111 protein-coding genes and 5 pseudogenes (2 of these 116 running past the window's edge) are annotated in these 110176 nt (G+C 67.3%); 50 read left to right on the top strand and 66 right to left on the bottom strand.

The window, feature by feature from the left end:
- The 3 genes in view from ACYCO6_RS00610 to ACYCO6_RS00600 are tightly spaced (at most 59 nt apart) and all read right to left on the bottom strand, a layout consistent with a single transcriptional unit that may run on beyond the window.
- Nucleotides 1–1221: the 5' portion of a terminase large subunit gene (locus ACYCO6_RS00610; protein ID WP_459768424.1), read on the bottom strand. Its footprint begins 498 nt before the window's first position; 1221 of the gene's 1719 nt are visible here — the first part of the coding sequence; the start codon lies at nt 1219–1221; its stop codon lies off the left edge, out of view.
- A gap of 34 nt (nt 1222–1255) precedes the next feature.
- Entirely contained in the window at nt 1256–1636 is a 381-nt protein-coding gene (locus ACYCO6_RS00605; protein WP_459768423.1) for a hypothetical protein, read from the bottom strand.
- A gap of 59 nt (nt 1637–1695) precedes the next feature.
- Complete coding sequence (locus ACYCO6_RS00600; protein ID WP_459768422.1) at nt 1696–2067, bottom strand: HNH endonuclease signature motif containing protein; 372 nt, start codon at nt 2065–2067, stop codon at nt 1696–1698.
- A 614-nt stretch (nt 2068–2681) separates the two neighbouring features.
- Between ACYCO6_RS00600 and tnpC (ACYCO6_RS00595) the strand changes: the two genes are divergently transcribed.
- A complete protein-coding gene (tnpC, locus tag ACYCO6_RS00595) occupies nt 2682–3962 on the top strand; it encodes an IS66 family transposase (RefSeq protein WP_459768421.1) in 1281 nt (426 codons plus the stop codon).
- Nucleotides 3963–4481: 519 nt separating this feature from the next.
- Here tnpC (ACYCO6_RS00595) and ACYCO6_RS00590 read toward each other — a convergent pair.
- Nucleotides 4482–4742, bottom strand: a complete 261-nt coding sequence (locus tag ACYCO6_RS00590) for a hypothetical protein (RefSeq protein ID WP_459768420.1) — start codon at nt 4740–4742, stop codon at nt 4482–4484.
- Nucleotides 4743–5054: 312 nt separating this feature from the next.
- Between ACYCO6_RS00590 and ACYCO6_RS00585 the strand changes: the two genes are divergently transcribed.
- A complete protein-coding gene (locus ACYCO6_RS00585; RefSeq protein WP_459768419.1) occupies nt 5055–5183 on the top strand; it encodes a hypothetical protein in 129 nt (42 codons plus the stop codon).
- A gap of 38 nt (nt 5184–5221) precedes the next feature.
- Here the strand turns inward: ACYCO6_RS00585 and ACYCO6_RS00580 are convergent, their stop codons facing one another.
- The 3 genes from ACYCO6_RS00580 to ACYCO6_RS00570 form a co-directional block, all read right to left on the bottom strand.
- A complete protein-coding gene (locus ACYCO6_RS00580; RefSeq protein ID WP_459768418.1) occupies nt 5222–6670 on the bottom strand; it encodes a DUF1254 domain-containing protein in 1449 nt (482 codons plus the stop codon).
- Nucleotides 6671–6713: 43 nt separating this feature from the next.
- Nucleotides 6714–6944 carry a hypothetical protein gene (locus ACYCO6_RS00575; RefSeq protein WP_459768417.1) on the bottom strand — a complete coding sequence of 77 codons (231 nt, stop codon included), beginning with the start codon at nt 6942–6944 and terminating at the stop codon, nt 6714–6716.
- Between the two features lie 284 nt (nt 6945–7228).
- The gene (locus tag ACYCO6_RS00570) at nt 7229–7465 is read right to left on the bottom strand and encodes a hypothetical protein (protein WP_459768416.1); all 237 of its coding nucleotides are present in this window, start codon (nt 7463–7465) and stop codon (nt 7229–7231) included.
- Nucleotides 7466–7526: 61 nt separating this feature from the next.
- On the opposite strand from ACYCO6_RS00570, the gene ACYCO6_RS00565 reads away from it, so the two are divergent.
- The 3 genes from ACYCO6_RS00565 (at nt 7527) to ACYCO6_RS00555 (ending at nt 8926) form a co-directional block, all read left to right on the top strand.
- Nucleotides 7527–7874 carry a hypothetical protein gene (locus ACYCO6_RS00565; RefSeq protein WP_459768415.1) on the top strand — a complete coding sequence of 116 codons (348 nt, stop codon included), beginning with the start codon at nt 7527–7529 and terminating at the stop codon, nt 7872–7874.
- A gap of 435 nt (nt 7875–8309) precedes the next feature.
- Complete coding sequence (locus ACYCO6_RS00560) at nt 8310–8492, top strand: hypothetical protein (protein WP_459768414.1); 183 nt, start codon at nt 8310–8312, stop codon at nt 8490–8492.
- 191 nt (nt 8493–8683) lie between these two features.
- On the top strand, nt 8684–8926 hold the full coding sequence (locus ACYCO6_RS00555) for a DUF6522 family protein (protein WP_459768413.1): 243 nt from the start codon (nt 8684–8686) through the stop codon (nt 8924–8926).
- Between the two features lie 95 nt (nt 8927–9021).
- On the opposite strand, the gene ACYCO6_RS00550 is transcribed toward ACYCO6_RS00555, so the two are convergent.
- Nucleotides 9022–9210, bottom strand: a complete 189-nt coding sequence (locus tag ACYCO6_RS00550; protein ID WP_459768412.1) for a hypothetical protein — start codon at nt 9208–9210, stop codon at nt 9022–9024.
- Between the two features lie 411 nt (nt 9211–9621).
- Here ACYCO6_RS00550 and ACYCO6_RS00545 point away from each other — a divergent pair, with 411 nt between their 5' ends.
- Complete coding sequence (locus tag ACYCO6_RS00545; RefSeq protein WP_459768411.1) at nt 9622–9822, top strand: hypothetical protein; 201 nt, start codon at nt 9622–9624, stop codon at nt 9820–9822.
- A gap of 387 nt (nt 9823–10209) precedes the next feature.
- On the opposite strand, the gene ACYCO6_RS00540 is transcribed toward ACYCO6_RS00545, so the two are convergent.
- From ACYCO6_RS00540 to ACYCO6_RS00490, 11 genes are all read right to left on the bottom strand, one after another.
- Nucleotides 10210–10815, bottom strand: a complete 606-nt coding sequence (locus ACYCO6_RS00540; RefSeq protein WP_459768410.1) for a hypothetical protein — start codon at nt 10813–10815, stop codon at nt 10210–10212.
- 174 nt (nt 10816–10989) lie between these two features.
- Nucleotides 10990–11532 (bottom strand): transcription termination/antitermination protein NusG, encoded by a 543-nt coding sequence (nusG, locus tag ACYCO6_RS00535; RefSeq protein ID WP_459768409.1) that lies wholly within the window; start codon nt 11530–11532, stop codon nt 10990–10992.
- 252 nt (nt 11533–11784) lie between these two features.
- Nucleotides 11785–13047, bottom strand: a complete 1263-nt coding sequence (locus ACYCO6_RS00530) for an HNH endonuclease (protein WP_459768408.1) — start codon at nt 13045–13047, stop codon at nt 11785–11787.
- Nucleotides 13047–14501, bottom strand: coding sequence for a replicative DNA helicase (locus ACYCO6_RS00525; protein WP_459768407.1), 1455 nt, complete (start codon nt 14499–14501; stop codon nt 13047–13049). Before ACYCO6_RS00525 ends, ACYCO6_RS00530 begins: the two co-directional genes overlap by 1 nt.
- A 5-nt stretch (nt 14502–14506) precedes the next feature.
- Nucleotides 14507–15091 carry an MT-A70 family methyltransferase gene (locus tag ACYCO6_RS00520; protein WP_459768406.1) on the bottom strand — a complete coding sequence of 195 codons (585 nt, stop codon included), beginning with the start codon at nt 15089–15091 and terminating at the stop codon, nt 14507–14509.
- Nucleotides 15088–15603 carry a hypothetical protein gene (locus ACYCO6_RS00515; protein ID WP_459768405.1) on the bottom strand — a complete coding sequence of 172 codons (516 nt, stop codon included), beginning with the start codon at nt 15601–15603 and terminating at the stop codon, nt 15088–15090. Before ACYCO6_RS00515 ends, ACYCO6_RS00520 begins: the two co-directional genes overlap by 4 nt.
- 3 nt (nt 15604–15606) lie before the next feature.
- Entirely contained in the window at nt 15607–16008 is a 402-nt protein-coding gene (locus ACYCO6_RS00510) for a hypothetical protein (RefSeq protein ID WP_459768404.1), read from the bottom strand.
- 75 nt (nt 16009–16083) lie between these two features.
- Nucleotides 16084–16296 carry a hypothetical protein gene (locus ACYCO6_RS00505; protein WP_459768403.1) on the bottom strand — a complete coding sequence of 71 codons (213 nt, stop codon included), beginning with the start codon at nt 16294–16296 and terminating at the stop codon, nt 16084–16086.
- Nucleotides 16293–16724 carry a hypothetical protein gene (locus tag ACYCO6_RS00500; RefSeq protein ID WP_459768402.1) on the bottom strand — a complete coding sequence of 144 codons (432 nt, stop codon included), beginning with the start codon at nt 16722–16724 and terminating at the stop codon, nt 16293–16295. The genes ACYCO6_RS00505 and ACYCO6_RS00500 overlap by 4 nt, the downstream gene beginning before the upstream one ends.
- Nucleotides 16725–17175: 451 nt before the next feature.
- Nucleotides 17176–17319 (bottom strand): hypothetical protein, encoded by a 144-nt coding sequence (locus ACYCO6_RS00495; RefSeq protein WP_459768401.1) that lies wholly within the window; start codon nt 17317–17319, stop codon nt 17176–17178.
- Nucleotides 17319–17579 carry a hypothetical protein gene (locus ACYCO6_RS00490; protein WP_459768400.1) on the bottom strand — a complete coding sequence of 87 codons (261 nt, stop codon included), beginning with the start codon at nt 17577–17579 and terminating at the stop codon, nt 17319–17321. Before ACYCO6_RS00490 ends, ACYCO6_RS00495 begins: the two co-directional genes overlap by 1 nt.
- Nucleotides 17580–17643: 64 nt before the next feature.
- On the opposite strand from ACYCO6_RS00490, the gene ACYCO6_RS00485 reads away from it, so the two are divergent.
- The 8 genes from ACYCO6_RS00485 (at nt 17644) to ACYCO6_RS00450 (ending at nt 21575) form a co-directional block, all read left to right on the top strand.
- Entirely contained in the window at nt 17644–18252 is a 609-nt protein-coding gene (locus ACYCO6_RS00485; RefSeq protein ID WP_459768399.1) for a S24 family peptidase, read from the top strand.
- A gap of 497 nt (nt 18253–18749) precedes the next feature.
- On the top strand, nt 18750–18911 hold the full coding sequence (locus ACYCO6_RS00480) for a hypothetical protein (RefSeq protein WP_459768398.1): 162 nt from the start codon (nt 18750–18752) through the stop codon (nt 18909–18911).
- On the top strand, nt 18911–19258 hold the full coding sequence (locus ACYCO6_RS00475; RefSeq protein WP_459768397.1) for a YdaS family helix-turn-helix protein: 348 nt from the start codon (nt 18911–18913) through the stop codon (nt 19256–19258). The genes ACYCO6_RS00480 and ACYCO6_RS00475 overlap by 1 nt, the downstream gene beginning before the upstream one ends.
- Nucleotides 19258–19458, top strand: coding sequence for a hypothetical protein (locus ACYCO6_RS00470; RefSeq protein WP_459768396.1), 201 nt, complete (start codon nt 19258–19260; stop codon nt 19456–19458). The genes ACYCO6_RS00475 and ACYCO6_RS00470 overlap by 1 nt, the downstream gene beginning before the upstream one ends.
- Nucleotides 19458–19829 (top strand): hypothetical protein, encoded by a 372-nt coding sequence (locus ACYCO6_RS00465; RefSeq protein WP_459768395.1) that lies wholly within the window; start codon nt 19458–19460, stop codon nt 19827–19829. Before ACYCO6_RS00470 ends, ACYCO6_RS00465 begins: the two co-directional genes overlap by 1 nt.
- A gap of 71 nt (nt 19830–19900) precedes the next feature.
- Nucleotides 19901–20203 carry a hypothetical protein gene (locus tag ACYCO6_RS00460; RefSeq protein ID WP_459768394.1) on the top strand — a complete coding sequence of 101 codons (303 nt, stop codon included), beginning with the start codon at nt 19901–19903 and terminating at the stop codon, nt 20201–20203.
- 5 nt (nt 20204–20208) lie between these two features.
- The gene (locus ACYCO6_RS00455) at nt 20209–20931 is read left to right on the top strand and encodes a lambda exonuclease family protein (protein WP_459768393.1); all 723 of its coding nucleotides are present in this window, start codon (nt 20209–20211) and stop codon (nt 20929–20931) included.
- A complete protein-coding gene (locus ACYCO6_RS00450; protein WP_459768392.1) occupies nt 20928–21575 on the top strand; it encodes a hypothetical protein in 648 nt (215 codons plus the stop codon). Before ACYCO6_RS00455 ends, ACYCO6_RS00450 begins: the two co-directional genes overlap by 4 nt.
- Before the next feature lie 254 nt (nt 21576–21829).
- Here the strand turns inward: ACYCO6_RS00450 and ACYCO6_RS00445 are convergent, their stop codons facing one another.
- From ACYCO6_RS00445 to ACYCO6_RS00435, 3 genes are all read right to left on the bottom strand, one after another.
- A complete protein-coding gene (locus ACYCO6_RS00445; protein ID WP_459768391.1) occupies nt 21830–22102 on the bottom strand; it encodes a hypothetical protein in 273 nt (90 codons plus the stop codon).
- A gap of 96 nt (nt 22103–22198) precedes the next feature.
- Nucleotides 22199–22606 (bottom strand): DUF1488 family protein, encoded by a 408-nt coding sequence (locus ACYCO6_RS00440; protein WP_459773387.1) that lies wholly within the window; start codon nt 22604–22606, stop codon nt 22199–22201.
- 52 nt (nt 22607–22658) lie between these two features.
- Nucleotides 22659–22976: a hypothetical protein gene (locus ACYCO6_RS00435; protein WP_459768390.1), complete on the bottom strand. Its 318-nt coding sequence runs from the start codon at nt 22974–22976 to the stop codon at nt 22659–22661.
- Nucleotides 22977–23109: 133 nt separating this feature from the next.
- On the opposite strand from ACYCO6_RS00435, the gene ACYCO6_RS00430 reads away from it, so the two are divergent.
- The 3 genes from ACYCO6_RS00430 to ACYCO6_RS00420 are packed head-to-tail and all read left to right on the top strand — an operon-like array spanning nt 23110 to nt 23938.
- Nucleotides 23110–23319 (top strand): hypothetical protein, encoded by a 210-nt coding sequence (locus tag ACYCO6_RS00430; RefSeq protein WP_459768389.1) that lies wholly within the window; start codon nt 23110–23112, stop codon nt 23317–23319.
- Nucleotides 23316–23723 carry a hypothetical protein gene (locus ACYCO6_RS00425; RefSeq protein WP_459768388.1) on the top strand — a complete coding sequence of 136 codons (408 nt, stop codon included), beginning with the start codon at nt 23316–23318 and terminating at the stop codon, nt 23721–23723. The genes ACYCO6_RS00430 and ACYCO6_RS00425 overlap by 4 nt, the downstream gene beginning before the upstream one ends.
- Nucleotides 23720–23938, top strand: a complete 219-nt coding sequence (locus tag ACYCO6_RS00420; RefSeq protein ID WP_459768387.1) for a hypothetical protein — start codon at nt 23720–23722, stop codon at nt 23936–23938. Before ACYCO6_RS00425 ends, ACYCO6_RS00420 begins: the two co-directional genes overlap by 4 nt.
- A 77-nt stretch (nt 23939–24015) precedes the next feature.
- On the opposite strand, the gene ACYCO6_RS00415 is transcribed toward ACYCO6_RS00420, so the two are convergent.
- On the bottom strand, nt 24016–24303 hold the full coding sequence (locus ACYCO6_RS00415; protein WP_459768386.1) for a hypothetical protein: 288 nt from the start codon (nt 24301–24303) through the stop codon (nt 24016–24018).
- Between the two features lie 159 nt (nt 24304–24462).
- Nucleotides 24463–24714, bottom strand: coding sequence for a PilZ domain-containing protein (locus ACYCO6_RS00410; protein ID WP_459768385.1), 252 nt, complete (start codon nt 24712–24714; stop codon nt 24463–24465).
- 190 nt (nt 24715–24904) lie between these two features.
- Between ACYCO6_RS00410 and ACYCO6_RS00405 the strand changes: the two are divergent.
- From ACYCO6_RS00405 to ACYCO6_RS00385, 5 genes and pseudogenes are all read left to right on the top strand, one after another.
- A pseudogene (locus ACYCO6_RS00405) lies at nt 24905–25072 on the top strand (helix-turn-helix domain-containing protein); the annotation flags it as partial.
- Nucleotides 25073–25092: 20 nt separating this feature from the next.
- Nucleotides 25093–26211 (top strand): tyrosine-type recombinase/integrase, encoded by a 1119-nt coding sequence (locus ACYCO6_RS00400; RefSeq protein WP_459768384.1) that lies wholly within the window; start codon nt 25093–25095, stop codon nt 26209–26211.
- Between the two features lie 462 nt (nt 26212–26673).
- On the top strand, nt 26674–27381 hold the full coding sequence (locus tag ACYCO6_RS00395) for a glutathione S-transferase N-terminal domain-containing protein (RefSeq protein WP_459773385.1): 708 nt from the start codon (nt 26674–26676) through the stop codon (nt 27379–27381).
- A 7-nt stretch (nt 27382–27388) separates the two neighbouring features.
- A complete protein-coding gene (locus ACYCO6_RS00390) occupies nt 27389–27970 on the top strand; it encodes an NUDIX domain-containing protein (protein WP_459768383.1) in 582 nt (193 codons plus the stop codon).
- Nucleotides 27961–28881: an inositol monophosphatase family protein gene (locus ACYCO6_RS00385; protein WP_459768382.1), complete on the top strand. Its 921-nt coding sequence runs from the start codon at nt 27961–27963 to the stop codon at nt 28879–28881. Before ACYCO6_RS00390 ends, ACYCO6_RS00385 begins: the two co-directional genes overlap by 10 nt.
- 267 nt (nt 28882–29148) lie before the next feature.
- On the opposite strand, the gene clpB is transcribed toward ACYCO6_RS00385, so the two are convergent.
- The gene (clpB, locus tag ACYCO6_RS00380) at nt 29149–31773 is read right to left on the bottom strand and encodes an ATP-dependent chaperone ClpB (RefSeq protein ID WP_459768381.1); all 2625 of its coding nucleotides are present in this window, start codon (nt 31771–31773) and stop codon (nt 29149–29151) included.
- Nucleotides 31774–31972: 199 nt separating this feature from the next.
- Here clpB and ACYCO6_RS00375 point away from each other — a divergent pair, with 199 nt between their 5' ends.
- Entirely contained in the window at nt 31973–32743 is a 771-nt protein-coding gene (locus tag ACYCO6_RS00375) for an MOSC domain-containing protein (RefSeq protein ID WP_459768380.1), read from the top strand.
- Between the two features lie 166 nt (nt 32744–32909).
- On the opposite strand, the gene ACYCO6_RS00370 is transcribed toward ACYCO6_RS00375, so the two are convergent.
- Together ACYCO6_RS00370 and ACYCO6_RS00365 are read right to left on the bottom strand one after the other, a co-directional pair.
- Nucleotides 32910–33503 (bottom strand): c-type cytochrome, encoded by a 594-nt coding sequence (locus tag ACYCO6_RS00370; RefSeq protein ID WP_459768379.1) that lies wholly within the window; start codon nt 33501–33503, stop codon nt 32910–32912.
- Entirely contained in the window at nt 33503–34777 is a 1275-nt protein-coding gene (locus ACYCO6_RS00365; protein ID WP_459768378.1) for a PQQ-dependent sugar dehydrogenase, read from the bottom strand. Before ACYCO6_RS00365 ends, ACYCO6_RS00370 begins: the two co-directional genes overlap by 1 nt.
- 499 nt (nt 34778–35276) lie before the next feature.
- On the opposite strand from ACYCO6_RS00365, the gene ACYCO6_RS00360 reads away from it, so the two are divergent.
- The 5 genes and pseudogenes from ACYCO6_RS00360 to ACYCO6_RS00340 all read left to right on the top strand — a co-directional run bounded on the left by ACYCO6_RS00360 (nt 35277) and on the right by ACYCO6_RS00340 (nt 40864).
- Nucleotides 35277–35930 (top strand): protein-L-isoaspartate O-methyltransferase family protein, encoded by a 654-nt coding sequence (locus tag ACYCO6_RS00360; RefSeq protein ID WP_459768377.1) that lies wholly within the window; start codon nt 35277–35279, stop codon nt 35928–35930.
- Nucleotides 35931–36130: 200 nt separating this feature from the next.
- Nucleotides 36131–36223, top strand: a pseudogene (locus ACYCO6_RS00355) (hypothetical protein); the annotation flags it as partial.
- 49 nt (nt 36224–36272) lie between these two features.
- Nucleotides 36273–36464 (top strand): annotated as a pseudogene (locus ACYCO6_RS00350) (L,D-transpeptidase family protein); the annotation flags it as partial.
- A gap of 200 nt (nt 36465–36664) precedes the next feature.
- Entirely contained in the window at nt 36665–38326 is a 1662-nt protein-coding gene (locus ACYCO6_RS00345) for a calcineurin-like phosphoesterase C-terminal domain-containing protein (RefSeq protein ID WP_459768376.1), read from the top strand.
- A 1413-nt stretch (nt 38327–39739) separates the two neighbouring features.
- Nucleotides 39740–40864, top strand: a complete 1125-nt coding sequence (locus ACYCO6_RS00340; protein ID WP_459768375.1) for a hypothetical protein — start codon at nt 39740–39742, stop codon at nt 40862–40864.
- A 343-nt stretch (nt 40865–41207) separates the two neighbouring features.
- On the opposite strand, the gene tnpC (ACYCO6_RS00335) is transcribed toward ACYCO6_RS00340, so the two are convergent.
- From tnpC (ACYCO6_RS00335) to ACYCO6_RS00320, 4 genes are all read right to left on the bottom strand, one after another.
- The gene (gene tnpC, locus ACYCO6_RS00335; RefSeq protein WP_459762615.1) at nt 41208–42488 is read right to left on the bottom strand and encodes an IS66 family transposase; all 1281 of its coding nucleotides are present in this window, start codon (nt 42486–42488) and stop codon (nt 41208–41210) included.
- Between the two features lie 606 nt (nt 42489–43094).
- Nucleotides 43095–45812 (bottom strand): valine--tRNA ligase, encoded by a 2718-nt coding sequence (locus tag ACYCO6_RS00330; RefSeq protein ID WP_459768374.1) that lies wholly within the window; start codon nt 45810–45812, stop codon nt 43095–43097.
- 112 nt (nt 45813–45924) lie between these two features.
- Nucleotides 45925–46455, bottom strand: a complete 531-nt coding sequence (locus ACYCO6_RS00325; RefSeq protein ID WP_459768373.1) for a PopZ family protein — start codon at nt 46453–46455, stop codon at nt 45925–45927.
- A gap of 196 nt (nt 46456–46651) precedes the next feature.
- A complete protein-coding gene (locus tag ACYCO6_RS00320) occupies nt 46652–48247 on the bottom strand; it encodes a TolC family outer membrane protein (RefSeq protein ID WP_459768372.1) in 1596 nt (531 codons plus the stop codon).
- 951 nt (nt 48248–49198) lie between these two features.
- On the opposite strand from ACYCO6_RS00320, the gene ACYCO6_RS00315 reads away from it, so the two are divergent.
- Nucleotides 49199–49606, top strand: a complete 408-nt coding sequence (locus ACYCO6_RS00315; protein ID WP_459768371.1) for a hypothetical protein — start codon at nt 49199–49201, stop codon at nt 49604–49606.
- Between the two features lie 337 nt (nt 49607–49943).
- Here the strand turns inward: ACYCO6_RS00315 and ACYCO6_RS00310 are convergent.
- The 9 genes and pseudogenes from ACYCO6_RS00310 to ACYCO6_RS00270 all read right to left on the bottom strand — a co-directional run bounded on the left by ACYCO6_RS00310 (nt 49944) and on the right by ACYCO6_RS00270 (nt 57670).
- Nucleotides 49944–51046 (bottom strand): IS3-like element ISMra1 family transposase gene (locus tag ACYCO6_RS00310; protein ID WP_459768370.1). Its coding sequence is split into 2 segments (ribosomal slippage): nt 49944–50785 and nt 50785–51046, totalling 1104 coding nucleotides; the frame shifts between segments, so codons are not numbered across the junction.
- Between the two features lie 176 nt (nt 51047–51222).
- Nucleotides 51223–51996, bottom strand: a complete 774-nt coding sequence (locus ACYCO6_RS00305; RefSeq protein WP_459768369.1) for a hypothetical protein — start codon at nt 51994–51996, stop codon at nt 51223–51225.
- Nucleotides 51997–52070: 74 nt separating this feature from the next.
- Nucleotides 52071–52433 (bottom strand): phasin family protein, encoded by a 363-nt coding sequence (locus ACYCO6_RS00300; protein ID WP_459768368.1) that lies wholly within the window; start codon nt 52431–52433, stop codon nt 52071–52073.
- Between the two features lie 101 nt (nt 52434–52534).
- Nucleotides 52535–52747, bottom strand: coding sequence for a hypothetical protein (locus ACYCO6_RS00295; protein ID WP_459773383.1), 213 nt, complete (start codon nt 52745–52747; stop codon nt 52535–52537).
- Between the two features lie 57 nt (nt 52748–52804).
- Nucleotides 52805–53587, bottom strand: coding sequence for a histidine kinase (locus ACYCO6_RS00290; RefSeq protein ID WP_459768367.1), 783 nt, complete (start codon nt 53585–53587; stop codon nt 52805–52807).
- Between the two features lie 943 nt (nt 53588–54530).
- On the bottom strand, nt 54531–54767 hold the full coding sequence (locus tag ACYCO6_RS00285; RefSeq protein ID WP_459768366.1) for a DUF6894 family protein: 237 nt from the start codon (nt 54765–54767) through the stop codon (nt 54531–54533).
- A 286-nt stretch (nt 54768–55053) separates the two neighbouring features.
- Nucleotides 55054–55929, bottom strand: a pseudogene (locus tag ACYCO6_RS00280) (transposase); the annotation flags it as partial.
- A 148-nt stretch (nt 55930–56077) separates the two neighbouring features.
- Nucleotides 56078–57421 carry an IS1380 family transposase gene (locus ACYCO6_RS00275; protein WP_459768365.1) on the bottom strand — a complete coding sequence of 448 codons (1344 nt, stop codon included), beginning with the start codon at nt 57419–57421 and terminating at the stop codon, nt 56078–56080.
- A 72-nt stretch (nt 57422–57493) separates the two neighbouring features.
- Nucleotides 57494–57670, bottom strand: coding sequence for a hypothetical protein (locus ACYCO6_RS00270; RefSeq protein ID WP_459773895.1), 177 nt, complete (start codon nt 57668–57670; stop codon nt 57494–57496).
- 189 nt (nt 57671–57859) lie between these two features.
- Here ACYCO6_RS00270 and ACYCO6_RS00265 point away from each other — a divergent pair, with 189 nt between their 5' ends.
- Entirely contained in the window at nt 57860–58882 is a 1023-nt protein-coding gene (locus ACYCO6_RS00265) for an IS110 family RNA-guided transposase (protein WP_459768364.1), read from the top strand.
- 669 nt (nt 58883–59551) lie between these two features.
- Here ACYCO6_RS00265 and ACYCO6_RS00260 read toward each other — a convergent pair.
- Together ACYCO6_RS00260 and ACYCO6_RS00255 are read right to left on the bottom strand one after the other, a co-directional pair.
- Nucleotides 59552–59755 (bottom strand): hypothetical protein, encoded by a 204-nt coding sequence (locus tag ACYCO6_RS00260; RefSeq protein WP_459768363.1) that lies wholly within the window; start codon nt 59753–59755, stop codon nt 59552–59554.
- A gap of 693 nt (nt 59756–60448) precedes the next feature.
- Nucleotides 60449–61867 carry a GH1 family beta-glucosidase gene (locus tag ACYCO6_RS00255; RefSeq protein ID WP_459768362.1) on the bottom strand — a complete coding sequence of 473 codons (1419 nt, stop codon included), beginning with the start codon at nt 61865–61867 and terminating at the stop codon, nt 60449–60451.
- 400 nt (nt 61868–62267) lie between these two features.
- Here ACYCO6_RS00255 and ACYCO6_RS00250 point away from each other — a divergent pair, with 400 nt between their 5' ends.
- The gene (locus ACYCO6_RS00250; protein WP_459768361.1) at nt 62268–64406 is read left to right on the top strand and encodes a carboxypeptidase-like regulatory domain-containing protein; all 2139 of its coding nucleotides are present in this window, start codon (nt 62268–62270) and stop codon (nt 64404–64406) included.
- A gap of 336 nt (nt 64407–64742) precedes the next feature.
- Here ACYCO6_RS00250 and ACYCO6_RS00245 read toward each other — a convergent pair whose 3' ends face one another.
- Nucleotides 64743–64994 (bottom strand): hypothetical protein, encoded by a 252-nt coding sequence (locus ACYCO6_RS00245; protein WP_459768360.1) that lies wholly within the window; start codon nt 64992–64994, stop codon nt 64743–64745.
- 1039 nt (nt 64995–66033) lie between these two features.
- Complete coding sequence (locus ACYCO6_RS00240) at nt 66034–66687, bottom strand: DUF938 domain-containing protein (RefSeq protein ID WP_459768359.1); 654 nt, start codon at nt 66685–66687, stop codon at nt 66034–66036.
- A gap of 558 nt (nt 66688–67245) precedes the next feature.
- Between ACYCO6_RS00240 and ACYCO6_RS00235 the strand changes: the two genes are divergently transcribed.
- Both ACYCO6_RS00235 and ACYCO6_RS00230 read left to right on the top strand, forming a co-directional pair.
- Nucleotides 67246–67578 (top strand): class I SAM-dependent methyltransferase, encoded by a 333-nt coding sequence (locus ACYCO6_RS00235; protein ID WP_459773381.1) that lies wholly within the window; start codon nt 67246–67248, stop codon nt 67576–67578.
- 552 nt (nt 67579–68130) lie between these two features.
- Nucleotides 68131–68955 carry an IS5 family transposase gene (locus tag ACYCO6_RS00230; protein ID WP_459768358.1) on the top strand — a complete coding sequence of 275 codons (825 nt, stop codon included), beginning with the start codon at nt 68131–68133 and terminating at the stop codon, nt 68953–68955.
- Between the two features lie 127 nt (nt 68956–69082).
- Here the strand turns inward: ACYCO6_RS00230 and tnpC (ACYCO6_RS00225) are convergent, their stop codons facing one another.
- Nucleotides 69083–70363, bottom strand: a complete 1281-nt coding sequence (tnpC, locus tag ACYCO6_RS00225; protein WP_459768357.1) for an IS66 family transposase — start codon at nt 70361–70363, stop codon at nt 69083–69085.
- 172 nt (nt 70364–70535) lie between these two features.
- Nucleotides 70536–72011 (bottom strand): group II intron reverse transcriptase/maturase, encoded by a 1476-nt coding sequence (ltrA, locus tag ACYCO6_RS00220; RefSeq protein WP_459762819.1) that lies wholly within the window; start codon nt 72009–72011, stop codon nt 70536–70538.
- A 479-nt stretch (nt 72012–72490) separates the two neighbouring features.
- Here ltrA and ACYCO6_RS00215 point away from each other — a divergent pair, with 479 nt between their 5' ends.
- Nucleotides 72491–73819, top strand: a complete 1329-nt coding sequence (locus ACYCO6_RS00215) for an MFS transporter (protein ID WP_459768356.1) — start codon at nt 72491–72493, stop codon at nt 73817–73819.
- A gap of 438 nt (nt 73820–74257) precedes the next feature.
- Here ACYCO6_RS00215 and ACYCO6_RS00210 read toward each other — a convergent pair.
- Nucleotides 74258–75576 (bottom strand): annotated as a pseudogene (locus ACYCO6_RS00210) (IS1182 family transposase).
- A gap of 550 nt (nt 75577–76126) precedes the next feature.
- On the opposite strand from ACYCO6_RS00210, the gene ACYCO6_RS00205 reads away from it, so the two are divergent.
- From ACYCO6_RS00205 to ACYCO6_RS00185, 5 genes are all read left to right on the top strand, one after another.
- Complete coding sequence (locus tag ACYCO6_RS00205; protein WP_459768355.1) at nt 76127–77017, top strand: hypothetical protein; 891 nt, start codon at nt 76127–76129, stop codon at nt 77015–77017.
- 111 nt (nt 77018–77128) lie between these two features.
- Nucleotides 77129–77593, top strand: coding sequence for a hypothetical protein (locus ACYCO6_RS00200; RefSeq protein ID WP_459768354.1), 465 nt, complete (start codon nt 77129–77131; stop codon nt 77591–77593).
- Between the two features lie 12 nt (nt 77594–77605).
- Nucleotides 77606–79324, top strand: coding sequence for an AAA family ATPase (locus ACYCO6_RS00195; RefSeq protein WP_459768353.1), 1719 nt, complete (start codon nt 77606–77608; stop codon nt 79322–79324).
- Between the two features lie 88 nt (nt 79325–79412).
- Entirely contained in the window at nt 79413–79766 is a 354-nt protein-coding gene (locus ACYCO6_RS00190; protein WP_459768352.1) for a DUF6634 family protein, read from the top strand.
- Between the two features lie 348 nt (nt 79767–80114).
- On the top strand, nt 80115–81653 hold the full coding sequence (locus ACYCO6_RS00185; protein WP_459768351.1) for a Do family serine endopeptidase: 1539 nt from the start codon (nt 80115–80117) through the stop codon (nt 81651–81653).
- 305 nt (nt 81654–81958) lie between these two features.
- Here ACYCO6_RS00185 and ACYCO6_RS00180 read toward each other — a convergent pair whose 3' ends face one another.
- The 7 genes from ACYCO6_RS00180 to dxs all read right to left on the bottom strand — a co-directional run bounded on the left by ACYCO6_RS00180 (nt 81959) and on the right by dxs (nt 91075).
- A complete protein-coding gene (locus tag ACYCO6_RS00180; RefSeq protein ID WP_459773379.1) occupies nt 81959–82657 on the bottom strand; it encodes a phosphorylase in 699 nt (232 codons plus the stop codon).
- 219 nt (nt 82658–82876) lie between these two features.
- Nucleotides 82877–84874, bottom strand: coding sequence for a squalene--hopene cyclase (shc, locus tag ACYCO6_RS00175; RefSeq protein WP_459768350.1), 1998 nt, complete (start codon nt 84872–84874; stop codon nt 82877–82879).
- Between the two features lie 42 nt (nt 84875–84916).
- The gene (gene hpnE, locus ACYCO6_RS00170) at nt 84917–86218 is read right to left on the bottom strand and encodes a hydroxysqualene dehydroxylase HpnE (RefSeq protein ID WP_459768349.1); all 1302 of its coding nucleotides are present in this window, start codon (nt 86216–86218) and stop codon (nt 84917–84919) included.
- Nucleotides 86218–87069: a presqualene diphosphate synthase HpnD gene (gene hpnD / locus ACYCO6_RS00165; protein ID WP_459768348.1), complete on the bottom strand. Its 852-nt coding sequence runs from the start codon at nt 87067–87069 to the stop codon at nt 86218–86220. Before hpnD ends, hpnE begins: the two co-directional genes overlap by 1 nt.
- Nucleotides 87066–87962, bottom strand: a complete 897-nt coding sequence (gene hpnC / locus ACYCO6_RS00160) for a squalene synthase HpnC (RefSeq protein ID WP_459768347.1) — start codon at nt 87960–87962, stop codon at nt 87066–87068. Before hpnC ends, hpnD begins: the two co-directional genes overlap by 4 nt.
- Nucleotides 87959–88987: a hopanoid-associated sugar epimerase gene (gene hpnA / locus ACYCO6_RS00155; protein ID WP_459768346.1), complete on the bottom strand. Its 1029-nt coding sequence runs from the start codon at nt 88985–88987 to the stop codon at nt 87959–87961. Before hpnA ends, hpnC begins: the two co-directional genes overlap by 4 nt.
- A gap of 108 nt (nt 88988–89095) precedes the next feature.
- Nucleotides 89096–91075, bottom strand: coding sequence for a 1-deoxy-D-xylulose-5-phosphate synthase (gene dxs, locus ACYCO6_RS00150; protein WP_459768345.1), 1980 nt, complete (start codon nt 91073–91075; stop codon nt 89096–89098).
- A gap of 201 nt (nt 91076–91276) precedes the next feature.
- Between dxs and ACYCO6_RS00145 the strand changes: the two genes are divergently transcribed.
- The 4 genes from ACYCO6_RS00145 to ettA all read left to right on the top strand — a co-directional run bounded on the left by ACYCO6_RS00145 (nt 91277) and on the right by ettA (nt 94577).
- Nucleotides 91277–91531: a hypothetical protein gene (locus ACYCO6_RS00145; protein WP_459768344.1), complete on the top strand. Its 255-nt coding sequence runs from the start codon at nt 91277–91279 to the stop codon at nt 91529–91531.
- Nucleotides 91522–92427: a DNA/RNA non-specific endonuclease gene (locus ACYCO6_RS00140; RefSeq protein ID WP_459768343.1), complete on the top strand. Its 906-nt coding sequence runs from the start codon at nt 91522–91524 to the stop codon at nt 92425–92427. Before ACYCO6_RS00145 ends, ACYCO6_RS00140 begins: the two co-directional genes overlap by 10 nt.
- Nucleotides 92428–92435: 8 nt before the next feature.
- Nucleotides 92436–92741, top strand: a complete 306-nt coding sequence (locus ACYCO6_RS00135) for a hypothetical protein (RefSeq protein ID WP_459768342.1) — start codon at nt 92436–92438, stop codon at nt 92739–92741.
- A gap of 183 nt (nt 92742–92924) precedes the next feature.
- A complete protein-coding gene (gene ettA / locus ACYCO6_RS00130; RefSeq protein ID WP_459768341.1) occupies nt 92925–94577 on the top strand; it encodes an energy-dependent translational throttle protein EttA in 1653 nt (550 codons plus the stop codon).
- Between the two features lie 42 nt (nt 94578–94619).
- Here ettA and ACYCO6_RS00125 read toward each other — a convergent pair whose 3' ends face one another.
- Entirely contained in the window at nt 94620–95567 is a 948-nt protein-coding gene (locus ACYCO6_RS00125) for an NAD-dependent epimerase/dehydratase family protein (RefSeq protein ID WP_459768340.1), read from the bottom strand.
- A gap of 237 nt (nt 95568–95804) precedes the next feature.
- Here ACYCO6_RS00125 and ACYCO6_RS00120 point away from each other — a divergent pair, with 237 nt between their 5' ends.
- A complete protein-coding gene (locus tag ACYCO6_RS00120) occupies nt 95805–96992 on the top strand; it encodes an OpgC family protein (protein WP_459768339.1) in 1188 nt (395 codons plus the stop codon).
- A 25-nt stretch (nt 96993–97017) separates the two neighbouring features.
- The gene (locus ACYCO6_RS00115) at nt 97018–97191 is read left to right on the top strand and encodes a DUF2256 domain-containing protein (protein ID WP_459768338.1); all 174 of its coding nucleotides are present in this window, start codon (nt 97018–97020) and stop codon (nt 97189–97191) included.
- A 9-nt stretch (nt 97192–97200) separates the two neighbouring features.
- Here the strand turns inward: ACYCO6_RS00115 and ACYCO6_RS00110 are convergent, their stop codons facing one another.
- The 4 genes from ACYCO6_RS00110 to ACYCO6_RS00095 are packed head-to-tail and all read right to left on the bottom strand — an operon-like array spanning nt 97201 to nt 99851.
- On the bottom strand, nt 97201–97800 hold the full coding sequence (locus ACYCO6_RS00110) for a nucleotidyltransferase family protein (RefSeq protein WP_459768337.1): 600 nt from the start codon (nt 97798–97800) through the stop codon (nt 97201–97203).
- Entirely contained in the window at nt 97793–98830 is a 1038-nt protein-coding gene (locus ACYCO6_RS00105) for a molybdopterin-binding protein (protein WP_459768336.1), read from the bottom strand. Before ACYCO6_RS00105 ends, ACYCO6_RS00110 begins: the two co-directional genes overlap by 8 nt.
- Nucleotides 98827–99528 carry an XdhC family protein gene (locus tag ACYCO6_RS00100; RefSeq protein ID WP_459768335.1) on the bottom strand — a complete coding sequence of 234 codons (702 nt, stop codon included), beginning with the start codon at nt 99526–99528 and terminating at the stop codon, nt 98827–98829. Before ACYCO6_RS00100 ends, ACYCO6_RS00105 begins: the two co-directional genes overlap by 4 nt.
- Nucleotides 99528–99851, bottom strand: a complete 324-nt coding sequence (locus ACYCO6_RS00095) for an XdhC family protein (protein ID WP_447721073.1) — start codon at nt 99849–99851, stop codon at nt 99528–99530. The genes ACYCO6_RS00100 and ACYCO6_RS00095 overlap by 1 nt, the downstream gene beginning before the upstream one ends.
- 294 nt (nt 99852–100145) lie before the next feature.
- Between ACYCO6_RS00095 and ACYCO6_RS00090 the strand changes: the two genes are divergently transcribed.
- Nucleotides 100146–101540, top strand: coding sequence for an ATP-binding protein (locus tag ACYCO6_RS00090; protein WP_459768334.1), 1395 nt, complete (start codon nt 100146–100148; stop codon nt 101538–101540).
- A 7-nt stretch (nt 101541–101547) separates the two neighbouring features.
- Here the strand turns inward: ACYCO6_RS00090 and ACYCO6_RS00085 are convergent, their stop codons facing one another.
- Nucleotides 101548–101838: a hypothetical protein gene (locus tag ACYCO6_RS00085; RefSeq protein ID WP_459768333.1), complete on the bottom strand. Its 291-nt coding sequence runs from the start codon at nt 101836–101838 to the stop codon at nt 101548–101550.
- Between the two features lie 176 nt (nt 101839–102014).
- Here ACYCO6_RS00085 and ACYCO6_RS00080 point away from each other — a divergent pair, with 176 nt between their 5' ends.
- The gene (locus ACYCO6_RS00080) at nt 102015–102206 is read left to right on the top strand and encodes a hypothetical protein (RefSeq protein WP_459768332.1); all 192 of its coding nucleotides are present in this window, start codon (nt 102015–102017) and stop codon (nt 102204–102206) included.
- Nucleotides 102207–102229: 23 nt separating this feature from the next.
- The gene (locus tag ACYCO6_RS00075) at nt 102230–103411 is read left to right on the top strand and encodes a pyridoxal phosphate-dependent aminotransferase (protein WP_459768331.1); all 1182 of its coding nucleotides are present in this window, start codon (nt 102230–102232) and stop codon (nt 103409–103411) included.
- 180 nt (nt 103412–103591) lie between these two features.
- Here ACYCO6_RS00075 and ACYCO6_RS00070 read toward each other — a convergent pair whose 3' ends face one another.
- The 4 genes from ACYCO6_RS00070 to ACYCO6_RS00055 all read right to left on the bottom strand — a co-directional run bounded on the left by ACYCO6_RS00070 (nt 103592) and on the right by ACYCO6_RS00055 (nt 106854).
- Nucleotides 103592–104656, bottom strand: coding sequence for an esterase (locus ACYCO6_RS00070; RefSeq protein ID WP_459768330.1), 1065 nt, complete (start codon nt 104654–104656; stop codon nt 103592–103594).
- A 111-nt stretch (nt 104657–104767) separates the two neighbouring features.
- Entirely contained in the window at nt 104768–105280 is a 513-nt protein-coding gene (locus ACYCO6_RS00065; RefSeq protein ID WP_459768329.1) for a DUF533 domain-containing protein, read from the bottom strand.
- Between the two features lie 70 nt (nt 105281–105350).
- Complete coding sequence (locus tag ACYCO6_RS00060; protein ID WP_459768328.1) at nt 105351–105686, bottom strand: hypothetical protein; 336 nt, start codon at nt 105684–105686, stop codon at nt 105351–105353.
- 139 nt (nt 105687–105825) lie between these two features.
- A complete protein-coding gene (locus ACYCO6_RS00055) occupies nt 105826–106854 on the bottom strand; it encodes an alpha/beta hydrolase (protein WP_459768327.1) in 1029 nt (342 codons plus the stop codon).
- A 190-nt stretch (nt 106855–107044) separates the two neighbouring features.
- Between ACYCO6_RS00055 and meaB the strand changes: the two genes are divergently transcribed.
- Both meaB and ACYCO6_RS00045 read left to right on the top strand, forming a co-directional pair.
- A complete protein-coding gene (gene meaB, locus ACYCO6_RS00050; protein ID WP_459768326.1) occupies nt 107045–108031 on the top strand; it encodes a methylmalonyl Co-A mutase-associated GTPase MeaB in 987 nt (328 codons plus the stop codon).
- A 154-nt stretch (nt 108032–108185) separates the two neighbouring features.
- Nucleotides 108186–108572: a CsbD family protein gene (locus ACYCO6_RS00045; RefSeq protein WP_459768325.1), complete on the top strand. Its 387-nt coding sequence runs from the start codon at nt 108186–108188 to the stop codon at nt 108570–108572.
- A gap of 79 nt (nt 108573–108651) precedes the next feature.
- On the opposite strand, the gene ACYCO6_RS00040 is transcribed toward ACYCO6_RS00045, so the two are convergent.
- Together ACYCO6_RS00040 and ACYCO6_RS00035 are read right to left on the bottom strand one after the other, a co-directional pair.
- Nucleotides 108652–109437: a 3-hydroxybutyrate dehydrogenase gene (locus tag ACYCO6_RS00040; protein ID WP_459768324.1), complete on the bottom strand. Its 786-nt coding sequence runs from the start codon at nt 109435–109437 to the stop codon at nt 108652–108654.
- Between the two features lie 74 nt (nt 109438–109511).
- Nucleotides 109512–110176, bottom strand: the 3' end of a protein-coding gene (locus tag ACYCO6_RS00035; protein WP_459768323.1) for a HAMP domain-containing sensor histidine kinase. The gene runs 844 nt beyond the window's last position; only the last 665 of its 1509 coding nucleotides appear in the window; the start codon falls outside the window, past its right edge; its stop codon occupies nt 109512–109514.

Here is a 110176-nt window from a genome sequence, read left to right as displayed (position 1 = left end):
GAACTGATCAGCGTACCGGTCGTCCTTGAACCGCGGGGAGCGCTCCGGCAGCCAGTACCGAAACACCGCATAGAGCGTGTCGCCAACCTCGATGATGAAGGCGGCCGCGTTCAGATCCGAGGCGCTGGCGAGATCGACCCCGACGAACATCGGGTAGCCCTTCAGCGCATTGAGCGTCAGCCGCGGGTCTCCGCAGGCGTCCCAACGCTCGGTCGAGAACAGGTTGCCGGCGGCCCGCGACCAGAGGTTCAGCCGGGTCCGCTTGTACTCCTGAAGCTTCGCCTCGCTCTTGCGAGCCTCGCGCTCCTCGGTCTCGATGGAGGTCGGGTTCAGCGAGATCCCGTAGAGCGGGTTGAGCTTCTCGACGACGGCCGGATCGAAGCGACGCTCCTCGTCCTCCTTGTCGCCCGCGTACATGGCAACGAACACGCGATCCGCCCGCAGCTTGCCTTCGAGCACCTGCTGGTCCGACTTCCAGCCGTCGAAGGCCGGGCCCGTGGCATCGCGGCCGGCCGTCGAGATGCCGAGCCACAGCGGCTGCTGGCGGGCGCCCTGTGCGCTCTTCAGCACGCCAATCACGTCTTGGTTTTGCGCGTGCACCTCTTCCGCCAACACCACGTGCGGGTTCAGTCCGTCGAGATTGGGCGCTCGACCCGCAAGCAGCTTCAGCTCGGCGCCGGTGCGCCGGAACTTGATCGTCTCCGTCGTGTCCTTGGCCATCAGCCACGACTTGAGCTCCGGCTCCTTCTCCAACGTCTGCCGGATCGCGAGGTACGGGATATCGGCCTGCTTCTCAGACCCGGCAGCCACACACCCCTCAGCGCCCGGCTCGTCCTCGTAATTGAGGCAGTAGAGCACGATCCCGACCGAGAGCGCCGTCTTGGCGTTCTTCCGCGGGACCCAGAAGGCCACCTCGCGGACCCAGCGCCGGCCCGTGTCCCGCTCGCGGAATCCGAAGGTCGCAACCAACCACCAGCATTGCACCGGCTCCAGCGTGATCGTGCCGGCGAACCCTTTGATGTGCGGCAGCGTCTCGATGAATGCGCAGGGGTCGTTGGCCCGATCCGCGTCGAAGATGAACGCGCTGCTCGGCTTCTTCGCCTCCTGCAGCATGTGGAGGAAGCGGTGGCAGCCGAGCCGTTCCCAGCGGCAGGCCACCACCGCTCCCTGTACGACGGCCTGGGCGTACCATTCCGCCATGCCGACGTAGTCGGGGATCAATTCTCCCTTGAGATCGACCCGTGCGAACCGCTCGTCAGCGACGGCCCGAGAAACCGAAGCGCGCGAACCGGTTGACGGGCGCCTCTTTCGGCGCGCTGATCGGCTTGTCGATGTCATCGAGCTTCAGCCGGGCGAGCGCCTTCTGGAGGTTCGTGTACCAGGACGCCCGCGGGGTCAGGCCCTCGGCGGAGATCCGCTGGATCTGATCGAAGCAGCTCGCGTAGGCGGAGAGCGCGATGTGCATGTCCTTCGACAGCCGCCCCGCGTTCCAGATCAGTCGTCCGGTGCTGTCGTATTCCGCCCGGGCCGCATCGGTCTGGAGCGGCAGTGCGCACGGCGGGAAAGCATGGAAGCCCGGATGCGCCAGAACCGCGGGATCGCCCTGGCCTACCTGCGCGAGTGATGGCTTCGGCATGGCATCAGGATCGACATACGATCCTCCCATCACGGCGTGGAAGGCAGAGAGCCTTCAGGCTACCGGAAACGCGCCGGGCGAGCCGTCGGATCATCACACCAGAGCGGGAGTTTGTCGATCGCGCCAATCTGCCGGGCGAACCGCTCCATCTCGCCCTTCACACCGTGGTGCATCACACACAGTCCCCACCGATTGTCCGGCTCGAACATCGCGCCGCCGTCCACGATGGGGTGCTTATGATCAACGAGCTTCGCGAAGGTCAGCTGGCCGTTCTGTTCGCACCAGGCACAGAACGGATAGCGGCGCCTATGCTCCGCCGAGATCCTGCGCCAGCGGTGATCGTAGCCCCGCTCCGTCGCCGACGTGCGCTCATAACGCTTCGACAGGATCTTAGTCGGGCGAGAGCCGCGACCGCGCAGAGGCTGGGGCACCTAGTAGTCCAATTCCGGCGCTTGATACCCGTGGTGAAGGGCTTCTTGCGACACTAAGCAGAGCCTCACGATGTCTGCAGCATGGCATTCCGGCTTTCCGGTCTGCTATGATTGGTTCGGTCGAGAAAGTTCGTTTTGGATGGTCTTAGCGAACACCCAAAACAGACCGATGGCTATGGTTCGCCCGTACCATAGCCAAACCGAGCCATACTGATCGGCTGCTATCGGTGGTTTTGCGACGGTCTGCATGCCAGTGGGGGTAAGACGAGCAGACGCTGCTGTCGGGTCCGCTGGCGACTTAGGCAACCAATCTGGCCAGTTCGAATGTGAACTTCTGAAGCGAGACGTGAAGGCGGCCTGATAGCTGCCTTGAGAGAAATTCTCAAGCCGCTTCTATGTATTATTTCGGTAATTTATCGTTTATTGGAGCGCATTGCTTGTCGTTTTTCCTCAACACAACGTATAAAAGCCATGTTGCCACCCGCATTGTTATTCGAGCGTATCAGTCTTCCCTGAGAGTCAATCGGAATACCTAATTCACTTGCGCATTTTTGGCAGGCTGGGTAATTACCCAGGCCCTTGCGCGGGTGGGATTTCGCTGATTCCCTTGTGAGATGGGCCGCAGCGAACTGGAGCGGCTGAGCCGCGAGGAGCTGATCGAGCTGGTGCTGCGGCTGCAGCGGCCAGAGAAGACCTCGCGCACCTCGTCCAAGCCGCCCGCGACCGATCGCAAGGAGCAGCGCGCGCAGTCCAAGCCCGGCGGCGCCAAGCCCGGTCACGAGGGTCACAGCCGGGTGCTGAGCACCGATCCCGATACGATCGTCGAGCATCGTCCCTTGGCGTGCGCGTGCTGCGGTGGCCGCCTGCACGACGCACTTCCGGCAGAGATCGTCAGCGTCTGCGAGCAGATCGAGCTGCCTGAGGTGGCGCCGATCGTGACGCAGCACCGCCGGCTCGCGGTCCGTTGCCCGAGCTGTGGGGAGCGGGTCGTCGCACCGGTGCCGGAAGCGGCGCGCGGCACGCCGTTCGGTCCGCGGCTGCATGCGGTGGCGACGTACCTGAAGACCTTTCAGGCGCTCTCCTACGAACGGCTGCAGGCGGCACTCTCCGACCTGTTTGGCCTGACGCTCAGCCAGGGCGGGCTGATGAACCTGCTCCGCCGCGCGCAAGGCTGCTTCCGTCCGGGTCGTGACGCGGCCATCGCAGCTCTGCGCAAGGCCGAGGTTGTCGCCTGCGACGAGACCGGCGTGCGCATCGAGGGCTCCACCGCCTACCACTGGCTGTTCCACTCGGCGCAAGCCGTGGTGCACACCGCCTCCCCGACGCGCGGCGCCGTCGTGGTGCACGAGATGATGGACGGGCATCGGCCCGCGGTGTGGATCTCCGACCGCTACACCGCCCAACAGGGCCATGCGGATGAGCACCAGACCTGCCTGGCGCATCTGGCCCGCGACGTCGCCTACGTCGTCGAGGTCAGCGACGATCCCGTCCCCTGGCGCCTGCAACTCTGGTTGCAGAGCGTGTTCGCCCTGGCCGAGCGCGTCACCGACTTGGCCGCCGCGACGCTCTCGGCCAAGCGCAGGACCTTGGATCGGCAGCTCGGTGCCATCCTCGCCACGTCGAGCCGCTGTGACCTGACCCGCGATCTCCAGGCCAAGATCAGCCGCGCCCGCGATCAGCTCCTGGTCTTCCTCGCCTACCCTGGAAAGGTCGAGCCAACCAACAACGGCTCCGAGCGGCTCCTGCGTCCGGCCGTCGTGCAGCGGAAGGTCACCAACGGCTATCGCGCCATGTGGGCGGCTGAGGGCGAGGCCGCCATTCGCACCGTCGTCGACACCGCGCGCCTGAGCGGTGCCAATCCATTCGGCACCATCCTCAAAACTGTCGGCGCCTGAACCCTGCCATCAAACGCCTGGGTAATTACCAGGCTGGCCCACATTGCTGTGCGTTAGCAGGAAATGAAAATCCGATCAGGGCCAAGACAAGAAGAAGATTTGCAAGTTTCATCAAAAACTCCCAATCATCAGCAAAACAGCGAGTGTAAAGATCCACAAAATCCGTCCTACGTCTAGTGCCAACGATCAGAGATCATCGGCGACGGGGACATTCGGCCACAAGCTTACAGCGAAATTTGGCTACGACCGAAAGAGCCGAGTGCAGCCGGTGCGGTTTGCTGAGCATCTAACAAGCCAGCTCTGACAGCGGCTCCCAACGCTGAGCCGATCTTAGGTGCCCGACATGGATCGAGAGCGGCCGCAAACAGCGGTCCGCTAAAGGCGCACCCATAGCGAACCGCCGGTGCCGGTCTTCATCCGCATACCCAAAGCGTACCGCATAGACCGGCTGCTTTGGGTTGCCAGTGCCGTCCCCCTCGTTCGGCTTCATGCTGAAAATCGCTTTAGCTGCTACCTCAGTCAGTCTGCGCTGGGGGCATTGGCCATCTTCTCCCAATCGCCTAAATCTGCCTTATCTTTCTTATAGCTGACAGTAAGCGCAGAAATAAGTATAGGGTCTACAACACGCGAGCCATCTACGTTTGTAAAACTATTATCTTTATGGCGAAGATAAGTAATTCCATCGTGCTTGAATGTGTAGGGCTTGTTGCGCCCCCAAAGATAGAAACCAACTACGATCAAGACGATCGCACCCACGATGATACCAGTAACCCAGTCCATACGTCGCCCCTCTTGTCCTCAACAGGGCGACTCTGACATGGCGTATTGCGAGATGAAAGTATCGGATGGGTTCTCATAGCTGAACTGGTGCATTGATATCACACCCATAGCGAGCCGCCCGCGCCGGTCTTTGTCCGCATACCCAAACCGAACCATGCGCATCGGCTGGTAGGGGGCTGCAACGGGTGAGGAGCCGACCTTCGGCGAGGCGGTCACAACGGACTGCATCACCGTCGAAGGCGGACGTTCGCGACCTGGGCGTTATGGAGCCGGTGGGCGCTTTTCTCTATCCCGGTCTCGGCGAGCGTGCGGGTGCTGCGCGAGTTCGACACGAAGAACCGCTTCGAGGGCACCGCCACTTGGCTGACCGTCGCCGCGCCCCTCTGCGTCGCGCCGCCGAAGCCCGCGCCCGAGCCCAAGGTGATCGTGGCGAAGAACTGAGACCCAGCAACCGACCCGGACGGTTCCAGCCAGGCGGCTTAGAGCGTGGCGCTCGTGCTGCGCGTGACCGGCGGCAGCGTCCAGGAGCCGTTCAGCAGGGCGGCTTTCGGCCAGTAGGTGCGCAGCATCAAAACGAACGGTCCTTTCGGGGCCGGTAGCCAGTTGGACTCGTGTTGCGCACCGGGGCTCTCGGCCTGGATGAAGAGGTCGATCGAGCCGTCCGGGTTGGCCTTGAGGTTGTCGCGCGGGCTGACGGAGTAGCGGTTGATCGAGTTCTCGACGAAGAAATAATCCGCGTCGTACATCGTCAACGACCAGAAACCGTTGACGGGCGGCAGCTCACCGTCCGGGAAGCGCATCACGTATTTCGAGGTGCCGTTCAACCGCTGGCCCGCGGCGTCGACTGTGGTCAGTGGGTAGACCGCGTCCTGCGGCAGGTTGCAGCCGAGCCCCACGGCGGTGACGAGGGCGCGCTGCAGGTAGTCCTTGCCGTAATCGCCGCCATTGGTCGTGAAGGTCCAGCCGTTCACATGCTCGCCGGCCGACTTCAGGTGCCCCATGATGCGGGGAATGGCCTCCTTCGGCGCCTGCTCGATGGCCGCCCGGATGGCGGACGGCTGGCTTGCCGGATCGAAGGGCTGGCCGGGGACGATGCCGAGCGAGGCCATCTTGGCGACCGCCACCCCGTCCGCGAGCGCGGGCGGGTTGTCCCTCATCAGAGCGGCCAGCAGGTTGAAGTAGGCCGCCGCATCCATGCGGTTGACCTGCTCGCGCACGGCCGTCTTCGTGTCGATGTTCGGATCGACCCGCCCGGCCGGCGGCGTGTACGGCTTGCCGGCCGCACTCGCCGGGATGAGTCGGTACTGGTCCTGAAGCGCGTGCACGGCCTTGTAGTCCTCGGGCGTGCCCGTGCAGTAGGTCCGGCCGAGGATCCAGATCAGGTTGGTCGGCGCCTGGATGAGCTTGGCCCCGGAGGGCACGCTGCCGCTCCAGCCGGGTCCGGCGAGGAAATAGGTCTGCGGCCCGGTTCCGGTCGTGCGCTTGCCCGGCACGGCGAAAACGTTCGTCCAGGCGCTGAGCATCGGCATGAGGTAGTAGCGCCCATTCTCCTCCGGGATGCTGAGGATGTGAGGCTCCCGGCCGACATCGACGAAGGCGCTGGAGTACAGCGTGTCCGCGTTGGGGGCCGTGACGGCCCGGAACTTCGCGTCGGGATACTCCCGCAGGTTGGCGAACTGACCCATCGGGGCGTTCTTGCCCTCGGGCGCGGCGACGTTGGTGAGCACGCGACGGGTCATCTCCATGGTGACGAGCGGGTAGCCGTAGATGTAGGCGTCGGTCGCCAGCTCCAGCGGATCGGCCACCGCGCCGTTGCCGATGATCGGCGCGTCCTGGGCGGTGCTCTGCGCCCGGGCGAGGGATAGGCCAGGGCCGACGAACGGGATCGTAGCGGCGCCTGCGGCGAAGACGCGTCTGGTGACATTCATGACCGCCTCCGTGGGTGTCCAGCCGATACGGGTTGCTATGACATCACCAGCGGCGGTAGCGCCGAACGCCGACTGCCCGCGGCCCGTAGTACCCGCGCCGGACGACTCCTACCGCCCGCGGGCCATAGATCCCGCGCCGAACACCAACTGCGCCACGGGGACCGACGCAGCCGGCCCGGTAGACACCGCGAGCGCAGACGACGGCATTCGCCTCGGTTGGGATGTATGCGAGCAGGCCGGCGAAGAAGCCGAGAGCGACCAGAACGTGCTTCATGACGAGCCCTCCGCGGGTTGTTGGCCCAGCGACATCGAGGGCACTAAACCGAATCACGACCGTCGCTACGGTACCCTGCTGCTGCAAAGCAGCTTGATCATTTGGGACAACGTAAGTGGACCGCCTCGGGCCTAAATGCGCCGTGGGGCTGACGTTCCAATAGGGCTTGCCCTTGCGGAACGCTCCAGTTCGAAGCAGCCACAAACAGCGGTCTGCTAAAGGCGCACTCGTAGCGAACCGGCGGTACTGGTCTTCATCCGCATACCCAAACTGGACCATTAAGATCACACCAACTGCGGCTCTCCTGGCTTGAGCTGCATCCGCTTCGCCATCTCGCGCGACAGGCCGCCGACGATGCCCACTTCAGCCTCTGGCTCTACCACGAGGGCCACAGCCTCTAAGGCTTCATCAGGTGTGCCGGTCAGGACGACATAGACCCGGTCAGGCCTGGCCTTCGAGGCGACAGACACGAGGCGGGCGTGGCGTTTCGGCTGCTGCATTCCCATTCCCTCGGCGGCCAATCGTTGATCCGCTGCCGGCCAACACGCTGAACTCTCTGACGTTTCCGTGGTTCAGTACGGTATGAGCGGTACCGACGACCCCTTCACCAACGAGCAGCTTACCGAGTTGGCTCTGATGCAGGCGGAGAGCGCAGCGCAAACCGGACAGGCCCTGACGGCGACGGCACATCAGGCCATTGCGGGATTGGTGATGAACGCGCTTTTGCTGCACGAGCTGGAACGTCTCGGCCTCGTGGATCACGATGCCCTGAGGGAAGACGCTGTTCAGCGGGCTCGATCGATCCAACCGCCGGAGGTGGGGGCCAGCGTCGCCCGGGTCATCAAGACCATCTTCGACGGCGAGGCGCCTGCCGCATCGGAGGCAGACCTCTCCAGCGTCAACGGCGGCCGGACGGACGCAAAGCACTGACGCCGCTAAGGCGCTGGGGCCTAATCTGGCGCTCCAATGGAGCTTACCCGTATCGAACTGACTGTGCGGGTATCCATTCGGATACCCAAACCAGACCAACCGCTGCTGGCTTTAACGTCTGGTTCCGGCCACAGCGCAGAAGCCCGCTCACCACCCGTTGCGGACCCCGCAAGTAAGTACCAAGCGTCAATCCGACCACTCGAAATCCGCTTAGCCAATTTTTTTTCGCGGCGTTTCTCGGAATTTGGTTTCCCATGCGGTTGCTGCTCCCCTGATCGCGATTTTTAATCGGACCTCCCTATCCCTTCACGGGAGAGGGGGTTGGGGGCGCTCCTGTCTGCTTGTGAGCCCGCGCCTTTGCCTTTCGAGCGTGCCGACAAATGGTTCGCTCAGACCGAATAGGCTACGGTGCGCCCCTCAACCGGAGGCGGAATCGTGGCCGAAGAGAAGCCTCTGATCAAAGCGCACATCGCGGAGGATCATAATTCGGTGCGCCTTATATTCCCGGGGATTCCGGCGGGCAGCCGGTCGATGAACCTGAGCGTCGACGAGCTCACTAAGCTGATCGAAGAGTTAGAGCGTGTCAGAACGACCATGGTTTCCAACAAGCCGAGTTGAACTCGATTACCGGCGTAGGCCCTCTCCGACCTGAACCACCCCTCGGCATCAGCGGCCGTCCTGAGGCTTCCTGGGCGGCGAGCATGGCGCGCATGCGAGTGCCTGGGCCCTCCCGCTCGGATCTTCACCCGCTCCGTGCTACCGTCGATCTCAGCCCCGCACCTGCTGCCGAGCTGATGGAGGCCTGCTCCATGAGGCTCATCTTTGGACATCTGGGCGATTGGATCGTCGACCCCCGCGAGTTGGCCTCGCGGCTCGGTGTGAGCGCCGACGACCTCAAGCGCATGGAACGGGACGGGTGCCTTCACGCTCGAATCAAATCCGGCAGCGATGAGGGCACGGATTTCACCCGCGTGACCGTCCACCTGCTCAACCGAGGCTGGCGCGGCACCTTCGACCAGAGCGGTGCGCTCATCAGCGAGGAAATGTGGTGAGGCTGCTGCCCCGGATTCCCCAGATCCGGAGAGCGTGAGATCGGGCCGCGGCGCCAACCTCAACGGGCTGAAAAACCAGCCGGTCGCCCGACCGCTCAGTGCCCGAACAGGGCGAAGACGACCGCGACCAGCATGCCGCCAGCGAGCGGCGTGAACAGCGCCAGGATCGAGATCAGGACGATGAGCGTGATGGCGGCGTTCTCCCGCCGCTTGGCATCCGGGTTGGGCCGCCGCGGCGGCTCCGAGCGAGGGGGGATGGATCGATCCTCGGGCGGGACGAACATCAGCGCCTCTTAAAAGCGCGTGCCTTGGTCCAGGGCTAACACCATACGCGAGCGATTGGGTCATCACCGCGACGATCTCCCGCGTCTCGGCGCAAGAGGTCGAGCCGAAACTGCCATGCGCGGCCGCGGCCATCCTGAAGCTTCCCGCACGGCTAGCGTGAAGCGCGTCACAGACGCGATCCCACTCCCGCGGCAAGGTTTCGTTAACCAAGCCGGTCTCCTCTGGAGAGGCGATTCGAATCGACAGCTTCGCAGCGACGGAGACGAGCGATGGATCAGCAATACGGCGACGACCACGAAGACCGTCAGCAGATGGAGTGAGGTGCCCTGCTGCTCGTCGAGCGCGTCTGAGGCGGCGCGCGATTGAGCCATGTAGTTGCGGCCGGAGCGCCGCGCCGGCATAGCTCGGCCATGACGACTGACGTGCCGCACCCCTATTCGATCACTATCGAGCCCCTGAAGAAGCCAGACGGCCAGTTTGGCTGGGCACTGCGGAAGCACGGCAAGTTGGCCGAACGCTCGGACCGGTCATTCCTGACGGAGGAGAAGGCCTTCGAGAACGCCATGCGGGCGATCGAGGCCGACATGAAGCCGAAGCCGAACTTTCGCTGACGGCGCAGTTCGTTGGCCGGATCACAGGACACTCACAGCTTGGGCGGCCAACAGCCAGATTTTGAAATCTGGGCCGTATCATTTATCCCTCGGCGTGGCCGCTGATTCGGCCACTACCTGAGGAGTTTGGATGACGTTAGACATGCAGCCGGATCGCTTTGTTGCGTCAATCGCCGCTGTCTCAGACCAGACACAATCAGAACAACTAGAACCGTCTCCCGGTAAGACATACGAGTGCGAAGCAAAGACTTCTGAGAAGCCAACACCACTTGCGAAGCCAACCAATGCCTTCGAGGGCTTTGGGTCGTTCTCTGGCTGACGCTCAAGCAGGCCTGCTGCGGCTGCGTTGAACGCTGCAGTGGGCCGACACACCAGGATCATCCGCGCCTACCACCGCCTCGACGCCATCGCGGCCTTGATCCGGTTCGGGAAGGCCCGCGCCACCTCGCGCCGCATGACCATGTCGAAGTCGGGATGGAACGGCACCACGCCCTTGATCGGGGCGCTGGGCTTCAGCGTGTAGAGCAGCTTCAGCTTCCGGTGCTTCTTCCCACCCGTGACTTGGTAGATCACGTCGCCCTTGCGGAAGGTGTTGGGTGCGGTGCCGGGCCTCAGGATCTTCGGGACGCCCCGGCCGGAACGACGGGCCAGCACCTTGCGATCTGGGATCGCGATCTTGGACTTGCTCGGCCGCTTCACGCCGCCCTTCTCGTGAAGGACGAGGTGTCCCCGGTTGCCGGCCCGTGTGCCCTCGCTGGTGACCGCACCGGTGAGCCTGCCCTTGTTGGCTCGCTCTACCCTGAGCGCATTGCGGAGGAAGTTCGTGTCACGCACCGAGACGTGGGCAGGCCACGTGTGGGTGATCAGATGGTCTCGGGCGGCCAACAACCCGTCGTTCAGCGACTGGCTCAGGGCGAACGGGATCTGATCCTGTAGAGCGCCGATGCTCGAGGCCGCCCGCTCAAAGCCGCCCATGTCGAACTGAACGGGCATGGACAGAAGCTCAGCTGACGTTGGGGCAGATTCCAGGCTGGCCATGTCTCGCGTGGGCAATTGGTCCCGACGCTGACACGTGACCCGGTAGCTCCGGCAGGCGCACCCTCAAACGAGCGCAGCTCACAATCCGGCCGTCCACGGGCAGGATAGATTCAGAGCCGATTCGCCGAGTCAAGCGGCCTGCGGTTTGTCGAGCTGATCAGGTGTGAATTCCACGGGCGTCTTGCGGCCGAAAATGCTGACGTCGGCACGCACGATTCCGTTGCTGAGCACTTCCTGCACCTCGGCAAAGAACGACATGAAGGGGCCATTCAAGACCCGGCGCATCTCACCGGCCTCAAACAGCGCAGCTTCCTTCCGGCGCCTTGCCCGCTCAGTCTCGTCGATGCCGGCGATCCGATCCGCCAGCGCCTGCAGGACATGCCCAGGAATCTCCAGCGGCTCACGTGAACCGAGCACGTCGATCACGTGCCGGCTGTCAAACAGTGGCTCGGTCCAGCGCACGGCATGCCGCTGCTTGTCGAGGCCGACGAACAGGTACGAGGCGAAGAAGATCGCTTGGGTATCGACCTTGCGGCCGCGGCGGACCACCGTGACCCGGTACCGGGGCAACCACCAGTCCATGGCCAGATCCTTGAACTCCTCGGCGGCCATGGCCTCGTGGAGCGGCAGGGTATGCACGACGAACCACGTCAGGCTTTGATCGATCACCACGTGCTCGCTCCGAATTCGAGATCCGTTCGTCCCGCGCTTCTTGCCCACGCTACGTCCCTCTCGATCCGCACCCGGCCCGCGCCGGCTCGCCCCCCCCCTCTCCCGCCGCAGGAGAGGGGCCGTTTGTCGCGGCGCAGGAGCGCAGCACCTCCGCAGCCCTGGCAGCCAGAGCCTTGGTCGCCTCGCGATGCCGTTGGTCCCAGAGCAGTGCGGCGCCGGACTTCGGCGCAGGACGGGTTGCGGAGCGGCCCATCAGGCGGCCTCGCCGATGATCAGCCGGGACGGGATCTTGCAGCCCGGGCGCCCCGGGGCCGGCCCGAACAGGTGCTCGACCCAAGCCCCGGTCTCGCGCTGCTTGGCGAGCGCCATCCGCAGCACCGTCTCGGTGTAGGCGCCGAAGGGCGAGCCGAGGTCGATCTTCTCCTCGTCCGGCACCGGTGCGGCGGGCACGGCTGACAGGCCCTCCGCCGTCCTGGCGCTGCGCTGCGCGGCGACCCGCTCGGCGACGGTGTTGGCCAGCAGCGACCACGTCCGGATGGGCGTCCGGCGTGTCCCGAGATCGAGCAGGGCTGGGATGATCTCGCGTTCGAGGTCGACGCCATCGGCCTCCAGCCGGGCCATCGGGCTGACGACGAGGTCCTGGACCCAGTTCTTGGGCAGCACCTCGCGGCATCGGCGCTCGACCCGGTCGAAGTTCTCCCGGCTGTTCCAGGCCGGCGGCGGCGCGGCGGCGACGATTTCCGCAATCGGAGCGGCCCCGGCCTGATGGCGGGTCGGCGCCTCGTGCGCGGGTACGCGCGGGTGTGAGCTGCCGCCGCCGGGTTTATCTCCATTCCCTTCCTTTCCATTCCCTTCCTTTCCAGACGGAGTGTTCCGGAGCTTTCCGGAGTTCCCGGGAAAGAAGTCGTGCGGATCTCCATCGCCGCGCGAGCGATTGCAGGATCTGCATGAAAGGACGAGGTTTTTTCCCTCCGTGGATCCTCCGGAGGCCTCCGGAGTAAAATGATCTAACTCAAGGCCGGAGAACGCCACCCAATAGCTGGGCTTCCCGTCCGACCGCTTCGGCCAGTAGATCGAGCCTGGCGCACCGCAGAAGTAGCACTCCGCCGGATGGTTCTCGTCGCCTGGGATGCACCCGTATTTCTGCGCCACCTGACGCCTCGCAGCGACAGGGATGCTCGACTTCCGGTATCGATCCAGAGGAAGCTTAGACTTCGCCTTGTGCGAGATGACTTGGTGCCGACCGAACCCCGGGATCACCAGCACCACCGACCCATCGTCGCCGTACCAGCGTTCGACGAGCTCCGCCGCTACCAGCACGTCTAGGGCAAGCTCCATGTCGACCGGGTCGCCTGGCATGATCTGCATGCGCAAGCGATCAGGCTCATCCTTCACGCGGCCGTCGTCGTCCGCGAAGTTCCAAAGGCCAATGAAGACGAGCCTCGCCGTGAAGGGCAGTTGGACGATCTTCTCGTCCGTCCAGAACTCCGGCTTGATCGTGCGAATCCGAGCCATCAGACGGGCCCCCGTGCGGACTGAGCGATGCAGGAGGAGGCCGCGTCGCACCACAGATTGAGCGTGGTGGCGGGCCCCGAGCGGTTCTTGCCGAGGATCATCTCAAGGCTGTTCTGACAGGTGATCAGGCGCGCCCCGATCTCGGCATCACCAGTCGCCTTGAACTTGCGTTCGAGGTAGTAGGCCTCGCGGTAGAGGAAGATCACCGTGTCGGCGTCCTGCTCCAGCTCGCCGGAGTCGCGCAGGTCCGCGAGCGCCGGACGGCGATCGCTGCGGCCCTCAGCCTCGACCTGGCGGTTGAGCTGGGTCAGCAGGACGACGCAGACGTCCTCGGCCTTCGCGAGTTGCTTGAGCGAGCCGGAGATTTCGCCGATCTCCAGCACGCGATTGCCCTGGTAGCGGTCCGATGCCTTGATGTATTTCAGGTAGTCGATGAACACGACGCCGAGGCGCACGCCGAGCTTCTCCAGGCGGCGTTTCTCCTGCTTCACCGCAAAGGCGATCTGCGCGACGCTCACCGAGGGCTCGCACTCGACCTTGAGGTGCAGCCGGTCGAGGCGCTTCGCAGCGTCCTCCAGCCGCCAGACCTCCTCGTCGTCGAGATCGACGCCGGCCATGATCTTGCCGAACGGCAGCGGCCGGTTGTGCACGTAGGAGAGGTCGGCGAGGTACCGGGCCCACTGCTGATCCCGGGTCACCTCGCACTGGAAGACGATCACCCCGGCATCCCGGGCGGCGAGGCGCGACAGCGACGTGAGCGCGATCGTCTTTCCCATGCCTGGCCGAGCTGCCAGGAGGTAGAGCTGCCCGCGCTGGAAGCCGCCGTTCGTGGCCCGGTCGAGATCCGGGATGCCAGACGGGACGGCCGTGGATTCGAGGAGCCCTGACCGAAGCCCGGCGATGCGCTCCAGCATCCAGGCGGTGCCCTGCGCGGCCGTCTGCCCGGCGAGATGGGCCTGCGGGACGATGGCGCGGACGTCGAGCAGCGCCTGCTCGGTGTCGTCGATGATAGACTGGGCCAGCGTGCCCGGGATCGAGGTCCGGGCCTTCTCCGCAAGCGTGTCGGCAATGGCGAGGAGCGCGCGGCGGCTGGCCAGATCGCGCACGACCTGCGCGTAACCAACCGCATCCCAGTTCAGCAGCTCGGCGGTGCAGGCGGTGAGATAGGCGATCGCAGGCCGGTCGCCGATGTTGGGATGCTTCAGGTAGCTCTTGATCGCGATCGGCGTCGGCGAGCTGCCGGCGGCGATGAGCGCCTCGATGATCGCGAACACCTCCCGATGATCAGCGAAGTAGAAGTGCTCCGGTTGGAGGATCTGCGAGACGGCCGGCACATGCTCCGGCTTCATCATCAGGATGCCGAGCAGGGCCTGCTCAGCCTCGGTGTTGTGAGGCGAGACGCCGGAGGCCTCGGGTTGGCGCAGCGGATAGATGTTGTCGGAATCGGCGCGCATGCGGGCTACTCGGCGGGCAGGAGGACGGGAGCGGTGTCGAACTTGCCGGTCTCCAGACCCCAAGCTTCCCAGCCCAGGCGGGACTCGCGCGAGAACAGGTCAGCGCGGCGGAGCGCGCCCGGCATCAGCGCTTCGGCGGCGGCGTAGGCCTCGTCAGGCTTGCGGCTGTGCTCGCGGGCTGGGGCCATGATCACGCTGCGCACCGCCCGGCCAGAACGCGGCCGACCGAACTTGCCGATCAGGAATGGCTCGGAGGCGCTGCGCAGCACGTAGCCAGTGCCGAAGGCGAGCTTCCCGCCCGAGGTGGTCTTCACCCACGTCCCGGCAGTGGTGAACGTGAAGCCCCACGCGGCCATGACGTCGAGCGCCTGAGGCAGCATCGGGTTCGTGGCCCAGAGCCACAGAAATGCGTCACCGCGGGCGAGCTGCGCGACTGGGAGCGCCTTGATCTCATCGAGCGGCATGCAGGCGTACTGCGCCTGCGCGCTCTTCACCTCGCCCTTCACAGACCGAAGCGCGAAGGCCCACGGCGGGTCCGCCATGATCATGTCGAAGCCGAAGGGCTGCAGGCGACTGAAGGGCCAGGTCACGCAGCCCTCCCGCCCAGCGCGCCGAGGGCGAACCGCTTACCGTGCTGCGGCGCTTTCTCGTGGACGGCGCAGGCCCAGAGGCCGAGCGCATCAGCCGCGTTGTCATCCTTCGGCGTCCAGCCGTGACGGCGGGCCGCCTCGATCATCGCGGCTTTGTCTGCGCGGCCGCTGCCGCCGAAGAACTTCTTGACGCTCTGGAGGTGGTGCTCGGCGCAGCGGACCTCGCGAAGCCGGCAGACGAACTCGGTGTGCCACGCGAGCCCCATGAGCTTGCGGGCAGTGGCCGGCGTCGTGGCCCCGGCCAGGATCGGCGCCTCGAACACGACCAGCGCCGGGTTCTCCAGCGTGATCATGTCGAGGAGCCACTCGTTGTAGGCGTCGGCGAAGCGGCCGATGTCCTCGCCCGTCGAGGGCAGCACCTTGGTGCCGTAACGCGGCTCCCCATCAGGCGAGCCGACGGCCCAGCCCAGACGGGTGGCGAGATCGAGAGCGAGGATCGTCGGCAGCGGCATGGCTCAGTGCGCCAGCTGCTTGACGCCGCCCTTCAGGCGCCGGCTGTTCTCGGCAGCCTGGTCGTCGGCTTGAGCGGCTGCACCCTGCGCAGTGCGGCGGGCAGCCTCGTCGCCCTCGTCGAACAGGTCCGCCTGCGGCCCGAGGTCGAGCTTCTCCACGTAGTCGTTGAGCGACCGCAGGAAGTCGGCCCGCTTGTCGTCCTCCATGTGCTTCAGCGACAGGACCAGCTTAAACGCCTTGCGGTTGATGCCATGGACATCCTCGGCATCCTTGACCGCGGCGCCGAGCTCGCCCCGAGCCTCGTCCATGTCGGCCTTCATGCCGTCGCACTTCGCGATGAGCGACTTCAGCACCTCAGGATGGATGCCGGGCTTCTGCTTGGCGTTCTTGAGCTTCTCGGCCATCGCGGGCCTCCGAGTCGCGCGGGGACGCCCCGCGTGGGCGGGCTTTTCAGCCGGGGAAGAGAATGATGAGGAGCATCACGGCCGGCGCTCCCGGGTGTCGCTGCGCGGATCGTGGTCGCGGTCCCAGAGGCGCGGATCCCACTCGCGGGCACGGTCCTGACAGGTGCGCGAGGCGCGCAGCACCGCACGGGCGCCAGCCGTGAAGATGTCGGCGATCCAGAGCAGGCCCTGAGCGATGTCGTGCAGCGCCGATGCGAGGCCGCGAGCGAGCGTGGCGGCAATTATCATCGGCCGGCCCGCAATTCGGCGATCTCGCGCTGCTTCTCTTCGACCTGGCGCTCCAGGCGCGCCTGCCGACACACCAGCGCGGCCTCGCGCAGGCTGTCCGGCGAGGCATCCGGGTTCACGAACACGAAGAGCTCAGGCCCGTAGACCTCGATCAGGCGGTGGTAGGCATTGCCGGCCGGTGACGAGGCGCCCTCCAGCCACTTTGCCACCGTGCGCGCCGAGATCGTGGTTTCGGCCTCGACGCAGGCGGCCGTCTTCTGCGGATGGATCGACCGCAGGAACCCGGCGATACGGGCCCCGAAAATCTTGGGTTCGAGTACCCCAATGTTTCGCAGAACAGACCCAGACGTTCGCATGCTCTTCCCCGATGCTGTGTGCATCGGGGAAGGCGCCGAGGAAGCGATCGACATGGAGGTGGCAGCCGACATCAGCAGGCTCCATGGTGGAACAAGCGGCATCCAGCCGAAGGGATCAGCAGATGCAGAGGGATGCGGTACGCAAAACAATCATCCGCATTTACAGGCGCGCGCACGTCATCGACTTGGCGGAAGAGCGACGTGTGCGCGCAAAGGGCGACCCCGCGATGGGTCCGAGTCAGGGATGCGTCGCGGGGCGCTCGAACCTCGACGGACCGCCCGGGGCCGAGGTGAGCTGAAAGGGTGCCGGGGCTACCTCGGCCCATGCCCGGCTGACGGTTTCCGCTCGGGCGGTTGGCAGGCTCATTCCCGCGCCGGTCCCGGTCGAGGTCGGATGCGCCGCAGCGCGAAAGGGAGACACCCGCCCCCATCGGGGGGCTGCTGGTCAGCCGGGTGCCCACCTGCGACGGACTGAAGTGGCGCTTCGGCGCCCGCCGCGGATCGGGGAAGAGGTTGGCGGCGCTCATACGAGCACCAGGACGAGCGCGACGCCGAACGTCGTGGCGATGAGCGGGACCAGCCCGCGGCACCAGAGCACCGCGGCCAGCCCCACGGCCGCAGAGCAGCCGAGCATCAGATGAAGGAGCGTTGCGAGTGCGGCCGGCATCAGGCGGCTTCCGGCTCAACTGGCGTCAGGCGCTCCTGCGGAATGTGCGCCTGCACCAGAACATCGTTGTCAATCGCGATGCCGTGCGCACGCGCGTGCTCCACGATCCGCGGCCAATAGACGAGAGGGATCGATCCGCGCTGGCGCATGTCGCTACCGCGGGCCCCAGGGTTCTTCGTGAATCCGCAGATACGACCGAAGGCAGTCGAGCCACCCAGCGCATCAATGATTGCAATCACGGATTCCATGGCGGTCGGCACGCTACGCCCTATGCGTAGCAGATGTCAACGCACGATGCGTAATGCAATATGCGAAGCGCCGAACATGGATTCGATCGCTGAGCGCCTGCAGTATCTGCGCAAGAAGGCTGGGTTCACCACGGCAACCGAGGCTGCGAGAGCTTTCGGCTGGGCTGTCCCGACCTATCTGGGCCATGAGAACGGCGATCGGAACCCAAGTCGCGAGACAGCGAAGCGGTATGCTACCGCCTTCAAGACGCGCTGGGAGTGGATCCTGGAAGGCGGCCCCCGTTTGGACGCCCCAAAGGATGACACGGTGCCAATCGTGGGCGATGTCGGCGCTGGTGCGCAGATCATCTTCAGCGGCGAGCCGCAGGGTGGATATGATCGAGCGCCGCGGCCGCCCGGCTCCTCTCCCAACACGGTCGCAGCCCGCGTGAGAGGGGACTCGATGCCAGGCCTCGCCGAGGACGACTGGCTGATCTACTACGACGAGCGTGTCAGAGGGCTGCCCGATGAGTGGATCGGCCAGCTCTGCGTCGTCTGGGTATCCGAAGACCGAGTCTACGTGAAAAAGGTCTACCGGGGCCGCGACGGCAGATCGTATCTCCTTGTCTCGACAGGAGGATTGCCGCCGATGGAGGTCGATGAGATCGAGTGGTCCGCCAAGGTGGCGTGGATCAAGCCGCGCTAATAATCGTCCGTATCCGGCACCTCGCCGATCCGCGCCAGGAATGTAGGTTCCGCGTATTCATCGGCACTGCTAGGCCCTGGTCGGGAATATGCGAGCGCGCCAACCGCTTTATTTTCGCAGACGAGACGTTCAGCCAAGCGCTTTGCCGCTTCTGCGCTTGGACACTGCCTGATTGGACCCGCGGATAACGTGCCGCGTCCTCCGCGCATGAACGGCTGTACAGCGTGATACTGCATGTGAGCCATCGCTTACCTTGTTAGCGCTCCGATGACCAAAGCGTCGTCCGAAAAATAGAACATAACAAGAACGAATCTACGCCTCACCGCCGGTTTCGAAAATCACACGACTCCACCGTGGGTTGGGCTGTGTGGGGGTGTGGACAACGCATTTCGCGAAGCCGTAGACCACCAATTGCCGTGGCTACGCAATATGCGTTGACAATAGCTACGCACGATGCGTAGTATGCGCCCATCGCTACCGCCGCGATGGAGCGCCCCGTGCTCAACGCCGTCGACCTCTACCTCTCGACCGCCGGCTGCGCTGAGCTGGTCGCCTACGCCTCGCTCGGCATCCTGACCGTCGGCCTCGGACCCTGGTTCGCTGCAGATCTGCTCGAGCACGCGTGGGCTGTTCGCGCCGCCTCGCGGGGTGCGCGCTGATGGCCGCTCGTCCTCGCCCTCGCTTTGCCTCGACCGCCCAGGCCATGCGCGCCTCGGCAGCCCTGCATCGCGCCATCGCTTCCGCCGGCGGCGCTGCTCGGCTCGCCCCACGCCTTGGCATCCGGATCACCGCGATTCCGGCCTGGACGTTCTGCCCAGCGCAGCACGTCGATGGCGTCGCGGCGGCATCCGGGGTCGCCAAGCACGACCTCCGACCTGACCTATTTCCGCGTCCCGGCGCTTCGGCGCGCGAGCTGACAGCTGACGAGGCAGCAGCGGCGCACCTCGCCGCCGGCGCGCACTTCGCCCGGACTGGCCGCTGCCTCTCTGCCGAGGAGGCACGCTGATGGCCTGCTCCGCCGCCGACTACTGGATCGTCCCGCTCGACGGCTACCTGGCCGTCCGTAGCGCTCGCGGGATGGAGGCCGAGGGCTTCGACTGCCGCGCCGCTGCTCGCCACTGGATCGAGGAGCGCCAGGCCGAGGACGCCGACGAGGTGGCTTCGCTCGCCGACTTCGAGGCCCAGCGCTTCCTGGAGGCTGCGTGATGTCGGCCGCTCAGTCCCTTCCGCGCGAGGAGCTGCTGCTTGGCGGCGCGCGCGTCGGTTGCTTGCCACTCTCTCTGACCAAGTGGCGCGGCCACTCGAAGCGCATCTACGTCGCCGGCATCTACCTGCCGCGGGACATCGAGGCTGACGACTTGGTCGATGCGGTGGTGATTGCCGTCCGCCGCGACGGCAGCGGTAACTCGAACGGCCTCGCGCAGCCCGTGCGCGTCGCGCTGTGCCCGGACGCGGCAACCGCCCGCGCCTTCCTGGCCGTCCTGCCGAAGGCGGTCACCGAGCTTCACCTGCATCGAACCGAGCCGGACGCGAAGGAGCGCGCCTCCATCCTCGCCGACCTCCAGCCGGAGTTCTGATCGGTGACCTTCCCGCCCTTCTCCGAGGCCGAGGTCGTCATGGCCCGCGCCTTCTTACGACGGGTCTGACCATGCAGATCGCCAACAACTTCGCGCGCCGCATGGCGCTCCTTGGCAAGCCCGGGCCGTACCGGGCGAGCTACTCCAATCCGGGCGCCATCGTCGACCGCGCCGACCACATCGTCGAGATCATCTGTCCCGACATCCCGGGCGCCGCCACCCGTTGCGACGCGGCCGAGATCACCGCGCTGGCGCTGAACCGGCTCTGCGGATTCCCGGCCCTCGAGGACCAGCTCGACCCCGCGCACATCGCGGCGGTGCGGACCGAGAGCGCGCGGTTCGCCGCGCAGGCCGGGCAGCAGGCGGCGGAGTAAGCGCGATGGCCCTGCTCGCCCCCGACACCATCGAGCGCCCGTCCACGGTGCGCCTCCACGCCGATCTCTACCAGGGCACGGACGAGTGGATCGCGGCCCGCTGCGGGATGCTGACCGCCAGTGAGATGTCACTGATCCTCACGCCGACCTTCAAGGCGGCCAAGAACGAGAAGGAGCGCTCGCACCTCTACGAGCTGCTCGCCCAGCGGATCACCGGCTTTGTCGAGCCCCGCTTCGTCAGCGACGACATGCTCCGCGGCCAGGATGACGAGGTCGAGGCCCTCGCGCTCTACGCCAAGCACTACACGCCCACCGAGCACGTCGGATTCATCACCAACGACCGCTGGGGCTTCACGCTCGGCTACTCGCCGGACGCGCTCGTCGGTCGCGACGGGCTCGTCGAGTGCAAGTCGCGCCGGCAGAAGTACCAGGTCGAGACCTTCCTGGTGCACGTCATCGAGGGCACGATCCCGAGCGATTACCTGCTCCAGATCCAGACCGGCCTCCTCGTCTCCGAGCGACGGTGGTGTGACCTCGTCTCTTATTCCGGCGGGCTGCCGCTGGCCGTGATCCGCGCCTACCCGGACGAGACTGTCCAGAGGGCAATCGTCGAGGCGGCCGGCGACTTCGAGCGGCGCATCCGGGAGGCGATGGACCGCTACCGCGCCGCTGTCGCGACCTCCCGCGCCATCCCGACCAAGCGTATTCCCCGGGAGATCCAGCTGTGACGGACCTTTCGCAGACCATCGCGCCCAAAAGCGATCAGCTCAACGCGGACGACCTGATCGGCGGCCCGCGCACCATCAAGGTCACGCGGGTGTCCGCGATGAAGGAGCCTGACCAGCCGATCGCGGTCTACTTCGAGGGCGACGGTGGCAAGCCCTACAAGCCGTGCAAGTCTATGCGCCGCGTGCTCGTGCGCGTGTGGGGCATCGACGGCGCCGCCTACGCCGGCCGGCGGATGACGCTCTACCGCGACGATGCCGTCCAGTTCGGCGGCGCGGCGGTCGGCGGGATCCGGATTAGCCACGTCTCCCACATCACCCAAGCCGTCACGATGCCGCTCACGGTCACCCGGGCGAGCCGCAAGCCTTTCACGGTCAAGCCGCTGCCTGAGGGGCGCGATCAGGGGGCGGATAAGTCTGCGCCCCCCAAGCCGACGCTGCTTGGCGTGGCGCGCGAGAAGGCGAAGGCCGGCCGGGACACTTTTGAGGCGTGGCACGATCGCCTCAAACCGCAACAGGTTCAGGCGCTCCGGGAGATCGAGGGTGAGCTCGACCGGCTGATGGACGAAGCCGACACGCGCGACGACGGCCCACCCCTGGACGACGACTTCCCCGGCTTCGCGCCGGCCACCGAGGAGGCCGCCTGACCATGTGCATGGCCTGCCTCAACCATTGCTGCGCATCCGGCGAGACCGACCGCTGCGGCTACGACGGCTGCTTCGAGCCGGACTGTTGGAGCGAGGACGCCGAGGCGGTCGACTTCAGCGGCGTGATGCGCGGCGACGTGCGGAGTATGAGCGCGCTTCTTACCGATACCGCCTCGCCGCCGAGCCCGCACCAATTGCGGCGGAGTAGGGCGATGCGCTCAGATCAGTCGCGCCCTCTATGCCATGGGGCCCGCCTACATGCGCGGTGGAGGCGCGACCTCATCCGCGCCGCCGGGCACCTCGTCGTCCACCCCGCCGGACGCACCGACCGCCGGTCCTGGACGGTAGGCATCAAGCGCCACGTAGGCCTCCGTATCGGTCAGGCCGACCCTCTCCATATCGGTCAGGAGCGCCAGGATGTCCCCGTCGACCGGCTCGCCGGCTTCTTTGCGTGCGATGAGGCTGTTGACCATCGCCATGTCGCCGCACGGTTCGCTGCCGGATTCGTTCGTGTCGGTGAAGGCCATGTCCGCTCTCTCGTGGGATGTCCCCCGGACTTAGGGCGCTGCGATTGGCCCGGCCACGTCTGGTCTGGAGGCGCTGCTCAGAGCCCGGCCGCGTTCTCAGCCGAAATCCGTGTCGTCCAGCTCAACGACGTCTCCGGGCGCCCCATCGAGATCGTACTTCAAGCTCGCAGCCTCTTCGATCTCGGTCCGATTTTTCAGGAAGAGGTCGAGTGGGTCGAATGCGCCAGCGCCCGGGTGGAAGATGTCGCGCAGCCCGTCGATCGAGACGCGGCACGGGATGACCTTGCCGTCGGTCACCATCCCAAAGCGGTCAGTCACCATCCCAAAGCGCACGTGCGCGAGGGTCTCCTGGTCGATGACCGGCTGGCCCGCCTGGTAGCTCTCCAGCGGCATGAAGCTCGTCCAATCTATGAGCATCTGCATCGCGCCGCTCCGTCCGCCGGTCAAGCGGTCACAATCACCCTTTTCGCCGCGGAGTAGGGGCATGGCCAAGTCCAGCACCATCACGCGCGAGGGCGCCGACGCCGCAGCGGAGTGCGACCACGCACGATCGGCGTTATTGAACGTTGCGCGGTGCTATCGAGCGCGCTGCTTCAAACAAAGCCCGCAGCTTTTCAGCCGCACACAGCACGATGTCGGGGGGCGCGTCCGCGAAGGAGTGCTCGGCAATAAAGCTCTCCAGCGCTTCCTCGATCCGGTTTTCGATCTCATCCATCACAGCGAGGCCGGCCGGACCCTCGCGACCCAAATGGGCGTCCGCAAGCATCAGATAGGCTGCGCTGACGAGGAGGAAGGCGATCCCATTCGCCTCTTGCGCAGGATCGGAATACGGGTCGCTGTCGGGTTCATCGCCGTCCGCGACCTCGTCCGACATCGACCAGTCTCCGCATGCCACACTCCTCTCGCTCTAGGGCGGTCGCGGCGGGGTATTGCCTACGGCAAAGAGCGAATTGCTTGCGTCCATTTGAGCTACGCAAAACAACTGCCTTCGCGACGGGAGGCTGCCCGTGGCTGACCAGACCTTCACCGCCGCCGACCTCGCCGACTGCGCCGAGCGCGAGGTCCGCCAACGGCAGCGCGCGTACCCAGGATGGATTGAGGCTGGCCGCATGACCCAGCAACTGGCCGACGGCCAGACCGCGCTCGTGCAGGCGATCGCGCGCAAGCTCCGTGCGGAGGCCGATGCCGAGCGCGCGAAGGGGGATCTGTTTGGATGAAAGGCACGGTCGTGATCCTCAAGACTGCCGGCACGACGCGCCTCGTCCTCATCATAGGCGGCTATGCGCTGAAGATCGCACGCCATCATCGCGGGCTGCGCTGCAACCGTTTCGAAGCTCGGATCTGGGCCGAGGCGACGTGGGAGCGGAAGGCGATGCTCTGCCCGGTACTGGCCTGCTGGGCCAACGGACTGTTCCTCCTGATGCTGGCCGCTAAGCCGCTCAGCGAAGAGGAAGCGGAGAAGCATCGGCAGGACGACACCTTCCCGGACTGGGATTACCTGCCGGGCGGGGAGGAATGCCCGTTCGAATACAAAGCTTCCGACTGGGGGAAGTTGGGCAGCCGCTTGGTCGCTGTCGACTACTCCGCGCCGGCTCTCCTCGAGGAAGTGGGGAAGCCATGATCGGACGCACCTACCTCGAAGCGGGCTCGCCCGTGCGCATCCTGATCCGCTGGGGCAAGACCGGCGCCGGGTCCACCGCGCCCATCAGCAAACTCGACGGATTTGCCTGGGGCCAGCGCCGCGCACCGCACAACGTCCTCATCGAACGCCAGGACGGCACCAGGGTCGTCCGGCCGCTCCGAGACCTACGCAAGCTCCCGGAGCCCCGCCTATGAGCACCGCTGACCAGAGCACCGCGGCGCCGGCTCCGGATGCACCGAACAGAGGTGAAACGGCAGGGCGGGGCCTGCTCTCAAGCTGCGTCCGCCATTCGCGGATCAAATTTGCCTTCCTCGCGGATCAGCTCCCTCACCCGCAAAGCTATGGCGGCGATGAGATCGGGGCGGGTTCGACCGGCCTCGGTTTCCAGCCAGACCTGGAACAACGCCCATGCAAAGCGTTGCTCCAGGGTGGCGAGGAACTTCTTCGCTTCGGTCGCGCCGCCGCGCTGTACTGCGGCAGCGAACTCGATGAGGGTTTCCCCCATCAGGTAGGCCGTGAGTCGCTCCACCACCACGGCATTGCTGCTTTCGGCATCCACGGCGAAACTCCACACGCTACACCGTCATCGAAAACTCCTTTCTTGGCGCCTCCGTTCGCTACTCCCTTCGACGACGGCCTTTACCACCAGCTCCCTCCCGCCCCGGCCGACGCGCTCGACATCGCTGCGATGGAGGTGCGCCATGGGTGACCGCAGCGCTCAGATGACGAACTTCACCCCAATCTTCCGGTCCTCGCGCCAGACCACCTCGCAGAGCTGGTTGAGCGATAGTCCCGTCGAGATCAAACGAAATTCTTCCGGAGGGTTAGTGCCGGGCTCCACCTCGATCATCGCTCCGGATCTAGCGATATCCCAAACGAGGCAGTCGCAGCATTCTTGCGGATCGCCAAAAGCTAACCGCCCTTCCTTTAGGGCGTGCCCGCGCGGCTCACTTCTGCGGTCTTCGGCCACTGTTCGCCTCCGGAGCGCCCGAAATCAGACTAACGGCCAAGGTAATAGGCCCGGATTTGTTTTCGGGACTGTTTCCGACGCGGGCGACGCGCTCGAGATCGCGGGGTCGGCATGAGCTCGGGGTATGATTGGAAGCACGGCGGACTTGTCCCAGCGCGCGACGCTGGGCTGAAGGCGCAGGGAGGGGGCAGTGAGTGAGCACCTGCTGACGCCGGCCCAGGCGGCCGAGCGCCTGGGCATCTGCACCCGGACCCTGCGCGCTCTCGTATCCGACGGCGCCCTGCCCTTCATCGTGACCGGCCGCGGCTTGCAGCGCCAACACCGGATGTTTCACCCTGACGACCTCGCGGCGTTCGTCGAGGCTCGGAGGAAGCATGAATGTCCACCCACAAGCCAACAGGTCGACCGTTCTACCTCTACGATTTCTGGCTGCAGGGTCATCGATTTCACGGCACCACGAAGTGCGCCTCGAAGCGTGATGCCGACCTCTTCGAGAAAGCCAAAAGGAAAGAGGCCGCCGACGAGCTTAAGGCCGCCGCGGCGCTCGGCCGGCAGCCCATGACGTTCGGTGTCGCGGCGACGCGTTATTGGGACGAGGTCGGTCAGTTCGCGGCGACACAAGACGACATCTGGCGAACCCTCGCTTGGCTGCAGCAGGAAATCAGCAGCACGCGCAAGCTGGCGACCATCAACGACAGCATCGTGATTCGGCTGAAGACCGCGCGCCGGCAGGAGACGACGAGGCAGGGCAAGACGGTCAGCCCCGCAACCGTGAACCGCACCCTTGAGGTTCTGCGCAGCATCATTGCCCGGGCCGGCAAGCTCTGGCAGGAACCAGTCGCGCCAATCGACTGGCGGCGGCACATGATGAAGGAGCCGGAGGAGCGCGTCCGCGAGCTGCGGGCCGACGAAGAGGCGGCCATGTTCGAGGCGCTGCGTCCGGACTATCACGCGATCGTTAGGTTCGCGCTTCTCACCGGCTGCCGGCTGAACGAGTGCGTGACCCTCCGATGGAAGGACGTCGACTGGGGCGGCCGTCAGATCTGGATCCTCGGCAAGGGCAACAAGCTGGCCCCGATTCCGCTGCCGCCAACTGTACGAGAATTGCTCTGGCCGCTTCAGAGCGAGCACGAGGAATTCGTGTTCACCTACGTGGCTGAGCGCACGCGCGGCGGTCGGCGCCACGGGCAGCGCTACCCGATCACATACGAGGGTCTGAAGACCGCGTTCCGGCGCGACGTGAAGCCCGTGGTCCCTGGCTATCGGTTCCACGACAACCGGCACACGGCCGCGACGCGGGTGCTACGGGCCTGCGGCAACCTGAAGGTCGCGCAGAAGATGCTTCGGCACGCCGACATCTCGACGACTGCCAAGTACGCGCACGTGATGCACGAGGACGTGCTTGACGCGATGGAAAAGGCAGCAAAAACAGGGTCGGTGACAAAAAGTCCCGACGAAAATCCCAACGAGGCTATTTCGAAAGAGGCAAAAGCCTAACAGCGGCAGAAGCTTAGAGGGTGTCGGACCGGCGGGTCCCAAACCAGGTGCGCTACCAGACTGCGCCACACCCCGACTGCCCTGACGGCAACAATGCCGTAGCGTTTCCGCCGTTCCGCCGCAAGGCGGCACGGCCGCGCGCGCCGCATCGGTACCGGCCGTACAGCACGGGCCCGCCGCGCACCCGCCAGCCGGATCCACATCGGAACGCCGCCGCTTCGCCAACATTTGTCAGACAAATATGCCGACGCTAACGATGGGCCCGGGACGGGGGCCGGGTCTCCAGCACGTGCACCAACGCTTTCCGCCATCGGGGGGTGGAGCGTGAAGCGAATCGGGACGCTGCGCTGGGGAATCCTGGCCCTCGTCGCCCGCCGGAGCATCGCGGCGGGATTCGCGCTTGACCGGAGCGTCGCGCCGACCCACTTCCCGTCCGCCGGGGGCATAGCGGGACACCAGCCGATGATCGATCTTTACTACTGGCCGACACCGAATGGCCACAAGATCACGATGTTCCTTGAGGAAGCCGGCCTTCCCTACCGGATACATCCGGTTAATATTGGCAAGGGTGAACAATTCAACCCGGATTTTCTCAAGATCGCTCCGAACAACCGCATGCCGGCGATCGTGGACGACGAGCCGACGGGCGGCGGCGCACCAGTCTCGCTGTTCGAATCGGGCGCGATCCTGCTCTATCTCGCCGAGAAGACCGGGCGCTTCATCCCGGCGGACCTGCGCGGCCGGGCCGAAGTGCTGCAATGGCTGTTCTGGCAGATGGGCGGTCTCGGGCCGATGCTCGGCCAGAACCACCACTTCTCGCAATATGCGCCGGAGAAGATCGACTACGCGATCAAGCGCTACGTCAACGAGACCAACCGGCTCTACGGCGTCCTCGACCGGCGGCTGGCCGACCGCGCCTTCGTCGCCGGCTCGGACTACTCCATCGCCGACATGGCCTGCTATCCCTGGATCGTGCCGTGGGAGAAGCAGGGCCAGAACCTCGACGATCACCCGAACCTGAAGCGCTGGTTCACGGCGATCGCCGAGCGGCCCGCCACCAAGGCTGCCTATGCCCGCGCCCCCGAGGTCAACCCCGACTACGGCAAGACCATGAGCGAGGACGCCAAGAAGGTGATGTTCGGCCAGACCGCCGCCAACACCAAGCGCTGATCTGCCGATGTCCGAGACACCGGCTGCCCTGCCCCTGCGGGTGATCCACCGGGGCTGGAACACGTTCGGCATCGCTACGCTGACGCTGCCGGACGGCGGCACGGTGGAGCGGGCGCTGGAGGATCACGGCGGCGCAGTCTGCGTGCTGCCCTACGACCCCGAGCGGCGCGTGGCGCTGCTCGTGCGGCAGGCACGGGTCGGCCCGGCCTTCTGGGGCGAGCCGGCCGCGTTCGACGAGGCTCCGGCCGGTGGCCTCGACGGCGGCGAGCCCGAGGCGACCGCGATCCGCGAGGCCCTGGAGGAGACGGGCGTGCGCCTGGAGCGGCTGGAGTCCGTGGCGCACGCCTACAGTATGCCCAGCGTCTCCTCCGAGCGCCTCTGGCTCTATCTCGCCCCCTACCGGCAGGTCGATCGGATCGGTCCCGGCGGTGGGCTTCACGAGGAGGGCGAGCAGGTGTTGGTCCTGGAAGTCCCGCTCGCCGAGCTGGCCGACGCGGCCCGGTCCGGCCGGCTGCCCGATCTCAAGACCCTGGCGCTGGTGCAGGCGCTGATGCTGCGTCGTCCGGATCTGTTCTCCGCATGTCCGTAACGCCCGAAGCGTCCGCGCAGGATGTCCTCACACGCATGCTCGCCTTCGCCGAGGAGGCGGCGCCGCTCGCGCTCCGGATGCGCGCGTTCGGCCTGGACATGACCAACAAGGGGCCCGACCTCGGCCAAGCGCTCACGGAAGCCGACCTGGCCATCAGCCGACTTCTGCACGACCGGTTCGGCCCGGACCTGATCGAGGAGGAAACGGCGGAAGACCTGGGTCACGCGGCGGCCGGGGCGATGCTCGCCCGGGACGCCTGGACCTTCGTGGCCGACCCGATCGACGGGACCCGACCCTTCGCGGGCGGCCTGTCCGGCTGGGGCGTGATGGTGGCGGCCTGTCGGTCGGGCTGGCCCCGGGCCTGCGTCATGAGCCTGCCCGCCTGGAACGAGGATCGTTCCGGGCCGGCCCGCATCGAAACCGCGGAGGCGGCCGCGGGGATCCTGTTGGCGGCGTGCAAGGGCCGGGCCTTCTGGGCGCCGACACGGGGTGGCCGTCGCACGCAGGCGCTGCGGCGGCTCGAACGGCCTGCACGGCGCACCGGCCATGTCGGCTGGCTCTCCGTCACGGCGCAGCGCTACACCCTGGATTACGGGCGGGGCTGGTTCCCCTGGAGCGAGGGCGGAGCGATCTCGGACGCGGCCCTCCTAGCCACCGGCCGCATCGACGCGACCCTGAGCAACAACAGGCTCTGGGACCTGGGTCCGATCCTTCCTCTATTCGAGGCGCTCGGCTTCCGCCTGTTCCATTGGCCGGACCTCGGCGATCCGCCGGCCGCCTTCGTCGACCTGTTCGATGCGGAACTGTCGGCCCACGACGATCTCTGGCTGGTGTGCCGGGACCGCGATCAGGCGGCCGACCTCGCGGCCGCGATCCACCCCTGTGGCTCGGCGGCGCATTCCGGGGCGTGATCACGGCCAGCTCGTCCCACCCGCGTCCTTATCCTGAGGTGCGTTCGCGCAGCGGACGCCGCGAAGGACAGTTCCGGCTATCACTGCGCTGTCTGGAGGGATTCTTCGAGGCCCGCTGTCGCGGCGCCTCAGGATGAGGCGGTGGGTTCGAGCGACCGAAAAGCCCCATTGCCGTCGGCCTGACCTGTGATGTCGTGATGACCCGAAACGGAAGGGGCGGCGCACCGCCTCGCGGTGCGCCGCCCCTTTGCGTGTCCGTCGGATCGATCAGTTCAGGGTCGCGTTGACCGGACGGCGCTCGGCCCCGACCGTGACGTCGCCGATCATCAGGCCCATCGGACCCAAACGGACCGGCACCGTCTCGCCGTCGTGGATCTTGCCGGACAGGACCAGCTCGGCCAGCGGATCCTGGACGTTCTTCTGGATCACCCGCTTCAGTGGCCGCGCCCCGTAGGCCGGGTCGTAGCCCTTGTCGGCGAGCCAGTTCTTGGCGTCCTCGTCCACGTCGAGGGTGATCTTGCGATCATCCAGCAGCTTCTGCAGGCGTCCGAGCTGGATCTCCACGATTGCCCCCATCTCCGACCGCGCGAGGCGGTGGAACAGGATGATCTCGTCGACCCGGTTCAGGAATTCCGGCCGGAAGTGGCTCCGCACCACGCCCATCACCTCGTCGCGGACCGCGTCGGTGTCCTGACCCGCGGGCTGGTTCACCAGATACTCGGCCCCGAGATTCGAGGTCATGATCAGCAGCGTGTTGCGGAAGTCCACCGTCCGCCCCTGCCCGTCCGTGAGCCGCCCGTCGTCGAGCACCTGCAGAAGGACGTTGAACACGTCCGGATGCGCCTTCTCGACCTCGTCGAACAGCACGACCTGGTAGGGCCGCCGCCGCACGGCTTCGGTGAGGGCGCCGCCCTCCTCGTAGCCGACATAGCCCGGAGGCGCGCCGATGAGGCGGGCGACCGCGTGCTTCTCCATGTACTCGGACATGTCGATGCGCACGAGCGCCGTGTCGTCGTCGAACAGGAAGCCGGCGAGCGCCTTGGTCAGCTCGGTCTTGCCGACGCCCGTGGGCCCGAGGAACATGAACGAGCCGATCGGCCGGTTCGGGTCCTGCAGTCCGGCGCGGGCGCGCCGAACCGCGGTCGAGACCGCCTCCACCGCCTCGCGCTGGCCGACGACGCGCTTCGACAGCGCCTCCTCCATGGCCAGCAGCTTCTCGCGCTCACCCTCCAGCATCTTGTCGACTGGCACGCCGGTCCAGCGGGAGACCACCGCGGCGACGTGGGCGGGCGTGACCGCCTCCTCCATCATCGCGTCGCGACCGTTCTCCGCCTTCGCCTCGATCTCGGCGAGCTGCTTCTCCAGGCCCGGGATGACGCCGTAGGCGAGCTCGCCGGCGCGCTGGTACTGGCCCTGGCGCTGCGCCGCGGCCAGCTCGTTGCGGGCCTCGTCGAGCTTCTTCTTGAGGCCGGCAGCCGTGCCGAGCTTGTCCTTCTCGGCCTTCCACCGCGCGGTGATCGCCGCCGAGCGCTCCTCCAAGTCGCCGAGCTCCTTCTCCAGCCGGACCAGCCGGTCGCGGGATGCGGAGTCGGTTTCCTTCTTGAGCGCCTCGGCCTCGATCTTCAGCCGGACGATCTCCCGGTCGATGTTGTCGAGCTCCTCGGGCTTCGAATCAACCTGCATGCGCAGGCGCGAGCCGGCTTCATCCACCAAATCGATCGCCTTGTCGGGCAGGAAGCGGTCGGTGATGTAGCGGTTCGAGAGCGTCGCGGCCGCCACCAGGGCGGAGTCCTGGATGCGCACGCCGTGGTGCTGCTCGTACTTCTCCTTCAGGCCGCGCAGGATCGAGACCGTGTCCTCCACGGTCGGCTCCGACACGAAGACCGGCTGGAAGCGCCGGGCCAGAGCCGCGTCCTTCTCGACGTGCTTGCGGTACTCGTCCAGCGTCGTCGCGCCGACGCAGTGCAGCTCACCCCGGGCAAGCGCGGGCTTCAGGAGGTTCGAGGCGTCCATGGCCCCGTCGGCCTTCCCGGCGCCGACCAGCGTGTGCATCTCGTCGATGAACAGGATGATGCCACCCTCAGCCGCGGTGACCTCGGAGAGGACGCCCTTCAGCCGCTCCTCGAATTCGCCCCGATACTTCGCGCCGGCGATCAGCGCGCCCATGTCGAGGGCGAGCAGGCTCTTATCCCGAAGGCTCTCCGGCACGTCGCCATTGACGATGCGCAGCGCCAGACCCTCGACGATCGCGGTCTTGCCGACGCCAGGCTCGCCGATGAGCACCGGATTGTTCTTGGTGCGCCGGGACAGGACCTGGATGGTCCGCCGGATCTCCTCGTCGCGGCCGATCACCGGGTCGAGCTTGCCGTCCCGGGCGGCCTCGGTGAGGTCGCGGGCATACTTCTTCAGCGCGTCGTAGGCGTTCTCGGCCGAGGCGTTGTCGGCGGTGCGCCCCTTGCGGAGCGCGTTGATGGCGGCGTTCAGCGAGGCGGGGGTTACACCCGCGGCCTGAAGTGCGCGGCCGGCTTCGGAATCCTTCTCGACCGCGAGGGCTAGGAGCAGGCGCTCGACCGTCACGTAGGAATCGCCCGCCTTCTCGGCGGCCTTCTCGGCGGTGTCGAACAGGCGCATCAGCTCGCGCGTCGCCTGCGGGGCGGCCGCGTTGCCGGAGACCTTGGGCTGCTTGGCGAGCCACTGCTCCGTCTGGGCCAGCGCCACGCGCGACTGACCGCCCGCGCGGTCGATCAGGCCGGCGCAGAGGCCCTCCGGATCGTCGAGCAGCACCTTGAGCAGGTGCCCCGGCTGGAGCTGGGGATGTCCCTCGCGCATCGCGAGGTTCTGAGCCGCCTGCACGAAGCCGCGGGCGCGCTCGGTGTATTTTTCGAAATTCATGCACAACCCTCCCGTACCGGCATCCGCCGCCCGATGAGAGGCGCGGCGCCACCGAAACGTCGCCCTCCGGCACTCCGCCGCGCGAGGGCCCCGGCGCCGTTGACGGCCGCCGGTAGACCCGATGTGGTGTTGCAATTGAGCACCACAAGGGGCGGCGAAGCTCTTGCGCGACGGATCAATTCAGGGCCACGCTCCGCGCATGACCGCATTGATTCATGTCAGCGCCCTCTATCGCTATCCGGTGAAGGGCTTGAGCCCCGAACCCGTCGAGCGGGCGGAGCTCGAGACCAGCGGCTTTTTTCCGGGCGACCGGCTCTACGCCATCGAGAACGGCCCGTCGGGCTTCAACGCCGTGGCGCCCCGGCATCAGCCCAAGACCAAGTACCTGATGCTCATGCGCGACGAGGCGCTGGCCCGCCTGCGCACCCGCTACGACGACGCCACGGCGACGCTCACGGTGGAGGGCCATGGCGAGCCGGCGGGCTTCCGCCTCGACACTGAGGCCGGGCGCGCCGGGCTGGCGGACCTGATGCGGCGGTTCATTCCCGAGAGCCTCCGGGGGGAGCCGAAGGTGCTCGCGGCGCCGCCGCAATACCGGTTCACGGATTCACCCACCGGCTACGTCTCGCTGATCAACCGGGCGAGCGTGGCGGCCGTGGAGGATTACCTCGGTGCGCCCGTCGATCCGCTGCGCTTCCGCGGCAACCTGCTGGTCGACGGGCTCACGCCCTTCGCCGAGCTGGAGATGGTGGGACGGGTCATCGAGGCGCCGAGCGGCCTGCGGCTCAAGATCACCAAGCGCACGGTGCGCTGCGCCGCCACCAATGTCGACCCGGCGAGCGGAATTCGCGACTGCGACATCCCCTGGACTCTCGACGCGCGGCTCGGCCACCGCGACCTCGGCGTCTATGCCGAGGTGATCGCCGGTGGGGCGCTCGCGAAGGGCGACGCGCTGCGGGTGGTGGGCTGACGGGCGGGTCACTCCAACCCAATCCCGTCATCCTGAGGTGCGAGGGCAGCGAGCCTCGAGGAGGGCTCCGGGGAGCGCGCGACCAGCTGGAGCCATTCTTCGCGACGGCCGCTTCGCGACCGCACCTCAGGATGTGGGCGAAGATGGGAGAAGCCGCCAACGATCCTCAGAGCCGCGATACGTAGGCCGCCAAGTCCTTGATGTCGGCCTCGCTCAGCTCCTGCGCCACCTCGTTCATGGCGGGATCGTAGCCGGGCCGGCTGTTCGATTTGTAGCCGGCGAGCGCCTTGGCGAGGTACTCCTCGCGCTGCGCCCGGATCCGCGGGATCGCGTCCCGACCGGCGAGGTCCGGACCGTGGCAGGAGGTGCACTGGTGCTTGGCGACGAGTGCCTGCGCCCGCGACGCGACGGCGGGGTCGGCGGGCGGCCCTGACGAAGCGGGCGCCGGCAGCGCCGCAACCGCGTCGGCATAGGCGCGCAGATCGTCGTCGGAGAACCCCGCGGCGACCTCGTTCATGGGCGGCGCTTCGCGCTGCTTCTCCCGGAACTGGAACAGCTGCGTGACGATGTAATCCGGGAGCTGGCCGCCGAGCGAGGGGACGCCCTCGCTCTGCGAGGTTCCCTTCCCGTGACAGCCGATGCAGGGTGCGATCCGCTCCTGCATCGCAGCATCGGGCGCGGCGAGAGCCGCACCCGCCAGAAGCGCGCCGAGGGTCAGCGCGAGCCCCCGGATCACGCGTGTCCGCGACGGACGGCGCATCACTTGCCGTAGCTGACGCGATAGATCGCGCCGTTGTAGTCGTCCGAGACGAGGAGCGATCCATCCTGTGCGACCAGCACGTCGACCGGGCGCCCGACATACTTGTTGTCCTGCAGAAACCCGGTCAGGAACGGCTCCACCGAGGTGATCTTCCCGTCCGGACCGGCCTTGGCCACCGCTACGTCACCACCGAGTTTGTGCGTGCGGTTCCAGGAGCCATGCTGGGCGATGAAGATCGCATTCCTGTAGGCCTCCGGGAACTGCGTGCCGGTGTAGAACCGCATGCCGAGCGAGGCCGTATGCGGTCCGAGCAAGGCGGCCGGTGCGGTGAATTCCGCGCAGGAATGGCCCCAGCCGTATTCCGGATCGGTGAACGTGCCCTGATGGCAGAACGGGTAGCCGAAATGCTGCTTGCCCGGCTCCGAGAGCACGTTGAGCTCGTCGTTCGGGATGTCCTCCGAGACCCAGTCGCGGCCGTTGTCGGTGAACCAGAGCTGCTTGGTCTTCGGGTTCCAGTCGAAGCCGACCGTGTTGCGCACGCCCCGGGCGATGACCTCGGCGTTCTTTCCGTCGAGGTCGATCCGGCGGATCTGCGCGTGGGTGTCCGGCGGCATCAGGATGTTGCCGGGCGAGCCGACCGGCACGTAGAGCTTTTTGTCCGGACCGATGGCGATGAATTTCCAGCCATGGGCCTCGTCCTTGGGCAGGTCGTCGTAGACGAGGGTCGGCTTCTCCGGGCTGTCGAGATGCTTCGCGATATCGTCGTAGCGCCAGATCTTGGACAGTTCGGCGACGTAGAGCGCGCCGTCGTGGAACGCGACGCCGTTCGGCCGATGGAGGCCCGATGCGATGGTCTTGACCTCGCGTTTGCCATTCGCGTCGGCCTTCGGGAGCACCGCGTAGACCTTGCCCACGGTCCGGGTGCCGACGAACAGCGTGCCGTCCGGCGCCTGGGTCATCGAGCGGGCATTGGCCAAGCCGCTGGCATAGACCTCTATCTTGAAGCCCTCAGGAACCTTCAGCTGGTCGAGCGGCAGCTTGGCAGCGGAGGTGGCGAGGGGCGGTCCTGCGACAGGCGCGAGTTTGGCCGCCGCGCCGCCTTCGGGGCGGCCGTACAGCGCCGATCCGCGATCGACTTGCACGGTGGGCGGCGGCGCCGCAGAGGCCGGCGTCTCCTGGGCGAGGGACACTCGTGGGCCGATGGCCCCGAGGCCCAGGCAGGCGAGCGCGGCAGCGAGCCCGCGCGACAGGGACGGCTTGATGGCTGGCGTCATGGTCTCTCCCGATGCGGACGGCGCGTCGGGCCACCCGCTTGTTCTGAACTCATTATTCAACGATCCGGCGCCGCGCGCGACCTATTTGTTCGGGACGGTGGCAACAGCGCGGGGCCAGCGTAACGCGGCGCCGGATTACGGAAGCGGCGACGCCGTGCCGTCGCGCTCCATGAGCCGGCCCGATCTCTCCTGCGAGCGGCGCGGCCATCCGCGCCTGTTCGGCCCGATACGACCACCCTCAGCAAGGACGTGCCCCGCTTCGCCTCCAGTGACACAGCCCGCCGGCGGAACCGGCCGGCGCCGGGGATCGAACCGTGGTCCGCCGGCTCGCAGGGGCGAGAATTGCGGACGGAGGTTGTCGGTCGTCGTCACCTTGCGTTTTGGCGACCGATCTCCGAAAACGCCCCCGTCCGGAAAGCTTAGGCTTGGCCGGGGCTTCCGGCCAAGCGCCGGGTCCCGGCCGGCGCGGCGTTCCGATCCGGTTCGGGGACACGTATCGATGATCGATTACGCGCAGGCGCGGCGGATGATGGTCGACTGCCAGTTGCGGACATTCGACGTGAATGACACGGCGGTGCTCGAAGCGTTCGACACCGTGCCGCGGGAGACCTTCGTACCCAAGGGCCGCGAGCCCTTCGCGTATATCGATCAGACTCTCAGGCTCGGAGAGGCGGGTGACGAAACCCGCTGCCTGCCGGCACCTATGGTCCTGGCCCGGATGATCCAGGCCCTGAAGATCCGCCCGGGCATCACGGCCCTCGATGTCGCCAGCGGCTCCGGCTACGGGGCGGCGATCATGGCCCATCTCGGCGCCGAGGTGACGGCGCTCGAATCGGTTCCGGAACTCGTCGAGACCGCGCGCGCCCGGCTCGGGACCGCCGCCCGGGTCGTAGAGGGTCCGATCGCGGCGGGCGCCCCCAAGCAGGCGCCCTTCGACGCGATCCTGATCAACGGTCGCGTGGAAGTGAGACCGCAGGCCCTGCTGGACCAGCTGAAAGACGACGGCCGACTCGTCTGCGTGATGGGTCCCCACCGCAATGCCCAGGTGACGCTGTTCGTGCGCGCAGGGAACGCCTTCGGGTCGCGCCCGCTCTTCGATGCCTCCCTCCCGGTCCTGGACGCCTTCGCGGCTGAAGCGGGGTTCGCGTTCTGAGGGCCTGATCCGGCAAGGGGCACAGGTGCTCTCACGCGCCGCGCCCTGCGCCGACGGCAGGCGCAAAGGGATTCGGCGCGGCAACCGCCCAGAGCCCCATCTTGAATCGCCCCACGGCGATAGCCACCCGCCGCCAAGAGCGGCGACGCGAAGTTGCCGAACTGCCTCAAGCGATCCTGGCCAGGCATCCGACAGAGACCGTGTCCATTGCCTGGGACAAGGCCAGCACGCACGAGGACGACGAGGTCGAAGCCGTGTTGCGCGGCGCCGCTGGCCGCCTCGTTCTGCTGTACCTTCCGACCGACAGCCCATGGCTGAACCCGATCGAGATGCTCTGGCGCCAGTTCCGCCGCCCAGCCGGTGCCGGTCTATTGGACCTACATCACCGCTTGGTCGGCCCCGGACGGCAACGGGTAGTTCCGCGACGACATCTACAAGCGCGACGGCGTGAACGTGACCTCGACGATCGGCGCGCCGACCCCGGTGGCCAGCGCCGAGCCGATGTCGCGGACCTTCGAGGCCGGCGACGAGGAGCAGGCGACCCGCCGGCCGATCCGTCTGGACCGGCGCATCCGAAGCCCGCATCTCACCCGAGGTGCGGGCTTCGTGCAGTCGGGGCCGCTCCTGTCATCCGGCGGTCAAGCGCGTCTGCTTGGCCGCTGGAGTGATGGCAGGGGAGCCGATCCCCGAAGCCTCGGTCGACGATGGCCCAGGAAGCCGTGCAGGAGCCGCCCATGTCGAATGCCCCCATCTCCGGAGACGGACGCCTCACCCGCCGGGAAACCCTAGCCGGTGCTGCCGCCCTCGGGCTCGCGGCCGGCAGTGCCGGAGCGCAGGAAACCGCGGAAGCGACCGGCCTCGTGTATGCGACAGAGACAACGGGCATGGGCCGCACGCCCCTGCCGGGCGTGCTGGTCTCCAACGGGCGGGAGATCGCCCGCACCGATGGCGACGGACGATACCGTCTGCCCATGCCCGGGGACGGCGTCGTTTTCGTCATCAAGCCGCCGGGCTATGCTCTGCCGCGTGACGCCGACCACCTGCCACGGCACACCTACATCCACCAGCCCGGCGGCACGCCCGCCGCGCTGGGTCTGCGCTATCGCGGCCTCGCGCCCACCGGGCCGCTGCCGGCCTCGATCGACTTCACCCTGGCCCGCGTGGACGAGCCGGCGGATTTCGACGTCATCCTGTTTACCGATCCGCAGCCCGAGAGCCGGTTCGAGCTCGACCACGTCCGCGACACCGCGGTCGCCCGGGCCATGACGATCCCCGCGGCCTTCGGCCTGACCACCGGCGACGTGCTGTTCGACGACCTGTCGCTCTACGGCCGTTCCAACCGCATAGTCGGCCGGATCGGACTGCCCTGGCACAACCTGCCCGGCAATCACGACCTTAACGTGCAGGCGCCGGATGCCCGCTACAGCCGCGAGACCTGGAAGCGGGTGTTCGGGGCGCCGACCTACGCGTTCCGGCACGGGCGGGCGTCGTTCGTGATGCTCGACAATGTCGAGTGGCTCGGCCCGCCGGTCCCGGTGGGCGCCAACACCTACCGCGGCCATATCGGCGAGCGCAGCCTGACCTTCCTGCGCAACCTTCTGGCCGAAATCCCGCGGGACGATCTGATCGTGCTGGCCATGCACATCCCGCTTCACACCGACACCGCACCGGACGATCCGCACAACACGACCACCGATCGCGCCGCGCTGCTGGACCTGCTCGCGGGCCGCAAGGTGCTGAGCCTCGCAGGCCACACCCACACCACCGAGCACCACTACCTCTCGGAGGGACACCATCACCACGTGCTGACCGCCGTCTCGGGCTCGTGGTGGAGCGGGCCGGATACTCGCACCGGCATCCCCTCGGCCGACAGCCGCGACGGCACACCGAATGGCTTCCACGTGCTCTCGATCCGCGGCGCCGACTACACGACCCGCTACGTCGCCGCGCAGGGCCAGCCCGACGAGACGATGCGCATCCTGTTCGAGAGCGAGCTGCGGGCGGGCGCGTCCGAGGTGGTCCGCTGGACCCGACCGGTGCAGGGCATGCGGCCGCCCGTGCCGCAGGAGGCGCTGGCCGATACGAGCTTGGTGGTCAACGTGTTCGATGGCGGCCCGCGTACGAGCCTGGTCGTCCGGATCGGCGAGCGGGCTCCCGTGGCGATGGCGCGGACGCGGCGGCTCGATCCGTTCGTCGCCGAGTTGTTCGAGCGCTACCCGGAGGCGAAGAAGAGCTGGGTGAAGGCCACGCCCTCGACCCATATCTGGACGGCGCGGCTCCCGGACGATCTCGTGACCGGCGCTCACCGGGTCGCGGTCGAGGGCACGGACGAGTACGGGCGCCCGATCCGGAGCTGTACCGTGCTGGAGGTTGTGGGCGAGGGCGGGCGCGACTAGCTGTTTGGTTGCGGAGCGTCGTCGGGACCAAGTGCGTCTGGCAATTGAGGGGCGTGCCGGGTTGTCGCCGGACACGGCGAGGTGCCTTGCGATCCGGCTATAGCGACGAGGCTCGACAGTATCGGACCCGGTTTCAGCCCAGTCGGAACTCCTCTCGAACGGCCACCTTGCGTTCGTCGTCTCAGACTCAGCCGGACTGGTCCCAGCCGCCGACGTTCGCGCGCGTGTCCGCGCGATGAGGATAAGCGATCTCTGAGTGTCGCGCGCCGTTCGCGCTGGATCTAAGATTGCAGACCGCAAATCCCGGAAGCTGAGCAACCGTGCGGGGGGCATCTGCCTCCTCGACTGCAAGGAAAGGGCCGCTCCGAGGCTCTGAATGGTCGCAGCGTTCCACCCCGCCAGCCTACCATCGTGTACCGCTGCAGCTGTTCGGTGATCGTCCGTCGTGTACTCCGGCGCAGCAACGTCGTCGGCGTACACGACGGGTAATGTGATGGTGACAGTGGGAAGGCTATGTGTCCGGGTGGCATCTCGCCTCTCGCGGGGCGCATGCTCTGCATCATCGTCATCCTGCTGCGTTGCGTCCCTGGCCATCTCGGTTGCAGCGGAGGCCGGACGCCACCGAGGATCGAAGGCCGCGCGCGCACGAAACTGCTGATCCTCGGGCTCGAGAATCACCACGAAGTTCGGGACCGGACCGTCACGATGGAGTATGGCCGCTCGAGCGGCGGCTCCGTACCGTGCCAGGATCGTCTCGCGGATCGTTGCCGGCGAGAGGACGGCCCCCGTTCGCGGCTCGACCGCCAGCCCCGCATCTACGGCTGCGATCTTCATGTGTGCGGGTAGGATTTTTATCACTCCAGCCTTGGTCACGATTCGGGCTACATCGATCCGGGCACAGAGGTCTGCGGCGTACCCGACCGGATCACCGAGAATGGTGACCGAGGCGCACGCGCCGTCTCCCCGGGGGGGCAGTATCTCGGAGATTTCTGTCAACGCCGCGCTTTTCGCGATGAACCGGCGTTTCACGTCGAGATGGCTGTCGGACATTGTCAGACCTCGCGGTGTACCGGGAGGATAGATCCTGAGGACCATGAAAATCGGAAATGAAAAATGCGCGGAGGTCGAACCCGGGCGCAGCACTCAACTAGGTGCCCTAGTGGGTCCTGGACCTATCCTGTCCTGGACCTATCCTGTCTTGGACCTATCCTGTCCTCGACCTATTCTGGACCTGCAGGAGTGCCTGCCAAGAAATTTTGTCGGGCGCCTTGTAGCGGACCCAAGATGAAGCGGTAGGACCGGCCGCCAGGATCTTCTGCAGGCAGGGGACGACCCCCGCTTCCGCGGACGCGCCATCGCGATTTTCGTCAAACGCGGCCAGGCTCGTCGAACGAGCGAGAGAGAGGGGCCGTCATGGGGGCATTTTTCACGTGTATCCGCGCCGAACGCATCCGCGACCGTTGCGAACTGGCCCGCATCGCGCTGCACGGTCGGAGGTGCGACCCGTCCAGCAAGGAGCGGGTAGACCCGGCGCGCGCCTCGTGGAGCCTTGCCGGATCCGCCTACACCGACGAACCCCTAAATCTTTTGACGGCGCTCGAAAATTCTCTCAAAGCGACCGGGGCCCGACTATACGGACGCGCGCCGATCGGGCTCCATCTGCTCGTGAGCGTCAGCCCGGCGTGGGTTAAGCAAACCGGTGAATTGCATGACCCGAAAAATCCCCGGAACGTTCAGCTGGCCGAACAGGCGGTCGCCTGGGTGCAAGCCGCGCTCGGCGGGGGCGAGCCGTGCGTTGTCGCGTGGCGCTACGATCTCGATGAAAGGGGCGGGGCTGTCGTGGACGTAGTGGCCGCGCCGACGCGCGCAGCCCGTCTGAACCGCTGGTGCGACGAGCGGATCGTCTCGGTGGCCGGGGCGCTGAAAGCACTCCACAGTCTTCACCGCGACGACCGGACGGCCTTCGGCGCGCTCCAGACGTCGTGGGCGGTGCACGCCGCGACAACTCTGGATTGCACGCTTCGTCGCGGTGTGCGCAGAGACGAAGATAAGGCGAAGTATCTCGACCCCGCCCGGTATGGCCGGCTGGTGGACGAAGCTCGCGCTGATGCGGAGACCGAGGCCAATCTAAATCTAGCGGATCAGTGGGCGGAACTCGCCGCCGGGAAGCGCGATCTGAATGTCGCGGAGGCGAGGGTCGCTCGGCTCAGGGCTGAGCTGTTGGCCGCGAGAGAGCGGGTGGGGATAGAGGCTCAACGGCACGTCGAAGCGGCCATGAGCGCTGTCGCACTCGGCATCGAGGCGTTCACGGATGGGCGGATCACCGCTGTCGAGCCGGACGCGGAAAGCGGCGAGCTCCTTCTGATCCCGAATCAAGACTTGGATGATGCCGAACGGTACGCGCTGTGGGCAGCGCTTGGTCCAGCCCTCCCCGCCGGCCTGACGACAGTGCTCGAATATATTCAAGCAGAAGCTGACCGGGCAAGGAGAGGCGGAACGGATCAACAGATCTGGTATCATTCACCGATTAACATCTAAAAAATAGATTCTATTTCGGGGCAATCACGTATTTAGTCCTGCGGTACCATGAACGATGTGCAACAGGGGTGATGAGCCTTTCCCGCATCAACGGCGCGCGGCAAGGGCGGCCGGGCGGGTATTTTCGGCCGACCCGGATATCTCCGAAGGTCCACCACCGCGCCGGTATGCCGTCGTCAACCTTCGATCGTTGTCGAGAGGGTTGAGGCGGTCTAAAAATTCCGGCTGCTCTGAAGTGCTGGGCTCGAGGTCGGGCATGGGCCGGAACCTTGGCTACTCGCGCGTTGCCATCTGCTCAGATGACAGCGGTTCCGGTAATTACCCAGGCCTGTGATGGCTGGGCTCAGGCGCCGACGGTTTTGAGGATGGCGCCGAAGGGACTGCTGCCTGTGAGGCGCGCGGTGTCGACGACGGTGCGAATGGCGGCCTCGCCCTCGGCCGCCCACATGGCCCGGTAGCCGTTGGTGACCTTCCGCTGCACGACAGCCGGACGCAGCAGCCGCTCGGAGCCGTTGTTCGTCGGCTCGACCTTTCCGGGATAGGCGAGGAAGACCAGGAGCTGATCGCGGGCGCGGCTGATCTTGGCCTGTAGGTCGCGGCTCAGATCACAGCGGCTCGACGTGGCGAGGATGGCACCCAGTTGCCGATCCAGGCTGCGGCGCTTGGCCGAGAGCGTCGCGGCGGCCAAGTCGGTGACGCGCCCGGCCAGGGCGAACACGCGCTGCAGCCAGAGTTGCAGACGCCAGGGCACGGGATCGTCGCTGGCCTCGACGACATAGGCGACGTCGCGTGCCAGATGCGCCAGGCAGGTCTGGTGCTCATCCGCATGGCCTTGCTGGGCGGTGTAGCGGTCGGAGATCCACACCGCGGGCCGATGCCCGTCCATCATCTCGTGCACCACGACAGCGCCGCGCGTCGGCGAGGCCGCGTGCACCACGGCTTGCGCCGAGTGGAACAGCCAGTGGTAAGCGTTCGAGCCCTCGATCCGCACGCCGGTCTCGTCGCAGGCGACAACCTCGGCCTTGCGCAGGGCGGCGATGGCAGTGTCACGACCGGCACGGAAGCGGCCTTGCGCGCGGCGGAGCAGGTTCATCAGACCGCCCTGGCTCAGCGTCAGACCGAACAGGTCGGAGAGCGCCGCCTGCAGCCGTTCGTAGGAGAGCGCCTGGAAGGTCTTCAGGTACGTCGCCACCGCGTGCAGCCGCGGACCGAACGGGGTGCCGCGCGCCGCCTCCGGCACCGGTGCGACGACCCGCTCTCCGCAGCTCGGACAACAAACGGCGAGGCGCTGGTGCTGCGTCACGATCGGCGCCACCGCGGGCAGCTCGATTTGCTCAGAGACGCTGACGATCTCTGCCGGAAGAGCGGCATGCAGGCTGCCGCCGCAGCGCGTGCAAGCCTCGGGACGATGCTCGACGAGCGTATCGGGATCGTCGCTCAACGCCCGGCTGTGACCCTCGTGACCGGGCTTGGCGCCGCCGGGCTTGGACTGCGCGCGCTGCTCCTTGCGATCGGTCGCGGGCGGCTTGGACGAGGTGCGCGAGGTCTTCTCTGGCCGCTGCAGCCGCAGCACCAACTCGATCAGCTCCTCGCGGCTCAGCCGTTCCAGTTCGCTGCGGCCCATCTCACGAGAGAATCAGCGAAATTGGCTCCCGGCAAGAGGCAAGCTCGTCCCGGCAAGCGGCGCAGCCGCGGGCGTTCAACCGCCGACCAATCCACCCCGTGGGTAATTACCGGTTCCGTTGTGCTTGGGTAGTCTTCTCCTATGAGGAGCTCGCTACGCCGGCTAATGATTGCGTTGTCGCGCAGCAGGGGCACGGGGCTGCGCGACGCCGAGGCAGCACTTCGCAGGCCGCCGTGGTCGCCCCGCGAGGAGGCGTCGCGGCTATTCATGCGACATAAGCCGACGAACCGCCGATCACGAGTGCGGCTGGCATGTGGGAGCCGGTCGGTCGGTTTGCACTGACCGGGTGCCGATCACCGTCCCGGTCGGCCGAAGCCGAGCCCGATCTCAGCCATGACGGGCGAGCAGGGGCGCAAACGCGCGAGGCCGGCCTCTGCGAGGCAGGCCGACGCGGAGAATGCTACGACGCCATGCGGGACGGCGCTGGCCCGTCGCCCCGCCCCATCCATATATACCTGCCCCCCACCGGCCACCGGCTGAAATGAACCCTGAGTCATGGCGCAATGCGGTCTCCGCCGGATCGATTTTCAGTCCGGCGAGAGCGCTCTACTCCGCACTGAGACGGGCCAGCGCCTCTTCGATCTTCATCAGCCGGGCAGTCTCGACTTCCCGGCGCTCGCGATTCTCCTCGATGATCTCTTCCGGAGCGCGGGCGACGAAGTCGGCATTGCCGAGTTTGGCGTCGATCTTCTTGATTTCGCCCTGCGCCTTGCCCTGCTCCTTCTTCAGGCGTGCGACCTCGGCGGCGAGATCGACGACGCCTTCCAGCGGCAGAGCGGCAACGCTGCCCCGCACGAGCAATTGCACGGACTTCGTCGGCGGCGCGTCCGAGAAGGCGATATCGGAGAGCCGGGCGAGGCGCAGCAGCGTGTCCCGCCACGCCTCGACGCGGATCCGGACTTCCGGGGTCGCCCCGACCATCACCAGCGGGATCTGTGCGGCGGCCGGGACATTGGTCTCGGAGCGGGCCGACCGGATCTGGCTGACGAGGTCCACCACGAAGCCGACCTCGGCCTCAACACCCGCATCCGCGAGGCCGGACAGCTCCGGCCAGGAGGCGAGGGTGAGGAGCCCGCGCTCGGGAAGCGCCGCACCCTTGATTGCCCACAGCTCCTCCGTGAGGAAGGGCATGAACGGGTGCAGCAGCTTGGCGACCTGATCGATCAGGAACGCGACCGTGGCTTGGGTCTCCGTCCGTATCGCGGGCTCGACACCCTCGCCCTGGAGCACGGGCTTGGCGAGTTCGAGGTACCAGTCGCAGAAGATATTCCAAACGAAGCGGTAGGCAGCCGCCGCCGCATCGTTGAACCGGTAGGCTTCGAGCGCCGCCGTCACCTCGTCCACGGCGCGCGCGACCTCGGTCAGCGCCCAGCGGTTGATCGCGCCAGTGACCGAACGCGGGTCGAAGGCCGGGTCGAGGCGGCAGCCGTTCAGTTCGGCGAAGCGGGCCGCGTTCCAGAGCTTGGTCGCGAAGTTGCGGTAGCCCTGGACCCGGTCCGTCGACAGCTTGATGTCCCGACCCTGGACTGCCAGTGCGCAGAGGGTGAAGCGCAGGGCATCCGCCCCGACCTGATCGATCAGGTCGAGGGGATCGACGACGTTGCCCTTCGACTTCGACATCTTCGCCCCGGAGGCGTCCCGCACCAGGGTGTGCAGGTAGACCGTGTCGAAGGGGGCCCGATCGGTGAGATGGAGTCCCATCATCATCATCCGGGCGACCCAGAAGAACAGGATGTCCTTACCGGTCACCAGGGTGTTGGTCGGGTAGAAACGCGCGAGTTCCGGGGTCGAGTCCGGCCAGCCCAATGTGGAAAACGGCCAGAGGGCGGAGGAGAACCACGTGTCGAGGACGTCCTCGTCGCGGGTCAGCGCGACGGCCCGGCCGTGTTTCGCCTCGGCCTGGGCGAGCGCCTCGGCTTCGCTCTCGGCCACGAAGATGCCGCCCTCCTCATCGTACCAGACAGGGATCTGGTGGCCCCACCAGAGCTGGCGCGAGATGCACCAGGGCTCGATGTTGGTGAGCCACTGGAAGAAGATCTTCTCGTAGTTCTCGGGAACGAACTTCGTCTGGCCATCGCGCACCGCCTGGAGCGCGCGCTCGGCCAAAGGCTTGACGTTCACGTACCATTGGTCGGTCAGATACGGCTCGATGACGACGCCGGAGCGGTCGCCGTGCGGGACCGCATGGGTGTTCGGCTCGATCGTGCGCAGGCGCCCGCGCGCCTCCATGAGCGCCACGACCTCCTTGCGCGCCTGCGCGCGGTCGAGGCCGTGCAGCGCCAAGGCGTCCGGCTCCGGCGAAGCGTCGGAGAGGAACGCCGCGTTTCCGTCGAGCAGCATCCGGCCCTCGGGGTCGAGGACGTTGATCAGGCCGAGCCCGTGGCGCCGGCCGACATCGAAGTCGTTGAAGTCGTGGGCCGGGGTGATCTTGACCGCACCGGTGCCCTTCTCCGGATCCGAGTACTCGTCGGCCACGATCGGGATCAGACGGCCGACCAGCGGCAGGCGCACGCGCTTGCCGACTAGCGCCTTGTACCGCTCGTCCTCGGGATGGACCGCGATACCGGTATCGCCCAGCATCGTCTCGGGGCGGGTGGTCGCCACCGTAATGACGTCGCCAGTCTCGGCCCCGTTCTCGTCCACGACCGGGTAGTCGAAGTGCCAGAGATGGCCCTTCACCTCGACCTGCTGGACCTCGAGGTCCGAGATCGCGGTCTGGAACTTCGGGTCCCAGTTCACCAGCCGCTTGTCGCGGTAGATCAGGCCCTGCCGATGCAGGTCCACGAAGGTCTTGAGCACGGCGCGGCTCAGGCCCTCGTCCATGGTGAAGCGCTCGCGGGACCAGTCGCAGGAAGCGCCGAGGCGCTTCAGCTGATTGACGATCGCCCCGCCGGATTCCGCCTTCCAGGCCCAGACCTTCTCGACGAAGGCCGCGCGACCAATCTCCCGGCGGCCTGGCTCGCCGACCTGCGCCATGCGGCGCTCGACGACCATCTGGGTGGCGATGCCGGCATGATCGGTGCCGGGCTGCCACAGCACGTCCTTGCCGCGCATGCGCTCGAAGCGGCAGAGGACGTCCTGCAATGTGTTGTTGAGCGCATGGCCCATGTGCAGCGAGCCCGTCACGTTCGGCGGGGGGATCACGATGCAGTAGGGGCTCGCCCCGGCGCGCTCGGGCCGGCCGGCACGGAAGGCACCCGCCTCATCCCAGGCGGCGGAGATCCGCGCCTCGACGGAGGCGGGCTCGAAGGTCTTATCCATCATCGCGGTTAAAGGCCGGCGCTTGTCCAATAGGGTTGGACCCGCTTTCGACCGTCGGACCGCTCCCGTCAACACGCGGCCGCCCGAGAGCGGCCGCCATACCCAGGGGCGCGGCTCAGCGGCCGCGCGACACCCGCTCGATCTCGGCGCGCACGAGGCGCTCGACCACCGCCGGCAGATTGTCGTCCAGCCAGGATTTCAGCATCGGCCGGAGCATCTCCTTGACGAGGTCCTCGAGCGTCCGGGCATTCTGCGTCAGCACGGTGTGGGCCAGCAGGTTGAAGGCGCCGCTGACGCTGGCATCCGTGGCCGGGGATACCAGGGGCTCCGGCTCCGGCTCCGGCCGCGCGGCCTGGAAGACCGGCTGCCGCGGGGGAGCAGGCCGAGCGGGCGGCGGCTCCGGTACCGTCTCGGGCTCAGGCTCCGGTTCGGCCGGGGTCGGATCCTCGAAGTCGATCGCGTCGAAATCGAGCAGCGCGGCCGAGGGCGTCGGCTCCGGCATCACGGCCCGCGGACGCACCACCGGTTCGGCGACCTCGGCGAGGTCGAGCACGTCGTCCGGCTCGGACGCCGCGACCGCCTCGGCGGGCTTGGCCGCCTGATCGTCGGCGATGATCCTGCGGATGGAGGCGAGGATCTCCTCCATCGAAGGCTCGTGCGCCTTATCGGCCGCCTTATCCTCGAATTTAGCGTCTGGGATCTTGGGGCTTGCTGCACTCATCGCCAGGCGCGCTCGGGCATCGGAACTGGAATGCGGCCCGATCGGGCCGGCCTTCAATCAGTATTCCAGTCCGTTTCGGTGCGGCAAGCGCGCCTGCAACACACTCCCCGTGGAAAAGACCTCAGCGCCCGTCCGGCGTGCGAAGGCCGAACCACAGGTCCTTGACCTGATCGTAGTGGATCTTGGCGCTGTAGTACTCGACCGGCAGCGCGGTGAAGCGCGCGGTGAGCTGCCCGATCGCCTGAACGACGCCGTAGGAAAAGATCACCCGGTCGCGCTGGGCGACGATCAGGAGCACGCGGGAGTTCAGCAGTTCCTGCTGCGCGTTGAGCACGTCGAGGGTAGTGCGCTGGCCGACGCGGGCTTCCTCGCGCACGCCGTTCAGCGCCACCTCGTTGGCCTGGACCTGGGCTTGAGCCGCGATGACCTGCGCCTTGGCGGCCTCAAGGCGACCCCAGAAGTCGACGATCTGCGCCCGGATCTGATCGCGGACCTGATCGACCTGGATGCGCGCCTGGCCGACCGTCTCCTTCGCCTGGCGGATCTGGGCGTAGGTCTGGCCGCCTTCGTAGATCGGAATATTGAGCCGGCCTCCCACGAATCCGACGAAGGAACTCGTGTTCGGGCCGATCTGGTCGTAGAGTTGACTGAGGGAGCCCTGCAGGCTCAGGTTCGGTGCCAGCTGGCCCTCCAGCACCTTCACCTGCGCTTCGGCGGCATCGACAGCGTGCATGGCCGACACGATCTGCGGGTGCTCGCGCAAGCCGATGGCGATGGCGGCATCCAGGCTGCGCGGCACGAAGCGGTCTAGCGGCCGGCCTGGCGCGAGCTGGCGCGGCTCGACGCCGATATTCTGCCTGTAGATGCCGATGCTGGTGCGCAGGGCTGATTCGGCGGCGCTGACCTGAGAGCGCGCGCCCGCGAGCCGGGCCTCGGCCTGGGCGACGTCTGTCCGCGTCACCTCGCCGACGTTGAAGCGGTCCCGCGTCTGCCGAAGCTGCTCCTCGAGAACCTCGACGTTGTTGCGGTTCAGCTCCAGCGTCGCTGTGTTGCTCAGGACGTTCATGTACGCTTGGACGGCGTTAAAGAGGACCGTGAGCTCCGTAAAGCGCAGGGTCTCGCGCTGACTGTAGACGGTCGATTCGGCGCGTCGGGTCAGGTTGTCCGTCTGGAAGCCGTTGAACAGCGTCTGCGAGACGGTGAGGCTGGCACTGCTCGGCAGAAAGGTCTCCCGGATCGTCCGTCGCGACGTGATGATCTGGGTGGCGCCGACCTGAGACGCAGCGGAGGTCGCCCCCGCGCCGGTGAGCGACGGCTGCCCTGCGGTGAGGCCCGATGTCGCCGAGGTGGCCGTCGTCCCGATACCCGTCGTCGTGCCCGTTCCCGTGTCGGCGCCGATTCCCACCGTGGTGCCAACCCCGCCGGCTCCGCCGAGCGCGGCTCCGGTTCCGGCCGTCGTGCCGGTGCTTGCCGAGCCCACCGCGACCGCGGCAGTACTGGATCCCTGGGTCTGAATGTACTGGACGCCGATCTGCGCGCCGACGTTCACCTGCGGCCGGTAGCCGGACTGGGCGATCGCCACATTCTCGTCGACCGCGCGCACGCCGGCGCGGCCCGCATTCAGGGTCGGATTGCCCTGATAGGCCTTCGCGAGAGCGCTCTCCAACGTCTCGGCAGCGGACGGGGTCGCTGCCAAGATGGCTAGACCAGAAACCATCCCGACCATGCGGAACGTCGAGCAACTCGCTTGTGGACGTCGTGTCACGATGAACAAGCCCTTGCGGTCTCTTTCGGTCCGGATGTCCGAGACGAAAACGGCCAAGGTACGGCGTTACGCTGGTATCCGATCAAGTCCGCCCCACTGTCACGCTTAGCGCAAAACCGTCGCTTTGGCTCGGCTTGATCGGCCGTGAGCGTCGGAATGTGCGGCGTTGGGGCATTAAGGTGACACATCCTGGGTGGGGTGTTCAAAGGCGCGGCGCCGCCTCCTGTCCGCGGCATCCGCTTCGCCGCCGGCTATCCCGCATGCCTGCCGATCAGCGGCGCATTTCGATCGCCCGCGGGATGCGCGCGTGTCGAAGCGGGCACGCCTCATGTTCTCGCCGACCGGCGGGAGAGGCGTTCCCGTTAGGCCACGCTAATAGCGGTCCTCGGGTGCGATCCCTGACCCGGGCTCGGGTTCCGTCGTCGGATAGGGGGCCGCCTCGGGCTCCCGGGCCGGGCGCGCCGGGCGCGCTGGGCGTGGTTTGGCGACTGAGCCCGTGAGAGCAGGGGGCGCCTTCGGCTTCGGTGCCGGGCCGGGCGGTCCCATCTTTCCGGGAGGTCCCGGGGGACCGGGAGGACCTTGCGGACCACGAGGGCCGGCCGGACCTGCCGGACCGATCGGCCCGGCCATGCCGGGAGCGCCGGCCGGACCAGCCGGGCCGCGCTCACCCGGCGCACCGGGCGCCCCCTGGGGCCCGGGCGGCCCGGGCGGCCCGGGAGGGCCCATCGCGCCCTGCTCGCCCTTGAGGCCGGCCTCCCCTCTCGGGCCGGCCTCTCCGCGCGGCCCCGGCGGGCCGGCAGGTCCCGGGAGACCGGGCGCCTGCGGTCCCTGCTGGCCGCATTCGCCGACCACGATGCTGCGTGCCTGTTTTGGGGTCCGCAGCGTCGCGACGCAGGTGGCCGGATGATAGACGACGCGAAATTCAAAATAGCCGCGCCCATCAGTCTTCCGCGGAAACTGGCCGTCGAGAGTAATGTCCGTGTCCGGGTCGTCGGCATACCCGATGATCCAGAGATCGCCGCCCGTGATCTTTGCCGCCTCTATACGCATGTCAGCCCGCGCCGATGTCGTGCAGGCGGCGGCCATGACGAACATCAAGTACAGAGTATGGCGTTCGCGCGACGCGCGCATGGCATATCCCGCTACATTCCCAGCCGTCACAATGCCACTGGATGCGGATTTCGCAATAATTTCGCGAACCGGTTTGATGTGGAAAACACGGTTTCGGACGCGGCTCACCCGAATTGGGTATTCGGACCTATAGGGCCGCGGAATATGGGACCCGCTTCGGCGTTTGAAGCGGCGATCTGATTTGGCTGGACGGGTCGAGCTCCTCCGGCGGAGTGGCGCTCTTCCCCCCGGGGGGTTAGGCCTCGTGGGCGCTCCATCCTGGTCCGGGCTCGGCGCCGCGCTGGCGGCGGCGCTTTGTTCTTTGGCATCGCCACGCCTCTTATGGCCCGTTTCTCAATGTCGGGCTTCCGTAACGCGGGTCCTGGTCGGGCCTTGAGGCTCTGCCCCGAGACCGAGGCGGCATCCTCGGCATGCGGTGCACAGTTTCGGCTGCGATCTGAGGGTCCCCCGGATCTTGGTCCGGCCGAAAGGTGAGCCTCCGGATCTCATGGAGTTGACCCGGTTTGTGGTCCACGACCTATGCAAGTTCTCGGGCTGTGACAGCTTGGTTGGCGAAGGCTCGGGGCGTCAAGCCGCCCAGGGCCGTATGGGGTCGATCTTCGTTGTAGTGGCACCTCCAGTCCTCGATGCGTTCACGGGCATCGGCCAGCGATAGGAACCACGAAGCGTTCAAGCACTCTGCCCGTAGGCGGCCGTTGAACGACTCGATGTAGGCGTTGTCGGTCGGCTTGCCCGGTCGTGAGAAGTCGATCTCGACCCCGTTCAGGTACGCCCACTGGTCGAGCATGCGCCCGGCAAACTCCGGTCCATTGTCGACCCGCAGGCTCTTGGGCCGCCCGCGCAGCCGGACCAAGGCGTCCAGGGCCTCGGTCACTTGGAAGGCGCGGAAGTTGGCTCTCGGTGTGAGCGAGAGCGCCTCTCGCGTATGGCAATCGACCACCGTCAGGATCCGGAACGGACGCCCGTCGAACAGGCGGTCGGACATGAAGTCCATGGCCCAGACCTCGTTGGGTCCGCCGATGGCCGGCCGCCCTTGCCGGTAGCGACAAGCCCGTTTGCGCTTGGGCAGCTTGGGCCGGATCGACAGCCCCTCGTCCCGGTAGATCCGGTAGGTGCGCTTGTGATTCACCTCCCAGCCCTCTCGTCGCAACAGGATGTGCAGCCGCCGATAGCCGTAGCGCACCCGTGCAGCCGCTAACTCCTTCAGCCGCATGCGCAGAGCTACCTGCGGATCGGCGCGCTTGCGGTAGCGCTGGGACGAGCGGCCGAAGCCGGTGGCCTGACAGGCCCGACGCTCGCTGATGCCGTAGGCCACCTGCAGGTGACCGGCGACCTCGCGGCGAGCAGCGGGCCTCACCACTTTCGCTTGAGCACGTCCTGCAGCATGGAGCGGTCCAGTGTCAGGTCGGCGACCAGCCGCTTAAGCTTGCTGTTCTCGTCCTCCAGCTGCTTCAGCCGCCGGATCTCCGGCACGCCCATGCCGACGAACTGCTTCTTCCACCGATAAAACGTCGGCTCGGACACACCCATCTTCCGGCAGACCTCGTCCACCGTCGCACCGTTCTCCGCCTGCCGCAGGGCAAAGGCGATCTGCTCGTTCGTGAAGCGTTTGCGAGGCATGGCATCCACCCTCCTTCAGGGTTCAGGATGCCCGAAAAACTTGCGCTCGACGCGGACCAGTTTGCTGGGTCAGGGTCACGAGCCCGAGAAGAGCGGCCGTGTAGAACGGAAACATTCGCCTCACCTCAGCTGCAGGGGGAAGTGGCACACGCCGACGCCGCCTACTCCTCGAAGCGTTACGCTGCGGCGTTCCGCCGAAGTTTCCAGCCAGTCAGCAGCTGGTGGCCCGGTGCAGCGAGTGCCTCGCCGAACCGGACAGCTGCCTCCAGCGCGCGCGTCATCTCACGCGTTTGCAGATCTATAACCTGAGAGGGCGTCCGCGCGCCGCTCAGAGCCTGCAGATAAGCAAGCATGGCCTCCCTCTCTCTGCGGGCATACGCCCAGGCCGTCACGTTCATCTGGAACACGGTTCGCGCAAGGTTCGGCGAAGCCGGCCACAACGTGTGGCTCACGGGACGCCCCTGTGGTGTCTCGGCCGGTCGAAGCTGCTGACCGCGCGAGCTCGCAGGCTGTGTTGTCACTGGTGACGTCTGATCCGCATCTTCAACTGCGGGTTGAGCGACACTGCTGACGTCGCTCATCGCGGTGGGCGCCTCAGCCAAGAGAGACCCGGACTGGGCGTCATCAACACTGGCGGCCTCATCGCCTGCAACGTCCGGAAAGATCATCGGCACGTCTTCAGCGGTATCAGCCAGCGGCAGCTCGAGAGCAGTGGCAGAGGTCGTCTCAAGCAGATCGGTCGTCAGATCGACCGGGGCTTCGTGGTGGACGGAATCCAAAGCCTCCAGCAGGACTGGAGCTTCGGCCGGGTGTGTTGCCGAATCTTCGAGCGGCGGCATCTCAGGTATGCCGGATGACATGAGCGGCTCACTGTCTCCGCTCGGCTGCACCGCGCCAGAGGCTGCTTCCTTCATCGGCACCGAAGTCTGGCCGCTACGTCGACGCACCATCGCGCTACTCCCCAAGTCGCAGAGGCCCCCTGCTCCTCATTCCGAGGTGCAGAGGGCGGAGATGACAGATCCGATCAGGCCGTCTTGGCGGGCTGGGTCACGCTGGCGAGTTCCTTGGTCGGGCTCTGCAGAGCAGCGAACTGCGTGCGGACGTAGTCGGACTGCAGCTGCAGCGCGTCCTGCAAGCTGTTGGCCCGCACCAGCTTCTGCGCGAGATCGAAGGTGCTGGCGAGGTTCTGCTCGAACATCTCGAAACCACGGACATACGCGACGCTGGCGGGCAGCTCAGCCGTCTTGGTTTGCGCCTGCGCGCTCTGGGTGGCCTTGCGCGCATTCTGCACGAAGGCGATGAGCGCAGCGCGGGCTTGCTCGACACTCTTCTCGGCAAAGTCGCGCATCTCGGCCGGAACTTCGAAGCTCGGCTGGGTAGTGGTCATGATGCCCCTCAAAACTCAACATTCACGCCGAATCACTTTGTGCGGCGCACCACGTGCATGCCGCAATGCACAATCCGTGTCCAGACGACCCAATTCTTGGGCTAAGACTCGCTCCCGGGCCCACCGAGGACGCATGAGTCTGACAAACTGGACGACTGAGTGCCCTCAAGCTGGCAGAGGTGGTCCTTGGTCCGCTGGCGGACAGTCACGTCTGCATCGGTGATGCGGTGCTCAAGAAGTTCGGCCGAGAACACCAAGGCAGCGACCTCTTGATCGAACCGGATGGGCGCTTCAAAGAAGCGGTCATAGGGGATGGCGTCGCGTGGCTTGGAGCGGGGCAGCAGAACCGCCCGGAGCCCATCGTATGCGTGTCAGTGCGGCACAGGAGAGTGCGTGTGAGCCGTGCTCATGGGCGGGCCGCTCTCGCATCGTTGATCGGCCATGGCCTGCATGGCGCGCCGCTTTAGCTGCTGCAAGCGCTCGTTCAGGGCCGCGCGCTGACGCTGCCGCTTTTGCTCAAGCTGGCCGAGGATGTGCTGCTTCTCGTCTGCGGGGCCGGACCAGTCGTCCAGGCGCTCGCAATCTGCTTGGTAGCCGAACTCGGCATCCGCCAACGTGGCGAGCGTCGCCTGGAGCGCGCCTGTCAGACGGTCGAGGTCCAGAGCTGCTCCCCGCCTCTCCGGTATCGGCTCGGCCCATTGCTCGGCCGTAAGGTCGATTGGGTCAGACCCGTTCAGTTTCGTGATCTTGAGAAGAACGTTGGACGCGGCGACCAGAGTGCCGGACGCATCTCGCAGCGGCGTTGGGTAGGGCATGAATGGAATCAGCGTTCCGTCCGGCCGCTCCAACACGGCCTGCACGCCGCGCACGGGCCGCTCCTCCCTGACGGCTATGGCCATGGGGCATTGGTCGAGTGGCAAGGGCGTTCCGTCAGAGGTGTAAATGCGCCAGCATCCGCACCAGCGCGTCTTGCCGAGTTCGGGGCGGTAGCCCCACAGGTCGGCTGCCGCATCGTTGTAGTAGGTCAGCCAGCCATCCGCGTCGGTGGTGTAGACCGGCGACCTGAACTCGCGAAAGAGATCGGCGCGCGACGGCTCATCGTTCCAGCCGCGGTCGGGACCCACAAATTCGAATTCGTCGTCGTCCGGAAACATGCTGCTCTCCCCCAACAGACGGGCCAGGAAATGCCCGTCGAAGCATTCCGGTCGCCCCCCTCTGTCGCGGGTGCCTGCAAGCCGATCCCACCATCATGATGGCCGTCTCGGCTTGTCGGTGACGCAGGATGCGTCGCACTCCAGATCGTCCGACGATATGAGATTGTGCCTCAAAGCTTCCGGGGGCGGTCGCTCCTCGACGCCATAGCCGGCTCACGCCAGCCTGGGCTCTCCCGCATCGCCTTGTACGGACGCCTCTCTTTCGCACAGGCGGGAAGACTTTTCAAGGGCAATGTGCTCACTCGCTTGCTGTCGCTTGAGCAGTTTCTGCTCTACGTTGATGCTGTGTGAAGGCAAATTGCCGACTTCAGATAATGAAAGTTTTCTTCTAAATGCTAGATTAACTTCAGGTCCGTAGGCGAAAGCGTCCGAATGCGGGATGCGTTCGACGCAAGGCTATGCGCCAGCGGCCTCTGATCAGCGATGATCAGAGAAAGCGCGGTGGACAACTTCATCCGTCGGGGCCCGCTGCCCCGTCAGTTCGCCTACCTCCTGCGCGCCGTCGTACTCATCGGCAAGCCCGCGTTTGCCTTGCGCCCCGATCTTCAGATTGCCCAGTCGCCCGCCGGTGCCGCGGCCGCGTGTCGAGCTCGAGCCGCCGCATCTTTCGCCCGTCTGGCTTACGCCAGGCCCTTCCGGGGCAGGGAGCCTCAGAGCCGTGATCCCGCAGCGATGGCTCCAGTAAGCTTGGGACCGACTGCTTCGAGGCGGGCGGAGATGCGATGGTCAGTGCGACGCCGGAACGAATCTTCCCGCTGGTCGCGCGCTGCGTAGTTTCATGGTTCGCGGGCGCCCAACGCTGGGTCGCGCCGACATCTGCACAAGCAAAAAGGCTGCGCAAGCATCTACGTAGCTGCTCAGGAAGTCGGTCTCTATTGGCCGATTAAGTACTGCCGCACGCCAGACTAAACGGAAGGCTGAATAATTCGGATTGGTCACAATACCGAACTTCCAAGATCCACGACGACCAATCGGCGGCCGCCGCCCCATACGCATCGCGGACGTTTGAGATTATCGCCTTCGCCTGCTGGAAGGCTGATGCTAGGGTGTCACACTCAACGCCGACCATGTCGGCGAGTTTCTCGCCTTGGTTGCAAATATCAAAATAGAACCGTGCCATCTGCTTGCTCGCGCTCTCGGTTGCGTTTCCAAGATGCGTACCAACTCTGTATCACGCACTTTTCCGGGCGGATCGCCCGAGGCGCAACCGTGAGCTGGTATCGTTATTGTGCCGCTTTGAACCCCGGAAATGAGCAAAGTTTCTATAACATATGATGAGGAGCGTCTATCTTCGGTTGCCCATGAGGATCGTGGCTGTATCCGGATCGAGCAGCGCACAGGGCTGTAGTCCGCGTCCAGCGCACCCATGATGGCAACGACGTCCTGACCGTCGGCAAGTGTCCGGTGAAGAGACCTCGCTTGGCGTGGTTTGATGTGAGGGTCTTGGGCACGCACGGCAGGAGGCCAGTGCCTTCACACGCCAGAACTTGATCGCCGTTGAGGTAGCCCCGGTCGGCCAGCACCGTGAGTGTGGCGCATCCCGTCGCCTCTTGGGCCAGGAGCCCCATCGGGACGAGCTGGGCGCGGTCGTTGCCGATGTTGGTCACGGCATGGGCGACGATCAGATGATGCTCGGCATCAACGGCCGCCTGAACGTTGTAGCCGACGATCCCGGTTCCCTTGCCGCGGGTCGCCATCGCGCGCGCATCGGGGTCGGTCAACGAGATCTGCTGGTCGGGTGCTTCCTCGACCTGCTGACGCATTGCTTGCAGGTCTTTCATCTGCTCGCGCAGAGCTGTGATCTTCTCGGTGAGCCGCGCCGTTCGTGCCTCGGCGATGTCACTCGGCTGGCGGTCGGCCCGGTCCAGGGCGGCGAGATAGCGGGCGACGCTCGCCTCGACCTGAGCCAGACGCGCCTCGACCTTGGCCACAGTATAATTCTTGTCGCGATTGTTGACCGCCTTGAACTTGCTGCCGTCGATCGCAACGACCGCCTTGCTGAACAGATTCAGCCGACGACAGAGAATGACGAACTGTGCGCAGGTGGCCTGGATCGCAGGCCCATTGTTCTTGCGGAAGTCGGCCAGGGTCTTGAAGTCGGGCATCCGCCGACCGGTCAGCCACATCAACTCGATGTTGCACTGGGTCTCGCGTTCGAGACGGCGGCTCGACGGGACGCGGTTGAGGTAGCCGTAGAGGTAAATCTTGAGAAGTGTCGCCGGGTCGTAGGCTGGACGGCCGGTTGCCTCAGGGACGGCTCTGGTGAAGCCAAGGGTTGCTAGCCCCTCTTATTCACCCGGCAGGCGACGGATCGAGTTTTTGCGATGTGGCCGCGCGTGATCGCTGCGCCTTCGACGCTGTGGATCCGGGTTGTTTCGGCAGGGCTGGAGGAACGAGAGCGGGCTCGTCGGGGCGTCTCAGCCCCGTGGCTCAAGCCGGTGCCGGTCCCAGAGCCCCTGCGAGGTGGCGCAGCAGGTCAGCCTCCGGGCAGGCGGCGGCGAAGGCGAGGCGGACGCGGGCAGCGCTCTCTCGGATACGAGCGCCGGGCTTCAGGAGCCGCAGCCGGATCGTGGCGAACTCGGCCCGTGCCAGGCGGTGCGCCTTCGGGATGACGTCTCGCACGGTGAGCATCAGCCAGTAGGCGGCGGTGTGCAGAACCAGCCGCATCTGGTTGGCGGCGGGGTGCCGGCAGGAGGTGCGGTCCGAGGCGAGCTGGCTCTTGTGCAGCTTGATCAGGTTCTCGGCCTGTCCGCGGGCGCAGTACAGCTCGGCGTAGAGCCATTCGGGCGTGCCGGTCGTGATGTTGGTGACCACGTAGCGGATGTCGAGGCCGAGCCGGGTCGCCTCGATGCGGGCGGCGACGCGGCGCTGCTGCCGCCAAGACTTGGCCGCATGCGTGGTCTCGGCAAAGCCGCGCACCGCATCCATGTCGTCGACGGCTCGCACCACCCGGATGTGATCGGCCGTCGTCTCGACCTTGGCCGCCAACGCCTTGGTGCCGGTCAGCCCGAAGACGTAAGCCACGCCGTTGTCCTCGCACCAGTCCATGACCTCGGGCCGCCCGTAATGGCCATCGCCGCGGATGGTGATCGCGGTCGTCGGCCAGTGGCGGCGGATCGCCCGGATCAGGCGGCGCAGATGAGAGCGCACCTCGCGGCCCGACGGCGTCTTGCCCGGCCGCAGGATCACCGCCACCGGGCGCGAGGTGGCGGTGTCGTAGACGTGGATCGGCAGGAAGCAGCGGTCATCGTGATGGGCGTTGAACAGCGACAGCTGCTGCTGGCCGTGGACCACGTCGCAGGTATCGTCGATGTCCAGGGTGACGGCGGCTGGCGGCTTGGCGTAGCTGGCGCAGTACAGATCGACCAGCACCCGCCCGAGCCGGATCAGGTCACGCAGGCCCGGCGTGTTCTCCAGCCGGGAGACGGTGGGCTGGCTCATCAGGTCCGCGCCGCTCTCGGGCAGGCGTCCGCAGGCGAGCTTGAACGCCGGATCGGCGCGCAGGTGGTCGAGGTCGTCGGCATCCTCATACCCGCAGGCGATGGCCAGGATGCGGGCCAGAAGGATCTCGGAAAGCGGGTGCAGCACCCGGCTCGGATCGCGTCGATCCGGGATCACGGCGGCGAGCTTCTCGGCGATGCCGAGCCGTCGTGCGGCCTGAGCCAACAGCAGGATGCCACCGTCCGAGGTCAGGCGTCCGCCGTCGAAGGCGGCTGTGAGCTTCTTGCCCCGGACGGATGGAAACCCGAACGGAAGCGCGTCAAGATTGGACATGGCGGGCGTGGCGGGCTCGATGGGGTCACAGGTCTTGGCGTCAGCACCCAATCCCTAAGCCACATCAATGTCTTACGCTACGCACGCCACCTCAGATCCACTGCCCTCGTGAATAAGATGGGCTAGATCGAGTTCGTCGACGAAGACCTCGACGAGCCGGACCGGGTTGTCCGCCGCCACATAATCGTCGAGGCAGTCGGGCAGGAGCGTGCCCTGGCGACGATCCTCACCGGCGATGAAGCGGGCCATCCCGATCTCCTCCGATCGGCGACAAGCTTAGCAGGTCAGGTCGTTTTCACACATGAGGTAATCGCGGGAGCGTTCCCCTCAGGGCCGGATTGAGCTGGCCTACAATGGAAGAGGTGGTTGTTCCCCGACAGGATGAAGTTGCGGGCTCACGACTGGACGCCGGGCCCATGCATCGCGCGGAGAACAACCATGGGTGAGTCTATCGGTCTCGACGTGTCCTTGAAAGCCACGACGATCTGTGTGCGGCGGGACGGCAAGCGGGTTTGGCGCGGCAAGTGCGCTTCCGATCCTGCCGCCATTGCCAGTGTTCTGCGCAAGCATGCGCCCGAAGCTCAACGGATCGTGTTCGAGACGGGTCCCTTGTCGATTTGGTTCTTCCATGCCCTCACGGCTGAAGGCCTCCCGGCGATCTGTATCGACGCGCGTCATGCCAAGGCCGCCCTCGACATGGCCGCCAACAAGACCGACGCCAACGATGCCGAGGGGCTGGCTCACCTGGCCGAGGTCGGCTTCTTCCGCGAGGTGCGCGTGAAGGGATACGACAGCATGCTTGTGCGAACGCTTGTCGCCGCGCGCAGCAAGCTCGTGCGGATGGCGATCGAGCTGTCCAATCAGATCCGCGGCCTGATGAAGACGTTCGGCCTGATCGTGCCGGGCGCAAAGGGCGGATCGTTCGAGGCGGAGGTTCGACGCCTCCTGTCGGACGAAGACGGTTTGGCTCGCGTCATTCTTCCGCTGCTGGAAGCTTGGGGCACGGTTCGCCGACGAGCGGCGGAACTCGGACGCCAGCTCCTGGCCGGCGCCCGGCAAAGCCAAGCCTGTCAGCGTCTGATGGCGATCCCCGGGATCGGGGCGCTCACCGCGGCCGCCTTCGTGACCGCCATCGAGGATCCTGCGAACTTCAGATCGTCACGCTCCGTCGCCGCCTGGTTCGGACTGACGCCGCGACGCTATCAGTCGGGCGAGGTCGACTATGATGGGCATATCTCCCGGAGAGGAGACGCGCACATGCGGGGGCTCCTCTACGAGGCAGCAACCGTTCTCCTGACCCGTAGCCGGTTGGACAGCGACCTGCGCACCTGGGGGCTGAAGCTGCGCGAGCGGCTCGGCTTCAAGCGCGCCGCCGTGGCAGTCGCGCGCAAGCTGGCCGTCGTCATGCACGCCATGCTGAGGTCCGGCCAACCCTACCCCGCGAAGGCTGCCACCGCCTGACCCCAGAACACCCAAGCTTGCCGCGCGTCAAAGCGCGTCGAGGCGTCCCTGCCGGGACGTGGGCGAACCATTCCGCCTAGGCTGTTGCACCCTGAGATCCTCAGCGGTCTATCGAGTGCGCTTCACACATCGGAAGGTTCATCCTGCGAAGCTCCATCATGCGGCGGCTCATGCCGACCGCGAAGACGACCGTGCTCCCGGCAAACGACAGCCCGACAAACCAAAAAGGACTTGCTTTATGCGAGGCGATTAGACGACAGCCTCAGTCGCAACCGGTCCTTGAGGCTGCGGCAGCTAAATGTCGGCTCCCGGCGCGACTCAGATCCACAAGCTGACTTGCTGCAACGTCCGCTTCGGAGAAGCAGCGAGAGGCGGATGAGCGGCCGAGATGGGCGCGAAGCCGAACGTCCGGTCCTGCAAGCGGCGGCGATCCGGCGTGGCGTAGCTTGGCCGGAAACGGCCTATCCGTTTCCGGGCAAAAGCAGGGGGAAAGCAGTCGTTCGCGCGTCCCCAGGAGTTGCCCTCGCCGTCATGCAGCCGGGGCCACGCCGCTCCGCTGCATGAATCGGTTATTCGTCCAACGCGCCGTCCAGCAGGGACTCGGGCACGGCGGATTTCCGAGGGAGACCGCGACCAGGCGCGGCAACGGGCTCCTCGGCGTTCGCTCGCTCAACCAGCCTGCGCGTGGCGGTAGAAAAGAAACCCGGCTGCGCAGTAGCAAAGAACCAAGAGCGCTGCTCCGCCGAGCGGCACGTAGGTTGGCGCATCCTCTAAGGCGGAAAGAATGAGTCCTCCCAAAAGCGCTAATCCGCCAGCAAAGATTAGGCTGACGATTTTCCACTCCAAGCGATCAGGCTCGTGCGGGTGATCCATCCCTCGGTCTCCTATCTCAGCAAGCTTTGCAGATGTTCTTCGGCTGCTCAGGCAGCCATCTTCCGGCAGGTCGCTTCGCCGGCGCGACACGCCTGGACACAGGCGTCCATGTTGCCCACGGCCTCGCAGTCCACGAACTCGGAGCGCGCTGCTCGATGGTGGTCGTGATAGGGGTCGGCCCGGTTTGCCGGGCTGGCCCCAGCTAGGCGACGTCAGTAGCCATAGCCGTAGGGTCGGCCGTAGCCGTAGCCGTGATGACGGTAGGCGTGGGAGGCGAGGGCCCCAGCCGCAAGGCCGCCGACGACGCCGGCCGCGATGGCACCCTTACCGCGAGCCTAGGCAGGCGCCCTCATGAGAGTTCCGAGCCCGAGCAAGGCGGCTGCAGCGAAGGTGACGATCTTGGTCGAGATGCTCACGGCTCTGCTCCGTTCAGGTTCATTGCGCGGAAGCTTTCACGGGACGATATTAAGTCGTTCCGTGGTACTTTCGCTGGCCCACGAGGGTCCGGTGTTTGCGTTCCCGCCAATACGCTGGAGGCCGGATTTCGGTTCCGCGGGATTATTGCGGGGTCAGCCTGGGCCAGCGTCGGCTGCCCGGGGACGACGAACAGGAAACGCGACGCCTTCCCGCCTCACGGCAGACCGGTCGGAATCCGCTTCGACGTGCGAAAGCGTGTTTCTCGAGTGCCCTTTATTATACGACAGCGTTTCTGCGAATCACTTCCTTGTACCAAGTCGCACTGAGCTTCGGGATCCGTTCCTGAGTCGAGAAGTCGACGTAAATAATGCCGAAGCGCTTGCTATAGCCATCAGCCCATTCAAAATTGTCCATCAGGCTCCAGAGAAAATATCCCTTCAACGGGTATCCATCTGCTGCTGCGCGACGGAACTGGCTGAGGTAGTTGCGGAGGTACATGATCCGGTCTGCATCGTCGATACGGCCGTTAATGACTGGATCGTCGGCGGAAGCTCCGTTCTCCGAGATGTAGAGAGCTTTGGGTTGCCACAGCTCACTGACTAGGCGCACGCCCCAGTAGGCGACCTCTGGACCCACCACAAGCCAGGGCGAGGCCATGCGTGGTGACGAGGAGATGTGTGGGATCGTTGCATAACCTTTTGGTCCCGCATCGGCGCGCACCCATTTCGGGACGTAGATGTTGAGAGCGACGAAGTCGAGCGAGCTGCCGATAGCGGCCATGTCGCCCGCCTCGATCTTGGGTGCGTTCGCACCCTGCTCCGCAAGATACTCGTCGATATACCGGCCTTCCATAATCGCCGTGAGAAACATCGCATTCTTTTCCCGCGTCGCTTTCTTTGCGGCCGCAATGTGCTCGGGCGTTTCGATGGCTGGTACATAAAAGGCGGTGTTATCCGCGATTCCTACTTTTGTGCCGACCTCGGTGTAAGCTCGGATTGCCTGGACACCGAGACCGTGAGCCAATATACCATGATGACGCACTTGGTTTACTTCCATCGGGCCCAGTCGTAGCCCTGGCGCGTGCGTACCCTCACGGTGGCCAAGATCAGTGAAGCAAGCGAGTTCGTTCACTGACATGAAGTCGTTAACACGGCCCGAGAGCTTACCAGCCATGAAGCCAGCGTAATCGGCGAAGGCATAAGCTGTATCGCGGTTTTGCCATCCTCCCGGCAACGCCTTCGGCAGATCCCAATGGAACATTGTGACGTACGGGCGAATGCCAGCTTCAAGCAAACCGTCGATGACCCGGTTGTAGTGGTCGATCCCCTTCTGGTTGGGTTGGCCACGGCCATTCGGAAAGATGCGCGCCCAAGCGATCGACATTCGGTAGTTTTTGATGCCTAACGCTTTTAAATGGGCCGTGTCCTCCGCGTAGCGATGATAGCTGTCGCAGGCGATGTCGCCGGTATCGTTGTTGGCAACCCTGCCCGCCGTGTGTGAGAACACATCCCAGTTGGTGAGGCCACGCCCATCCTCCTTCACGGCGCCCTCGATCTGATAAGCCGCGGTCGCGCAGCCCCATCTAAAGTCCGGTGGGAACGAGAGATTGATCGGCTCTGCCATAGCTTGCCACGATTGAACCGTCGCCCCTGCGCCAAGTGCTAGCCCGCTCCGCAGAAGTTCCCGACGGTTCATAGCCCCTCCTTGCCCTCGGCGAAGACAGCTCAACGATGATTGGGGCTTCGCGTGAACGGACCGGTATTTTGGACCGGGCTGATTGGAGGCTACTGCATGGTGGCGGCCATGGGTAGCTGGAAGGCCGGATCCGGCCCCATGACGGGCGCGGGCGGCCAGTAGCCCGAGGACGAGTACGCCCGGACGCACATCAACCACGCGGAAGCGAATTGGAACCAACCAGGAACGGGCGCCTTCCCGATTCACACACGTTGGATGACTTTTCTGCCTCTTTCAATGCGGCGTTGAGGCCGACGGTGACACGCCCTACGAGGCAACGGAAATGCGTGGAAACTGGCGGCAGTCGCCGCAGCCGAGGTGCGGCTGGCGGAGTGCGTCCGCCGGAATTCAGGAGGGTGCCGTGGTCGTTCGCACAGCTGCCGGGTTCGCGCTGCTTCTCGCCGCATGGGGCTATGCGCAAGCTGCCGGCACGGACACCGCCCCGTCTGCGATCGCCGGCACGGTTCGGAGTCCGAACGGCCCTGAGGTCGGCGTGTGGGTCATTGCCGAGACGCGGGACCTGCCCACCAAATACGCCAAGGTCGTCGTCACGGATGAGGAGGGCCGCTTCGTCCTCCCCGACCTACCCGGCGCAACCTATCAGGTCTGGGTACGCGGCTACGGCTTGGTCGATTCAGCCAGAAGAGATGCTCGGCCCGGCGAGACCCTCGCACTCACGGCAGTATCGGCCCCCTCAGAGGCCGAAGCAGCGCAGTACTATCCAGGTATGTACTGGTACTCCCTGCTCGACATCCCCCCGAAATCCGAATTTCCGGGCACGGGAGACCAGGGCAACGGCATCCCAACCACAATGGTATCCCAGGAGGCATGGGTCGATACCATCAAGAACATGTGCCAGTCCTGTCACGCGTTGGGCTCGCGCGGGGTACGGGAGATCCCGGCCTTCTTCAGGGCGCAGAACGACTCGCACACCGCTTGGGCGCTGCGCACGCAGGCCGGTCAGGCCATGGAGTACATGGCTGTCGCTCTGGGCAGCCTCGGCCCCGAGAAGGCTTACGCCATGTTCGCCGACTGGACCGACCGCATCGCTGCGGGCGAGCTACCGTTCGCCAAGCCCGAGCGTCCGCAGGGCGTCGAGCGCAACCTCGTCGTCACGATGTGGGACTGGGCGTCGCCGAAGCACTACCAGCACGATGCGATCTCGACCGACAAGCGTGATCCCCGGATCAATGCCAACGGACTGATCTGGGGCTCGCCGGAAGAGAGCACGGATCTCGTGCCGACACTCGATCCGGTCCGCAACGTGGCCGGCGAGGTGAGGCACCCTTACCTCGACCCGAACACACCCTCATCGCTTGATGCCGCCCGGGGCCCCTCCGCCTACTGGGGCGAGGAGCCGATCTGGGACGGGCACACGAGCATTCACAATGTGATGATGGATGGCACTGGGAAGGTGTGGTTCACAGCCCGGCTGAGGCCGCCGGAGAACCCGGGCTTCTGTCAAACCCACCCGTCCGCGGCAGTGGCACCGCTCAAGCAGTCAGCCCGCCAGCTCTCGATGTACGACCCTGCCACGGAGCACTGGGAGTTGATCGACACCTGCTTCACCACACACCACCTCTACTTCGGGCATGATCGGGACGACACCCTCTGGACCAGCGCTGGCGGTCCGGCGAGCGGCGTGGTGGGATGGCTGAACACGCGCCTGTTCCTGGAGACGCACGACGCCGCCAGGGCGCAGGGCTGGACCCCGATCGTTGTCGACACCAACGGCAACGGCCGGCGCGACGACTTCGTGGCGGCCGATCAACCTGTCGATCCGACCAAAGACAAGCGGGTGATGGCGGCCTTCTATGGCATTATGCCAAGCCCAGTCGACGATACGGTCTGGGGCCAGTCGATGGACCGTGGCTTCTCGCGCATCGATCAACCCGGCTACATAATCCGCCTCAACCCCGGGACCGACCCGGCGCGCACTGCGCTGGCCGAGATTTATCGCCCGCCCAAGGGCAGCTTTGGTCCACGCGGGCTCGATATCGGCCTCGACGGTGTGGTGTGGACCGCGTTGTCGAGCGGGCATCTTGCCAGCTTCGATCGCACCAAGTGCAAGGGCCCCCTCAACGGCCCGGAAGCGGCGGAGGGCGGCCTCTGTCCGGAGGGCTGGCGCCTTTACCGTTTTCCGGGCCCGCAGTTTCGGGATCTTGATCCCTCCGGCAGCGCCGAGCACGCCTACTACGTCTGGGTCGATCGCTACAACGTACTCGGGCTCGGCGCGAACGTGCCGATCGCTTCGGCCAACGGCGGCGAGCGGCTGCTGGCTCTTGTGAATGGGGGGTTCGTGAGTCTTCGGATCCCGTACCCGCTGGGCTTCTTTACCAAGAACGTGGACGGCAGGGTCGACGACTCAGTGGCCGGCTGGAAGGGACGCGGCCTGTGGACGACCTCCGGCACGCGGGCGAACTTTCACGGCGAGGGCGGCACTGACGCCTCGCCCAAGGTGTTCCGGCTGCAGGTGCGTCCTGATCCGCTCGCCCAATGACGCTGGCGCCGAGGACGTGGTGTCGGGGCCGAGTTGCTGCGCGTCGGCTCCCGCTCCGATCGCTCGCCAACGCATTTGGACGGGGGAGTGATTGTATCTGCACTACGAGCCCGACGTACCCGTTTTCCGCGCCGCTTCGGCGGAGGCTGGGCATTGGACTACCTTCAACCAGGGCTGGGTCGGAGCGTTGGTGGTTGCTCCTTATCCACCTGGGAGGAAGGCAGCACGCCTATTTTCGCCCCCCGCGAGCGACCTTGCTCGTTCCGCCGTTCCGCGCGTTATCCGAGCACTTCTACGGGCTTCGGGTACTGAGAAATTTGCACGTACTGCAGGTGGTCAGGCGTGATTTTCGGTTCTCAGGAGATCAGCGAGAGCCCTTTGTTCCTCTAGAAAGAACTCATGCATCGAGCTGTAGAAGCGATGCATCGAGCGGTACGCCTCAAAGACAGAGTCGACCGTCTCGCCTTGGGATAGCTTCAGGTAAATGTCCGCTTTTCGCTCAGCTATCTTAGCGCCGTCTCTGCACTCGGCCAGGGCCTTCTGGATCTGCGGCGGCCTGTTCCCGTTCACGTCGAGGTTCTCTGGCATTGAAAGCCTCTCCCTGTCAGGGAGCAGCTACTTTGGCGGCCCCACGTTGTTGTTCTTCGGTCGCTCGCTCGCCGAGCGGCCGATTGGCATATGGTATACCAGAAACTGCCGCGCAGGGCTATGGGGTTGGTCTCTGCATCGCAGGCGAAAGCACTAACCCACTGCGCACCCGGTTCTCAGAAGCCGCTCGAGACCTGCGTCATCATCGCGTTGGCCGGCATCATCCTCACCGGATCCGTCCTCTCAGGCTCTACCGATACGTAGAGACAAAGGGTCGATCTACAGCGGTCATCGGTCGGGCGGGCAGCGGGGAGGAACGACATGCGTGATACCGGCAGGCGCCCTAATTTGCAGTTGACGGCGCTGAAGATGCAGCCGACCGTTTATACGGCTAAGGTATATGCTTCGAATCAGCCGAGACACACTGCGGCAATCGACTAACTGGTCGTTTAAGCCCAAGCTTTATGCAGGATGCGGCGGTTTGCTCCGCGTCTGAGCCGGGATTCGGGCATAGCACACACCTGCGCGAGCATGTATAATGCCTACACTCATCAATGACGAGAGAACCATATGCTGAACCGGCTCGCGCAGGTAGCTGTGCTCACCGTGTGCGTAATTCTGAGCATGCCTGTACACCCCTTCTGATTGCCCCGCGCATGCCCGCCTCAACCGCAGACATGCGCTTTTCTTTTTCAGCCTCGGCCTCGGGTGGGTTTGCGCCCATCAATCAGCAAAGGCGCTCCGAGGGTACAGGTTGGACAAGGGATGGGGTCGGTACTTACATACGATCTGTACCCACGAAGCTGCGTTCGCCCGGCGTCGGCGATGTGGAGGCGGGCCGGCTTCTCGCACCCAGATTGCAACCACGGCCTATCAGCGTGAGCTCCTGTTACCGTTGGCCACGATCTCTGGGCGTCAGCGGCTGAGAGACCGTCGTGCCCCCGCCTGAATGGACGAGGAGCGCCCGTCAGGTCCAAGCTTGCCATCTATTCGGCGATCCTGACCGCCCGAGCACGTGACGGACTATCTGTGAACGACCTCAGGGGCTGGCGTGACCAGCACGTCGACAGACCAAGCTGAAGTTGTTGGCTCGCATCGGGATGCATTCGACAAGGCTCAAGTCATGCGCCACGGCCACACTGGAGACCGCTTCCAGATCCCGCACACCCCAAGCCGGGTTGCGCGCCCTCAGGTCCTCATCAAAGGCCGCATTGCTTGAAGCTGTATGCCCTCCCGCCACTCTGAACTGGCCATAGAGGTACAGCAGGCCGCCGTCGGATATGGTGCGCCCAGCTCCCGCCATGAGCCCCTCTGAGGCTGACCAGGGTGCGATGTGAGCCATGTTGATGGCGAGCACCGCATCAGCACGAACTATCGGCCATGGCCACACGCCGACGTCGAGTGAAACAGGCGGCAGGATGTTCGGCAATCCGGAGGCTTTCGCGTGCGCGGCGACGCTTCTCAGTGCCCCGGTATCAACATCGCTCGGCTGCCATCGCAGATCGGGGAGTGCGGTCGCGAAATGCACAGCGTGCTCACCTGACCCGCTGGCGACCTCCAAAATCGAGCCAGTGGGCGGCAGCAAGCGACGCAGGACATCTAAAATCACATCCTTGTTCCGAGCCACAGCCGGTGCGAACAAAGCATCGCCGGTTGAGGCGCTCTGGCCCAGGACTGAATCCCACTCCAGCATGGCGCACCTCACGATGGGCATGGTCTCTCACGGGGTAAACCGGGCGGAGATCGGGGCCAAGAAGGGGGTTAGCCAACCTGCGGGGCGAGCCTCCGCCCACCAAGGCACACTCCAACAGATGTACCGGCGCTCGCGAGGCGAAAGCGTAGTTCACTCCTACGCGAAGTACCGTAAAATTTACGCTTCAATTCGTCGAACCACTTCAATGGAGCCGTCTTGCGACGATATGCAAAATTTTAACGAAACAAATTCCGCAAAAACGGCCGCATTTGGAACAATCCGGTTCAGCGCGTCCGCCAATTCGGCATGATTGAGATCAGAGACGGGGCTCTGCGGAACGTGTATTGTCGATTGAGGCGACCTTCCTACCTGGAGATACTCGCAATGACCAGGGAAGTCGTGAATTTTGCTGAAGAGAAGGGAACCCTCCTGATCACATTGTATACAAAGGGTTAGGAGGGCAAGCTGCCAGACACACTCCTCAAGGATCATTTTGCAGCCGAAGCAAGGACTCACATATGATATCCATTCAACAAACTCAATGTCGGGAGCTTTGGCATAATCGGCCTCACCTCTCGCGCAAACCTCCTGGACGGATGGTGCACTCGCTTAATCGATGAGCATCCAGATGTGACAGTGCTACATCTCGGGGGCGGCCTCGATAGCCGCGTATTCAGGCTAAATCCACTAAGCAAAATCAAATGGTTTGACGTCGAATATCCCGAAGTCGCCGACTTGAGGCGGCGTCTCTATCCGGAGCGCGACGGGTGCAGAATCATTGGAACATCGGCCATACATCCGGGATGGCTACACAATATCCCACAAGATCGCTCGGCGCTCATAGTCGCAGAAAGTCTACTGCCGTACCTTTCACCAGGAGAAGCATCGTAGTTGCTCACCGTTCTGACTGAACATTTCCGGAGTGGAAAAATTATATTCGATGGCTACAGCAGGCCCGGTCTGTGTATTCTGAGCAGGTTGCCTTCGATACGCGCGACAAGGGCAAAATTCCGCAGCATTATCGACGATCCGAAGGAGATTGATGCTCAGGTTTCAGGCCTGACACTTACAGAACATCGAACAGATTATGATGCCGCGCAAATTGCTCAACTCGCCTCACCGGCGCGTCAGATCGTCCAGCTAATGCAGCCGGCTCCCGCATTCCGCGGACTCGGACGCGTATTACGGTACAGGTTTTGACTCATTTATGGGACCGGTCTCAGCCTGAGACTACTGCTTGGAGGCTTTCTTCGGCGGGCGCCGATTACCGCACTCGGCTCTCCAGAAAAGCAAGCCTTACAATTTCGAGCTTCAAAAACCTCCGGTGACATCTATCATCAACAAGCGCACTCTCCGCGACTAAATGGAAGGCAGCCATGGCTCTGAGAGCCTGTTTGACCTCGGTTTGAGTTGGCGCGTTGACCTTTTGGGGAGGATCAGCCGATGTGGACCGAGGTAGATCGCGAGACCTACAAAGCCGATGGTCGGCGCCACCCGAGTGATCTCACTGACGCGGAACGGGCGACGATCGCCCCGCTTCTGTCGGGCTACGATCCGCTGACGGCGGACCTGCGCGAGATGGTCAACGCCTGTCTGTACCTTGAGAAGACCGGCTGTCCCTGGCGCTACCCGCCGACCGATTTCGGTCCGCGCCCGACGGTGCGCACTTGGTCCGATCGGTTCCGGGCGGACGGACTGTGGTCGGAGATGGCTGGGCTGCTGACGCGGGCCGTGCGGCAGAAGCGCGGGCGCAGGCCCGAGCCGTCCACGGGCCTTCTCGACTCGCAGAGCGTTGCGTGCGGGCCGCAGGCGGGCGAGCGCGGCACCGATGGCGGCAAGAAGGTCCGTGGGATCAAACGCCATGTCCTGACCTGCTCGCTCGGCTTCGTGCTGGCCAGCCTGGTCACGGCGGCCAACGTGCACGACACGAAGGCGGCTGGCTGGCTGCTGGACCGGGCGGCGCAGGCCGGCTGGCAGCTGGAGCGGATCAAGGTCGACGGCATCTATACCGGTGCGCGCATGAGCGAGGCCGCCGCACGCCATGGCCTGGACGTCCAGGTCACAACCCGTGAGCGCGACGCCAAGGGCTTTACGCCCCTGCCGCTGCGCTGGCGCATCGAGGCGACCTTTGGCACGATGACCAACCGCTACCGCCGCCTCACCCGAAATCTGGAACACAGTCCGACCGCGGCTGAAGATGCCATCGATATCACAAACTGCCACGGGCTTCTGCGCGCCTATCACCGGATCGAAAACTACGCCGTGTAGTCAAACAGGCTCTGAGGGCTCCCGCACGCAACTCCCCGTTGATGATGTCAATGGGACCCTCATGGCAGGTGTCATGCCTCGACTTGGTTGGCGTATCCGTAATTACCCAGGCCTGTGATGGCTGGGCTCAGGCGCCGACGGTTTTGAGGATGGCGCCGAAGGGACTGCTGCCTGTGAGGCGCGCGGTGTCGACGACGGTGCGAATGGCGGCCTCGCCCTCGGCCGCCCACATGGCCCGGTAGCCGTTGGTGACCTTCCGCTGCACGACAGCCGGACGCAGCAGCCGCTCGGAGCCGTTGTTCGTCGGCTCGACCTTTCCGGGATAGGCGAGGAAGACCAGGAGCTGATCGCGGGCGCGGCTGATCTTGGCCTGTAGGTCGCGGCTCAGATCACAGCGGCTCGACGTGGCGAGGATGGCACCCAGTTGCCGATCCAGGCTGCGGCGCTTGGCCGAGAGCGTCGCGGCGGCCAAGTCGGTGACGCGCCCGGCCAGGGCGAACACGCGCTGCAGCCAGAGTTGCAGACGCCAGGGCACGGGATCGTCGCTGGCCTCGACGACATAGGCGACGTCGCGTGCCAGATGCGCCAGGCAGGTCTGGTGCTCATCCGCATGGCCTTGCTGGGCGGTGTAGCGGTCGGAGATCCACACCGCGGGCCGATGCCCGTCCATCATCTCGTGCACCACGACAGCGCCGCGCGTCGGCGAGGCCGCGTGCACCACGGCTTGCGCCGAGTGGAACAGCCAGTGGTAGGCGGTGGAGCCCTCGATGCGCACGCCGGTCTCGTCGCAGGCGACAACCTCGGCCTTGCGCAGAGCTGCGATGGCCGCGTCACGACCCGGACGGAAGCAGCCTTGCGCGCGGCGGAGCAGGTTCATCAGACCGCCCTGGCTCAGCGTCAGACCGAACAGGTCGGAGAGCGCCGCCTGCAGCCGTTCGTAGGAGAGCGCCTGGAAGGTCTTCAGGTACGTCGCCACCGCGTGCAGCCGCGGACCGAACGGGGTGCCGCGCGCCGCCTCCGGCACCGGTGCGACGACCCGCTCTCCGCAGCTCGGACAACAAACGGCGAGGCGCTGGTGCTGCGTCACGATCGGCGCCACCGCGGGCAGCTCGATTTGCTCAGAGACGCTGACGATCTCTGCCGGAAGAGCGGCATGCAGGCTGCCGCCGCAGCGCGTGCAAGCCTCGGGACGATGCTCGACGAGCGTATCGGGATCGTCGCTCAACGCCCGGCTGTGACCCTCGTGACCGGGCTTGGCGCCGCCGGGCTTGGACTGCGCGCGCTGCTCCTTGCGATCGGTCGCGGGCGGCTTGGACGAGGTGCGCGAGGTCTTCTCTGGCCGCTGCAGCCGCAGCACCAACTCGATCAGCTCCTCGCGGCTCAGCCGTTCCAGTTCGCTGCGGCCCATCTCACGAGAGAATCAGCGAAATTGGCTCCCGGCAAGAGGCAAGCTCGTCCCGGCAAGCGGCGCAGCCGCGGGCGTTCAACCGCCGACCAATCCACCCCGTTCCCGGTAGGGACGCTCCTTTCGGAGCGCCCCCCGGACAGATCCGTACGAGCGGGATTCCCGCATACGGCTCCTACCTCGGGTGTCTGACGGCGAAGCGGACGCTGGGCCAGGGATGACGGATGCGGGGCGGTGGGAGCCAGTCGCCGACCAACCTCGCCATGCGGTCCCAGGTGAGGGCGTCCTTCTGGCTGCGCCGCCGGAGCGTGCGCCGCCAGAGGTCCCCCACCCAATGCCGGAACGCCGCGAGCGCCCGGCTGTTGGTCGGCACCGCATAGTAGGCGAAGTGACCGGTCACGACCTGCTTCAGCCACGCTCCCTGGACCGGGATCGGCTGATGCATGCGCCGCCGAAGCTCCTCCTTCAGCTCCTGGAGTTTGGCACGCCTGCGGTCGGCCCGGGTGATCCTCTTGAGGAGGTACCGTCCCTTGCGCGACCGGGCGCAGATGTGCGTGAACCCGAGGAAGTCGAAGGTCTCCGGTTTGCCCAGACCCCGGCTCGATCGGCGAGCGGCCACGTGGCGGCCGAACTCGATCAGTCGGGTCTTGTCCGGATTGAGCCTCAGGGCGAACGCCTCCAACCGCGCCTGCATCGCGTCCCGGAAGCGGCGGGCGTCGTCCTCCCGTTCGAAGCCGACGATCTGGTCGTCGGCGTAGCGCACCACGATCATCGCGCCCCGGGCCTCCCGCCGTCGCCAGCGCTCGGCCCAGAGATCGAAGGCGTAGTGCAGGTAGACGTTGCCCAGGAGCGGCGAGATCACCGATCCTTGCCCCGTCCCCCTGTCGTCGACGGTGACGATCCCGTCCTCCAGCACCCCCGCCTTCATCCATCTCTGGATCAGGCGGAGGATGCGTCGGTCGCCGATGCGGTGTTCAAGGAAGCGGATCATCCATCTCTGGTCGATCGCTCCGAAGAAGTTCTCCACGTCGGCGTCCAGGATGTGGTTCACCTTGCACTGGTCGATCGCCACCGCCAGGGCGTCGAGCGCATCGTGCGGTCCCCGTCCGGGCCGGAACCCGTAGGAGAAGCCGAGGAAGTCCTCCTCGTAGATGGCGCTTAGCACCATGGCGGTCGCGCCCTGGACGATCTTGTCCTCCAGGGCCGCGATCGCCAGCGGCCGCTGCCGCCCGTCCGCCTTCGGTATGTACGTCCGGCGGGACGGCTGCGGGCGGTAGCGTCCTCCATGGATCCGATCGTGAAGGTCCGCGAGCCGAAGCTCGATCCCCACCTCGTAGTCCTCCCACGTCACGCCATCCACGCCCGCGGCGGCCCGGCGCTTGAGCGCCAGGAACGCTGCTCGGAGCAGATCAACGTCGATGTGGTGCAGGAGCGCGGTGAACCGTTCCGTCCTCCCAAGCCTTGCTGCTTGCCGTACGCGCTCCAGCGCCTGTGTCACGCCAGCCCGGCCCTGGGTCCGGAGCGTGCTTTGCCGGTTCGCGTTCCCCTCGGTTCCCGGCCTTGGCTCCACCGGCTCCGCCCCCGGTTGCCCGAGTTTGTTCGTCGGCTTCACGGCTACTATGCCGGGATCAGACTTCTCCCGATCGTTCATCGGCGGCTACGGCTCCTCGCCTTCCCGCCACGGACCGATCCGCCACGACAGCCATCGGCCGATCGGGAGATCTCCCGGTTCCCGAACAAGGAACGTCCGCACATGCCAGGGTCTGCGACCACGCCGGGTCGGGCAGGCACTCGCGATGACGCGCCTGTCCGTGTTGCCTTCCGGCTACCCAACGCCGTCGGCACCCGGGAGATGTAACTGTCGCGGCTCGATACCTGGCCTGCACGCTCCCCTACCGACGCTTCGCCGACGGCCTCACGGACGCCCACGCACGGCTCGGGGCCGATGCGGCTCGCTACGCCTTCATCGTGACGGACTTCCACCATCTGTTCCTTGCCGGTCTCCCGGCGCTCTGGGTAATTACGCGTATCCCATGTTGTCCGCCCTTTGACGGCCGTCGGATGAACTTATGGCAAGTTCCTCGTGCCGGAACGATGACATGCAGACAATTCTACGGAGAGATTGGCGCCATGAAGAACGTTGAATATACCACCATACGCAAGGTTATGTGGCGACTGATGCCATTTCTGTTTGTTTGTTATTTTGTAGCTTACTTAGACAGAGTGAATGTCGGGTTTGCAAAACTGCAGATGAATGCGACTCTTGGCTTGTCGGAGGCGGCCTACGGCTTCGGTGCCGGGCTGTTCTTTCTCTCCTATTTCCTTCTCGAGGTGCCCTCCAACCTGGCCCTGGACCGCTTCGGTGCGCGACTGTGGATCGCCCGCATCATGCTGAGCTGGGGCGTAATTTCCGGCTTATTCGCCTTCATCCGTCCGATTGCGTCCGCGACCGGGATATCAACCGAGTGGGTGTTCTTCACTCTGCGCTTTCTACTTGGCATCGCAGAGGCGGGCTTCTTCCCCGGCATTATCTTCTACCTGACTCTGTGGTTCCCTTCGGTTTACCGCGCCCGTGTGGTCGCTCTGTTCATGCTGGCCATTCCTTTCTCCTCGATCATCGGCGCGCCGGTCTCGGGGGCGCTCTTGAATCTCACTGGGGCGGGTCTCGACGGCTGGCAATGGCTCTTCATTCTCGAGGCGGTGCCGTCGGTCCTTATGGCTCTGGGGGTCATCTTTTACCTCACGGACCGCCCTGCCCTCGCGGCGTGGCTCGCCGATGACGAGAAGGCTTGGCTTGAGGGTCGTCTCGCGGCGGAGCAGCAGCAAAAAACGAAAGCCGGGCACCTCAGCATTACCAAGGCGATGTCCGACCCACGGGTGCTCGCTTGTTCCTTCGTGTACTTCTGCCTGAACGCAGCGAGTTACGGCGTGGCGTTTTTCCTCCCAACCATCGTGAAGGGCTTCGGCGTCAGCAACTTCCAGACAGGTCTGTTATCCGCTTTGCCGTTTGTGTTCGGGGCCGTCGGCATGATCCTCCTGGGCCGCAACTCTGATCGCACGCTGAAGCGCCGAGAGCACGTCTGCTTCGCCATGATTCTGGCCGCAGCCGGCATAGCCGGAGCTGCGCTTGTCTCGGAGCCAATCCTGGTGCTTGGACTGCTCTGCTTGAGCCAGATCGGAGTTTCAGCCACACCGCCGCTGCTGTGGCCGATCCCGAGCGCTTTTCTAACCGGCAGCTCGGCTGCAGCAGGGATTGCTGCGATCAATGCGATCGGCAACCTGTCTGGTTTTGCGGGCCCCTATGCCATGGGCTACCTCAAGGACGCGACCGGTAACTTTTCGGCCGGTCTGCTTGTCTTAGCTGGATGCGCTCTTGCCGGCGGGCTGGTTGCGATGACGTTGAAGGTCAGTCGGCATTTGGAGACGGTTGAGCCGGCCCAATTGGCTCCGGCAGCATGAGGTTCGAATGTGGGCTGCTCCAACCTGGGGCAGCCCGCATCTCGTGTTTCCGACTCGGTTGTAGCTTTCCTCGTCATGTGTTTCGGGAAGGACCAGCCTGTTATCGGTGGTCCGACGGCATGCTGCGTCTGCGAGTAGGGGCGCGGAGCCATAGCTCGATGATGAGAGAGCCCCTTTGGCTCGGAAATCATCATTGCTACATAAGCCAATCTAACAGTCCATTTAAACTGCCAGTGCAGGTCTTGGCTACGATCTGTACTCGCCAAGTGAACCATCGACGCCTACGCCGACAGCCTGTTCCTGCTGTATCTCGGCGCGGTGATCGGCGGCATCGGGGCCGGCTCGGTCTAGGAGCGCGTCCGAGTAACGGGGTTTGGAGCTGGGGTGGAACGGCGAGACTTGAGCGGACGATGTGGCCCGGCGGGCTCAACGTCCGTCCTATGCCAGCTTCAGGAGTTTGTGGGCCGTGCAGATCATCGCCCACTCGCCTCGGACCTGATCGAGCCCTCTCATCAGGAACTGTCGGAAGCCTCGGGCCTGCTTGATCTGCCCGAACACCGGCTCGACCACCTGCTTCCTGAGACGATGGCGGCTGCGGCGCCCAGCCCGTTTTAGGCGGGCTGCCATCGCGCTCATCAACGGCATCTTGATCAGCCTCCGGCGGCCGGTCGCGTCCGCCTCGCCGTGACGCGCCCGGCCCGGAGCAAGGTAGCCCGTGATGCCCCGCTCTCTTAGCGCGACGAGGTTCGCCTCGTTGGCAAAGCCGGCATCCCCTGAGACCTCCCGCGGCTTGCGCCCGAGATGAGCGCGGACCCCGTCCACAAGCGGCACCAGCGCGGTAGTCGGCCGCGTTGGTCACGAGGTGATGGGCGACGATGATCTGACGCGCCGCGCCGACTGCGATCTGGCCGTTGTAGCCCTGCACGAAGCCATCACGCGTGGGCAGGATCCGGCTGTCCGGGTCGGTGAAGTTGCGCTGTGCCCGGTCGGGCGGACTGCCATTTTCCCCGCGCAGTGGCCGTCCCTGCCAACGCATGCCCGACGAGGCACCCGGCCCGCTCTCGTCCTCCGGATCGGGCGGGTCAGCCGCCCCCGCTTCCAGCGCGGCCTTGGCGGCGCGGATCGTTTCCAGCCGTCGCTGCTTGTCGGCCATCCAGTCCGGCGTCTCGTCGCCGCGCCGGTCCACGCCGTGAGCTCGATCTTCGGAAGCGTCGGCCTCGCGCGCCCGGTCCAGCCAAGTGTCCACCTCAGCGGCCAGGGCCGGCTCGGCCGTCTTCATCCGGCCGTAGCTCATCGCCTTGTGGCGCGAGGCCTTGGCCTTGCTTGGTCCCGTCCACCGCCACGTGGGCGAACTCGACCAGACCGGCCGCCCGACACAGGCGCAGCACCTGCACGAACAGGTCCGACAGGGCCACGAGGTGGCGCTTGCGGAACTCGGCGATGGTGCGGAAGTCGGGCCGGTTCAGGCCGGTGACGGCCATGACGTCGACCCGCTCTTCGCAGGCACGGGCGAGCTGGCGCGAGGAGTACGGGCCGCAGCTAGAGCCGTAGAGCAGCGGGGCCACCATCATGCCCGGATGGTAGGGCGGGTAGCCGCGCTCCTCCGTGTAGGAGTCGAGGATGGCCGAGAGGTCGAGCGCCTCCCGCACCGTGTCGCGTACGAAGTGCGCCATGTGCCCGGGTGGCACGAACTCGTGCAGCGAGGGCGGCAGTAGCCAGCCCTGATCGACGTTCCAGGAGTGAAACACCTTGGCCATGAGCCGAGTGAATCACCCCGCAGCCTCGCCGTCGAGACACTTACTCGGACGCGCTCCTAGCTTTGGACGAGCCAGGCTTGCGTTAACGCTTCCGGCAGAAACGGCGCACACCCGCGAGGATTGCCGTCCTCACCTCTTCCCAAAGGCCTCTGCCCGGACCAGGTTCGTAGGTGGCAGACCGCCGCATGGACCGTGCCGCCTTTACCAGGGGCGGCCGACCCCGGTGTTACCAGCACCAGCGCCGGCCTGACCACGATCCGTATCGTAAGAGGATACCGACCATGGCTGAGACCTTCCCTACCGGCGTTCAATCGCCGGCGAAACCGCCCCGCCGCACGAAACGCGGGCAGCCCCCCTCCCCGTCCCGGCAAGCCGCCTGATCGCCTGAGCCGCGCTGGCGCGCACACCCGCCGCGCCCGCACGTCTCTCGTCATCCTGCAACCCTGACGCCCGAACGTCGCCGCAGGCCGGAGGCCGCGGCACGAACCTGCCGGTCTCCCGCCCACTCGGCGGGGGCCGCGGGCCGGCGTCGCTTGGACGGACACCATCCATGACCATCGTCGTTCCCCACCCCGCCGCCCAGCGCGGCGGCCGACACCGGCTGTCCGAGCGCGGTCCGTCGGGCTCCCTGCCCCAGGCCCGCGTCACGGTCCCGCTCGGCAGCGCCGCCGCCCTCGGCTGCGGCGGACCCCAGCCCACCCTCCCGCAGGTCTGCGCGCCCGACTTGCTCGCGGCGGCCGAGGCCGCGCTCGAGGGCGCCTTCCGGGCGACCTTCGTGCCCGATCCCCTGCTCGGACCCGGCCTGTCGCAACTCGGCTCGGTGCTGGCCTCCCTGGTCAAGCGGCACGGGGCCCTGATCGAGGCGGCCATCACCGACGCCCTCGAGCGCAACGGCCGCTACATCGTGCTGCGCAACGTCGCGATGCCGATCACCGTCCCCGCCCAGGAGCTCGTGCGCGCCAGCACCGTCGCGCAGCTCGGCCAGACCTCGATCGCGCTCGCCGGAGCCGTGGCGCAGACCGTGTTCCTCGACCTCGTCGTCGTCGACCGGCAGGAGAGCCGCGCCGTCATCGCCGAGGTCAAACGTGGCTCCGGCAAGAACGAGGCCCGCAAGGTCCATCAGATCGAGTGGGTCCTGCGCTGCGCCCAGGTCCAGGCACGCGCGTTCCTGGCCAGCCTCGGCTACGAGGTCGCCGCCGCCCGCGCGGTCCTGATCGACGTCTACGGACGGGCCGGCTACGGCGATGACCTGACGGTCAGCGGTCCGGCCATCGACCGCCTGTTCGCGGTGCCGGTCACGGCCGCGGTCGAGGCCGTGACCGCGGTGCTCCAGACCCGCCTGCGCGCGGCCGTCCCGGACCTCCTGACAGTGGCCCTGGCAAGCCTGGGCAGCGCCGAGGACGCCGCGCGCCCGCCCCGGTCCGGGTCGCGCACGCCCTGACCCTCCGCTGATCGCGTCGGGCCGCGACCGCGACCCGACGCGCCGTGCAACCCCTCCCGATCCCTTCGTGCCGCGCGCCTGCGCGCCGGTGCGCTCTCCAGGCCTGTCCGCATGAACCCCGCTCTCGATCCCGATGCCGGTCGCCCTCTCACGTCGGCCGAGCCCTCGCTCGGCACGCCGCCCCTGTCCTGGTGGCGGCTCCTCCCGCCCGGGGCGTTCGACCTGAGCACGCGGCGCCGCCTGCGCGCCGCCCTCCTCGCCGCACCGCCCCTGCCCGCGCCCGACTGGGCCGCCGCCTGCCGCGGTGATCCGACCGCGGCGGCCGGGATCGCGGTCGCGGCCCTCGCCGAAGCCGTCGCCCTGCCCCGGCGCCTCGACCCGGCGATGTCGGCGGTCTGCCTGTGCGCCGCACGGGGGGACGCGGCCTGCATCGACCTGCTCGTGCACGTGCTCGGACGTCGGGCCCGGCGCCGGGCCGACCTCGAGGCCCTGTGCCTCGCCCAGGCTTGGCGCTCCGTCCAGGCTCGGCGCTCCGCCGCGCGCCGCGGTCCCGACCGCACCGACGCCGCGCGCTGAGGGGAGACGACGATGGCTTTCTCCTCGACCCCGCCGGCTCTGCACATCGATCCCGAGGCAGCGCGGCGCCTGCTCCTGCCGATGCTGCCGCGCCGCCTGCGCGCCTGCCTGGACCAGAGCTTGTGCGTTGCCGCCGCCTGCAGCGAGCTCGCCGCCGAGATCACCACCCTCGTCCCGGACGCCGCGGCGCTGGTCTCGGCCTGGATCGCGGCCTGCACTTCGGCGGACGGCGATCTGTGGCACGACCGGCGCTGGATCGCCCAACGCTCCGCCCTGACCCGGTTCCTCGACGCGCGAGCGGTCGAGGGGGACCGGCCGGCCGCCCGGGCGCTGGCCGACGTCGTGACGCTGCTCTCCTGCGGTGGCGACGACCGTGAGGCGGCCGCGCGCCTCGCGCAGCCGCTCTGGCAGGAATGCGCGATGATCCCCGGCCTCACGCCGCAGCTGACCCTCTTGGCCGAGGCGCAGACGCACCTCGCCCTCGGCCGGGTCCCTGAGCCGGAGGCCGATGCGGACGCGATCGGGGCGACCGATCTCGCCACGGCGCTGCTGGGGGCTTGGCGCGACGCGTTGGCGGATGCCCTGTCGGTGCTCGCCGGGGAGGCGAGCACCGCCGCCGCGGCGGCCGCCGTGCTGGCCGCCGGCGTCCATGACGCGTTCGCCGGTGACGTGGCGCTGGTCCACGCGCTGGTGCCGGCCGGGGAGCGCCTGACGCGGCCGGTCGCGGACGGTGCCGCGACGCGGGAGCGGCGCAGGCGCAAGGCCGTCGAGGCCCTGCTCGCCCAGAGCGAGGCGCGCCGGCGCGAGAAGGCGGGGAGCGTCGCGGCGGGGGCGCCGGACGTGGACGCCCCACCCGAGGAGGTGCCGGAGGGCCACGTCCTCGTCGTCCCGGCGGTCCAGGAGACCGGGAGCGACCGCGGCAAGAGCGTGATCCGCGGCTACGAGCACATCGTCGGCAAGCCGCTGCCGCTCGTGCCGGTGCCGGATCTCGCGGCGGTGCGTGCCCGGCTGCTCTTCGAGTTCCCGTACGCACACGTCACCGTCGACCGCCTGCTCGCCGATCTGGTCGGACGGGTGCACGCGACGCTGCGCCCGACGCTCCTGGTCGGCCCGCCCGGTGCCGGCAAGAGCCGCTTGGCGGCCCGACTGGCCCATCATCTCGGGCTCGGGCTGTGGCGGGTGGATGCGACGAGGGACGCGGGCGCGTCGCTGGGCGGGCTCGATCGGCGCTGGGCGAGCTCCGAGCCGGCGCACGCGGTCATGGCCGTGGCGCGGGACGGCCGCGCCAACCCGCTGATGCTGGTCGATGAACTGGAGAAGGCCGCGACGCGCGCCGACCACGGCCGGCTCTGGGATGCCCTGTTGCCGATGCTCGAGCCGGAGACGGCGCGGCACTACCAGGACCCGGCCTTCCAGGCGGAGGTCGACCTCAGCCACGTGTCGTGGCTGGCCACGGCCAACAGCGTGGGGAGCCTGCCCGGACCGCTGCTCGACCGGCTGCGCGTGCTGGAGATGCCGGCGCCCGGCGCGGCGGATCTCGAGGCGCTGCTCGGGCCGGTCCTGGCGGGAATCGCGGCCGCTCGCGGGGTGGATGCGGCCTTCCTGCCGCCGCTCGACGGCGACGCGGTCGCGCTGGTCCGCCGGGGGTGGCGGGGCGGCTCGATCCGGCGGCTGACCCGGCTGGTCGAGGCTTTGGTGACGGCGCGCGAGGCGCTCGCTGTGCGCCAGTAGCCGACGAGGCTTGTATGGCTCCGGACCGGCCCAGGTCGTTCATCGCAGGCCAGGGCCGGCCCAGTGGTTCAGACGAGAGGGATCCACGGTGACAGACATCGATGGCGGTGGGAGCGGGCCGAAGGTCGAGAGGGGCCACGGGCATGCCCGGCGCGAAGAGGCGGTTAGAGCCGAGCTCGACAGCATCGGGAGAGGTTTGGCGCCAGACGATCGAACGCTCGCGCGTGCCCCTTACCTCGCGGATTGGTCCTGGACGCCACATCCGATCTACGGTGTGCCCGTCCTGTGGGGGCGCGTGCATGGCCACGCGCGCCTGGGCGACGGGCTGATCTACACGGGACGGGTCTGGGCGATGGCGGTCGATCGGGGCTGGGCGCTGACGACGTCGCGATACTACCGCCTCGGATCAGCGGATCGCGACTACGGTGCGGACGAGGCATGATCCATATTTGCGCGCACAGCATTCTGATCGGCCGATATATTGGATCGGGGAACGGGACCCTGCCACGAAATCGCCACGGAGGGGCAACCGCTCCTTGCCCCACCGTCAGACACTCTAGGCCCACGACGCTTCTTTAGAGACCTGCACACGCCGCGCAGGTGCCGCAGCCCTCTCAAGGGCTTCGCTGCCTGGGTCGGGTGCAATCGAGCCGATCTGCGGCTCGCCGGTCAACCTGTCCAAACCGTAATTTGACCGCCACGCCCGGGTCAGGGGCCGGCCTCTAAACCGATCGCATCGACCGCCGCGTCAGCCGGCGGCGTCCCGATCAGTCCCGAGAGGTTGAGATCCATGACCGAGACCCGTCCCCAAGGCCTGAGCTCCCGCCGCACGTCGCGCCGCGCCCTCGCCTCGGTGGCCGCCGCTGCACTCATCGCCGGCGGCGCCCTCGGCAGCGGCTACCTGCCATCCGCCACGCCGGCCTACGCGCAAGCGCTGCCCAAGTCCCCGATCGAGGCTCCCGAGCACCCGCCGGGCTCCTTCGCGGGCATCGTCAACAAGGTGAAGCCGGGCGTCGTCTCCGTGAAGGTGAAGCTCGATGGATCGGCGAGCAGCGACGACGATGAGGGTCCGAGCCAGGGCCGCAATCTCCAGAACGTGCCGCCGCAGCTGCGCGAGTTCTTCCGCCGCTTCGGCGAGAACGGCCCCAGCGGCATGCAGCCCCAGCACCAGGGTCCGCGCGGCGCGGTGGGCTCCGGCTTCATCATCTCGGCCGACGGCTACGTGGTGACCAACAACCACGTGGTGGACCACGCCAAGACCGTTCAAGTGACGCTGGATGACGGGCGCACGCTCGACGCGAAGGTCATCGGCAAGGATCCCAAGACCGACGTGGCGCTCCTGAAGATCAATGAGGGCTCGAACTTCCCGTACGTGCAGTTCGGCAAGGCCGCGCCGCAGGTGGGCGACTGGGTGGTGGCGATCGGCAACCCGTTCGGCCTCGGCGGCACCGTGACCGCCGGCATCGTCTCGGCCCGCGGCCGCGACATCGGCGCCGGCCCCTACGACGACTTCCTGCAGATCGACGCGCCGATCAACAAGGGCAACTCGGGCGGCCCGACCTTCAACGTCAACGGCGAGGTGGTCGGCATGAACACCGCCATCGCGTCCCCGTCGGGCGGCAGCGTCGGCCTCGCCTTCGCGATCCCGGCGGAGACCGTTCAGGCGGTGGTCGACCAGCTCCGCACCGACGGCAAGGTCGCCCGCGGTTATCTGGGCGTGCAGATCCAGCCGGTGACGCAGGACATCGCCGAGGGTCTCGGCCTCGACAAAGCCAAGGGCGCTCTGGTCGATCACGCGGAGAACGGCACCCCGGCGGCCAAGGCCGGCCTGAAGGCAGGCGACGTGATCCAGAAGGTGAACGGCGACACGGTCGACAGCGCCCGCGAGCTCTCGCGTCGGATCGCCAGCATGAAGCCCGGGGCCAAGGTCGAGCTGAGCTACCTGCGCGGCGGCAAGTCCGACACTGCCACGGTGACGCTGGGCACCATGCCCAGCGACGGCACCAAGATGGCCAGCCGCGACGAGGATTCGGGCAACGGCCAGCCGCGGCTCGGCCTCCAGCTCGCTCCGGCCGGTGATGTCGGCCTGTCCGATCAGGGCGTCGCGGTGGTTCAGGTCGATCCCGATGGCCCGGCGGCCGCCAAGGGCATCGAGACGGGCGACGTGATCCTCGACGTCGGCGGCCAGAGCGTGTCGCGTCCCGCGGATGTGGCGGCGCAGATCCGGGCGGCCGAATCGAACGGGCGCAAGGCCGTGCTGATGCGGGTGAAGAGCAGCAAGGGCCAGACCCGCTTCGTGGCGGTCTCGCTCAGCAAGAACGCCGGCTGAGGCCGGCTTCTCCCGGCGCGGGTTCTCCCTCCCGCGCCGTCTCGTGGTGATGACCTCCGACTGGCGCCGGCCGAGCAGGCCGGCGCCAATTTCGGGTCCCAGGGTCGGGTCCCAAGCAGGAGTACAGGATCTTCTTGATCCACGGCTGTTGATCCAACCCGCACCCTCATCCTGAGGTGCGGCGAAGCCGCCTCGAAGGAGGCCTTTATGGATCGCAGCAAGATTTCGAGGCCTCCGAGGCCCGATGGCGCGGGCGCCTCAGGACGAAGTCGCACATCGCAGGGGCCGCCCAGGGTCAGCCGGTCTCAGGCTCCCGGCACCGGAATGCCGAGCCCCGGCCCGAGCCGGGTGCGGCACCGGCCGAGCGCCGCGAAGGCCGCGTTTGAGTCCTTGGCGAGACGCATCAGGTCGCCCAAACGCGCCCGTCCGCGCGCGAAGGCGAAGAACACTGCGGCGATGTCGGGCTCGCCCTCGGGGGTAAGCGCCTCTGCGGCGAAGGCCGGCAGCGCCTGGCCGGCGGGGTCGCAGATCACCCGAACGGCCGCGAAGGGCAGACCGTGGCGCCCCGCGAAGGAAGCGGCCACGTGCGATTCCATGTCGACCGCAGCCGCCCCCGTCGCGGCCCGCAGGTCCGCCTTGCCCTCGACCCCGAGCACGGCCGCATCGACTCCCGCCAGATCTGCCGGGATCACCCGGGGGCCGACGCCCGAAAGGGCATTGAGCAGGGCGGCCGAGAGATCGAGGTCGGCGGCGCGTCGGCCCTCTTCGCTGACCACACCGGTGCCGACCACCACATCCCCGGGCTTCAAGGACGGGTCGAGGCCGCCCGCGATGCCGAAGCTCACCACCGCCCGGCAGCCGGGCGGCACGCGCGCCTCGAGCAGCTGGCGCAGCCGGTGGGGATTGCCGCCCGCTCCGACCGCCTCGATGCCCTCACCGGCGGCCATGCGGCGCTCGCGGGCAAGGCCGGTGACGGCGAGGACGGGGGCGGCGGGATCGATCATGGCGCGCTGGTGGACCAGTCCGGCCAAGTCCGCAAGGAGGCGCGGGCGCCGCGCGCCGACCTGATCCCGAACGGCCCGGGACGTTCCCGGCTCCGCGGGATCGTTGTCTGAAGAGGCCACGTGTCGGATACCGGGGTTCGCGGGTCGGTCACCGGGACGGTTGGACGCGCTGCGATCCGGTGGAGAGAGGGGCCGGCCCGTTGAGCCGACCCCGTCGCATCACATGCCGAACTGGACGCGCCGGCTGTTGCCGCGCTTCAGGTTGCGGAAGCGCGCCATTGCCCAGAGCGGGAAGAACTTCGGGTAGCCATGGTACCGCAGGTAGAACACCCGCGGGAAGCCCGTGGCGGTGTAGCGCTCCTCTTTCCAGAACCCGTCCGCGCCCTGCGTGCGGGTCAGGAAGTTGATGCCCCGGGTCACGGCCGGATCGTCGACCGCGCCGGCCGCCATCAGGGCGAGCAGCGCCCAGGCGGTCTGGGAGGCCGTGGACGAACCGGGCTCGAAGGCCGGATCGATCTTGTACGAAGAGGCGTCCTCGCCCCAGCCGCCATCCGGATTCTGGATGCGGATCAGCCAGGAGACGGCCCGCTGGATACGCGGATCGGCCGGATCGACCCCGGCTGCGTTGAGGGCGCAGAGCACCGACCACGTGCCGTAGATGAAGTTCATGCCCCAGCGGCCGTACCAGGAGCCGTCCTCCTCCTGGTCGTTCAGGAGGTAGTTCACGCCGCGGTCGAGGGCACGGGAGGTCTCACGGGTCTCGCCGAGCTGAGCCAGCATGCCGACCACGCGGGCGGTCACATCCGCGGTCGGCGGATCGAGCAGCGCGCCGTGATCCGAGAACGGGATGTGGTTGAGGTACATGTGGTTGTTGTCGGCGTCGAACGCCGCCCAGCCGCCATCCTCGGACTGCAGGCCCTCGACCCATTCCCGGGCACGGGCGATGGAGGCCTTGTAGTCCGGCATGCCAGCGACCAGCCCGTGCTGGCGCATGGCCCGGTCCATGGCCATCACCACGACGGCGGTGTCGTCGAGGTCGGGATAGTGGGCATTGGCGTACTGGAAGGCCCAGCCACCGGGACGGACCTTCGGCTTGCGCGCCGCCCAGTCGCCGACGATGTCGAGCACCTGGCGGGGCTTCAGCCAGTCGAGGCCGGCGCGGGCCTGGGCCTCGGCCTCGGGGCCGCCGGCTTCCAGCAGGGCGTGGCTCGCGAGCGCCGTGTCCCAGACCGGTGAGACGCAGGGCTGGACATAGGCCTCGCCGGTCTTCTCGACGACGAGCTTCTCGATCGCGTCGCAGGCGACGCGGACCTGCGGGTGATCGGGGCGGTAGCCCATCACCTCGTACATCAGCACCGAGTTGACCATGGCGGGGAAGATCGCCCCGAGGCCATCCTCGCCGTTCAGGCGCTCGCTGACCCAGGCACGGGCCTTCTCCATGGCGCGCTGGCGGCTCTTGCGCGGCATGCGATCCTCCACGAGCTGGAGGATCCGGTCGATGAAGCCGAAGATCGGCGTCCAGGGCCAAGTGGCGTGCGGGGAGCCGGGCCAGGAGCGCACGCTCTCGGGCGGCGTCACGAACAGTTCCTGCACGCTGATGCCGCGCGGGTTGCGCGCCCGGGGTTTGGTCGCCTGGAGCACGAACAGCGGCACCACGGTGGTGCGGGCCCAGTAGCTGATCTTGTCGAGGTGGAACGGGAACCACTTCGGCAGGAACATCACCTCGACGGGCATCACCGGCACGGCGCGCCACGGCACCTCGCCGTAAAGGGCCAGCAGGAAGCGGGTGAACACGTTGGCGTTGGCGGCGCCGCCGCGCGCCAAGATCGCCTCCCGCGCCCGGCGCATGTGCGGCGCCTCGATGTCGTCGCCGATCATCTTGAGGGCGAAATATGCCTTGACCGTGCAACTCATGTCGAACGGCCCCTCGTGGACGAGGGCCCAGCCGCCGTGCGGACCTTGGGTGCGGCGCAGGTAATTGCCGATCTTGGCCTCAAGGCCGTCGCGGACCTGCGTGCCGCGGAAATGGTGGAACAGGACATACTCGGACGGAATCGTGGCATCCGCCTCGAGCTCGAAGCAGATATGCCCGTCGTCATGTGCCAGGGCGGTCAGCGCGCGCGTCGCCTGCGCCACACCGCGCTCGACATCGTCGAGCGAGATCCCCTGCGTCTTCGAGCGCTGCAGCGCCTCGACTTTGCTTACGGCCTCTCTCATAGTCCTCGCCTCGAACGGCCGCCTCGCGGCGGGCGCCATGCCTCAAGCTGCGCCGCGCGCCCGGGTTCCGGCACGCACGACAGATCCCGCGCGCAGGGCACGCGCGGCAGTCTTGCCCGAGCGAATCGCTCCCTCAATCGTCGACGGCAGGCCGGTAGCGGTCCAATCGCCTGCCAGGACGAGATTGTCGTAGGCGGTTTCGGCCCCCGGGCGCCGCGCGGCTTCCACCGGCGTCGCCGCAAAGGTCGCACGCTTCTCCTTTACGATCTGCCAGCCAGGCAGTTCGGGTGCAAGGTTGTCCAGCTGTGCAATCTCGGACCAGATCTGCCGCGCGAGGTCTTCCCGGGGCACATCGAGCAGCCTGTCGGCACCGCTGATCGTGACCGAATAGCGGTCTGGATAGGCAAAAAGCCACTCTGTGAGGCCGTTGACGACGCCGAGCACGAGCGGGCTGCCGGGCTTCGGCGCGCGCGCGAAATGCGCGTTCACGATGGAGCGGAATTCCACCGGAGCGAGGAGACCGGGCAACACTTCTCGGGCGACCCAGGGCGGTAGCGCGAGCACGACGCCGTCATCGGGGCCGAGGGTCTCGGCGCCGTCCGAGAACAGGAGTTGCTTCACCCGGCCGTTCGCGAGATCGAGGCTGCGCAGGCGCCGCCCGAGGCGGATGTCGCAGCCGCGCGCCGTGAGGTAGCGCAGAGCCGGGTCGACGAAGGCGTAGGACAGCCCCTCCACCGCAACCAACGGACGGCAGGCCTTGCCGCCGGCCCCGAGGGTCTCCCGCAGGATCCGGGCGGCGAGCCCGACATCGCTGTCGCGGGGCTCGGTGTTGAGCGCGGCGAGCAGCACCGGATGCCACAGGCGACGGTAGAGGTCGCCCTCGCAGGCCATGTGGGCGCCGATCGTACCGCCCGCCCCCTCCGGCTTGCCGGAGGCCGCGCGCAGGATGCCGAGCGGAGCGAGGTAGTCGCGCGCCCGGGTTCCGGGGACGCGGCGCGCCGGGCTCATCACCCACCAGGGCAGCCGCCCGGCGTTCGGACGCAGGCGCCAGCGCTCGCCGGACTTCAGGTCGGCGAAGTCGAACACCGCTTCGGCCGGCCCGACGAGCGCATCGGCCGGCGCGCCGATCGTCTTGAGGAAGCTCAGGGCATCGGCATTGCCGGACAGCAGCAGGTGGTTGCCGTTGTCGATGGTCAGGCCCAGCGCCGGGTCGTAGTAGGAGCGGCAGCGCCCGCCCGCCTGCTTGGCGGCCTCGTGCAGCACCACCCGGGCGCCCGACTCGGCGAGCGCGACAGCGGCGGAGAGGCCGGCGAGACCGGCCCCGACGACGTGGACGGCTCCCATCAGAACAGCCCGTGCCGGAGGACGACGCCGAGCAGCGCGAGCTTGCCGGGTTTGACCCGGGCCCGGGGCATGGCCCAGCCGCGTTCGAGCACCGCCTTGAGGTAGAGGTGATAGGCCGCCGCCATCAGCCGGGCGGCTTTGGTCGCCTTGCGGGGGCTGCGCCGGATGATCTCCCAGGTCGCCTGATAGTGCTCCTCCGCCTCGCGGGCGAGCGACATGCAGACCTCGCCGATGCGGGGATGGGCGATCACCGCGGCGGGCGTCGGATCCGTGAGCCCGATCGCGTAGAGTTTCTCGCGGGGCAGGTAGAGGCGGCCGCGCTCGGCATCCTCGTCGATGTCCCGGAGGATGTTGGTGAGCTGCAGCGCCCGGCCCTGGTGCCAGGCGAGCCGGATGCCGTCGGCCTCCGGCATGCCGAAGATCCGCACCGACAGGCGGCCCACCGCGCTGGCGACCCGGTCGCAGTAGAGGTCGAGGGTCTCGGCATCCGGTGCGACGATGTCTTCGACCGCGTCCATCGCCATGCCGTCGATGACCGCCTGGAAATCCTCGCGCTTCAGGCCGAAGCGGCGCACGGGCTCGACGAGGTCGCGCACGCGCGGGGCCGGCCGGCCGGCGTAAAGGGCGTCGATATCGGCGCGCCAACGGTCGAGCTCGGCCTGCCGGACGGCCCGGGTGCCGCCGTCATCGGCGACGTCGTCCACCGCCCGGCAGAACGCGTAGACCGCATACATCGCCTCGCGCCGCTCCTTCGGCAGCAGACGCATGGCCGTGTAGAAGGAGGAGCCGGCGGCCGGCAGTGCCGGGGCCGCGCCCTGCTCGGCGGGCGCGGGTGACGCGGTGGCGCTCACGAACGGATCCCTTGAGCGGCGGCCCGTACGGTCCGACCCCGGAAGGGCCGGCGGGCCAGGGTGGCGGCGACCCCGCCCAGCGCCGTCAGGGCGAAGGCGGCCTTGCCGTGATGGACTTTCTCGGAGAGCGGGTCGCGCTCCAGCAGGCCCCGGCTCAGCACCACGGCGAGCCGGTGGATCGCGGCGATCTCCAGGGACAGGCGCAGGTCGTCGATCAGGTCCGGCAGGACGGCGCCCTGGTCGAGGAGGTCGAGGCACTTCTGCGCCAGCTCTCGGATCACGGCGCGGAGCTGCGGCGGCGCTTTCGCCTCGCCGAGCATCGCCACATTGGCGCCGTGCCGGTCGAGGGCGTCCTGCGGCAGGTAGACCCGGTCGAGTGCCGAGAAGTCCTTGCCGCAATCCTGGAGATGGTTGATCACCTGGAGCGCGGCGCAGATCGCGTCGGACGGCTCCCAGACCCGGGCGGGATCCTCGCCGTGCACGTCGAGGACGAAGCGTCCCACCGGCATGGCCGAGTAACGGCAATAGTGGATCAACTCGTCCCAGTTCGCGTAGCGGCTCTTGCGGGCATCCATCCGAAAGGCGTCGAGCAGCTCCAGGGCGTGGCGCGGCGGCAGTCCCCGGGCGGCGAGTTCCCGCTTGAGCGGCTCGGCCTCCGGATCGGACGGGCCGGCACCGGTGAGCGAATCGGCCAGCCGGTCGAGCAGCTCGATCTTGCGCTCGGGCGACAGCGCGGTGTGGTCGGCCACGTCGTCGCCGGCGCGGACGAAATTGTAGAAGGCCAGGATCGCGCCGCGGTGGCGCGGGTGGATCAGGTGCGAGGCGACGGGGAAGTTCTCGTCCCGGTGGCCCTTGCCGGAACGCGTCGCCGTCGCCGAATCGAGGGTGCTCATGTGAGATACCCCGTCTCGCGGAACCACGCGATCGCGTCGGACAGGCCCTCGCGATAGGGCCGGGCCGTGTAGCCGAGCTCCGCACGGGCCTTCCTGTCCGAGAAGAACATCCGGTAGCGGGACATGCGGATGCCGTCGATCGTCGCGAAGGGCTGCTTGCCGGTGACCCGGGCGGCGAGCTGGGCGAAGAACGCCACAGGATAGACCGCGGCGCGCGGCAGGTTCACGGTGGGCGGCTTGCGCCCGACCATGCCGGAGATGTCGGCGAGCATCTGCGACAGGAACACGTCCTCGCCGCCGAGGATGTAACGCTCACCGATCCGGCCCTTGCGCAGGGCGAGCAGGTGGCCGTGGGCCACGTCGTCCACGTGCGCGAGATTGAGGCCGGTGTCGACGAAGGCCGGCATCTTGCCGAGCGCCGCCTCCTGGATGATCCGGCCGGTCGGCGTCGGCTTGACGTCGCGGGGGCCGATCGGCGTGGAGGGATTGACGATGACCGCTTGGAGCCCGTCCCGGGCGACCATCTCCTCGACCACGCGCTCGGCCACGACCTTGCTGCGCTTGTAGGCGCCGATGGCGGTCTCGGGCGTCAGCGGCATGGTCTCGTCGGAAGGCGTCACACCGTCGGCCGGCGGTTTGATCGTCGCGACACTCGACGTGTAGACGACCCGCTCGACGCCGGCGTCCAGGGCGGCACGCATGATCAGGCGCGTACCGTCGCGGTTGGTGCGGACGATCTCCTCCATATCCGGCGCCCAGAGCCGGTAATCGGCCGCGGCGTGGATCAGATAGCGCTGGCCGCGCATCGCCGCCGCCACGGCGGCCGGGTCGCGCATGTCGCCTTCGGCGATCTCGACATCGGTCCAGGTCAGGTTCCGGCGGGGGCTGGAGGCGCGCACGAGGATGCGCACCGGGAAGCCGGCCCGGCGGAACACGTCGACCAGGGCGGAGCCGAGGAAGCCGCTCGCGCCGGTGATCAGCACGGGACCGACCTCGGAGGGGCCGGAGGATGTGGCCTCTGCCATCACGGATCTGGAGGATTACCGAAAACCAGCGCGGCCGGGGCTCCCCAGCCGCGCCGCGCTTGTGTCATCGAACCGCCCGGGCGGCAAGCCGCGGGCCGTAAGCCCGCATCAGGCCAGGCGCAGGCGCGACCGGCCTTCCTTGCGCTCCGGCAGGGCATCGAGGGCTGATTTGACGATGGCTTTGGCGTCGAGCCCGGCCTCGGCGTACATCTTCTCCGGGCTGTCCTGGTCCTGGTAGGCGTCCGGCAGCGTCAGCGTCCGCACCCGCACCCGGCCCGCATCCAGCGCGCCCGTCTCGGCGAGAAGATGCAGCACCATCGCGCCGAACCCGCCCCGCGAGCCCTCCTCCACGGTGATCAGAACCTCGTGCTCGCGGGCAAGCTCCAGCACCAGCGCCTCGTCCAGCGGCTTGGCAAAGCGCGCGTCCGCCACCGTCACCGCCACGCCCTGCTCGGAGAGCGCATCCGCCGCCTTCAAGGCCTCCGCCAGGCGCGTGCCCAGGCTCAGGAGCGCCACCCGCGCCTCCGCGTCGCGGCGCACCACCCGGCCCTTGCCGATCGCGAGAACCTCGCCCCGCTCCGGCAGCTCCACGCCCACACCCTCGCCGCGCGGGTAGCGCAGCGCGATCGGGCCCGCATCATGCGCGTGGGCGGTCGCCACCATGTGCACCAGCTCGGCCTCGTCGGAGGCCGCCATCACGGTCATGTTCGGCAGGCAGCACAGGTAGGCCAGATCGAACGCGCCCGCGTGCGTCGCCCCGTCGGCGCCGACCAGACCCGCCCGGTCCAGGCAGAACCGCACCGGCAGGTTCTGCAGCGCCACATCGTGCACCACCTGGTCGTAGGCCCGCTGCAGGAAGGTCGAGTAGATCGCCACGAACGGCCGGTAGCCTTCCGTGGCCAGCCCGCCCGCGAACGTCACCGCGTGCTGCTCGGCGATGCCGACGTCGAAGGTCTTGTCCGGATGCGCCTTGCCGAACAGGTCGATGCCGGTGCCCCCCGGCATGGCGGCGGTGATCGCCACCACCTTGTCGTCGGCATCCGCCGCCTTGATCAGGCTCTCGCCGAACACCCGCGTGTAGGCCGGCGCGTTCGGCTTGGCCTTGGCCTGGACCCCTGAGACCACGTCGAACTTGACCACGCCGTGGTAGCGGTCGGCACTCGCCTCGGCGGGCGCGTAGCCCTTGCCCTTCTGGGTGACGACGTGCAGCAGGATCGGGCCGTGCTCGGCGTCGCGCACGTTCTTGAGCACCGGCAGCAGGTGGTCGAGATTGTGCCCGTCCACCGGACCGACGTAGTGGAAGCCCATCTCCTCGAACATGGTGCCGCCGCCGACCACCAGCGAGCGGGCGTATTCCTCGGCCGCGGCGGCGCGCTGGTAGAGGGCCTTGGGCAGGAGCTTGCCGAGCTGCTTGGCGGTCTCGCGCAGGGACTGGTAGGTGCCCCCCGAGGCGAGCCGGGCCAGATAGGCCGACATGGCGCCCACGGGGGGCGCGATCGACATGTCGTTGTCGTTGAGGATGACGATCAGGCGCGAGTGCAGGGCGCCGGCATTGTTCATGGCTTCATACGCCATGCCGGCCGACATCGAGCCGTCGCCGATCACCGCGATGGCGTTGCGGCGCTTGGATGTGCGGCCCTTCGCCTTGGCGGCGGCGGTGTCGAGGTCGCGCGCGACCGCCATGCCGAGCGCGGCCGAGATCGAGGTGGAGGAGTGGGCGGCGCCGAAGGGATCGTAGACGCTCTCGGCCCGCTTGGTGAAGCCCGACAGGCCGCCGCCCTGGCGCAGGGTGCGGATGCGGTCGCGCCGCTCGGTGAGGATCTTGTGCGGGTAGCACTGGTGGCCGACGTCCCAGACGATGCGGTCGTCGGGGGTGTCGAACACGTGGTGCAGCGCCACCGTCAGCTCGACCACGCCCAGACCCGAGCCGAGATGGCCGCCGGTGACCGACACCGCGTCGATCATCTCGGCGCGCACCGCGTCCGCCACAGCCTGAAGCTCGGATTCCGGAAGCGCACGCAGCGCCGCAGGAGTCGGGACACGGTCCAGCAACGCCGATTGCTCAGGTGATATTGCCAATGATCGCATCCGCTCGTTCGAGTGTGGCGACGGGCCCGTCGCGAGCCCCCGGCCACCGCGACGCCAGCACCCGGGAGCACGCGTTCATGCTAGAACCCGCCCGTCCGTCGCTGTCATGATAATGCCAGTTACGGACGATCGGCGGCGCGATCAATGTCGGGCCGGCGTTTTTTTCAGTTACGTGCCCTTACCGCCACAAGAGGTTCGCCTTTGAGTTCGGCTCGTCTGTGCACAATCCTGCTCACGTTCGCGATTACCGCAAGCGGCCAAGCTTACGCCGAGCCGCGGCCGCCGGACGGCAACCTCGACTTCCTCTGCAACTTCCTGGGCGATTGCCCGGCGCGGCTCGCCCCCGGCGGTCCCGACCGCGACGCGCGGCCCTTCACCGGCAGCCTGGGGCGTCCCTGTGCGTGGCGGGACCGTCCGACGCCGGAGGGCGTGCGGCGGGTACGCGTATGCTGGTGAGGCTGCACCGGGGTCTCCTGGCCGCGGCGCTGGCTCTCGTCGCGCTCGGATCGGCGCCGGCCCGAGCCGAGGAGGCCTGCCCGGCCCTGTTCGCCAACGGACAGGTGCCCGTCCTCACCAATCCGAAGCTCGCGGTGCGGACGGTGCCGCTGTGCTTCGAGGCGTTCTCGGTCCTCCATTCCGGGGTGACGCGGACCCCCCTCTATTCCGCCGAACACCTGACCCGGGCCAGCGTCGCCGAGGCCCGCAAGGTCGCGCGCGACGATGCCTTCCACGAGGAGACGCGGCTGCCGGAGGACCAGCGCGCTTCGCTGGAGGATTACGTCCGCAGCGGCTTCGACCGCGGCCACCTGGCTCCGGCGGGCGATATGCCGACGGTGAGCGCCCAGGCCGAATCCTTCAGCCTCGCCAACATCGTGCCCCAGAACCGGGTCCTGAATCGTGGCCTCTGGGCCGATATCGAGGAGAGCACCCGGCGGTTCGCGAGCCGGCGCGGTTCGCTCTTCGTGGTCACCGGGGTGATCTTCTCCGGAGACGCGGTGCAGCAGATCAAGGGCGGCGTTCTGGTGCCGACGCAGCTGTTCAAGGCGCTCTACGATCCCGCAAGCGGCGAGGCCGGTGCCTACCTCACCCGCAACGACGACACACGGGATTGGCGCGCGGTCTCCATCGACGACCTGACTCGCGAAGCGGGGATCGACGTGTTTCCCGGCCTGCCGGCCGCCGCACGGGCATCGGCCATGAGCCTGCCGGACCCCCATGCCTCCGCGCGCACGGACGACACCCGCCACCGCCGGGAGCAGACCTGGCAGGAAGCCTGGCAGGACTGGCTCAGCCGCGAGTTGACCCGGGCGGTGCGCAAGCTTGTCCGCGACGTTCTCCGCTCGATCTTCTGAGAGGAACCATGACCGAGGACACGCATCGAAGCCGGACGGACGCAGCGCGGAAGGGTCCGGATCCCTTCGAACCCTTTGCCGACGACGCCTCCGTCCGCACGATCGGTGCCCTCTGCTTTGAGAACGGCACCGACCGAATCACCCTCCATGGATCCCTCGACCTCACCCGCGACAAGACCGGCCTCGCGCAGGCGCAGCTGCTCAGGCGGACGCTCGATGCCATCGTGAAGGCGATGCAGGCCGGCGACCTGCCCGACACGGTTGCCGAACCGCCGGACGAGGCGCCGAAATCCGTTCCCAACCCCTTCGCCTGAGCCGTCCGGCCGCAGCGAAACACCCCGCCAATCTTGCCGCTGACCGGCGGGCCTGATACTCGGTCGGCGTCATTCCTATATCTCGGGAACACGCGTACAGGACGGGTCCAGTGGCCCCGCGCCTGACCCGTGCCGCTGGCACGCACCGCGCATTCCTGAACAACGCGTCGAGGACGACCCGCGATGGCTCGCGAATTCATCTACCACATGCGGGGCCTGACGAAGGCCTATACCGGCGGCAAGAAGGTTCTGGATAACGTCAACCTGTCCTTCTACCCTGATGCCAAGATCGGCGTGCTCGGCATCAACGGCGCCGGCAAGTCGACGCTGCTCAAGATCATGGCGGGCATCGACAAGGATTTCACCGGCGACGGCTGGGTGGCCCAGGGCGCGCGCGTCGGCTACCTGCCGCAGGAGCCCCAGCTCGATCCGAACAAGTCCGTCCGCGAGAACGTGATGGAGGGCGTGGCCGAGAAGCAGGCCATGCTCGACCGCTACAACGAGCTCGCCATGAACTACTCGGAGGAGACGGCCGACGAGATGACCGAGCTCCAGGACCGGATCGAGTCGCTCGGTCTGTGGGAACTCGACTCGAAGGTCGACCAGGCCATGGAGGCGCTGGGCTGCCCCAGCGACGAGCAGCCGGTCGCCACCCTGTCGGGCGGCGAGCGCCGCCGCATCGCGCTCTGTCGTCTGCTCCTGTGGGAGCCAGAGCTGCTCCTCCTCGACGAGCCGACCAACCACCTCGACGCCGAGACGGTGAACTGGCTCGAAGGCCACCTGCGCCAGTACCCGGGCGCCATCCTGATCGTGACCCACGACCGCTACTTCCTCGACAACGTCACGAGCTGGATCCTGGAGCTCGATCGCGGCAAGGGCATCCCGTACGAGGGCAACTACTCGTCGTGGCTCGTGCAGAAGCAGAAGCGCCTGGAGCAGGAGGGCCGCGAGGACATGGCCCGCCAGCGCTCCATCGCCCGCGAGCAGGAGTGGATCGCGGCCTCACCGAAGGCCCGCCAGACCAAGTCGAAGGCCCGTATCACCCGCTACGAGGAACTGGTCGCCAAGCAGGCGCAGAAGGTCGACGCCACCGCGCAGATCGTCATCCCGATCACTGAGCGGCTCGGCCAGAACGTCATCGAGTTCAACCACCTGTCGAAGGCCTTCGGCGACAAGCTCCTGATCGAGGACCTGTCGTTCAAGCTGCCGCCGGGCGGCATCGTCGGCGTGATCGGCCCGAACGGCGCCGGCAAGACCACCCTGTTCAAGATGATCACCGGCCAGGAGAAGCCCGACGCCGGCGAGATCAAGATCGGCGAGAGCGTGCACCTCGGCTATGTCGACCAGAGCCGCGACGCCCTCGATCCGAACGCCACCGTCTGGCAGGAAATCTCTGGCGGCAACGACATCCTCTACTTCAACAAGCGCGAGATCAATTCGCGCGCCTATTGCGCGGCCTTCGCGTTCAAGGGTCCGGACCAGCAGAAGAAGGTCGGCGTGCTCTCGGGCGGCGAGCGCAACCGCGTCCATCTCGCGGCCACGCTCCGGAAGGGCGGCAACGTCCTGCTCCTCGACGAGCCGACCAACGATCTCGACATGGAGACCTTGCGGGCGCTCGAGGAGGGCCTGGAAGATTATGCCGGCTGCGCGGTCATCATCAGCCACGACCGCTGGTTCCTGAACCGCATCGCCACCCACATCCTCGCCTTCGAGGGCGACAGCCATGTGGAGTGGTTCGAGGGCAACTTCTCCGACTACGAGGCCGACAAGATGCGCCGGCTCGGGGCGGATTCGATCATGCCGAAGAAGATCAAGTACAAGAAGTTCTCGCGCTGAGCGCCACGGCACCGGGGATGCTCGCCATCCCCGGGGAACCGGTCAGCCGAGACGCACCCGCGCCTCGGCGAGGATCGCCGACAGGCTCTGCGCGAGCGGGATCGCCGGCGTCCACCCTGTGGCGGCCGCGAAGGCAGCCGGGTCGCAGCCCTCGCTGCGCACGCCCGCCGGCCGGACTCGGTCGGCCGCCACCCGGACCGAGAAGGCCGCATCCGTCATGGCCCGGAGCGCGTCGAGGATCTCCGAGACCGGCGTCACGACGCCGGACCCGACGTTGTAGATGCCGCCATCGGGCAGGTCGTCGATCCGCTCGATCACGCGCAGGCACGCCGCCGTGAAATCGGCCACGTCGAAGAAATCGCGCCCCGCCGAGAGATCGCCCACCTCCAGAACCGGCGGCGCAAGGCCGCGCTCGATGCGGGCGATCTGCCCGGCGAAGGAGGCGACCACGAAGGTCTCGCTCTGCCCGGGCCCGATATAGTTCGACGGCCGCAGCACGAGATGCTTCACGCGGGCATTGGCCAGCACGTCGCGCAGGATGTACTCGCAGGCGGTCTTGGTCCGCCCGGCGATGGTGTCGGGCCGCGGTGTCACGCTCTCGTCGGGACACGCCCGGTCCCGGAAGGCCTCGCCGTAGACCACGGACGCGCTCAGGAACACGAGGGCCGCGCGGGTCTTGGCCACCGCCTCGGCGAGGTTCAGGGTCCCGAGCAGGTCGGCCCGCCACGCATAGGACGGCGTCTCGCTCGACTGGGCCACCGAGGCCAGGGCCGCGAGATGGAAGACGAGGGTCGGGCGGAAGGCGGCGACCGCCTCGGCGAGCTTGCCGGCATCGAAAGGGTCGACGTCGAGGAAGGTCACGCCGTCGAGAGGCGGCTGTGCGCTCCGATCGATGCCGAGGATGCGGCTGCCGGGGGGAAGCCCCTGTCGGAGCGCCTCGAGCAGGCGGCGGCCGAGGTAGTCTCCGGCTCCGGTGACGAGGACGCGCATGAACCCAGCCCCTCCCCGGCTTGGTCGGCGGAACGCCGGGATTGATCCGCCGCGTCTATACCGGGCCCGGCCGCGACGCGAGTGGTGTCGCCCGGCCGCGTAGTGGCGCCTTTGTCGACGTCTGAACAAAGGCGCGTGATCGGTGCACTCTCCGGCGGCGTTCGCGCTGCAGTGCGGTATCATTGTGGAATGGCTGCAGGCCGCGCCAGACCTGCGGCCCTGCCGGTGATGGATTGCGTGAAGAGCATCGACGATCTCGAGCGGCCCACGGACGCGAACCGGCGGCAGCCGGTCTCCCGCCCGCCCGCAGGACAGAGGCCTGCCAAGCCGGTCCGCGACGCGCGGGTCGACGTGCTGCGCGGCTTCGCGCTGCTGACGATCTTCGTCGACCACATCCCCCGCAACGCGCCGGCCCTGTTCACGCTGCACAATTTCGGGTTCTCGGACGCGGCCGAGATCTTCGTGCTGCTGGCGGGCTATTCGTCGATGATGGCCTATGGCGGCCTGTTTCGCCGTGCCGGAATCCGGACGGCGCTCGTCCGCATCGCCCGGCGCTGCCTGCGGATCTACCTGTTTCAGGCGGGCCTGCTGCTCGCCACCCTGGTCATCGTCCGGATCTGGATGGATCTCACCGGCCTGACGCCGCGCTTCGGGGTCGCCCCGCTGCTCCAGATGGGGCTTCTGCCGGGTCTCCTGCGCGGGCTCGCGCTGAACGCGCTGCCCAATTATCTCGACATCCTACCGCTCTACATTCTGCTGCTGGCTCTGTTTCCGCTGGTCTATTTCGGCATGCGGCGCGGGGTCTGGGGCGTGCTGGCCCTGTCGGGCACCGTGTGGCTCGCCGCCAACCTCGACTATCACCTGAACCTGCCGAACGCCGCGGCGGTGGATGACGGGTGGTACTTCAACCCCTTCGCGTGGCAGTTCCTGTTCGTGATCGGCGCGGCCCTGGCGCTGGCGATCCGCGCCGGGGACGGCCTGCTGCCGCGGCGGGGCTGGGCCGTGGCGGCCGCCTGGGCCTACCTGGCCTTCGCGCTGTTCCAGGGGGGATCCTGGGCGGAGTGGGGCCTGCCGGATCTCAGGCCGCTCGCCATCGGTGTCCCGGACAAGAGCCACGTCGCGCCCCTGCGCCTGCTGGACATCCTGGCCCTGACCTACCTGCTGTTCAGTGCGCCGGCGGCGGCGCGCTTCTGCCGGCGGCCTTCGCTCCGGCTGATCGATGCCTGCGGCCGGCACTCGCTGGAGGTCTTCGCGGCCGGATGCCTGGCGGCGCTCATCGGCCGCATCCTCTATCGCACCTTCGACGCTACATGGCCGCTTCAGGTCGCGGTCAATCTCGGGGGGCTCGCGGTCATGCTCGGGCTCGCCCACGTCCGTGACGCCCGCCTCAAGAGGGCGCCGGCTCCGGTGCGCGTCCGCCCCTGATCGGCCAGAGGACGGAGGGGACAGGATGCCGCGGATGCGCCGCAAGGGCGACCTTCCGGAGAAGATCTGCGCCCAGTGCGGCCGCCCCTTCGCGTGGCGCAGGAAGTGGGAGCGCGTCTGGGACGCGGTGCGCTACTGTTCGGACCGATGCCGGGACGAGGCCAGGACGGCGCGCAGGCGCAGCGACGGGCAGGCCTGAGCCGGCCCGTCACGTCTCGTCGGCGTGCAGGGCGGCGAGCCCGGACGGCGTGTCGACATCGAGGGCGGTGGCCGGATCACCTGGGATCTCCAGCACGTCGGCCCGCCCCTTGAGGACCGGCCCGGCGCCGTGGTCGCCGGTGAGGCGCGCGATGTCGGGGGCGAGGCGGCGCAGGTTGAGCAGGACCGGGTTTCCGCGCCGTCCGTCCTGCACGGGGACTACGGCGGCCGGCTCCGGCTCGGAGCCCGCGAAGGCTTCGGCAAGGCGGTCGATATGGGCGGCCGTCACGCGCGGCATGTCGCCCAGCATCACCACGGCTGCCGTGCAGGAGCGCGGCAGCGCCGCGAGGCCGGCCTGCAAGGACGTCGCGAGGCCGGACCGGAAATCCGGATTCTCGACGCGGATCAGGTCGAGCCCGTCGAGCGCCGTGCGGACCGCTTCCGCATGCGCCCCGAACACGGCCACGACCGGGCGCGGCCTAGCGCCCAGGGCCGCCTCGGCGGCGTGGCGCACCAGCGGCTTGCCATCGAGGAGCGCGAGAAGCTTGGGTTCCGGGCCGAAGCGGCGTCCGAGGCCCGCGGCGAGCAGAACCGTGCCGACCTCAGGCATCCGCGTCGGACTCCTCTCCGGCGGTCTCGCCCCCGGCGCGGGGCTGCGGCCGGGAGACGATCTCCATCAGCAGACCGCCGACCCCCAGCGCGACGATGTCGGCCCGGGTCACCGGCAGATCCGCAAGCAGGCGGTGCAGGATCCAGTCGAAGCCGTTCTCCTTGGGCGAGCGCGCGCAGCCTGGCGCGCCGATCACCGGCACGTCCCCGCGTGTCCCGACGAGGAGCAGGTTGCCCGGATCGACCGGCATCCCGAGATGCGCGACACGGCCGCCCGCGGCCTCGATGCCGGCCGGGATGACATCGCGCCGGTCGGCGATGGCCGAAGCGCCGAACACCACCACGAGATCCGCACCGGCGCCGTCGATTGCCCGCGCCAGGGCCGCGGCCACGGCGGCGTCGGCGTGCGGAACCCGGATCTCGGCGACGATCTCGGCACCCGCCGGGACGAGACGCTCGGCGAGCACCCGGAGCGTCTTGTCGATGGTCGCCTCCTTGAGACTGGGAAGCCGGGTCGAGATCACGCCCACGCGCCGGCGGCGATACGGAGCTACCGCGAGGACGCCGCCCTCGGTCGCCGCGCAGGCGTGGGCAAGCACGGCCCCGGGCACCGCGTACGGGATGATCTTCACGGTGGCGACCATCTCGCCGGCGACCACAGGCTTGAAGCGCGGCAACGTCGCCACGGTCACCGCCTCGTCGACGGCGTTGACCGCATCGATCCCGGTGGGGTCCAGGGTCAGGACGCCCGCACGCTCGGCGAAGAGGTTGCACCGGCCGGTGAAGGGCGCCTCCACGCGCAGGTTCACCCCACGGAGATGACCGGCGAGTTGCGCGGCAGCGTCGTTCTCGCCGACGTCGCCCGGTTCCAGGGCGGCCGCGACGATCTCGGAGAGGCCGGAACGCGCCAGATCGCGTGCCGTATCGTGCGCGATCACCGCGCCCTTGCGCAGGGTGATGCCCTCGCGCCGGACGGTGTGCGCGCTGATCAGGCCGGCCGCCTCCGCGACCGGCACGGGGCCGAACCTCACGCGACCTCCGGACGGGGTGCGCGGCGCAGGTCCGCCACGATCTCGGCCAGCACGGCGAGCGCGATCTCGGCGGGGCTCACCGCCCCGATGGGAAGCCCGATCGGCGCGCGGATCCGACCGATCTGCTCGGCCGGGAAGCCGGCCTCGTTAAGCCGCGCGACACGGGCCGCATGGGTCTTCCGGGAGCCCAGCGCACCCACGTAGAAGCACCCCGCCGTGAGCGCCGCCTTGAGCGCGGGATCGTCGATCTTAGGGTCGTGGGTCAGGGCAGCGAGCGCGCAGTACCGGTCGAGCGGCGGGACCCGTGTCCCGAGCGCCGCGTCCGGCCATTCGGCCACCAGTTCGATCCCCGGGAAGCGCTCGGGCGTCGCGAAGGCGGTGCGGGGGTCGATCACCGTGAGCGCGAGGTCGAGCCCCGCCGCCATCGGCGCCATCGCCTGCGAGATGTGGACGGCGCCGATCACGACCAGACGCACCGGCGGCACCTGCACGGTGAGGAACAGCGTCCGCCCGTCGGCCTCCACGAGGCCGCTCTTGCCGGAGGCGAGATGCCTGCCCAGCCGCTCGCCGAGCGGATCGGCGGCGATCTCCGCCTCGCGCACGAGGCGCTGAGTGCCGTCGGCAATGTCGGTGACGAGGATCGCGGCCCGGCGCGCCGCCCGCTCGCCATTGAGTTCCGCCAGGATGTCGGCCCGCATCAGTCGACCCGCTCGACGAAGACGCGGATCCGGCCGCCGCAGGACAATCCGGCCCGCCACGCGGTCTCGTCTGCGACGCCGAATTCGAGGACGCGCGGCGCGCCCGCCTCGATCACCTCGATCGCCTCGGTGATCACCGCGCCCTCGACGCAGCCCCCCGAGACGGAGCCCAGGAAATTGCCCTCGCCGTCCACGACGAGGTGGCTGCCCACCGGCCGCGGGGCGGAGCCCCAGGTCTCGATCACGGTGGCCAGCGCCACGGCGCGACCGTCGCGCCGCCAGGACTCGGCGGCGGCAAGAATATCTGTATCGGTGCTGAGCATGGCCTCGAGGACTTTCGGCCGGCGGGCGCCCCCCGCAACCCTCAGGTATGGTCCGGGCGTCGCCGTGCAAGGCGCCCCCTGCGCCTGTGAGCAGGGGGCGCATATTACGAAACGATGGCGGAAGACGGCGCGCGGCAATAGTCTGTCACCGCAACCTTTCGCGGAGACGACGCCCTGGGAAGTGTCCGGCATGTCCAATCCACATCCTCATCCTGAGGTGCCGGAGCGCGGCGGAGGCCCCGAGAGGAGAGCAGCTCGCCGCTCTTCATGGGCCCGGCTTGGTCCCCTGACCACATGAACGCCCCCGATCCTGCACTCGCACGGGCCCTCCGGACGGACCCGCCGCGGTCTGCGGCGCACCGGCTGTGGAAGCGCGTCACCCGGCCGATCGGCGACGCCCTGCCGAAGGGTCTCTACGCGCGCTCGCTGATCATCATCATCGCCCCCGTCGTCCTGCTCCAGTCGGTGATCGCCTACACCTTCATGGAGCGGCACTGGCAGCTCGTCACGAAGCGCCTGTCCGCCGCGGTGACGGCCGACGTCGCCGCGCTGATCGACATCTACGAGAGCTATCCGCAGGACAAGGATGCCGAGACGCTCTCGCGCATCGCCGGCGAGCGGCTGAACCTCGATCTCGACATCCTGAAGGGCGCCAAGCTGCCACCGCCGGGGCCGCGGCCGTTCTTCTCGATCCTGGACGAGGCCCTCTCGGACGAGATCCGGCGTCAGATCCGGCGGCCCTTCTGGATCGACACGGTGGGAAGGTCGAACCTGATCGAGATCCGGGTGGCGATCCCCGACGGGGTGATGCGCATCACCGCGCGGCGCAGCCAGGCCTACGCGTCGAACTCGCATATCTTCCTGGTCTGGATGATCGGTTCATCGCTGGTCCTGCTCGGCGTCGCGATCCTGTTCCTGCGCAACCAGATCAAGCCGATCCTGCGGCTCGCCGCCGTGGCGGAGGGATTCGGCAAGGGCCGCGAGATCGAGTTCCGGCCCCGCGGCGCCCGCGAGGTGCGCCAGGCCGGCCACGCCTTCATCGAGATGAAGCGACGGATCGAGCGGGCGATGGAGCAGCGCACCACGATGCTGAACGGCGTCAGCCACGACCTGCGCACGATCCTCACCCGCTTCCGCCTCTCCCTGGCGCTGGTCGAGCAGACCAGCGAGATCGAGGATCTCAGCCGCGACGTCGACGAGATGAGCCGGATGCTGGAGGGCTACCTCGCCTTCGCGCGCGGCGATTCGGCGGAGCCCGCCACCCCGACCGACATGCGGGCGCTCCTGGAAGATCTGCGCACCGACGTGGAGCGGCTCGGCGCCCATGTCTCGGAGGTCGAACTCGTCGGCGCGCCGGAGGTCACCGTGCGCCCGGGCGCCTTCCGGCGTTGCCTGTTCAACCTCGCGGCCAATGCCGCACGCCACGGCGAGACGGTAGCGATCTCCGGCCGGCTCGAAGCCCGGGCCTTCTTCGTCTCCATCGACGACGACGGGCCGGGAATCCCACCCGAAAGCCGCGAGGAAGTCTTCAAACCGTTCGTGCGGCTCGATGACGCCCGCCAGGATGCCGGCGGCTCCGGGCTGGGATTGGCCATCGCCCGGGACATCGCGCGGGCCCACGGGGGCGACATCGCCCTGCACGACAGCCCGCTGGGCGGCCTGCGGGCCACCGTCCGGGTCCCGGCCTGAGGCCGGGTCAGGCGTCGGCGGGCCGGCGCAGGCGCAGGAACTCCGCCTGAACGTTCCGGATGAGATGATCGAGGCTCGCCTCGTCGAGGGCGGCGCGGGCGAGCCGCTCACGCAGGTCGGCCTCACCGGCCCAGGCATACCCTGAATCGTACGGCAGGTGACGCCGCAGCAGGGGACTCACGACGCTCTCGCGCCGGTAGGCGGGATGACGCAGCAGCTTGCCGATGTGGAGCGTGAGAATATCGACATTGGATATCTCAGGCCCACCGCCCCTCCATGTGACCGATGATCGGCTCATACTGGTCCGTCCTCCTGAAACGCCAGTATCGAGCCAAATGATTGCGCATCGGTGTGTGTCCGGCCGGACCGGCGAAAAACTGCCGCCTGCGGGGTCCCAACCTTCGCGGCAGGGTGATATGCAGGTCCGCTTCCCATGAGCCGCGGCCAACCGCGCGCCGGATCCGAGTGCCGAACATGAACCCGCTCGTCCCCCTGTTCATCCTCATCTCCCTGCCGCTCGCCGCCATCGGGCTGGTGCTCTACACCGACGAGGGCATCAATCCGGACCTGTTCTACGCCTCGGTGAAGACCTTCGTGATCCTGGGCGCGATCGCGGTGGCGATGTCGTTCGGCGCGATGAAGCTCGCCGAGCGCACCAAGCACTGAGTCTCCACGTCCCGGAGGGCGCGATGCTGCACGTGGTCCCGGCTTTCTCGCGCATCGGCGAGGAGAACGCCTTCGCGGTGCTCGCCCGCGCCCAGGCCCTGGCCTCTCAGGGCCGGGACGTGATCAATCTCGGCATCGGCCAGCCGGACATGCCGACGCCCGCCCACGTGGTGGAGGCTGGCATCAAGGCCCTGCGCGACGGCCACCACGGCTACACGCCGGCGGTTGGCATTCCGCCACTCCGCGAAGCCGTGGCCCGCGACATCCATCGCCGCCACGGCGTGGAGGTCTCGCCCGATTCCGTGATGATCGTGCCGGGCGGCAAGGTCACCATGTTCATGGCGATCCTGATGTTCGGCGAGCCCGGCGCCGAGATCCTGTATCCGGATCCCGGCTTTCCGATCTACCGCTCGATGATCGAGTTCACCGGCGCGACGCCGGTGCCGGTGCCGATCCGCGAGGAGAACGGCTTCGCCTTCTCGGCGACCGAGACGCTGGCGCTGATCACGCCGAAGACCCGACTCCTGATCGTCAACTCGCCGGCCAATCCCACCGGCGGCGTCACGCCGAAGGCCGAGATCGACGCCTTGGTGACGGGGCTCGCCGATCACCCGGACGTGGCAGTGCTGTCGGACGAGATCTACGGCACGATGACCTACGATGGCGAGCGGCACCACTCGCTGCTGAAATATCCCGAAATCCGCGACCGGCTGGTCTATCTCGACGGCGCGTCCAAGACCTACGCGATGACCGGCTGGCGCCTCGGCTGGTCGGTCTGGCCGAAGCCGCTCTACGACGCCGCGCGCAAACTCGCGGTCAATGCGCATTCCTGCGTCAACGCGGCGACCCAGTGGGCCGGTATCGCGGCGCTCGATGGTCCGCAGGATTGCGTGGCCGATATGGTCGCCGAGTTCGACCGGCGCCGGGCGATCGTGGTGGACGGCCTGAATGCTTTGCCGAACGTGTCCTGCATCGCCCCGAAGGGCGCGTTCTACGCTTTCCCGAACATCTCCCGGACCGGATGGAAGGCGAAGGCGCTCGCCTCGACCCTGCTGGAGGAAGCGGGGGTGGCGGTGATCGGCGGCCCGGATTTCGGCGTCCACGGCGAGGGCTACATACGCCTCTCCTATGCCAACTCGGCGGAGAACATCCGGCGGGCGCTGGCGCGGATGGGCACGTTCCTCAGCGAGCGTAAGCCGGGCTGAGTCCGCCCGGGCACTCATCGCCGCCTCCACCTTAGCCTGAAGTGCCCGCGTCAGCGGACCTCGAAGGAGGTCTCTGGGGATCACGGCGACATCTGGAGGTCCTCTTCGAGGCCTCCGCTGCGCTCCGACGCCTCAGGATGAGGTGAAGACTGCGACAAGAACGGTCGACCGCGCTTCGCCTCACGACTTGCCCGCCACCCGCTTGTCGATCCAGCCTGAGAGCCACTCGGCGATGTCGAGGCTGTTCTTGTCCTGCATCAGCATGTGTGAATTGCCGTGGATGCCGATCTCCGGCAGCAGGATCAGCTCGGCCCGGCCGCCGGCCGCATTCGCCGCCGCCACGAAGCTGCGGCACTGCTTGAGCCGGGGGGCCCAGCGGGGTGAGGCGTCGACATAGTCGCCGAACAGGACCAGGATCGGCAGATCCTTGTACGGAGCCAAGTCGTCCTTGGCCGGATCCGGGCAGGCCGCGGGCTCGATGGCCACGATCGCGCGGATCCCGGCGCGGTCGAGGGCGGCGGTCTGGAACGGGTAAATTCCCGACTGCGAGTGCGAGATCAGCACCGCGCCCTTGAGGCGCTTGGCGAGCTCCGACAGGGCCGGCACGGTCGGATTCGGCACTGGAAGCGCGGCCGACCAGTCCGGGACCATCTGCTTCCAGAACTCGGCCTGGGCCTCCAGGGGGAACTGCATGCCCGGAAAGACCTTGGGGTATTCGGGCCCGAACCGGAAGATCGCCCAGGCCGGCTCCCGCCCGGCCGAGAAGACCGCCGGCAGTGAGTTCGGATCGGCCCGGCCGGTCTTGACCGCGTTGATCTGCGCGGGGCTTGCCGCCGAACGGCCGCGCCAAGCCTGATCGATCACGTAGGTCGGGAAGCCGCGGCGCAGGAAGAATTCGTCCCAGCCCATGCGGCCGTCGGGCGTGGTCTCCCAGGTCTTGCCGGTCAGGCAGCAGCCATGGATCAGGACCAGGGGTGGCCGGGCGGCCGCGACCGGGATCTGGTAGCGCACATAGACCTGATCGACGCTGATCGTACCGGAGGGCGCGTAGGCCGGCAGCGTCGAGAGCGTGTCGGACGCGACATCGCGGCCGCCGACGAAGAAGCTGCCCTGCTCGGCTATAGTAAGCGGCCCGGCGGACGGCTCGGCGGCGCTGGCGCCGCTACCGAGGATCAGCATGGCCGTAGCTGCCGCGTAGACGGCTCGGCGGGCGCGTGACAGCGCGGGCACTGACATCCCTGACATGAAATGACCCGGCCCCTCCATCTTCGGGCCAGCTGAGCCCCGCCATCGCCGGATAGACCTAGCACGAAGCTCGACGGTGATGGGAGGCCTGAAGGCCGGGCTGAATATTGCTCAGGCCGCGATCTCGCGCTCGACCCGATCGGTCGCATCGGCCGGCAGATCCAGGGCTTCGGCGAGCATTTTCAGGAACTGCCGCTCCTGAAGCGTGTCGGGATCGATGGCGAGCCGGGCCGCCGCGTAGATCCGCGCCGCTGCGTCGGGGCCCGCGACCCGCTCCGCGAGCTCGTCGATCTCGGCTGGGCTGGCAAGTTCGCGCTCCAGCCAGGACTGCCCATCCGCGTCGATCCCGGCTTCGGCGACGGCCGTGTCGAGCCGCTTGCGCTCCGCGGCGTCGATCATCCCGTCCGCCGTGGTGGCGGCCACCATGGCCCGGAGCATCAGCCGGGCCTCGTCCTCGCCGACATCGGTGAAATCCGGGCCGCCCGTCTCAAGGGGTGCCGTCCCGCGCAGGGCCCGGAAGGCGAGGCCGCCGATCAGAGCGAGGCCGCCGAGCGCGGCGCCCGCAGCGAGCCCGCCGCGCCTGGCGCGCACCAGCGCGTCGACGATTCGCCTGCTGTCCGCCATGCCGTCCTCCCGGTCGTGATCTCCGAATCCGATCGGAAACCATCCGGGAGGCGCTCGGGTTCAGCCGCGCTCAGGCGTCGGCCTCGTCCTCGTCCTCGTCGATGTCCACCAGAAAGACGATGTCGGCCTCGTCCTCTTCGTCCGCATCGGCGTCGGCATGACGGGGATCGTCGGTGAAATCGCCCTCGCCGTCATCCTCCGCCAGGGCATCCTCGAAGATCTCGATCTCGTCCTCGGTGGCCGCACGGACCTTGAGCGCGGAGGTGCCGTTCCAGAGCGGCTTGCCGTCGCTGGTCATCGTGCGGATGTCTTCCTTGAAGCCCTCGCAGGTGAAGAGGTCCTTGGCGGACGCCTCGTCGCTGTTGATCACCGCAACGGCGGTGCCGTCGATCTCGAGCGTGAACATGGCCGGCATCCTTCTCGCAACCGTCCCCTGGCGCGCCTGGTCGGAGGATCGCGCCGCGCCGATGCTGTAGGGACGAACCGGACGCCCGCCAAGCCCGCCAGACATGAATAAACGGCCCAGACCCTGCCGGGCCGGCGGCTCACACGCCCGCGCCGCGCGCGATGGCGCGCTTGACCACGCCCTGCACCTCCGGATTCGACAGGAACAGGTCGTGGTTGATCAGGCCGCCGGCGTAATCCGAAGCGTCCGCGACGCGCACGCCCAGCGCTTCGAGCTTGGCGCGATCGGCGGCGCCGGCGCGGACACCGCCCGCGAGGGCGGCCGAGAGTTCGAGGGCGCGGTCGTTGGTGGCGGAAATCACGGTGATCTTCGAGACATCTGGCCCCAAACGGGCGACGCCGTTGGAGAACAGGTCGAAATCGATGTCGGGCGCCGCCAGCACGACCGCGCCGATGCGAGACATCGCGGGCTCGCCCGCCTCGGCGCGCAGCATGCGCAGGGTCTCGAGCGTCAGAAGCGTGCCCATCGAGTGCGCGACGATGTTGATCCGGCCGCCGCTCGGCGAGACGGCAAGGGCCTTGAGCAGGTCCTCGAACGCATCGCGCGACCACAGGGCGCTCTCGCGGTCGTAATTGTAATCGAGGGTCGCGGCGGCCGACGGCCACGTGAACAGGCCCGAGACGCCGCGAAAGCGGATCCCGTCGGAGAGCCGGGCGGCACTGACGGCGGCCGATTCGAACGATTCGCGATAGCCATGCACGTAGATCAGCACGTCGCGGCCCAGCGCCGCCTGCGCGAAGGCCTCGGCGGCGCCCGGTCCGGTCTCGGATTTCGGCACCGCCCCGATCGTCCAGTCGCCGGTGATGACGGACGAGACCTTGCCGAGCAGGGAGCGGTCGGGGGGCGACAGACGCACCTCGGCGAAGCTCAGGCCGCGACCGCGATCGCTGCTGAAATACGGCGGGCGCGGCGGGCTGCCGACAGGCTTTCGGGTGGTGGCGACCAGCAGCACCGGCATGACGTCGAGCGCCGACTGCTTCTCGGGCAGCGCCGGCCCGGTGCCGAGATCGTCGGTGACGCAGGCCCCGAGGGACGGTGCAAGACCCGCGGCGCCCGCGAGGGCGCCGAACCGGAGAAGGATGCGGCGTGAGACGATCTGGCTCGACATGATCCGGGTGCGCTCGGGCGGGGCCCCTTCCGTCGCGCAGGATCATGACCATGGCGGGGCATGCCGGTCGTCGGCCGCTGTGGAGTGCGGGCAAGGCGCGGTTTGTTGTGCGCGGGACACAGCGCCTCCGCCCCCAACGCTCGACCGGTGGCCTCTCGACGGCGGCCCTCGCCGCCGCCATGAAGGACACATGACGCCACCCATCGACATCGAGAGCCTGCGCGAGCGCCTGCTGCGCGGCGACCGCGCCGCCCTGGCCCGGGCCATCACGCTGGCCGAGTCGAAGCGGGCCGATCACCGGGCCCTGGCCGCGGATCTCATCGACTCGGTGCTTCCGCAGACCGGCAAGGCGATTCGGGTCGGGATCACCGGCGTGCCGGGCGTCGGCAAGTCGACCACGATCGACGCCCTCGGGTCGAACCTGACGGAGGCCGGCCACAAGGTGGCGGTGCTCGCGGTCGACCCGTCCTCCTCCCGCACCGGCGGCTCCATCCTCGGCGACAAGACCCGCATGGCGCGGCTGTCGCACGATCCGAACGCCTTCATCCGTCCCTCCCCCTCCTCCGGCACACTGGGCGGGGTCGCAGCCAAGACGCGCGAGACCATGCTGCTCTGCGAGGCGGCGGGCTTTGATGTGATTCTGGTGGAGACAGTGGGCGTCGGTCAGTCCGAGACTGCGGTGGCCGACCTGACCGACTTCTTCCTCGTGCTGATGCTGCCCGGGGCCGGCGACGAACTGCAGGGCATCAAGAAGGGGATCCTCGAACTCGCCGATATGATCGCGGTCAATAAGGCCGATGCGGGCGAGGCCGAGCAGCGGGCCAACGCCGCGGCCTCGGAGTACCGGGCCGCTTTGCACATCCTCACGCCCGCCTCCGCGACCTGGACGCCACCCGTGGTGACGATCTCGGGCTTCCACAACCTGCGCCTCGATAGGATGTGGGCGAAGATCGTCGATCACCGGGCGAAGCTCACCGCCACCGGCGAGATCCAGGCGAAGCGTCGGGCGCAGGACGTGAAATGGATGTGGGCTCTGGTGGACGAACGGCTGCATCAGCGCCTCGTCGGCTCTCCGGAGGTCCGGCGCCGCACCGCCGAGGCTGAGGCGGGCGTCGCCCGGGGCGAGACCTCGCCGGCCGCCGGCGCCGCCGCCATCGCCGAGCTGATCGGCCTCTGACGCGCGCCGATTCGCCATGATGGCTCGGCTGCGGGCCGGTGCGCATAAAATCGTGATGGCACGGGGCACAAACGCGATCTCGCGCGTTCGGTGGACGACGGCGTATCGAGCGGCGCCCCTGTCTCGGCGCCGCGCTCACGTCCAGGAGAGTGCCATGGTTGATACGGATCGGATCGTCGGCGGTGCCAAGGAGGCTGCCGGCAAGGTTCAGGGCGCGGCCGGCGATTTCGTCGGCTCGAACCGCGACTCGGTCGAGGGGCGCTTTCGCGAGGCCCAGGGCCAAGCCCAGAACGTCTACGGGCAGGTGAAGGACAAGGCGCGTGACCTCGCCGACCGGGCAAGCGACTACGCGAGCGAGGCCTATGATCGCGCCGGCGATGTCTACGAACAGAGCGGCTCTTACCTGCGCGATGGCCGCGCCTATCTGCGCGACGGGCGCGCCGCGGTCGGTGCGCGCGTGGAGGAGAACCCGCTGGTCGCGCTGCTGATCGCGGGTGCGGTGGGCTACGGGCTGGCTCTGCTGATCCACGGCCGCCGCTGATTCAGGGCGGCCCCGTCCTGGCTTGGACGGGGCCGCTCATCATGCCGCCGGGTTCGGCTAAGAGCGTGCCCGTCCGCCGCTACTGCGCCGTCCAGCCGCCATCCATGCTGATGTTGGCGCCGGTGATCTGGCTCGCCGCATCGGAGCACAGGAACACGGCGAGGGCGGCGACCTGTTCGACGGTGACGAACTCTTTGGTCGGCTGAGCCTTGAGCAGCACGTCCTCGATCACCTGCTCCTTGGTGAGCCCGCGCGCCTTCATGGTATCGGGGATCTGCGCCTCCACCAGGGGCGTCCAGACGTAGCCCGGCGAGATGCAGTTCACCGTGATCTTATGGGGCGCGAGTTCGAGCGCCGCCGTCTTGCACAAACCCGCGATCCCGTGCTTGGCGGCCACGTAGGCCGACTTGAACGGCGAGGCCACCAGCGAATGTGCTGAGGCCGTGTTGATGATCCGGCCCCAGCCTCGCGCCTTCATGCCGGGGATCGCGGCGTGCATCGCGTAGAAGGCCGAGGACAGGTTGATCGCGATGATCTGCTCCCACTTATCCGACGGAAAATCCTCGATCGGCGAGACGAACTGGATGCCGGCATTGTTGACCAGCACGTCGACGGATCCGAGCGCCGCTTCCGCCTCGCGCACCATGGCGGTGATCGCCTCGGGCTTACTCATATCGGCGGCCGAGTAGCGGGCTTTGACGCCGTAGGTGCTCTCGATTCCGGCCCGCGTCTCCTCGATAGCCTTCGCGTCCCCGAAACCGTTCAGCACGACGTTGGCCCCCTCGGCCGCCAGAGCGCGGGCGATGGCAAGACCGATGCCGCTGGTGGAGCCGGTGACGAGGGCGGTCTTGGTCTTGAGCGTCATGGAGCCTCCTGGGACGCGGGCGCGCCGTCGATCGGGGTTCGGGCACCGCGGTCGCGGTGGGACGGGTCGAGGACCTAACTAGCGCGCGGAGGCGGCGCCGGCACAGGGCCGCCCGGTTGCGGGGCGTGCCGGATGTCACCGGCCTCTTGCCCGGCCCGCGCCTGAGCCGGGAAGGCAATCTCCACCCGCAGGCCCGGAGCGTTGTCGGAGAGGTGCAGCGTCCCTTGGTGCAGGCGCACCACGGCGTTGACGAGACTGAGACCCAGCCCGAAGCCCGGCCGCGAGCGGGCCTCCTCCAGCCGGACGAAGCGGTCGAGCACGTGGGCGCGCTCCGCCTCCGGAATGCCAGGCCCGTGATCGGAGACGGCGAGCCGGACCGAGTCGCCCGCACGCCAGGCCTCCAGGGCTACGCGGGCCTCCTTTCCTTTGGACGCCGCGCCATATTTCAGGGCGTTGTCGATGAGGTTGGCCAGGGCCTGCCCGATCAGCTCGCGATTGCCCGCGATGATCAGGCCGTCCTCGGCGCGCACGTCGAGGACGAGACCCTGATCCTCGGCGACCGCCTCGTAGAGCTCGCCGACGCCCCGCACCGCCAGGCCGATATCCAGCGGCATCAGGATCTCCCGGGCGCTGCCGGCCTCCAGCCTGGCGATCATCAGGAGGGCGTTGAACACCCGGATCAACCCGTCGCCCTCCTCGATCACCGCTTCGAGGGCGGCGCGCAGCTCATCCGGCGTGG

Source organism: Methylobacterium sp. CM6257, from assembly GCF_054611515.1.
This window is presented reverse-complemented; position numbering and strand designations above follow the sequence as displayed.

What these genes read in the sequence shown, in the direction of transcription:
- ACYCO6_RS00270 (WP_459773895.1), bottom strand. Translation starts at nt 57,670, where the DNA reads ATGGCCCGCTTCATCGCCGGTGAGGATCGTCGCCAGGGCACGCTCCTG.
- ACYCO6_RS00215 (WP_459768356.1), top strand. Translation starts at nt 72,491, where the DNA reads ATGAAGAACGTTGAATATACCACCATACGCAAGGTTATGTGGCGACTG.
- ACYCO6_RS00185 (WP_459768351.1), top strand. Translation starts at nt 80,115, where the DNA reads ATGACCGAGACCCGTCCCCAAGGCCTGAGCTCCCGCCGCACGTCGCGC.
- ACYCO6_RS00135 (WP_459768342.1), top strand. Translation starts at nt 92,436, where the DNA reads ATGACCGAGGACACGCATCGAAGCCGGACGGACGCAGCGCGGAAGGGT.
- ACYCO6_RS00275 (WP_459768365.1), bottom strand. Translation starts at nt 57,421, where the DNA reads ATGTCCAATCTTGACGCGCTTCCGTTCGGGTTTCCATCCGTCCGGGGC.
- ACYCO6_RS00550 (WP_459768412.1), bottom strand. Translation starts at nt 9,210, where the DNA reads ATGTTCGTCCCGCCCGAGGATCGATCCATCCCCCCTCGCTCGGAGCCG.
- hpnE (WP_459768349.1), bottom strand. Translation starts at nt 86,218, where the DNA reads ATGGGAGCCGTCCACGTCGTCGGGGCCGGTCTCGCCGGCCTCTCCGCC.
- ACYCO6_RS00590 (WP_459768420.1), bottom strand. Translation starts at nt 4,742, where the DNA reads ATGGACTGGGTTACTGGTATCATCGTGGGTGCGATCGTCTTGATCGTA.
- ACYCO6_RS00230 (WP_459768358.1), top strand. Translation starts at nt 68,131, where the DNA reads ATGTGGACCGAGGTAGATCGCGAGACCTACAAAGCCGATGGTCGGCGC.
- ACYCO6_RS00385 (WP_459768382.1), top strand. Translation starts at nt 27,961, where the DNA reads ATGTCCGTAACGCCCGAAGCGTCCGCGCAGGATGTCCTCACACGCATG.
- ACYCO6_RS00285 (WP_459768366.1), bottom strand. Translation starts at nt 54,767, where the DNA reads ATGGCACGGTTCTATTTTGATATTTGCAACCAAGGCGAGAAACTCGCC.
- ACYCO6_RS00180 (WP_459773379.1), bottom strand. Translation starts at nt 82,657, where the DNA reads ATGATCGATCCCGCCGCCCCCGTCCTCGCCGTCACCGGCCTTGCCCGC.
- ACYCO6_RS00580 (WP_459768418.1), bottom strand. Translation starts at nt 6,670, where the DNA reads ATGAATGTCACCAGACGCGTCTTCGCCGCAGGCGCCGCTACGATCCCG.
- ACYCO6_RS00435 (WP_459768390.1), bottom strand. Translation starts at nt 22,976, where the DNA reads ATGTCGGACGAGGTCGCGGACGGCGATGAACCCGACAGCGACCCGTAT.
- ACYCO6_RS00300 (WP_459768368.1), bottom strand. Translation starts at nt 52,433, where the DNA reads ATGACCACTACCCAGCCGAGCTTCGAAGTTCCGGCCGAGATGCGCGAC.
- ACYCO6_RS00525 (WP_459768407.1), bottom strand. Translation starts at nt 14,501, where the DNA reads ATGCGCGCCGATTCCGACAACATCTATCCGCTGCGCCAACCCGAGGCC.
- ACYCO6_RS00340 (WP_459768375.1), top strand. Translation starts at nt 39,740, where the DNA reads ATGGGGGCATTTTTCACGTGTATCCGCGCCGAACGCATCCGCGACCGT.
- ettA (WP_459768341.1), top strand. Translation starts at nt 92,925, where the DNA reads ATGGCTCGCGAATTCATCTACCACATGCGGGGCCTGACGAAGGCCTAT.
- ACYCO6_RS00095 (WP_447721073.1), bottom strand. Translation starts at nt 99,851, where the DNA reads ATGCTCAGCACCGATACAGATATTCTTGCCGCCGCCGAGTCCTGGCGG.
- ACYCO6_RS00605 (WP_459768423.1), bottom strand. Translation starts at nt 1,636, where the DNA reads ATGCCGAAGCCATCACTCGCGCAGGTAGGCCAGGGCGATCCCGCGGTT.
- ACYCO6_RS00545 (WP_459768411.1), top strand. Translation starts at nt 9,622, where the DNA reads ATGACGACTGACGTGCCGCACCCCTATTCGATCACTATCGAGCCCCTG.
- ACYCO6_RS00265 (WP_459768364.1), top strand. Translation starts at nt 57,860, where the DNA reads ATGGGTGAGTCTATCGGTCTCGACGTGTCCTTGAAAGCCACGACGATC.
- ACYCO6_RS00565 (WP_459768415.1), top strand. Translation starts at nt 7,527, where the DNA reads ATGAGCGGTACCGACGACCCCTTCACCAACGAGCAGCTTACCGAGTTG.
- ACYCO6_RS00540 (WP_459768410.1), bottom strand. Translation starts at nt 10,815, where the DNA reads ATGCCCGTTCAGTTCGACATGGGCGGCTTTGAGCGGGCGGCCTCGAGC.
- ACYCO6_RS00575 (WP_459768417.1), bottom strand. Translation starts at nt 6,944, where the DNA reads ATGAAGCACGTTCTGGTCGCTCTCGGCTTCTTCGCCGGCCTGCTCGCA.
- ACYCO6_RS00420 (WP_459768387.1), top strand. Translation starts at nt 23,720, where the DNA reads ATGATCGGACGCACCTACCTCGAAGCGGGCTCGCCCGTGCGCATCCTG.
- tnpC (WP_459768357.1), bottom strand. Translation starts at nt 70,363, where the DNA reads ATGGGCCGCAGCGAACTGGAACGGCTGAGCCGCGAGGAGCTGATCGAG.
- ACYCO6_RS00375 (WP_459768380.1), top strand. Translation starts at nt 31,973, where the DNA reads ATGACCGCATTGATTCATGTCAGCGCCCTCTATCGCTATCCGGTGAAG.
- ACYCO6_RS00365 (WP_459768378.1), bottom strand. Translation starts at nt 34,777, where the DNA reads ATGACGCCAGCCATCAAGCCGTCCCTGTCGCGCGGGCTCGCTGCCGCG.
- ACYCO6_RS00330 (WP_459768374.1), bottom strand. Translation starts at nt 45,812, where the DNA reads ATGATGGATAAGACCTTCGAGCCCGCCTCCGTCGAGGCGCGGATCTCC.
- ACYCO6_RS00555 (WP_459768413.1), top strand. Translation starts at nt 8,684, where the DNA reads ATGAGGCTCATCTTTGGACATCTGGGCGATTGGATCGTCGACCCCCGC.
- ACYCO6_RS00485 (WP_459768399.1), top strand. Translation starts at nt 17,644, where the DNA reads ATGGATTCGATCGCTGAGCGCCTGCAGTATCTGCGCAAGAAGGCTGGG.
- ACYCO6_RS00090 (WP_459768334.1), top strand. Translation starts at nt 100,146, where the DNA reads ATGAACGCCCCCGATCCTGCACTCGCACGGGCCCTCCGGACGGACCCG.
- shc (WP_459768350.1), bottom strand. Translation starts at nt 84,874, where the DNA reads ATGAGAGAGGCCGTAAGCAAAGTCGAGGCGCTGCAGCGCTCGAAGACG.
- hpnC (WP_459768347.1), bottom strand. Translation starts at nt 87,962, where the DNA reads ATGAGCACCCTCGATTCGGCGACGGCGACGCGTTCCGGCAAGGGCCAC.
- ACYCO6_RS00125 (WP_459768340.1), bottom strand. Translation starts at nt 95,567, where the DNA reads ATGCGCGTCCTCGTCACCGGAGCCGGAGACTACCTCGGCCGCCGCCTG.
- ACYCO6_RS00500 (WP_459768402.1), bottom strand. Translation starts at nt 16,724, where the DNA reads ATGTCGGCTGCCACCTCCATGTCGATCGCTTCCTCGGCGCCTTCCCCG.
- ACYCO6_RS00515 (WP_459768405.1), bottom strand. Translation starts at nt 15,603, where the DNA reads ATGCCGCTGCCGACGATCCTCGCTCTCGATCTCGCCACCCGTCTGGGC.
- ACYCO6_RS00400 (WP_459768384.1), top strand. Translation starts at nt 25,093, where the DNA reads ATGTCCACCCACAAGCCAACAGGTCGACCGTTCTACCTCTACGATTTC.
- ACYCO6_RS00140 (WP_459768343.1), top strand. Translation starts at nt 91,522, where the DNA reads ATGCTGGTGAGGCTGCACCGGGGTCTCCTGGCCGCGGCGCTGGCTCTC.
- ACYCO6_RS00440 (WP_459773387.1), bottom strand. Translation starts at nt 22,606, where the DNA reads ATGGTGCTGGACTTGGCCATGCCCCTACTCCGCGGCGAAAAGGGTGAT.
- ACYCO6_RS00460 (WP_459768394.1), top strand. Translation starts at nt 19,901, where the DNA reads ATGCAGATCGCCAACAACTTCGCGCGCCGCATGGCGCTCCTTGGCAAG.
- ACYCO6_RS00065 (WP_459768329.1), bottom strand. Translation starts at nt 105,280, where the DNA reads ATGGCGGACAGCAGGCGAATCGTCGACGCGCTGGTGCGCGCCAGGCGC.
- ACYCO6_RS00110 (WP_459768337.1), bottom strand. Translation starts at nt 97,800, where the DNA reads ATGCCTGAGGTCGGCACGGTTCTGCTCGCCGCGGGCCTCGGACGCCGC.
- ACYCO6_RS00255 (WP_459768362.1), bottom strand. Translation starts at nt 61,867, where the DNA reads ATGAACCGTCGGGAACTTCTGCGGAGCGGGCTAGCACTTGGCGCAGGG.
- ACYCO6_RS00510 (WP_459768404.1), bottom strand. Translation starts at nt 16,008, where the DNA reads ATGGCCGAGAAGCTCAAGAACGCCAAGCAGAAGCCCGGCATCCATCCT.
- tnpC (WP_459768421.1), top strand. Translation starts at nt 2,682, where the DNA reads ATGGGCCGCAGCGAACTGGAGCGGCTGAGCCGCGAGGAGCTGATCGAG.
- ACYCO6_RS00495 (WP_459768401.1), bottom strand. Translation starts at nt 17,319, where the DNA reads ATGCCGGCCGCACTCGCAACGCTCCTTCATCTGATGCTCGGCTGCTCT.
- ACYCO6_RS00205 (WP_459768355.1), top strand. Translation starts at nt 76,127, where the DNA reads ATGACCATCGTCGTTCCCCACCCCGCCGCCCAGCGCGGCGGCCGACAC.
- ACYCO6_RS00080 (WP_459768332.1), top strand. Translation starts at nt 102,015, where the DNA reads ATGAACCCGCTCGTCCCCCTGTTCATCCTCATCTCCCTGCCGCTCGCC.
- ltrA (WP_459762819.1), bottom strand. Translation starts at nt 72,011, where the DNA reads ATGAACGATCGGGAGAAGTCTGATCCCGGCATAGTAGCCGTGAAGCCG.
- ACYCO6_RS00320 (WP_459768372.1), bottom strand. Translation starts at nt 48,247, where the DNA reads ATGGTTTCTGGTCTAGCCATCTTGGCAGCGACCCCGTCCGCTGCCGAG.
- ACYCO6_RS00325 (WP_459768373.1), bottom strand. Translation starts at nt 46,455, where the DNA reads ATGGAGGAGATCCTCGCCTCCATCCGCAGGATCATCGCCGACGATCAG.
- ACYCO6_RS00240 (WP_459768359.1), bottom strand. Translation starts at nt 66,687, where the DNA reads ATGCTGGAGTGGGATTCAGTCCTGGGCCAGAGCGCCTCAACCGGCGAT.
- ACYCO6_RS00360 (WP_459768377.1), top strand. Translation starts at nt 35,277, where the DNA reads ATGATCGATTACGCGCAGGCGCGGCGGATGATGGTCGACTGCCAGTTG.
- ACYCO6_RS00445 (WP_459768391.1), bottom strand. Translation starts at nt 22,102, where the DNA reads ATGGCCTTCACCGACACGAACGAATCCGGCAGCGAACCGTGCGGCGAC.
- ACYCO6_RS00260 (WP_459768363.1), bottom strand. Translation starts at nt 59,755, where the DNA reads ATGGATCACCCGCACGAGCCTGATCGCTTGGAGTGGAAAATCGTCAGC.
- ACYCO6_RS00395 (WP_459773385.1), top strand. Translation starts at nt 26,674, where the DNA reads ATGATCGATCTTTACTACTGGCCGACACCGAATGGCCACAAGATCACG.
- ACYCO6_RS00425 (WP_459768388.1), top strand. Translation starts at nt 23,316, where the DNA reads ATGAAAGGCACGGTCGTGATCCTCAAGACTGCCGGCACGACGCGCCTC.
- ACYCO6_RS00070 (WP_459768330.1), bottom strand. Translation starts at nt 104,656, where the DNA reads ATGTCAGGGATGTCAGTGCCCGCGCTGTCACGCGCCCGCCGAGCCGTC.
- ACYCO6_RS00060 (WP_459768328.1), bottom strand. Translation starts at nt 105,686, where the DNA reads ATGTTCACGCTCGAGATCGACGGCACCGCCGTTGCGGTGATCAACAGC.
- ACYCO6_RS00305 (WP_459768369.1), bottom strand. Translation starts at nt 51,996, where the DNA reads ATGGTGCGTCGACGTAGCGGCCAGACTTCGGTGCCGATGAAGGAAGCA.
- ACYCO6_RS00115 (WP_459768338.1), top strand. Translation starts at nt 97,018, where the DNA reads ATGCCGCGGATGCGCCGCAAGGGCGACCTTCCGGAGAAGATCTGCGCC.
- ACYCO6_RS00200 (WP_459768354.1), top strand. Translation starts at nt 77,129, where the DNA reads ATGAACCCCGCTCTCGATCCCGATGCCGGTCGCCCTCTCACGTCGGCC.
- dxs (WP_459768345.1), bottom strand. Translation starts at nt 91,075, where the DNA reads ATGCGATCATTGGCAATATCACCTGAGCAATCGGCGTTGCTGGACCGT.
- ACYCO6_RS00370 (WP_459768379.1), bottom strand. Translation starts at nt 33,503, where the DNA reads ATGCGCCGTCCGTCGCGGACACGCGTGATCCGGGGGCTCGCGCTGACC.
- meaB (WP_459768326.1), top strand. Translation starts at nt 107,045, where the DNA reads ATGACGCCACCCATCGACATCGAGAGCCTGCGCGAGCGCCTGCTGCGC.
- hpnA (WP_459768346.1), bottom strand. Translation starts at nt 88,987, where the DNA reads ATGGCAGAGGCCACATCCTCCGGCCCCTCCGAGGTCGGTCCCGTGCTG.
- ACYCO6_RS00390 (WP_459768383.1), top strand. Translation starts at nt 27,389, where the DNA reads ATGTCCGAGACACCGGCTGCCCTGCCCCTGCGGGTGATCCACCGGGGC.
- ACYCO6_RS00055 (WP_459768327.1), bottom strand. Translation starts at nt 106,854, where the DNA reads ATGTCGAGCCAGATCGTCTCACGCCGCATCCTTCTCCGGTTCGGCGCC.
- ACYCO6_RS00100 (WP_459768335.1), bottom strand. Translation starts at nt 99,528, where the DNA reads ATGCGGGCCGACATCCTGGCGGAACTCAATGGCGAGCGGGCGGCGCGC.
- ACYCO6_RS00040 (WP_459768324.1), bottom strand. Translation starts at nt 109,437, where the DNA reads ATGACGCTCAAGACCAAGACCGCCCTCGTCACCGGCTCCACCAGCGGC.
- tnpC (WP_459762615.1), bottom strand. Translation starts at nt 42,488, where the DNA reads ATGGGCCGCAGCGAACTGGAACGGCTGAGCCGCGAGGAGCTGATCGAG.
- ACYCO6_RS00290 (WP_459768367.1), bottom strand. Translation starts at nt 53,587, where the DNA reads ATGTTTCCGGACGACGACGAATTCGAATTTGTGGGTCCCGACCGCGGC.
- clpB (WP_459768381.1), bottom strand. Translation starts at nt 31,773, where the DNA reads ATGAATTTCGAAAAATACACCGAGCGCGCCCGCGGCTTCGTGCAGGCG.
- ACYCO6_RS00195 (WP_459768353.1), top strand. Translation starts at nt 77,606, where the DNA reads ATGGCTTTCTCCTCGACCCCGCCGGCTCTGCACATCGATCCCGAGGCA.
- ACYCO6_RS00245 (WP_459768360.1), bottom strand. Translation starts at nt 64,994, where the DNA reads ATGCCAGAGAACCTCGACGTGAACGGGAACAGGCCGCCGCAGATCCAG.
- ACYCO6_RS00475 (WP_459768397.1), top strand. Translation starts at nt 18,911, where the DNA reads ATGGCCGCTCGTCCTCGCCCTCGCTTTGCCTCGACCGCCCAGGCCATG.
- ACYCO6_RS00315 (WP_459768371.1), top strand. Translation starts at nt 49,199, where the DNA reads ATGATAGACGACGCGAAATTCAAAATAGCCGCGCCCATCAGTCTTCCG.
- ACYCO6_RS00505 (WP_459768403.1), bottom strand. Translation starts at nt 16,296, where the DNA reads ATGATAATTGCCGCCACGCTCGCTCGCGGCCTCGCATCGGCGCTGCAC.
- ACYCO6_RS00530 (WP_459768408.1), bottom strand. Translation starts at nt 13,047, where the DNA reads ATGGCTCGGATTCGCACGATCAAGCCGGAGTTCTGGACGGACGAGAAG.
- ACYCO6_RS00045 (WP_459768325.1), top strand. Translation starts at nt 108,186, where the DNA reads ATGGTTGATACGGATCGGATCGTCGGCGGTGCCAAGGAGGCTGCCGGC.
- ACYCO6_RS00075 (WP_459768331.1), top strand. Translation starts at nt 102,230, where the DNA reads ATGCTGCACGTGGTCCCGGCTTTCTCGCGCATCGGCGAGGAGAACGCC.
- ACYCO6_RS00345 (WP_459768376.1), top strand. Translation starts at nt 36,665, where the DNA reads ATGTCGAATGCCCCCATCTCCGGAGACGGACGCCTCACCCGCCGGGAA.
- ACYCO6_RS00465 (WP_459768395.1), top strand. Translation starts at nt 19,458, where the DNA reads ATGTCGGCCGCTCAGTCCCTTCCGCGCGAGGAGCTGCTGCTTGGCGGC.
- ACYCO6_RS00470 (WP_459768396.1), top strand. Translation starts at nt 19,258, where the DNA reads ATGGCCTGCTCCGCCGCCGACTACTGGATCGTCCCGCTCGACGGCTAC.
- ACYCO6_RS00455 (WP_459768393.1), top strand. Translation starts at nt 20,209, where the DNA reads ATGGCCCTGCTCGCCCCCGACACCATCGAGCGCCCGTCCACGGTGCGC.
- ACYCO6_RS00085 (WP_459768333.1), bottom strand. Translation starts at nt 101,838, where the DNA reads ATGAGCCGATCATCGGTCACATGGAGGGGCGGTGGGCCTGAGATATCC.